General features: G+C 42.5%; 70 protein-coding genes, 9 pseudogenes and 1 riboswitch. Of the genes and pseudogenes, 22 read left to right on the top strand and 57 right to left on the bottom strand.

Translation table 11 applies throughout. The features are described from left to right. Window positions 1–420: 420 nt before the first annotated feature. The 3 genes from ACFQI7_RS32440 to ACFQI7_RS32450 form a co-directional block, all read right to left on the bottom strand. Complete coding sequence (locus ACFQI7_RS32440; RefSeq protein WP_230415717.1) at window positions 421–864, bottom strand: HAD-IIIC family phosphatase; 444 nt, start codon at window positions 862–864, stop codon at window positions 421–423. 171 nt (window positions 865–1,035) lie between these two features. Then, the gene (locus tag ACFQI7_RS32445; protein ID WP_230415719.1) at window positions 1,036–1,326 is read right to left on the bottom strand and encodes a hypothetical protein; all 291 of its coding nucleotides are present in this window, start codon (window positions 1,324–1,326) and stop codon (window positions 1,036–1,038) included. Further along, window positions 1,307–2,509 (bottom strand): bis-aminopropyl spermidine synthase family protein, encoded by a 1,203-nt coding sequence (locus tag ACFQI7_RS32450; RefSeq protein WP_218103146.1) that lies wholly within the window; start codon window positions 2,507–2,509, stop codon window positions 1,307–1,309. Before ACFQI7_RS32450 ends, ACFQI7_RS32445 begins: the two co-directional genes overlap by 20 nt. Window positions 2,510–2,963: 454 nt before the next feature. Here ACFQI7_RS32450 and ACFQI7_RS32455 point away from each other — a divergent pair. After that, a pseudogene (locus tag ACFQI7_RS32455) lies at window positions 2,964–3,113 on the top strand (IS3 family transposase); the annotation flags it as partial. A gap of 15 nt (window positions 3,114–3,128) precedes the next feature. Here the strand turns inward: ACFQI7_RS32455 and ACFQI7_RS32460 are convergent. The 4 genes from ACFQI7_RS32460 to ACFQI7_RS32475 form a co-directional block, all read right to left on the bottom strand. After that, window positions 3,129–3,689, bottom strand: a complete 561-nt coding sequence (locus tag ACFQI7_RS32460) for a GNAT family N-acetyltransferase (protein WP_218103147.1) — start codon at window positions 3,687–3,689, stop codon at window positions 3,129–3,131. Window positions 3,690–3,809: 120 nt separating this feature from the next. Further along, window positions 3,810–4,652 (bottom strand): tyrosine-type recombinase/integrase, encoded by an 843-nt coding sequence (locus ACFQI7_RS32465; protein ID WP_218103148.1) that lies wholly within the window; start codon window positions 4,650–4,652, stop codon window positions 3,810–3,812. 127 nt (window positions 4,653–4,779) lie between these two features. Next, window positions 4,780–5,394, bottom strand: coding sequence for a glycerol-3-phosphate 1-O-acyltransferase PlsY (gene plsY, locus ACFQI7_RS32470; protein WP_218103149.1), 615 nt, complete (start codon window positions 5,392–5,394; stop codon window positions 4,780–4,782). 280 nt (window positions 5,395–5,674) lie between these two features. Continuing rightward, window positions 5,675–8,146 (bottom strand): helix-turn-helix domain-containing protein, encoded by a 2,472-nt coding sequence (locus tag ACFQI7_RS32475; protein WP_218103150.1) that lies wholly within the window; start codon window positions 8,144–8,146, stop codon window positions 5,675–5,677. On the opposite strand from ACFQI7_RS32475, the gene ACFQI7_RS32480 reads away from it, so the two are divergent. The 3 genes from ACFQI7_RS32480 to ACFQI7_RS32490 are packed head-to-tail and all read left to right on the top strand — an operon-like array spanning window position 8,138 to window position 11,675. Beyond that, entirely contained in the window at window positions 8,138–9,589 is a 1,452-nt protein-coding gene (locus ACFQI7_RS32480) for a tyrosine-type recombinase/integrase (RefSeq protein ID WP_218103151.1), read from the top strand. The genes ACFQI7_RS32475 and ACFQI7_RS32480 overlap by 9 nt on opposite strands. Window positions 9,590–9,602: 13 nt before the next feature. Continuing rightward, window positions 9,603–10,709: a tyrosine-type recombinase/integrase gene (locus ACFQI7_RS32485; protein WP_218103152.1), complete on the top strand. Its 1,107-nt coding sequence runs from the start codon at window positions 9,603–9,605 to the stop codon at window positions 10,707–10,709. Between the two features lie 18 nt (window positions 10,710–10,727). Beyond that, window positions 10,728–11,675 carry a tyrosine-type recombinase/integrase gene (locus ACFQI7_RS32490; RefSeq protein ID WP_218103153.1) on the top strand — a complete coding sequence of 316 codons (948 nt, stop codon included), beginning with the start codon at window positions 10,728–10,730 and terminating at the stop codon, window positions 11,673–11,675. Between the two features lie 24 nt (window positions 11,676–11,699). Here the strand turns inward: ACFQI7_RS32490 and ACFQI7_RS32495 are convergent, their stop codons facing one another. From ACFQI7_RS32495 to ACFQI7_RS32525, 7 genes and pseudogenes are all read right to left on the bottom strand, one after another. Continuing rightward, window positions 11,700–12,128, bottom strand: coding sequence for a DUF6884 domain-containing protein (locus ACFQI7_RS32495; protein WP_218103154.1), 429 nt, complete (start codon window positions 12,126–12,128; stop codon window positions 11,700–11,702). A gap of 2 nt (window positions 12,129–12,130) precedes the next feature. Next, window positions 12,131–12,760, bottom strand: a complete 630-nt coding sequence (locus ACFQI7_RS32500; protein ID WP_218103155.1) for a hypothetical protein — start codon at window positions 12,758–12,760, stop codon at window positions 12,131–12,133. Then, window positions 12,757–13,233 carry a GIY-YIG nuclease family protein gene (locus ACFQI7_RS32505; protein ID WP_218103156.1) on the bottom strand — a complete coding sequence of 159 codons (477 nt, stop codon included), beginning with the start codon at window positions 13,231–13,233 and terminating at the stop codon, window positions 12,757–12,759. Before ACFQI7_RS32505 ends, ACFQI7_RS32500 begins: the two co-directional genes overlap by 4 nt. 14 nt (window positions 13,234–13,247) lie before the next feature. Continuing rightward, a pseudogene (locus ACFQI7_RS32510) lies at window positions 13,248–13,418 on the bottom strand (RNA helicase); the annotation flags it as partial. Then, on the bottom strand, window positions 13,369–13,575 hold the full coding sequence (locus tag ACFQI7_RS32515) for a phospholipase D-like domain-containing protein (protein ID WP_218103157.1): 207 nt from the start codon (window positions 13,573–13,575) through the stop codon (window positions 13,369–13,371). The gene ACFQI7_RS32515 and the pseudogene ACFQI7_RS32510, both read right to left, overlap by 50 nt. An 11-nt stretch (window positions 13,576–13,586) precedes the next feature. Further along, a pseudogene (locus ACFQI7_RS32520) lies at window positions 13,587–13,706 on the bottom strand (nucleoside triphosphate pyrophosphohydrolase); the annotation flags it as partial. Window positions 13,707–13,951: 245 nt separating this feature from the next. Further along, window positions 13,952–14,848, bottom strand: coding sequence for a phage antirepressor KilAC domain-containing protein (locus ACFQI7_RS32525; protein ID WP_218103158.1), 897 nt, complete (start codon window positions 14,846–14,848; stop codon window positions 13,952–13,954). A 466-nt stretch (window positions 14,849–15,314) separates the two neighbouring features. Between ACFQI7_RS32525 and ACFQI7_RS32530 the strand changes: the two genes are divergently transcribed. Next, window positions 15,315–15,563 (top strand): helix-turn-helix domain-containing protein, encoded by a 249-nt coding sequence (locus ACFQI7_RS32530; protein ID WP_218103159.1) that lies wholly within the window; start codon window positions 15,315–15,317, stop codon window positions 15,561–15,563. A gap of 244 nt (window positions 15,564–15,807) precedes the next feature. Beyond that, window positions 15,808–16,740 (top strand): NotI family restriction endonuclease, encoded by a 933-nt coding sequence (locus ACFQI7_RS32535; RefSeq protein ID WP_218103160.1) that lies wholly within the window; start codon window positions 15,808–15,810, stop codon window positions 16,738–16,740. Window positions 16,741–16,881: 141 nt separating this feature from the next. Here the strand turns inward: ACFQI7_RS32535 and ACFQI7_RS32540 are convergent, their stop codons facing one another. The 5 genes from ACFQI7_RS32540 to ACFQI7_RS32560 all read right to left on the bottom strand — a co-directional run bounded on the left by ACFQI7_RS32540 (window position 16,882) and on the right by ACFQI7_RS32560 (window position 28,962). After that, complete coding sequence (locus ACFQI7_RS32540) at window positions 16,882–17,988, bottom strand: RecB family exonuclease (RefSeq protein WP_230415721.1); 1,107 nt, start codon at window positions 17,986–17,988, stop codon at window positions 16,882–16,884. Next, window positions 17,951–23,644: a DEAD/DEAH box helicase gene (locus ACFQI7_RS32545; protein ID WP_218103162.1), complete on the bottom strand. Its 5,694-nt coding sequence runs from the start codon at window positions 23,642–23,644 to the stop codon at window positions 17,951–17,953. Before ACFQI7_RS32545 ends, ACFQI7_RS32540 begins: the two co-directional genes overlap by 38 nt. Window positions 23,645–23,661: 17 nt before the next feature. Next, window positions 23,662–24,636 (bottom strand): hypothetical protein, encoded by a 975-nt coding sequence (locus tag ACFQI7_RS32550; protein ID WP_218103163.1) that lies wholly within the window; start codon window positions 24,634–24,636, stop codon window positions 23,662–23,664. After that, window positions 24,629–26,668 (bottom strand): hypothetical protein, encoded by a 2,040-nt coding sequence (locus ACFQI7_RS32555; protein WP_218103164.1) that lies wholly within the window; start codon window positions 26,666–26,668, stop codon window positions 24,629–24,631. The genes ACFQI7_RS32550 and ACFQI7_RS32555 overlap by 8 nt, the downstream gene beginning before the upstream one ends. A gap of 125 nt (window positions 26,669–26,793) precedes the next feature. Continuing rightward, window positions 26,794–28,962 carry a putative dsRNA-binding protein gene (locus ACFQI7_RS32560; protein WP_218103165.1) on the bottom strand — a complete coding sequence of 723 codons (2,169 nt, stop codon included), beginning with the start codon at window positions 28,960–28,962 and terminating at the stop codon, window positions 26,794–26,796. A 375-nt stretch (window positions 28,963–29,337) separates the two neighbouring features. On the opposite strand from ACFQI7_RS32560, the gene ACFQI7_RS32565 reads away from it, so the two are divergent. The 3 genes from ACFQI7_RS32565 (at window position 29,338) to ACFQI7_RS32575 (ending at window position 33,019) form a co-directional block, all read left to right on the top strand. Further along, the gene (locus ACFQI7_RS32565; RefSeq protein WP_218103166.1) at window positions 29,338–30,225 is read left to right on the top strand and encodes a DNA cytosine methyltransferase; all 888 of its coding nucleotides are present in this window, start codon (window positions 29,338–29,340) and stop codon (window positions 30,223–30,225) included. A 117-nt stretch (window positions 30,226–30,342) separates the two neighbouring features. After that, a complete protein-coding gene (locus ACFQI7_RS32570; protein ID WP_218103167.1) occupies window positions 30,343–30,774 on the top strand; it encodes a very short patch repair endonuclease in 432 nt (143 codons plus the stop codon). 1,069 nt (window positions 30,775–31,843) lie between these two features. After that, window positions 31,844–33,019 (top strand): tyrosine-type recombinase/integrase, encoded by a 1,176-nt coding sequence (locus ACFQI7_RS32575; RefSeq protein ID WP_218103168.1) that lies wholly within the window; start codon window positions 31,844–31,846, stop codon window positions 33,017–33,019. Window positions 33,020–33,998: 979 nt separating this feature from the next. Here ACFQI7_RS32575 and ACFQI7_RS32580 read toward each other — a convergent pair. The 4 genes from ACFQI7_RS32580 to ACFQI7_RS32595 form a co-directional block, all read right to left on the bottom strand. After that, window positions 33,999–34,466 (bottom strand): SMI1/KNR4 family protein, encoded by a 468-nt coding sequence (locus ACFQI7_RS32580; RefSeq protein WP_218103169.1) that lies wholly within the window; start codon window positions 34,464–34,466, stop codon window positions 33,999–34,001. Between the two features lie 199 nt (window positions 34,467–34,665). After that, the gene (locus tag ACFQI7_RS32585; RefSeq protein WP_218103170.1) at window positions 34,666–36,132 is read right to left on the bottom strand and encodes an RHS repeat-associated core domain-containing protein; all 1,467 of its coding nucleotides are present in this window, start codon (window positions 36,130–36,132) and stop codon (window positions 34,666–34,668) included. Window positions 36,133–36,183: 51 nt separating this feature from the next. After that, entirely contained in the window at window positions 36,184–36,747 is a 564-nt protein-coding gene (locus tag ACFQI7_RS32590; protein ID WP_218103171.1) for a hypothetical protein, read from the bottom strand. A gap of 270 nt (window positions 36,748–37,017) precedes the next feature. Then, entirely contained in the window at window positions 37,018–37,398 is a 381-nt protein-coding gene (locus ACFQI7_RS32595) for a hypothetical protein (RefSeq protein ID WP_218103491.1), read from the bottom strand. A gap of 380 nt (window positions 37,399–37,778) precedes the next feature. On the opposite strand from ACFQI7_RS32595, the gene ACFQI7_RS32600 reads away from it, so the two are divergent. Then, window positions 37,779–39,080: a DUF4365 domain-containing protein gene (locus tag ACFQI7_RS32600; protein WP_218103490.1), complete on the top strand. Its 1,302-nt coding sequence runs from the start codon at window positions 37,779–37,781 to the stop codon at window positions 39,078–39,080. Between the two features lie 49 nt (window positions 39,081–39,129). Here ACFQI7_RS32600 and ACFQI7_RS32605 read toward each other — a convergent pair whose 3' ends face one another. Then, window positions 39,130–39,552: a type I restriction enzyme endonuclease domain-containing protein gene (locus ACFQI7_RS32605; RefSeq protein WP_218103489.1), complete on the bottom strand. Its 423-nt coding sequence runs from the start codon at window positions 39,550–39,552 to the stop codon at window positions 39,130–39,132. A 407-nt stretch (window positions 39,553–39,959) separates the two neighbouring features. Here ACFQI7_RS32605 and ACFQI7_RS32610 point away from each other — a divergent pair, with 407 nt between their 5' ends. From ACFQI7_RS32610 to ACFQI7_RS32620, 3 genes and pseudogenes are all read left to right on the top strand, one after another. Further along, on the top strand, window positions 39,960–40,406 hold the full coding sequence (locus ACFQI7_RS32610) for a transposase (protein WP_218103488.1): 447 nt from the start codon (window positions 39,960–39,962) through the stop codon (window positions 40,404–40,406). 12 nt (window positions 40,407–40,418) lie between these two features. Further along, window positions 40,419–40,643 (top strand): annotated as a pseudogene (locus ACFQI7_RS32615) (helix-turn-helix domain-containing protein); the annotation flags it as partial. Window positions 40,644–40,788: 145 nt separating this feature from the next. Further along, a pseudogene (locus ACFQI7_RS32620) lies at window positions 40,789–41,526 on the top strand (IS3 family transposase); the annotation flags it as partial. A gap of 645 nt (window positions 41,527–42,171) precedes the next feature. Here ACFQI7_RS32620 and ACFQI7_RS32625 read toward each other — a convergent pair. The 9 genes and pseudogenes from ACFQI7_RS32625 to ACFQI7_RS37945 all read right to left on the bottom strand — a co-directional run. Continuing rightward, the gene (locus tag ACFQI7_RS32625) at window positions 42,172–42,786 is read right to left on the bottom strand and encodes a hypothetical protein (protein WP_218103487.1); all 615 of its coding nucleotides are present in this window, start codon (window positions 42,784–42,786) and stop codon (window positions 42,172–42,174) included. An 896-nt stretch (window positions 42,787–43,682) separates the two neighbouring features. Further along, a pseudogene (locus tag ACFQI7_RS32630) lies at window positions 43,683–44,150 on the bottom strand (transposase); the annotation flags it as partial. A 448-nt stretch (window positions 44,151–44,598) separates the two neighbouring features. Next, entirely contained in the window at window positions 44,599–45,177 is a 579-nt protein-coding gene (locus ACFQI7_RS32635) for a TcaA NTF2-like domain-containing protein (protein ID WP_377518262.1), read from the bottom strand. Between the two features lie 112 nt (window positions 45,178–45,289). Beyond that, window positions 45,290–55,018: a VgrG-related protein gene (locus ACFQI7_RS32640; RefSeq protein ID WP_218103227.1), complete on the bottom strand. Its 9,729-nt coding sequence runs from the start codon at window positions 55,016–55,018 to the stop codon at window positions 45,290–45,292. 24 nt (window positions 55,019–55,042) lie between these two features. Beyond that, window positions 55,043–56,002, bottom strand: a complete 960-nt coding sequence (locus ACFQI7_RS32645; RefSeq protein WP_218103228.1) for a hypothetical protein — start codon at window positions 56,000–56,002, stop codon at window positions 55,043–55,045. Window positions 56,003–56,019: 17 nt separating this feature from the next. After that, complete coding sequence (locus tag ACFQI7_RS32650; protein ID WP_218103229.1) at window positions 56,020–56,973, bottom strand: hypothetical protein; 954 nt, start codon at window positions 56,971–56,973, stop codon at window positions 56,020–56,022. A gap of 23 nt (window positions 56,974–56,996) precedes the next feature. Then, window positions 56,997–59,696 (bottom strand): fibronectin type III domain-containing protein, encoded by a 2,700-nt coding sequence (locus ACFQI7_RS32655; RefSeq protein ID WP_218103230.1) that lies wholly within the window; start codon window positions 59,694–59,696, stop codon window positions 56,997–56,999. Window positions 59,697–61,130: 1,434 nt separating this feature from the next. Further along, window positions 61,131–66,551 (bottom strand): PA14 domain-containing protein, encoded by a 5,421-nt coding sequence (locus ACFQI7_RS32660; protein ID WP_377518287.1) that lies wholly within the window; start codon window positions 66,549–66,551, stop codon window positions 61,131–61,133. A 127-nt stretch (window positions 66,552–66,678) separates the two neighbouring features. Beyond that, window positions 66,679–66,769: riboswitch (cyclic di-GMP riboswitch) on the bottom strand. 134 nt (window positions 66,770–66,903) lie between these two features. Then, window positions 66,904–67,143, bottom strand: a pseudogene (locus tag ACFQI7_RS37945) (transposase); the annotation flags it as partial. 1,099 nt (window positions 67,144–68,242) lie between these two features. Between ACFQI7_RS37945 and ACFQI7_RS32665 the strand changes: the two are divergent. Further along, window positions 68,243–69,401 (top strand): annotated as a pseudogene (locus ACFQI7_RS32665) (IS256 family transposase). A gap of 478 nt (window positions 69,402–69,879) precedes the next feature. On the opposite strand, the gene ACFQI7_RS32670 reads toward ACFQI7_RS32665, so the two are convergent. Next, complete coding sequence (locus ACFQI7_RS32670) at window positions 69,880–71,724, bottom strand: hypothetical protein (protein WP_218103232.1); 1,845 nt, start codon at window positions 71,722–71,724, stop codon at window positions 69,880–69,882. 1,188 nt (window positions 71,725–72,912) lie between these two features. Between ACFQI7_RS32670 and ACFQI7_RS32675 the strand changes: the two genes are divergently transcribed. After that, window positions 72,913–73,923 carry a hypothetical protein gene (locus tag ACFQI7_RS32675; RefSeq protein ID WP_218103233.1) on the top strand — a complete coding sequence of 337 codons (1,011 nt, stop codon included), beginning with the start codon at window positions 72,913–72,915 and terminating at the stop codon, window positions 73,921–73,923. Window positions 73,924–74,617: 694 nt separating this feature from the next. Here ACFQI7_RS32675 and ACFQI7_RS32680 read toward each other — a convergent pair. The 12 genes from ACFQI7_RS32680 to ACFQI7_RS32735 all read right to left on the bottom strand — a co-directional run bounded on the left by ACFQI7_RS32680 (window position 74,618) and on the right by ACFQI7_RS32735 (window position 89,000). Further along, window positions 74,618–75,661 carry a hypothetical protein gene (locus tag ACFQI7_RS32680; RefSeq protein WP_377518265.1) on the bottom strand — a complete coding sequence of 348 codons (1,044 nt, stop codon included), beginning with the start codon at window positions 75,659–75,661 and terminating at the stop codon, window positions 74,618–74,620. Window positions 75,662–75,769: 108 nt separating this feature from the next. Then, window positions 75,770–77,497, bottom strand: a complete 1,728-nt coding sequence (locus tag ACFQI7_RS32685) for an ABC transporter ATP-binding protein (protein ID WP_218103527.1) — start codon at window positions 77,495–77,497, stop codon at window positions 75,770–75,772. Then, on the bottom strand, window positions 77,481–79,217 hold the full coding sequence (locus ACFQI7_RS32690; RefSeq protein ID WP_218103528.1) for an ABC transporter ATP-binding protein: 1,737 nt from the start codon (window positions 79,215–79,217) through the stop codon (window positions 77,481–77,483). Before ACFQI7_RS32690 ends, ACFQI7_RS32685 begins: the two co-directional genes overlap by 17 nt. Window positions 79,218–79,634: 417 nt before the next feature. Continuing rightward, window positions 79,635–80,792, bottom strand: a complete 1,158-nt coding sequence (locus tag ACFQI7_RS32695; RefSeq protein WP_377518268.1) for a nucleotidyltransferase domain-containing protein — start codon at window positions 80,790–80,792, stop codon at window positions 79,635–79,637. Between the two features lie 16 nt (window positions 80,793–80,808). Further along, window positions 80,809–82,452, bottom strand: a complete 1,644-nt coding sequence (locus tag ACFQI7_RS32700; RefSeq protein WP_377518270.1) for a carbamoyltransferase family protein — start codon at window positions 82,450–82,452, stop codon at window positions 80,809–80,811. A gap of 29 nt (window positions 82,453–82,481) precedes the next feature. Further along, a complete protein-coding gene (locus ACFQI7_RS32705) occupies window positions 82,482–83,555 on the bottom strand; it encodes a hypothetical protein (protein ID WP_218103552.1) in 1,074 nt (357 codons plus the stop codon). Between the two features lie 183 nt (window positions 83,556–83,738). Then, window positions 83,739–84,458, bottom strand: a complete 720-nt coding sequence (locus ACFQI7_RS32710) for a hypothetical protein (RefSeq protein ID WP_218103553.1) — start codon at window positions 84,456–84,458, stop codon at window positions 83,739–83,741. Between the two features lie 30 nt (window positions 84,459–84,488). Beyond that, on the bottom strand, window positions 84,489–85,325 hold the full coding sequence (locus ACFQI7_RS32715) for a class I SAM-dependent methyltransferase (RefSeq protein ID WP_377518272.1): 837 nt from the start codon (window positions 85,323–85,325) through the stop codon (window positions 84,489–84,491). 23 nt (window positions 85,326–85,348) lie between these two features. Continuing rightward, window positions 85,349–85,960 (bottom strand): deoxynucleoside kinase, encoded by a 612-nt coding sequence (locus tag ACFQI7_RS32720; RefSeq protein WP_377518274.1) that lies wholly within the window; start codon window positions 85,958–85,960, stop codon window positions 85,349–85,351. 198 nt (window positions 85,961–86,158) lie between these two features. Continuing rightward, window positions 86,159–86,977 (bottom strand): hypothetical protein, encoded by an 819-nt coding sequence (locus tag ACFQI7_RS32725; protein WP_377518276.1) that lies wholly within the window; start codon window positions 86,975–86,977, stop codon window positions 86,159–86,161. A 557-nt stretch (window positions 86,978–87,534) separates the two neighbouring features. Continuing rightward, window positions 87,535–87,780: an acyl carrier protein gene (locus tag ACFQI7_RS32730; protein ID WP_218103566.1), complete on the bottom strand. Its 246-nt coding sequence runs from the start codon at window positions 87,778–87,780 to the stop codon at window positions 87,535–87,537. 17 nt (window positions 87,781–87,797) lie between these two features. Continuing rightward, the gene (locus ACFQI7_RS32735; protein WP_218103564.1) at window positions 87,798–89,000 is read right to left on the bottom strand and encodes an acyl-CoA dehydrogenase family protein; all 1,203 of its coding nucleotides are present in this window, start codon (window positions 88,998–89,000) and stop codon (window positions 87,798–87,800) included. 664 nt (window positions 89,001–89,664) lie between these two features. On the opposite strand from ACFQI7_RS32735, the gene ACFQI7_RS32740 reads away from it, so the two are divergent. The 4 genes and pseudogenes from ACFQI7_RS32740 to ACFQI7_RS32755 all read left to right on the top strand — a co-directional run. Then, window positions 89,665–90,423: a helix-turn-helix domain-containing protein gene (locus ACFQI7_RS32740; RefSeq protein WP_218103331.1), complete on the top strand. Its 759-nt coding sequence runs from the start codon at window positions 89,665–89,667 to the stop codon at window positions 90,421–90,423. Window positions 90,424–90,439: 16 nt separating this feature from the next. Next, window positions 90,440–90,688, top strand: coding sequence for an acyl carrier protein (locus ACFQI7_RS32745; RefSeq protein WP_218103332.1), 249 nt, complete (start codon window positions 90,440–90,442; stop codon window positions 90,686–90,688). Continuing rightward, window positions 90,685–91,929, top strand: coding sequence for an ATP-grasp domain-containing protein (locus ACFQI7_RS32750; RefSeq protein WP_377518279.1), 1,245 nt, complete (start codon window positions 90,685–90,687; stop codon window positions 91,927–91,929). Before ACFQI7_RS32745 ends, ACFQI7_RS32750 begins: the two co-directional genes overlap by 4 nt. Window positions 91,930–92,197: 268 nt before the next feature. Continuing rightward, window positions 92,198–92,369 (top strand): annotated as a pseudogene (locus tag ACFQI7_RS32755) (transposase); the annotation flags it as partial. Window positions 92,370–92,616: 247 nt separating this feature from the next. Here ACFQI7_RS32755 and ACFQI7_RS32760 read toward each other — a convergent pair. From ACFQI7_RS32760 to ACFQI7_RS32795, 8 genes are all read right to left on the bottom strand, one after another. After that, complete coding sequence (locus tag ACFQI7_RS32760; protein WP_218103334.1) at window positions 92,617–93,357, bottom strand: HAD family hydrolase; 741 nt, start codon at window positions 93,355–93,357, stop codon at window positions 92,617–92,619. Window positions 93,358–93,779: 422 nt separating this feature from the next. After that, window positions 93,780–94,871 (bottom strand): hypothetical protein, encoded by a 1,092-nt coding sequence (locus ACFQI7_RS32765; protein WP_377518281.1) that lies wholly within the window; start codon window positions 94,869–94,871, stop codon window positions 93,780–93,782. Window positions 94,872–94,893: 22 nt separating this feature from the next. After that, window positions 94,894–96,567, bottom strand: coding sequence for an AAA family ATPase (locus tag ACFQI7_RS32770; protein ID WP_218103336.1), 1,674 nt, complete (start codon window positions 96,565–96,567; stop codon window positions 94,894–94,896). Between the two features lie 4 nt (window positions 96,568–96,571). Next, complete coding sequence (locus ACFQI7_RS32775; protein WP_218103337.1) at window positions 96,572–98,329, bottom strand: HsdM family class I SAM-dependent methyltransferase; 1,758 nt, start codon at window positions 98,327–98,329, stop codon at window positions 96,572–96,574. Next, window positions 98,326–99,483, bottom strand: coding sequence for a restriction endonuclease subunit S (locus ACFQI7_RS32780; protein ID WP_218103338.1), 1,158 nt, complete (start codon window positions 99,481–99,483; stop codon window positions 98,326–98,328). Before ACFQI7_RS32780 ends, ACFQI7_RS32775 begins: the two co-directional genes overlap by 4 nt. 1,237 nt (window positions 99,484–100,720) lie before the next feature. Beyond that, complete coding sequence (locus tag ACFQI7_RS32785) at window positions 100,721–101,503, bottom strand: hypothetical protein (protein ID WP_218103339.1); 783 nt, start codon at window positions 101,501–101,503, stop codon at window positions 100,721–100,723. Between the two features lie 192 nt (window positions 101,504–101,695). Next, on the bottom strand, window positions 101,696–102,187 hold the full coding sequence (locus tag ACFQI7_RS32790) for a hypothetical protein (protein ID WP_218103340.1): 492 nt from the start codon (window positions 102,185–102,187) through the stop codon (window positions 101,696–101,698). Window positions 102,188–102,387: 200 nt separating this feature from the next. Continuing rightward, entirely contained in the window at window positions 102,388–102,711 is a 324-nt protein-coding gene (locus ACFQI7_RS32795; protein WP_329958311.1) for a helix-turn-helix domain-containing protein, read from the bottom strand. A gap of 671 nt (window positions 102,712–103,382) precedes the next feature. On the opposite strand from ACFQI7_RS32795, the gene ACFQI7_RS32800 reads away from it, so the two are divergent. The 3 genes from ACFQI7_RS32800 to ACFQI7_RS32810 all read left to right on the top strand — a co-directional run bounded on the left by ACFQI7_RS32800 (window position 103,383) and on the right by ACFQI7_RS32810 (window position 107,089). After that, window positions 103,383–104,216, top strand: coding sequence for a hypothetical protein (locus ACFQI7_RS32800; RefSeq protein WP_218103341.1), 834 nt, complete (start codon window positions 103,383–103,385; stop codon window positions 104,214–104,216). A gap of 616 nt (window positions 104,217–104,832) precedes the next feature. Next, window positions 104,833–106,446: an L-aspartate oxidase gene (nadB, locus tag ACFQI7_RS32805; RefSeq protein WP_218103342.1), complete on the top strand. Its 1,614-nt coding sequence runs from the start codon at window positions 104,833–104,835 to the stop codon at window positions 106,444–106,446. Window positions 106,447–106,771: 325 nt separating this feature from the next. Then, complete coding sequence (locus ACFQI7_RS32810; protein ID WP_218103343.1) at window positions 106,772–107,089, top strand: NIPSNAP family protein; 318 nt, start codon at window positions 106,772–106,774, stop codon at window positions 107,087–107,089. Between the two features lie 196 nt (window positions 107,090–107,285). Here the strand turns inward: ACFQI7_RS32810 and ACFQI7_RS32815 are convergent, their stop codons facing one another. The 3 genes from ACFQI7_RS32815 to ACFQI7_RS32825 all read right to left on the bottom strand — a co-directional run bounded on the left by ACFQI7_RS32815 (window position 107,286) and on the right by ACFQI7_RS32825 (window position 108,817). After that, window positions 107,286–107,420 (bottom strand): DUF6756 family protein, encoded by a 135-nt coding sequence (locus ACFQI7_RS32815; RefSeq protein WP_377518285.1) that lies wholly within the window; start codon window positions 107,418–107,420, stop codon window positions 107,286–107,288. Window positions 107,421–107,739: 319 nt separating this feature from the next. Further along, window positions 107,740–108,078 carry a VOC family protein gene (locus ACFQI7_RS32820; protein ID WP_329958312.1) on the bottom strand — a complete coding sequence of 113 codons (339 nt, stop codon included), beginning with the start codon at window positions 108,076–108,078 and terminating at the stop codon, window positions 107,740–107,742. 238 nt (window positions 108,079–108,316) lie between these two features. Beyond that, complete coding sequence (locus tag ACFQI7_RS32825; RefSeq protein ID WP_230415766.1) at window positions 108,317–108,817, bottom strand: NUDIX domain-containing protein; 501 nt, start codon at window positions 108,815–108,817, stop codon at window positions 108,317–108,319. Window positions 108,818–109,254 lie beyond the last annotated feature (437 nt).

Here is a 109,254-nt window from a genome sequence, read left to right on the forward strand (position 1 = left end):
TTAGCAAGACCGGCCTCCACCCCTTGGACAGGTGTAACGAAGGAATGAAAGGGCTTGGACCCGTTGAGACATGGGAGTGAAAACCTCCGAGGGTGACGTGGAGAATGCGTGCAGTAAATGGAAATATCTGGGGCGAGAACCTCCCCCCTTTATTTACGTACGCATTCATGTTGCCAAAGTCTATAGCGGGTCACTTTCCTGAAATTTCATTCCTCATTACAAGGGGAGAAATCCTGCGAATTAGCGAGCATTCGTGAGAAAACTTAATCGTACCTAGGGAGTTCAATCCCGAGGAACAAATGCCACGATGCCAGCTTCCCTGCCAATGGCATCTCGCGGACCGAGAGGCGAATGCCCCGAAGCGTGAATACGATGTTATCATAAATCGCTGCTCGGCAGTCTGACTCGCCCATCGCATCATCATGTGTTGACGGCGTCCGGATGCCTCCCCCGAGAAAGCGGCCTTAAATTCAGGAAGGTCAGGAAGTCCCGCCGCGGCACTGGCTCGTAAACATTAATGTTCGGTAGGTACGTACTCACTTCATACCGTTCATACGGATTGTCATCGATAAATGCGAGCGAATCAATGCCAATGTTCATCTCCTGAGCGATATTTCGAATGCTGGTTGCTTTGGACCCCCAACCAAATTGCGGATACAGGAAAAAATGATCGATTCCCAACGCAACCAGTTTTTGCAATGCCCGATCCGGGTCGTTCCGACTGGCAATACTCTGTAGAATACCTCTCTGATCAAGTGTAAGCAACACCTCTTGGACGCCCGGACGCAGCACAACGTGTTCATCTTCAGATAAGGTGCCCTGCCATAACGTATCATCAAGATCCCATATCAAGCATTTAATCATGATTACCCCCTGCGCTGCCGTATCCGCTATATTCCATCGTCAGATGCGTGGAGGTGAAGCCGTATTTTTTATATAAGGCACGCATTGGAATATTATGGACATGGACATGGCCTACGATCCTGCGGGCTTCTTGTTGCTTGGCGAATAACATTCCCGCCTCGAACAGTGCTTCTACGCCTGCTGTACCGCGAAAGGGTTCATTATGTAGAAACTCCTGAACTGCAAGTAAGCATCCTGCGTAACGGAATTTACCCTGAAACTCATCCACATCCATCCTGCTGCGCAGCCGTCTATATCCAATACCATCATCCCGGACCGTTCGCGAATCATGGCCTTCTCCAGTTTACGCAAGTGAAAAGCCAAGTCCGTAATGGCTTCTTCGCCAAAGGAAATCTTGGAAATCTCCCGTTCCCATTTCGCGATTTCCGCCAAATCATGTGCTTCAATCTGTCGTATGATCATTCTCAGCGCTCCTTTCTTGAGATACCGTTTTTTTGGCTACCATATCAAATGTATCGTGGCCGCAACCCGTACATCCTTGATTTTTAAGCTGCTCGATGGTTGGAACCTCTCCTTGTATGCCGACACACACATCTCTTGAGCACTGCTTGCAGCGGTATGTACGGAGTGTTTGTTTCACTTCGCCTGTGTACAAGGCGTCTGTGAATTTCCCGGGATATTCCGGCTTCGTCTGATCCGTTGTCCGCAGGATGAACATCTGGCTCCGGTTGGCGATTATTTCTGCACCTTCGTAGGCGTTGAATCGTGGAAAATTAGCGCTGACCGTCAGCCCCATGCGGATAAATTCCCGCTGCATGGCCAGCGTGAACGCCGGCGATTTATGGGCAAAGGACAGAAAAATCGGCAGGCCTTTCTCCTGCTTCAATGCCTGAATACCGCGGGATACGAACAGACTCATTCCCTGGAGCGTATAGGGGGGATCCGTGAAGAAACAATCATACTGCCGATGCAGGTTCTCAGGCAGCGGTTCTCTTAAATCCAACCGGCGGCATTGAATCGGCAGTCCCCGCTCCTCGGCAATTGTCTCAATATACCGCAAGAATCGTTCGTCAATATCCAGTACATCCACACGTGTAGCGGTATGCCCACCGATTGGAAATAAACGCTTCAATAGCAAACCAATAGACACACTCACCAGGTCATCATCGCCAACACATAAAATCTTCTTGCCGATCAACCCATGCTGCTTCAAACACAGAATAGCCCGATGCAGACTAGTTTCCGGCGTACATTTGGATTGATCAACCTGAACATCCACAGACGGTCTCAGCGGAAACAGTTCCTCCAATATGTCCAATACATCCTTGAGCCCCTCGCTCCATTTTGTCTCATCAATCAAATCGAGATAAAGCGAACGATTTAGCCCACGGTATCCCCATTTCTGCTCGATCCACGCCGATCCTGCAGACGTGCAGCGGGCGCCACGCTCCTGCACAAGCGCCCCCGCTTTAATCAATTCCCGTTTGACCGCTGCAGCTACAGGGGTCGGCAGCAACGTTTTGCGTGCCAACTCTTTCGTAGAAATGCCTGGTTTCAGATAGCACTCAAGGAGCAACTGCTCTATGACCTGTGTTCCTTCTTGTAGCCGAATATGCTGACTGGCTTGTTCAATATACGTTCTCACCCAATCCCTCCTAAAATGTTCATCCATTTGTCCTTCTTTTGAATCATCCGTTTCGACATGTCATCACTCCTGTAATGAAGATAGAAAAAGGGCAGGAATGAACATACGTCATCCCTGCCCTTTTTCGAAACCGCCTAAATAAACACCGCAAAAAAAATCCGCGCTGAACACAGCACGGATGTGTGGTGAATGATAATAGGCAGCCCTAAGGCTGTGATTATATCCGCTGTTCTTAACTAATTCCGAAACCTTCAAATGCCCACAATAAAACAAACCCTGCTTATTTCAGCAATGGGTCCTTAGGACAGTTGAAGACCTCAAGTATGGAATTTGATTAGTTAAGAACTACCGCCGACATCAAAATCTCCCCTTAGTAAAAGTTGCCTTTATATTACTACACGCGAATTCTATAGTCAAATCGGTCAGCGTATCGGCATGACGATACGATTTTCAGTCTTACAGCGAAGCCTACGAAGCAGTCACCGAATTCATTCGATTCTATAACGAGCGGCGAATCCATTCAAGTATTCGGGATATGTCACCAAACCAATTCTACGAGCAGAACCGGATTAAACCGATCCCAATTAAAGAAGTACGTGTATAACTTGAAAAACTAAGCCTAGATGAGTAAGAGTGAGCTTGTGTCCAAACTCAGGGGGTTAATCCGCTCCATTTTTTTAATGCTCCAGATATATCTAAACTGAATTAGTTCTTTACCTCTGTTTATTAGCCTCTCTGCTCCATCACGAACAAAGCCTTGCCTTTCATAAAAACGGATGGCATTTAGGTTTTCCCTTAACACCCAGACTACTACTTTTGTGCATCCAATGGCTTTTAGTTTTTCAATACCCCATTTTAGGAGCATCTCTCCAAGACCAATGCCTCTATGCTTTTTAAGCAGATAAATTGCAGCTATTTCTCCGCTGTGGCTTTGTAAATCATCGTCACTACAGGATTTTAACACCATGCAACCTACAGTTTTTTTATCAATAACCGCAATAGCTACACGCTCTTCCCCTTGTGTAAGAGCTCTATAAAAATATTCCTCCCTAACTTTGGGGGTAACTTGATTAAGGTACTCATCCGGGATTATTCCTTGATAAGCATTGCGGTAAGCCTCAGAGTGGACAAAACCTAACTCCTGAATATCATCCAGTTGAGCCCAACGTATTTCAATCATAAAACTTCTCCTTGGACCAGATATTTAATAGTTAATTTCGCCAAGATTTCTCAATTTCCCTTCAACTATCCTGCCCTTTAGTTGAACGGTGGCTTCAATAAGACACACGCCGCTACGAACCTAAAAGTAACGACGGTAGAGTTCTCGCCGGCGTTCCCCGCGCAGTTGGGCGTAAATCAGAGTGGTTGATGCTTTTTCATGCCCCAACATGCCTTGAATAAAATCTAATGGTGCTCCGTTATCTAGGAGCTGGCACGCGTAGGTATGACGAAAGCGATGAGGATATACATTTGCTTTGAGCTCTCCACGATCAGCAAGCCGTTTTAATGCCCACCTGATCGTCGGAATAGCCATCCTTCTTGTTGGATTTGTATCGGTTACAAATAGGGCCTTGCAGGAGTCCTCGCGGCTCGCGAGATACTTCTTCAACCAAACTTTACACTCGGTTGTAAAGTAAACTTCTCTTTGTTTTGATCCCTTGCCATTTACAATTGCGGAGCAGTTCTCCCAATTCAGGTCTTCGATGTTTAACTTCTCCACCTCTCCAACCCGGCAGCCGGTACTGTAGAGAAACTCTAGAAGAGCCCTCTCTCTCAGAGACTGACAAGAGATTTTCAAGTGAATGACATCCTCCTCGATCAAAAACTTAGGAATACGCTTTTCCATTTTGGGTTCACGTAACATCAAGGAAGGATTTGATGTTAAGTATGTTTCTTCATAAGCAAAGCGGAATAGGGAACGAACAAAACGTATGCGATGTCCCAAGCTGCTGGGTTTCAACCGATCGGACTGCTTTGCCAAGCATTCCTTCAACAAGTTCAAAGTAATCTCGGAAATATCCAGGTCTCCAAGTTCTCTTACCAGCATCTTGAGCTGTAGGGCGTATGCTTTCAATGTATTCGGACTGAACCCCTGGATACGTTTATCAGCTTCATACAGTCGCCATAACTCACTTAAAATCATAAATAAAACCTCCCATAAGAGCTATTAAATCTAGTTTGCTTCTTATGGCAGGTTTTAGACTGTTCTTATTAGTCTAGCGTTTCCGTTAGCTTAACCCAATCATCTTCTTTGGCACATATAAAATAGTTCAAAGAATAAGTTTACTTTCTGTTCCTGAAAGCAGTCTTTTTATATTTCCCGTATGCCTAAAAATAACCGTAAACGCCATTAGGCACGCAAATATATAAAAATATAAGGTATGCCCAAAAACAGGAATAAATGAAATAGCCGCAAAAAGCATTGTAGCACTTATTGTGCCTAAAGAAACATAACGGGTCGAAGCTACTATTATCACAAAAAAGCCAAGGCATAAAAGGGCCATACCCCAGTCAACCATAAACAGCACAGCCACTGCTGTAAGTGCTCCCTTGCCCCCTTTAAACCCAAAATATACCGGCCAGTTATGCCCTATAACCGCTCCTGCGCCTGCCGCTAAAAGGCTTACGCAATCTCCCGAATAAAAGTAAACGCCAAGGAACAAACCTATAAAACAGGCAATTATCCCTTTTAATATATCTCCCGCAAGAACAAACACCGCGGCAGATTTCCCAAGTACCCTAAGAGTATTGGTAAGCCCGGCGCTTTTGCTCCCATGGCTTCTTATGTCCTTGCCGTATATTTTCCCTACAATCACCGCTGTATTAAGGCTACCTAATAGGTAGCCCAAAGCTAAGGCCACAAAAAGCTTTAAGATATCAATCATGACTCTTCACCCTTGCAATTATTTATTACGATTTATCTTCTTCACCGACACCACGCTATCCTGCCCATTAGCGCAACGCGGCTGCCGATCCACACCGGCAGCCGCATTTTTCTTATTGAGATATCGTATCCGTTAGTTGAGCGGCCAAACTCTTCGTCGTATCCCGCCACCCTTATATTACCGTTGAATACCAGGCAAAATAGACCCGATTTTTCACTACAACTTTAACGTGCGTGCAGATAGTCCGTTTGCGACCTGCGGCTGGCCTTGCCGCGTAACTCTACCCTTCCAGCGCACAGACAATAATTTGCTCACGTATCATCCCTCGGCCTCTATTCCATGCTTCCAGACGAAGTTCCGGCTCGCACTCCCTCTCGAGTGTTTCCATCGTTCGATCGTATATGTCCCGGTAACGAGGATGTATGGGGATGCCGAGCTTTTCTCGCATACTCTCAGACGCACCTAGAAGAACGGCTGCCTTAGTCCACTCCCCCTTAAAGCACAGCGAGCTGGCGAGACCCTCCAAACCACGTGCGAGGAACCATTCGCCTTGATAACGCTGGAAGGCAGCGATACTCCTTCTAAACAGCTCTACCGCGCTATCGACCTCTCGCATGTGCAACGCCATGTAACCCAAAGTTCGAAGTGGTACCGACAGTTCCCAATAATCCTTCACCTTCTCGAACAGGACCGCGCTCTCCGATAAGACTCGCTCCGCTTGCTCGAAGTCCCCGCACACATAGTGCAGATTCCCCAGAGCGCTTAGAGCGGAAGCCAATTGCCACTGATCGCATTGATCACGGACCAGTTGCACGCCCGTTGTCGCATACCCTTCAGCCTCGCTTAGCTCTCCGTGATGAAGAGCGATCTGGGCCAGCAGCCGCAGATTGGACGCCAACAGAATGGCGTCTCCCAGTTCCTTAGCCCCTTCCATGCTCATTCGCGCATAACTTCGCGCCTGTATCGAATCTCCGAGAACCCACAGCAAGACACCGAGTCCGTGCGATAGTTTGGCATAATCCGGATGGGCCGCATGGTCTTCACACGACTGGATCACCTGCCGGAGACGGGCGATCCCCTCATGAAGCACCCCAGAGTGAAGCCAATAATAGTACATGTCGGAAGCGATAGACAAGGCGATAGGTTTTGCTTCAACCCGGGAACAGCTCCAATCTAGGGCGGCGATGATGTCGGAGTACCCTTGGCGTATGACTGATAACGCATCTTCCCGGTCGACACTTCGGAATCGCGCCCCCGCCTGTTTCGTTAATCCCCGGTAATACGCCGCATGATAATATCGAATAGAAGTATTCCCGACCTTGTTGCCATCCTTCAACCAAGCCCCCGCCGCGAATTGTCTGATCGACTCATGCAAAAACAATCTGCGTTTGCCCCCTTGGCGCGTAGTATCAGCCGTTGCGATTAAAGATTTATTAACAAGACTTGCTACCAGATCAAGCGCTTCCTCCCGGCAAATTCTTGGCTCCGCTCCCCCGGTAGCGGCTTTCTCCACGCAGTTGCCGCAGATCGCCTCCACGGCCTCCAGATCGAAGTAGCCGGAGAATACGCTCAGTTGCTGTAGCATCGACCGCTCCTTCTCCGAAAGCAGTTCATAGCTCCAAGCCACGGTAGCGTAGAGCGACTGATGGCGGATGGCCCCCTTCCTCTTGCCAGAAGAGAGCAGCACGAGCATGTCGGACAACCGCTCCTCGATTTCCCGCAGGCTCAAGAAATTGATACGCGAAGCGGCAAGCTCGAGCGACAACGGAATTCCTTGCAGACGCTCGCAAATCCTTACAAGATACGAGATATCGTCCTGACTGACCGTGAAACGAGTGTCGGCCATCCTCGCCCGCTCTACGAACAATTGTACGGCCTCGAACGACATGACCGACTCCAGTGCCATCGATGCCGCGGTATCTTCAGAGTCGGGGTAAGCAAGCGGCGGTACGCTCCATGCCCTCTCCTCCATCAGGCCGAGAGGCTCTCGGCTTGTCGCCAGCACGGTTATAGAAGAGGACGCCGACAGAAGCAGTTCGGCGAGCTCGGCACTCGCTTCCAACAAATGCTCGCAATTGTCGAGCACGAAGAGCATTTGCTTATCTCTTAGATTGTCGCTAATCACATCCACTAGTGTATATCCCTGTCGTTCCCTTGCTCCCAATAGAGAAGCCAATACCCGGATCGGCCCCATCTCATCCGATTCCTGTACCGTGGCCAGCTCGACGAGCCAGACCCCGTCAGAATAGCCCGACAGCAGCTCGGTAGCTATTTGACAGGCCAGACGTGTTTTCCCACACCCTCCAGGTCCCACCAGCGTAACTAACGGTGCGTTCGCAAGGACTTCTGAAATTCCCTTGATTTCTTGACGGCGGCCTATGAGTACGAATGACCGAGCCTGGATATTGGTAGGCATTCTTCTTGTCGCCCGCTCCTGTTGTCTTGCTGGGATATCCGGAAGAGGCTCGTACCGGGATGACCCTGCTGCAGCAAGAACACCATCAAACCACTTCTCGTCAAAGACCGGATATAGGCGAGCGTGTCCTGATCGCTGATCGTGAAAATAACCGACCGTCTCCCATAGCTTCTTCGCCTCTTCCTTCTCCAATCCCGCCAACCAGATCTCCTCGTCTAGCAGCACCTGGATAAGCTTTTGTAAATTATGCGCGCTAGGCAGCCGCTCCCCGATCTCCCACTGCTGGATTGTTCTCGTATCTACACCGATGCTTCTCGCCAGATCGCTTTGTCTCAACTTTGGCTTGCCGTTCGCCCTGAGACGCTGCCTCAGGCGACGAATCTTTATTTTGCCGAAAAGATTCTTGACTTTTCAGGTATTTTTCCCCCTGTGAGTGACGATCATGATATTAGAAAGATCACTCGTGAGAAGGTGGAAGAAATGCTGTATGCCAGTAAACTTCAAGGCGTTTATGTTACTCCTGAACATCGCCCTGGTCCAGCAGGCATCAACCGATGGATTTGGGACAATAAGGTGGTGGCTGAGATTAGATCTAGACATTTACGAGAGTACTTGGCCCCATCTGTTCAATATGCTACATCTACTTTTTATAATAAGTATGCCTCTGTCATGAACCTAATCCGTCATATAGCCAAGATGCACCAGATTCATCCAATGCAAGTTACGGATGAACTCCTTCTTGATCCGGATATCCATAACCGCCTCCTTCAGCGGACATTACGCCCCTCTGTGAATCAAAATCTCGTTCAATATTTAAAAGACCTACAGATTATGGAGCCAACAACAAGTGTACCTTCCACACGTTCAGTGATCGAAGTTCATCCGAAACTGCAGCAGTATCAACTACACCTGCAGCAAAAGGGTTATTCTCATGAATACATCAGGCATTGCATTGCCAACGTTCGCGAGCTGCTCACATGGCTCTGTGGAAATATTCGTGAATTTGAAGGGCAGTCCCCTCAAACAATCGCTATATTTCAGATTACAAATGAACACTTGCTCGCCTTCCGATCATATAAACACAAACAAGTAAAGGCTGGTATCTATAGTCCCATTACTTTTTGTCATCGGATTTCAGCGATTCGATCTTTTTTTTATTACTTGCAGAAACAGTTCGGACACACCCCTCCGCTTCGGCGTTTTCGAGCTATCAAAGCCCCCCGTTACAAAGCGAGGGAAATACCCCCTGATGAGCAAATCGAGCACTTCTTTCAGGCGGTGGATCTATATGCAGAGGACCCGGTTCGTGAACAGATTGGATATCGGCTTCTATTAGAGCTCGGGCTACGCTTATCTGAAGCCGCCAAGGTGACTTGGGGGGATATCAATTTGGGGGTTCGTACGATTATGATCCACAGTAAAGGAAAACGGAGTCATACTCTCCCGCTCGTGGGTAGACTGTACGATTGTTTACTTCAAGCCGGAAACGGGCAGTCACGTCATGAGCTAGTCCTAGGAAAAAGCCCCGCTTCGATTGCTAATCAGCTCTACCGAAAGTTTAAATGGTACTCCTTGATTGCCGGCTGGCCCTTTCCAGGTGGAGTCCACTTTTTCCGTCACATCTTTATTACACGACTTGCTGGAAGGAGCATTCTTCCACAAACCCTTAAGGATTTGGCTCGAGTAGCAAAACTGGATACGGTCAGTTTATATATGCATTTGGGTCAACAAAACCAATATTTAACGAACCAAATCAATTTACTTAAATACGACAAATAGGGGGGATTATACAATGCCTATTTTTGATGATGCCGTACAAAGCCAGGTCACCCTAGAAAAGGGGCTCGCTGAACTTGTTGAACAATTTGGTCCCTTTGCGTTTCAAGAAGTGCTACATAAACAGCATATTATCCCTCCTAGCTCCATTCTTGAGCAGGATAAACAACTTGCCCATGTGCTTATGGAAGATGCCGTAGCACACTACTTTTGCAGCGACGCTTTTCAGAGTCTACAGACCTCCTCTCAACAAGCGTACCGCTACGAAATGGACATGTTTATACGGTACGGCCACCAACATAAGGGTCCCAACCCTTCCATCAAGGATGTTTCATCTGCAATCTTCTTAATGGAATATTTAGCGCCCGTCAAGAAATTAAATACCCGAAATAAAAAAGCAGCATTTTTAAAAAGCTTTCTTTCTGAAACGTATGAACACTTTTGGAACAGTAATATCGAAAAATTAAAACGAACGCTTTCCAATAAAGTCGAGCAAAATCGTGAGCCTCGAGCATTTACAAAGGAGCAGTTGGACGAACTCCTATGCCTCGCTCGGTTAGGACGGGAAGCTCATCGCAATTTCACAATTTTATGGTCATTTTTAGGATCTGGGATCCGGTTAACTGAATTATGTGGCCTACAAGTAGGTGATCTTAATTCCACTCGCCAAGAAATTATGGTTCGCGGAAAAGGAAAAAAAGGCTATAAACAACCAAGCAAGATGACAAGATCATCCTTTGACACGTTATCTTCGTATGTAAAATTCCGTTACGGTGGGATTGAACATGTACCTGACTACAGTGAACGATATATCTTCTCCGATGACAAGGGACTAACCCCCCTTCATGAAAGTACGGTACAAAAGATGTTTGCGGCGTTAATCGCTGAAGCAACAACGATTCCCACGAGCGATAAAAAACCTTATCAGCTGTCGGTACATTCGCTTCGGCATTCGTTTGCCCTGTATTTGCTTGAGTCTGGCGTTAATATCTATACCATCAAAGAACTTATGCGGCATGCTTGGTTAAGTTCAACCGAAGTGTATTTGAAGCTTTTTGACAGTATGTTGTTGTCTGCCATTGACAAACATCCCCTCGCCCAAATTAAAGTTGTTGACCTGTAAAAACTAGGAGGAGCATGCATGAAAGGTTTTCTGCTTCAGTCTCAATATGTTCAATTTTGGAGTACCCACTTTTCGTTAAGTAATAGTACCAAGCGAAAGTACGTTAATGCGCTCGGACGGTTTGAGGCTTTCCTTTTACAGGAAGGCTTTCAGGGGGAACTACATTTTGACCGGTTTCATGCGAGCCGCGACCATTCTGACCGATCCCTTCCGATAAAACGATCGGTCATTGATCGTTTTTTCCAATATTTATCAAATCAAGAGCGAATGACCGAAAGCTTGTTGTCTGCCACCATAACAGGGTTAAAACATTTTTTCGGGTTCCTCTTTGATATGGATCTGATCTCGGTTAACCCAATGCTTGGTATTCCTACTCCTAAATATGAAAAAACCGTTCAAAATACAGCTTTATCGATGGAAGAGTGTAAACTGTTACTTAGAGCTGCGATTAAACGTGACCCCTTTTACAGACAGGAGTTCGTCTTGATCTGGTTTATGATCCTTACAGGTCTTCGCATTTCGGAGGTTCGATGTCTTCGTCGTTCTAAGTTAAATCTGGACACCAGAATTGTATATGTTAGCGAAGGTTATAAGACAACTACTCGTCCTGTTGCTATTTCGGAAGATTTGGCAAACGAGATCGCGCGTTACATTGATCATCCCCACTATCAGAATGGGGCGAACCAGGGTGATGAGTTTCTATTTCATGATAATGGGGAGCAGTTTCCCTATAAGAAAGTAGCAAAAATATTAAAAAAATGTTCTAAAGAGGCGGGGTTGACCCGAATCGTACGACCACATGACCTTCGAAGGACGACGGGATATCTCATGCAAATTGGGGGTTCTAATCCCATTGATATTCAACGCCAACTAGGGCATAAAGACTTAGCAACAACCTTACTTTATGTTCCCCCGCTTATCGATCTGGCTAAGATTCTTGAAGTAATCACACCTAGTCGTGAATAAAAGGCTGGTAATAAGCCAGCCCCCCTATAATACTTGAGAGGTCTGTCTAGATAGATATTGTAACTGTTCTCCTATACCAAGCCCTTCTAGCGAAATGGCAAACGATATTTTATTCTCTCGTAACATGGGGATAATAAACTCTCGATATTTCTGTCCAGCGTAAAAATCTACGGAAGAGGCCCCTAACTCTACTATTTGTTGTGCCGTATTCATCGCCCAGGTCTTACGCTCAGCTACTTTCATATTGTTTAGCGTCACGTCATACGGTTCAATAAGTTGATCTTTAGAAAGAAGACCATATTTAGCCGACAATATGTACCACTCTGAATAATCTTGTTTTTCCACAAACGTAACGACTTTAGAAAACAATGCAGATCTCCAGTACATCTGACGAGCGGTACAAGGAAACGCTTCTTTGAGCTTGGTGCAACTAATAAGTGCAATTTTCCCCATCTTTAAATTCCATCCTTGTTGAGAAGAGTTTCGCCAAACTGAGCTGAAGCGATAGCGATTATTTCTTTTTCAACCGCTGGCAATGAACAAGGTAAACCAGACAACCCAAGCTGCCCCTCAAACCAAGGAGTGATATAGAAACAAATGGGGCTCTTTAAAATCGGCGGATCATACGATTGAAACAGTGCCTCAGCCCAACGTTTATATTTTTGTTGCGGCTTCTGGTAACCCCCAAAACCAAAAAGAGCCTGGCTCAAATCACCTATATGATAGGCGAGCCCATCTCCCCATCTGGCGAACATGTGCTGGTTGCGTCGGATGTTGCGGATATTGGCACTGATGTCGTGCTTGATGCCTTTTTTATCCGCCTTGCCGATGTATAAGGGAATGATGTCAGCGCCCTTTTCTCTCCCCATGACATAAATGATTCCTTCCCATTGAGGATCGGAGAGATTAGATTCTATAGTTTCAATCACTGCGTTTTCCATCAATTTTGACCGTTTAAGCAGACGCCGCTCTTTATCCTTCACTGTCTTAATTTTGGTCTCAACTTGGAGTCCGTCAATGGTTTCAAATAACGGTGTAAGTGAATGCCCTGAGTTAGAACGAAACCATGATGTAAGATCAATCATCTACGATTCCCCTCATGATTCAATAAAAAATCAGGATATGCATCAGAAGCTAAACTGACCAGCTGGTACTCCACGGAGCCAATTGTGCAAGGAAATGAAGGTATAGGTGGCGCTGTAATTTCACGATCCAAAATTATAATTAATTCAAGAGTCTGCTTTAGACAATCACTTGAATCAAGTAATAGGTGCCTCCATCTTTTATAGAGTGCTTTCCCTTTCTTTAAACCATCTAAATGCGACTTCCACCGGCTAACGGGAGAATTACTACGTCCGATATAGATGGGGATGAACCCATCATTTGTTTTCATACGCAACACGTATATAGAGTCAGAAAAACTTTGATGTTCCAGGAGTTTCTCCATATCCTCAATCACAAACTTGTTTTCAAGCAATGTACCTAAAGGTGGAAATTGAACCGTTCTAAGATGATATAGAGTGAGCCATTGATCAATCATTTCTTTTTTAGTTTGCATTTGGATACTATCTCCTATTTTTCGCCGCGCCGTTCAAAATGAACATGCAATCGATATAAGCAAATTTCCTTAGTCCATGCATGCAGCACTTCTAGGTCCTCAGGCAAAACATCAAGATTGAGCTCAAATAGATCGTCATGAAATGAAATAAGTCCTTTGGAGCTCCCACTCCACTTGGTCATCGGCCTGCTCATTCAGAGAAACCGTACACTCGTCATAAAAGTAATTCATAAACTTGTCCAACGCCACTTGGAATGTATAGGGCTCGGCTTCGGCGTTCATTGCCAAATTCCACTCGACACCCATTCGAAACGCCGATTTGGATAAATTAGATGAACCCACAATGAGTAGCCCTTGGTACGTAGCTCGGCCATGTACTCTGTTTCGTCTAGAATACGAGTGTTGCACGATGCACCACGATTATTGATTATCTCAGGGATTCGGTCCCGGACGAGTTTATTATATGTTGGCATGGGATTTGCTCCTTAGATTTTTTCGTTTCAAAAGTCCCCTTTGGTATACACGAAGTTCTGCTTCAACCTGGGCCTCATCCTCGTAATTCACGGAGAAAACTTGAAGCCGCTTCTCTGGCAAGTCTTCCAAATGCCAGAACTCCAAACAACTTCCGCTAGGTTTAACAATCTCATTATGGTACGGGTACAAAAGAAAATTTCCGTTCACGCATTGCTCATACATCCTTTTCATTATTAATACTATGTTAATAAGCTTGAATACCAAACTTTAAAAGTTTTTTCGGCAAAATATCATCCAGATTCTGAATATCCGCATCTTCAAGTTCGATCAACTTAAAACCATACTTATTATAAATATCTAACTTTACTTTTTTTCGTTCTACGTATTTTTCGTCGTTTTCCATTCCCCAATATTCGATATAAACCTTACCAACCGGCAAATAAAAATCGCAGTATACCTCCTCTTCAATAGGCAGCCTTCTTTCGTAAGCATGGACGATCTCGGACATATAAAGCCAGTTATCGATGAGCATTTCCGCTCGGGAACGGACATAGTGTCCATCCGCGGTCCGATGCTTCGCCTCGAACTTATCACGAAAACTTACTGGTGAGGAGGATTTGATCTCTGCCTCTTTTTCTTCACCATTACTTACTCCTTGAACACTTTGAATCGTTTCCAGCAGACGCTTATTTGTTAATATACTTTCATTCCAACAAACATAAGGTATCCCAGTTCGTACATATTCAAATTGCTTACCGCCTAAACTCTCACCAAGCTTGGTTAATATCCAGCCCTTGACATCTTTTTGGATCATACCAAGCTCGGATAAAATCGGGTTCATTCTAAACTTCGAAATATTAAAATGCTTGCTTAAAGCGGTAGTATTGACTAGCTTGTCCTCTTCTTCATCTTCCAGAGCCAGTAGCAGTTCCTTGTTATCTTCATACCACGTGATATAGGTCCCATACTGGGGATGCGTTTTCATTACGCCCCCGGCTTCTTTTCCTAAATCCGTTAGAGTCCAATTATCATTCTCCCGATTAATCAGTCCCTTTTCTAAGAGCTTTTGAAATAATTCTTTTGCCGAGATTTTCAGTTCTTTGGCCAATACCGATGTAGATATGTATTTAGATGTAGACATGAGGTTACATTCCTTCCTGTTAAACATATGTGACTTTAGTACTAGGTCACTATATCGTAATATCGGTATTATCAATAACCAAATGTATATTAATTACAAATCAAAAAAAAGTCTTCTCGATCTGCTCGACATAAGAAGATTTAATAACATTTTCACTCCGTAATCTCAATCCCAAATACCCAATAAATAAACTACTTCCACACATCTATGGATCATGGTTCCACTTTCACCTTCGTTCAGCCTCCGAAGCCCGCGAATTCCTGCAAATTAAATCGTCCGATTTCAGGCGAACAATACGATAATATTTCATAAGCCTGATTTCGCATTTACATTTACCCCCAAAGAGCACCATATGAAATATTTACGATGATTATAGTACATTTTAACGTGCTACTTTTTTTATGACTATAGTCCGTAGACCATCCGTCTCAAAAACACAAATAATGACCTCAAGGAGTTGGATCTATTGAGCATCGAGGTCGTTTTTGGAAGGCATTTAAGAAAATTTAGAGAAGGAAAAGGGTTAAGTCAGGAAGAACTAGCCTTTCGCAGCAATCTTGATCGAACTTATATTAGTTTGCTTGAGCGTGGCAAGCGCCGTCCTACAATTAATACGATTTTTGCTTTAGCGAAGTCATTAGATGCCGCTCCATCGGACATGATAAAGATGGTCGAATTGGAATTGGCAACTGATATAACAGGAAGAGAACCTTAGTAAAGAGGGGCGTTAAAAGAAGGAGAATTAAGCGCGGCAGATGTACAAATTAATCTGGGAAAGTTCTATATCTAATAAGGACTTTAGAAAAAGCCCAACCTCACGTGTTTTACTCTAGTAGTTTGCTCTCTTTGTTTGGACTTTGTTACTTGTTGAAACCAACAAAACGAGACGGATATATCGAGATCTAGAACTGTTAAAATGCCTCACTGAAACGATTATATCATAGAAGAGGGGATACAATTTGCCTGTAAGTGTCGCTGAGTATTTAGGAAGAAGAACTGATGTAGAAGTTGAACAAATAGAACCAGTTGAGGATAAAACTATTGTTCCCTGTCCCTTCATGAATAGCCATTGCAGTAAAGTTAAAAAAGGTTTGAAACCTGTATGTTCTGTAAGGAAAAGCGATGGCACTGTCTGGATTACATGCGAACATCGGCTGTGCGCTACAAAAAATGTCCCCCTCAACCAGTACCAATCTAAAATGCTTCTACAGATAGCCCAAACTGTTTTTAGCCCAACTATTCAACCGGAAGACGTTTGTGTCCGACGTGAAGTACGGCTTACTGTTAACGATGGAACCGAGTATAACGCTGACTATATTATGACTTTGAAAACCGGAAAAAGCCCTTATTCTGGTCCAGACCGTTTTGTTCTTGAAATGCAAGGCGGAGGAGAAACCTCTCAAACAGGAAGAATTACTGACCATGTAAAAATGTGGGAAAGACTTCCGAATAGGACCAATGAATCATTAAGAACTGCCGTAGGTGCCCACACAATAGAAACAAACGCATGGCGAAGACAACAAGAACAATTCATAGTAAAAGGCAATATTGCTATGCAAACATGGAAAGGTTACGGTATAGTCTTTTGTGTTGGAGCGCCTCTATTTGATTACCTAATGACGAAGTTGGCTGATGCAAATCTACCTAATTTGCGAACTTTCAACTGGACACTAGCACTTATAGGTTTCTCCGAGGATAACCGGAATCTAGTTACTCCAGGAATAATACCTTATAATGTTGACCCTAATCGATTATTATTCACAAACTATCAAACCTTCGTCCAAGCTTTGATAAACCAAGGCGAACCAAGTCTCGATGCATTTTCAGGTAATTTTATTAATTTGGTTGGAGATAGCATCCTCATTCCTCGTGATGGAGTGGATAGTATATAAAATAGAGGAAAAGGGCGGGGGACTAATAACCCCACCCTCTTCCTTTTATTAAACGCACTTATACCATGCCTTTAATTACACCCAGTTTACGATATAAATTCGAGCTAACCAACAAAGCTGAAGTGCTACTCGATTATTAGTTTAACAATTATAAAGTGTAGTAAGCATTGTTTCTGAATAACAATTTTCGGCCTTGTCCTTACTTAAATTGTAAATCGCATACTTTTCATTAGGGACAACTTGGTGTCTCTCGAGCTGCCATCCCCTTATTTTATAAACTATATTATTAAACTCAAGCCTTAACATATGTGTGCCGTTTCCTAAAGCTATATTGTCTGTATATGTTCCAGTAATATCATGCGGCCATTGGGCTCCGGGGGTTTGTTTCTTTTTGTTCCAGTACTGTAAACAGGCCGGCCTATAACTACAATATCGGCAGTTTTCAGGGGTTGGGGTTGCCAACAATTGTTGTTTTTCCTCTAAACTCTTGGTGGCTGCTATAATCTCGTTGACTTCAAGAAGAAGGATCCTCGCCTTAGATAGTAGCTGAATACACTCATTCTTATCAAATCCAATAGTGTAGCTATTTCCCTTCACATCAATAATTTTTAGTGCCGCGGGCCACTCACCTGAACATTCATACAATATCCCCGCATAGAGCATAAGCTGAATGCTGTACTCTGCCTTTATCCCATTCCTCCCTATAACTTCACCTGTCTTATAATCTATGATCTCATAACCGGCTGCAGTTTGCACAATCTTATCTGCATATCCACCCACCTTACGGTCAGGCGTTTCAATCCAACGTTCGTTGCCGCTGAGCTGTCGGTTATATTCTCCACTAAATGAAGGTATAAGAAAGGCTGCTGTATTTAACAGTAACCTCTTCTTAAGTTCATATTGTTTTACGTGGGTACTTAAAGGGACAAGGTGACTTGTTAGAAGGCTGCTAGCTAATTCTTCATCCACTTCGGCAACACATAAATTCCAGGTATTATCTAAATTTTCCTGGTTTGAAACCATTCCTTTGCTAGCCCTCTCTAAAAGCCGATGAGCGGCTATTCCGAAATATGCATTTGGAGAAACTGGAAGCAAACCTGGTATGCCTAATGAGGATAATACCCCTCGCAACTTGCATTGGGATAAATTAAGATACCGGCTTGGTGTAACCTTATCTAACGTTTGTAAATCGGTCAGTTTTACTAGCATTCTACCACCATGTATTATCTTCCGCTCCCAGTTGTTCATGACACCAGCCAGGTCGCCGAAGCAAGTTAAAAGTATCGATATAGCCTGGATTACCTCCAGCTTTAACGATGGCATCCACTAAAATGCCCTGGGGATTTTCTGTAGACCATAAAGGGTGCACAATAAGCAAATTCTGACCATCAGAACGTAAACCCGGAATCTCACCAAATTGTACTGGCTCATAATTGAAGTACGATCCAAACTGTCTGGATAGTTTTTGGGCTAATAAGGACCATTCCTTGAGTTCTTCATACGAAAAATCACCATCGAGACCACACTTATAGCTACTTGAGTACATGGTTCTTAAATATGCTAGCCCAAGCCTCCAATCTAGCAACCCATGGTAAGGCATATTCCGATAATTCATTAAGCAGCTATAACAAGCCGAGTTACAAACATGTTCGGTGCCCGTTAAATATTGCATAAACGAATGTCTAGCGCTAGGTGAAAAAATATCTTTCATGACACTATCCCAATTACCCTCGAGCCAGCGGACAAAGCCTGCCCCATTGGGCAAACGGTCACTGAGTATTATTTCTCCTACGTAAGTTCCATCGCAGACCTTTGATCTTAAATACTGGCATAATTCAATCTCATCGGCGTCTATATCCAGCCGCTCAGCCACTATCGACCTGAGTAAGAAACCAGCTGAGATAAGGGCTGCTCGCGATGTTACACTGGATGGGTCTAGATTTAACCCAAGGGTTGTTTCGTTAGGCCTTATTCTGAGTAAATCTGTAGTTTTTGCAGCAGCGATGCCAAGTGACTCAATTTTTGAGTAAAATTGATCAGTAGTATACTTAAAATCTTCTAATACCCATTGCCATTCCATTTGCGGCGCATTCCAGATTGCGCCATTAGGCGCCTTGGTCTTATTCGTAGTTACAAGTCCACCTTGGAACAATTGTTTCCCGTTATCGTTGATTCTCCAAACGCGCCCTTCACCACTTAGGTAAATTTGAGTATTTGACTTCTCAACCGTAAAGAAATCAGCAGGCTTTCCTTCCGCAATGCTTGAAGGGGCCCCAGAGGCAGCCCATTCCTCTTCCTTAGCATTTTGTCCCTGCGAATAGTCAGTTCGAAATGCAAGTGGTACTGCAACCTCATAAACTCTAAACTTACTGCCTAAAGATTCCCCACAATTCGCACAATGATCAATTTCCTGATCTACCCGCATATAGCCGCAATCATCACAATGAGCGATTTTGTAACGCTGCGAAAGCGGATTATTTTGAGATGGCCTCCAATTATTTTGGACATTAAGCAGCGGAGCAGTGAAACCAATAGCAGTATGGACTGCTTTATTTTTAGTTTTTTGTGCACCCGGTGCAAATTCACTTATTGCAAGCTCAATATCCCTATCGATTGTTAAGGGAGCCCGAGTCTTGTCATCAAAGCCGTGATACAAGAGTCTCGTTCGTGATGGCATGCCAAACATCGGCAATTTGGCGCCCTCCGCTAAGCATTCGGCAAGGCCTTCCCCAATTAGTTCTGAATTTAAGGTGCACTTTTCAATTTCCAGGATTAGTTCTGATTGGATGTAGCTTAAATAGTTTGAAATGCATTCATCTGTATGCTCCCAAAAAGGAAGAACGGCTCGAATAACCTTTTGTATATTTGAACTATTACTTTGAAGCCAGCCGGAAATCTTATCCCTATATTGTCCCCAGTCATCTTTTAGCCCAAACTCTCCATGGGTATCTGGCGGGCTTTCGGGTCCATCCCACCAGCGGACACCAATAGCAATAAAAGCTTGCCTCAAACACTCTTTAGCCAGTAACCTTTTAATGATAGGCGGCTGGTTGGCAGTAATAAAAGGGACCGGTGGTGGATCCCCGGTTATTGAGCTGGGATTCGCAAAGTAATGGTCGTCGTGGCTTCGACCGCCTCTGCAAAGTGTTAAGACAAACGAAAACGCTTGACCCCGCCTTCCTGCACGCCCGACACGTTGTTGGTAATTAAACCGCATGGGCGGCATGTTTGCCAGCATAACAGATTGCAAATTCCCGATATCCACTCCAACTTCCATAGTTGTTGTAACGCTAAGTATATCGATTTCATCTACTTGCTGGACAGTTTGATTTCCATCCACATCAAGCAGCACTCCCCGGAACAGCCTCTGACGCTCTGCTTGGTCATCTGTCTGGGCTGTAAGTTCCTCTGCGTGCAATCGAATCGGCTTACGGTCGTTCGTAACCATATTCGCTAAATAGTTTGTTTCCATCAAAGCTTCACATTTACCATACGGATCAACCGGTAAATCTGAATGGCAATTGGTACAAACCCCAGAAGATGGGTGAAGATGCGGTCGCTTGCAATTTGGGCATAACCAGTATGGATCTGCCGGCGAAGCAACTTTTATACCGAGCTTGTCTGTTAATAGTACAGCACCCTCGTGCCCTGCCTTAATTATCGTGTGGAGCAATTTCTGGCCGATGAGTTCAGACCGACTTGAAGATACCCCTACTTTTTTGCAAACAGCATAAACATAATCTTTAAATATACTCCATGCATTATCAAACTCCAACCAATGGTTATTAGGAAAATCAGAACCTTCATGGCGATATAAATCCCCAAGAATACGGATAGCCGAGTCGCATAGCTGTTTAAAAATTTCTGGATCAAGGGCCACTTCACTAATTACAGCTTCACTAAAGGATTCATCCCAATGCAAAGTAGGATAGCCAAGCCCTGACGATTCAAAGCTAAAATATAAGCGGCTAAAGAACAAATCGCATAATTCTTGCCTTACCTTTGCTATGATTTTGTTTTTTGCAGCACCAGCTTCAGGGGGTAAATCCTCAGCCCACGTTTTATTTTCAAAGTTGAACAGCACAGTCCAACGGTGCTTTCTGCTCCCCCAATAAAACGTCTGGTACTCGATGTCATTGCCAGCAGGGTTTACACCTAGCCCAATAAACCGGGAAATCAGCCTTCCAATATCCCCTTCTAAAGTTGACTGGAAAAGCTCTTTACATGGGACGAGCTGAGTCTCCCTCTTCCTTCGGATGGCGTTAAGTTTTTCTAAGGTCTCTTCATAAAATCTACGGTAAGCCGCGGGAGGTTCTACGTTTGTCAGCTCCAGATATTCTTTAATTTTATTCTCCGCGTCTGGAAAATCGCGTAAATATTCCTTGGCAAGTGGTGTAAGCGTTATACCTGTTTCTAGGTGGTCAAGCAGTTGCCCCTCTCCAATAGCGGATAGTTGCAACTCACTTAATACAATTTCGCGGAGCAGATCTTTATAATGGTTCCGCTCTACCCCATTAGAAATTTGAGCGGCGTCTTCACGGCTATCGGAAAAAATAACTAACTTTTTCTCAACATCACTAGAAAGTTGATGGAACAGATCTTTTGAAAGGATTTGGCTGACCTTTGAAAAACCTGTACGGAAGCCACGAATAGGGCTTTTCATTTTACGCTTTGTGTAATCTGCACTACAACAAGGGCATACAGAAGGAAGTGCTTTAAACTCATTTTCCTTTGACTCTTCGATACCATTAAGTACGAAAAGGTATCCTCTTACGTATCCAGCCGGGTCTTCATTTGCATCTTCATGCGAAAAGCTAATCCGGCCTGTGGCAGTACTGAGAGATGCTTGCCTCCATTCTGCTGCCGCGGTGTCCTTTTCATCCCTTGGTTGTGGCTGTTTCCATGTAACCGCATCTTTCTTGACCTCCTCGATACCAGAAGGCCAGAAGATAGCATACTCAATGTAACTTCTATGGCCTACCATGTTTCTCTTATTCCGGTCTGGAATTCCTTCAATATCTGGAGAGGTAACTAGCATTTCCAAGTCACCGTTTTGCAGCTTTAAACGGTTACCTCCAAAATAGACAGTTCCGCATTGTTCGCAATATAAAAGTTCCAATATCCGTTTGCCATAGGCATCTACAATATCCGGACGAGGAAACAATTTTCCAACTGGCAGCTTTTCATCTTCTTTTTGGGTAGATGCCCATAGCCCCTCTATGTTGCGCATAAACCAATGGAATCGAAAAGATGGAAGGCTGCTGTTTGAGCCAAGCGTGTCGCAGAGTTCACGTGCGGTGAATAGCCCAGTAAGTGCCAATTTCCTTTCATCTGCCCCAACAGTCGTACCAAATAACATTTCACCAAATGTATCGACGGACACCGCCCTTATTTTATTTTTTTCATTAACCGTGCAAGCTCTAAGCATGAGGTTACTTAACTGCATGTCAGGCGACTCAAGAGCATCCTTTAGTGCCTTTAATCCAGTGTCGTCGCCATTATAACCTAACGACTGGATCAAAGAATCAATCGACTCACTAGGGGCAAATTCATAATTCTTTTGGAATTGGGCAAATGGTTCCCAGGGAATTATGGTTTCTGTTTTCATAGGCAATTGTTCCGGAGTACCGGTTATAATTTCAAACGCTTCACCAGACAACCCAAAAAAATCTTGAAGAAACTCCCGGCTATGTGCATCGTCTGGCTCTAATGAAGCACTAGATGCTAAAATTCGAAGCTGTGGGTGGTCTGGAGAAAGACCCAAACGATGTAGCAATAACTTAAGTAAGTAGGAGACCTCTGCACCTGACGTACCTCGATATAAGTGCAATTCATCAACAATGAGATGAAATATATTGTCATTACTTTGGCTAAGCCACTTTTTTGTATGCTCAAAAATCCCATTATCGACTTCCCGCATCATCATTATGCTTAACATTGAGTAGTTGGTAATTAAGATATCGGGAGGCGCATCTTGCATATCCCAGCGCGACCTCATCTCAGAGCCATCCAGCTTAGGGAAAAAGAAGGGGATCTCCTTTTTGCCAGTTGCTTTCGCATATTTGTCGGCCTCTATGCTCGTTTGCTCCATTTTTTCCAAAAGGCTAGCTAAATCTTTTACTTTCTCGGTATTCGGATTACCCGTTTTTTTGTACTCATGACCCGCTACAGGCGTCAATCCATTATAACGTCCAAAGTAAATCTTATTTCCCTTCAAGTAGGTTTCAAAAAATTCTCGGGCTTGCTGGGAATCTAGCGCTTTTCGCAGCCTGGTTAACTGGTCTTCAACCAGTGCATTCATAGGATAAAGTATCATAGCACGGACGCCCGGCTGCCTTAGTTCATGCCCACGCTGTGATACACGATAAGATTTTTCCATGCGATGCCTTTTTCCGGATTTGGGATTGCATTTATCGTGCCATTCTTTGTTTTTCCACCAATCATTTAAATGTATATCCGGAACTTTAGCTTCATCCCACTTGGTAGCTTCTTTTGCCAAGTAAGCGAAAAGTGGCAGTAAAAATGACTCAGTTTTGCCAGAACCAGTTCCTGAAGTAATGACACAATTCTTTCCTGAGAGGGCTGTCTCTAGCATACGCGCTTGATGAACATACAAAGGTAGACTCGGATTAAAAAGCCCACAGGAAGCAAACTGTTGAAACAGCTTGACTTCCTGATCACTGAATCCAGGCAATTCTTTAGCAGTTAGCTCTGCAACTCTCATTTTTGAGCTTTTGTATCTTGGCAGTGGTTCAATAAATGGTTCTTGGGCTAATACACCTGGTTTTAGCAGCAATTCTTGCCTTTCAAGTTCAATTGCCGGGTACCTAGTGCCAAAAGCTGTTTGTATATAACGGATAAAATTATTTCGAATATCTTCAAATGCAAGAATTGGATTTGTCATTGTAATTTCCTCCAGCATTATAAATTTGCTTCTTGCAATGTTTGTCCTAACTTTCTTCCAAGCTGGTGGGCCATGCCCTGGGGAACTTTTTCATATATCAACAACGTAATTCCTTTTTTCAAAACACCTATTTGTTGGTGCAGCTCTTTTTTACGTGGAGCCACCCCCGAACAAAGGGCGATTGCCCTCGCTAAGTATTTTGGCAGTGGAACGGTAATAGGAACAGCCATTTTTTGTTTGCGCTCGTCATAAAGCAAGATATGGCATTTATGCCTGCCTAAGACGAGGTATCTCCCCCAGTTTTTATCTACCTCTGCAGCGGTATCATTATTCCATATCAATATTTTCTGCTGCTGGTTAATTGGATTAGTATACGCCACCAGCTTAGTAGGAGAAGTGCTTGTATCTTGGGAAAACCGCAGCCTCTCATGGCAGAACGAGCTGTGTTTCCAATTCGGTTCAGTAGCTTGAAAATATAAAAGTGAATCTTTAATATCCCTAAGACTTGGCGAAAATAATAGGAGTTTCCAAGCAGCAGGTGCATCTATGCTACATTCGATCCCTAATTTTTCTGCCAGTTGTAAAACATAATTTTTATTTGTAGATAAAACATACACTGCTGGAGGAAATAGAGGATTATCGTTTTCTGGGTGGGGCTCAAATGTTACCCGAAAAAGGTCTGGCCTAGCCGCTGAGATTCGCTGTAGCCGATCTAGGAGTTTTTTATCTCTGCCGCCGACCAATACAAATTTTGGCAAACCAGGATGTGGGAGCAAAAGAAATGAAGGAGGGCATACCAGTATCTGCCTTAACCTGTAGTCTATTTCACAATGCCCTAATGTTTCTAACCAACTGAGGATATCCGAAAGCGGCTGAATATATTCCTCACCATCACCCATATGGATCCGCATCAGCGTATCGTAAATAGCTTTCATTTTATCCTGTTTCACTCTGCCTATCGCACTTATTGCTGCTAATATATCATTAGCCATTCTTCGCCACCTCTAGATAGTCATCCCATAATTTATCGACTGTCTCAAATTCAAAAGAAGGTTTTTCTATTACCTTTGCCATCCCCCTTATCGCTACCTTCCATTGCTCAATCTCCTTATTGTTTCCGGCTATATTCCCTGGCTCGCAGCTTTGCAAATTTTCTATTCCACAAAAATATAATTTCCACTTTTTACGCCCTTCTTTTGCGATAGCCCAAACAGGGCCCCAAGCTATTTTTTTCGGTGAGTTCCGTAGCCAGTGGCATATTTGTCCGATCCCTCTTCCGATAAAAATTATTTCGTTTGAAAGATGTGTTGGGATATCAAATTCAAATTTCTCGATGCAATTGTTTTGATTATAGATATATCCCCCAATAGCCATGGGTACCTCGCTATCAATTTCTAATTTTGTCTCTTTAAGGTAATGCTCGTAATTTTTAATTTTGATTGCAGGCTCAATAAGTTTAAAAACGATTTGTTTTGGGTCTGCTTGTAAACCTTTCGCTTGTATAGTTAGTGGTACATTAGTAGGAAGTGATTTTGGCAACACCCAACATTCAAGTGCCTGATCAAAAGCAAGATCCAAGCCATTTATATTCATAACCACATTATCTTCTAGATTTTCGACAATTACATTTGGTGGGCTCAAGTTTAAAAATGTGTTACCATATCCTAATCGAATGCCTCCAATGAGCCTAATACTTATTTGAGATGATAAGGCCAAAACTTCAAAACCTTCACAAGACAATTTAGGGTTTACCCCTTGAAACAATGACCAACCTGTCGGAAGCCCACCGTATGCTATTGGCCCAAAATCATCGCATGCTTGTTTTCCCCATTTTGTTATTTCGTCTACAACGGATTGATGGCACAGTAGCAGAAATTGTGAGCCCCGCTCCAATTGATGGATTTCAACAAATGCATTAGGCAAACCTAATTTTTGGCCTCGCATGAATATACGAACTGTATTGCCCGGGAACTTGACAGTCCACCCGTTTTCCGAATCCTCAAGAAAGACAGTATGCCTAAAGTCGAAATGCTTAATGTTAATCGATTGGTTTTGTTCATCTTTTACTTCAGTTGACCAATTTTGAATGCTACCCTTGCACGTAAAGGCCCCCTTCTTCTCTCTTATACGCAACCGCAAACATTCATCTGGAAAAGGATTATTCGCCTTTATACGCAAGCTAAAACTAACTTTTTTCTGGATTTTATCGAGATCTAGACATAGCATAGCAGTAGAACGGACCAAAACGGAACCTTCCATAGTCTCTTCTGGCAGGGAACCATCCCAATGAATAAGCTCATCCTTAACATGGTCCAATAAAGCAATTAATAATTCCTTATTCTCCTCTTCCCCATACAGAAGCCTTAGTGTTTTCCTCGAGAGGCTGGTTTGTCCATGTTCGATCAACACGTTTCTTAATTGGCTAAAATAAGGAGGACTTGTTGGAATTAGCCCTCCTTTAAGAAAAAATAACGGAAGTGAACGTTTCTCTTTTGCAGATAATACGGACTGGGATAACGGCAGACCGACATGCCTCCATCTCCCCCTTGTTTTCACGGTAAAACGCCCGAACTCTTCAAACTTGTCCTCTTTAGTCCATTTCTCCAAGTCCTGCCATATGCGATACATATCATCGAATCTTGGGTATTGTCCAAGAGCTTCCTCTTCACCAAGCAATTTTCGTAATTTAGGGTAATAAGCGATTGGGGAATAGTTACCGTCATCTATACATCCAGCAAGAACAAAAAGTGCTAAATAAGCAATATAAGGAGGATATTTCAGGTCCCTATCCCGCCAATTTCCGTAGACCCTAAGAGCTTTTTGACAAATGCTAACGCCTGGATCAGACTTGACCTTAAATGGACCCTCAATCACTGATAAAATATACCCCTGCATGTCTTGCCCCAAACTCTTTCCCAATTCATTAATAAGCTGTTCATCCACAAACAAAAGAACATCACGGCCTGCCATTTCTGGACGAAAAAAATGCTGGGCTATCAGTTTATTCCATTGCATGTATGACATTTAAAGCACCCCTTGTATTGATACGACAGTTCTTTTTATACAATACGGCAAATAGTGGACAATAAAGCGCCATCCACGAATGTATATTAAACGTTGTACCCAAATAAAAATGCTGTACATTTCGGTTATTCCATAAATTCTTTTATCCAGTGTGCAGTAGCCAATAAACACAACTGTTCAAAACTATCATTTATGCCTATTAGACCGCTAATTATATTCCCTGAACGATAATCGCTGAAAAAGTTCTGAAGGCTCTTAAGTTGCGATACTATTTCGCCAGCCCGGTAACATCCGACCGCCTCCAACGCCTTAATGGCATCCGGAGATTCAAAAAATTGAATTGTTGCTGCTATTGAATGGGTGGAAATACTATATTGGACTTCGCCCTCAGCTTCATATTCATTTAGCGCTTGGAAGATTTTATTAATTTGTTGGTCATTAAACGATATTTGCTGGGACCGTTCCCCTAGATTTGAAACTGCTTCATCCATAGGTTTTTCCCATTGAAGCAAATCAGATACTTGATTGAAACATTGATGACCAACTAGAGCGGATCTCACCTGCTCTTGGGAGATCCCATGCTGGAGCCAAAAGTAATAGACCATTTTTGCCTCCCCCGCTAATGAACGACGCAGCAGGTTTTCCAGGATACTCCTCGCGTTAGATTCATCCCACTTTTTCAAACATAAGCCTCCGAGTATTGTCAGAAGCTCGGCCTGTATGCCACTTGGCTTAAATGCCGCTTCTAACAACGTCTGAAGTACAGAATCCCAGCGTGTCGAATTAGTGAGGGGCACAAGCTGGGTTAAATTGAACACAGCACTTAACTGGGCAAACACCGCTTGGCAGGCGTTTCTTGCGGCAATCTTAGATGTATTACCCTGACCATTTGCTTGGAATGAAATTGTTTTTTCTATCGGATGGGAAATAGTTACGGTAGCTTCAAATAAGGGCTCATGAGCTTTTTTTGAAAGCATCCGGGTCTCTAACCCTTCGGTAAACTTGAGTAAGTTAGCAATTGAATTAACTGTACTCCTATAATCCAAAGTATGGACTTGAGGTAATTGCAATATTGAAAGACTAGCAAGAATTTCCTGGATCTTTTCAAAAGGATTTGGAAATCCACTAGAAGCCCCGCTTAAAAATACGGCTCCTAAAAGTGCCTTGAAAATATCTAACATAATACTCGGGACATTTTTATCTTGGCCTCTAGATGCCCTCAACAATTGAAAAGCCTGTTTTCCTAGAAAGTTCCCTGCCCTCGGAGCAAGGAAAGTAGCGCAAACCAACTCTCCTCGTATTTTTAATAATTGGTTTGACCTGCCACCACACATGGTATCGAAATTTGCTAATAAATAAGCATCAATATTGTGGTTAAGCACACAGGAACCCATGATAGCTAACATGTCATAACTGTCAGTTTTAATCCCAGGGTGCTCATTAAAGTATGATTTATGGGAAAAAACAGCGTCTACTACGTAAATAGACAAGTTTTTTAGTATATAGGTATGTTGTTTGGATACATAATTTTGCAACTGACGTGCACGTTCATGCGATACGTGCCATTGTCTTTCACTTCGCAGAAGCGACATATCGAAGGACTTCTCTTTACTTGCACCTATTATGTTAAACAGGCTCTGGGCTGCCTGCTTTTCTGCCTCTTTCTTTGATGATCCGATACCAGTTGCCTGTGTACCGAATGCTGAGACCTCCACTTCAAACATTTTTTGGTGGTCAGGCCCTGTTTCATTTATTAGCTTATATACTAGATGGCCTTTATGCTTATTTACATACTCTAAAAGCATGCTTTTATAGTCTGGCCCCACAGGCTCTGTGGCGAAATCAATAAAGATTTCCAATACAGTATAAAAACCTTCTTTTATATAGATATGTTGAATGATTGCAAGCAATACTTCACGATATTGAAGAGAGTATCGATTATTTTCTTCACCTTTCCCTAGATAAATCATTTCATCAATTCGAAAATGCTTATAAAGCCTCGTTAAAACGGGTTCTACACTCGCTTGAAATGTAGGGGAAAGGTTTTTGTCCGGTACATTAGAATCAAAAAAACAAATATAGCACATGATAGTTTGCATTAATGACTTGCCAGCAAACGCCATCGCTTTCGTTTTTTCATAATCGGCAACTTTATATATTTCATTTAATGCACTACTATGATGTAAAATTGCATCTAGCTCTTGAGCCGTAATATGGCTGCACTGGCCCTCTAACAATTGAAGCAATTGCTGCCCTTTAAAAAATGATTTTTTTTGATCTTTTGATTCACCCATAGCAGCTTCTCCTAGGTTCACAAACTCAAAAATGCAGTCATAATTTTTTGTTTATTTTTTCCGAATCGAATAGTTTCCAGGGTTAAGGACTAAAATTCGACAATAGTATTATTTTTTCCTTCCACTACAATAGTAATTATTCTAAATGCACTTGAACCTGACTTGTTGTTTTTGAATTTTATACAGACATATCCATATCCCTTTCATTCCTAGAAACTGTACGAACTATAGAACAAGATGTTATAATTTTAGAATCCTGTTTCATTTCTGTAAGGATAGACTGAAAATAATATTTTTTTATATCTTGAAGGAAATCACCGGATAATGTCGAATTGTGAACATATGTTCTGTTTTTTTTATAGGTGAGGTGAGAAGATGTTAAAAGTGGCATCATTTTTTAGTGGAATTGGCGGTTTTGATCTTGGTTTGGAAAGGGCAGGAATGGAAGTTGTTTTCCAATGCGAAAGAGATTCTTTCTGCCAGAAAGTGCTCAAAAAGCATTGGCCAAATGTTAAATTAATGGGTGATATAAATGACGTTACAATCGACAAGGTCCCAAATGCAGAAGTCTGGTGTGGTGGATTCCCCTGCCAAGACGTCTCTCTTGCGAACCAAGGTAAAAGAAAAGGACTTGAAGGTGATCGAAGTGGACTCTTCTACAAGTATGCCCAGCTTATTGACCAACGAAGACCTGAGTGGGTACTTATTGAAAATGTACCAGGACTCCTCAATAGCAACAACGGAAATGATTTCAGAGTGGTCCTCCAAACCTTGGATGAACTCGGGTATGGTCTGGCGTGGAGAATACTGGATGCAAAATACTTTGGAACACCCCAACGACGCAGAAGAGTCTACATTGTCGCAAGTTATAGAAGCGGACGCGCCGCTGAAGTACTTTTTGAACAAGGTCCAATTGCAATCGCTCCTAGACAGGGCCTCGGCCAGAGGGAAATCATTAGCGCCGGATCTGGAGCGGGCTTTATCTCTTCAAATATCTACTCTATCCAGCATGCCGGAATTGGACGAAAGGCTTCAGCCGGACCCCAAGCAAAAGGGTACAGAAATGATGGAGAAACCTATACACTTGACTCCAGAGGCAGCTCAGACGCTATTTGTCAGACGGATGCTCCCTTCGGAATACGAGAAACTGCAGGGGTTTCCAGTGGGATGGACGGAAGTAGATACAGAACTTTAGGAAATGCCGTAGCTGTTCCGGTAATAGAATGGATAGGCAGAAGAATGGTAAATATTATATCACAGTAATTTAATTAAGTGTTTATGGACGAGTTGCTTCTACTCGTCCATATTTTTTTTACCTCCATTTTTATCAATAAAAAATTGGGTAAAATAAGGAGACAGGGTTAAAGGAGGTAAGCTTATATGCCAGATAAATTCTCACAAGAAACAAGAAGCAAGATCATGAAGTCTATTCGATCAAAAACCAAAATGGAAGATAAGATTTGCAAAGCTCTTTGGAAACAGGGTTTACGCTTTAGAAGAAACGTGAAAGATCTTCCAGGCAAACCCGATATTGCGATAAAAAGGTACCAAACCGTGGTTTTCCTTGATTCATGTTTTTGGCATGTATGTGATATTCATGGCCACATACCCAAATCAAACCTAGACTATTGGGTCAATAAGTTAAAAAAAAATAAAGAACGAGATAAAAAAGTTACCGATGATTATATATTTAACAAGTGGAGAGTTTTACGCATTTGGGAACATCAGGTTAAAGAGGATTTTGAAGGTACAGTAAAACAAATAGCAGCTTTTCTAATCCAATCAAAAGAAACTGCAAAAAGAACAAAATGAAGCCAAATGAATGTAGACGGGAGCATTCATACTATGGTAAATACGTAACTGGCGATTGTAGCTAGTGAATTATATTCATCTGTAAATCTGTTTCCTACTTTGTGGCGATCCCTCCATATTTTTTCATCAAAGGTTAAAAGGCCAGGAATTTTACCGCCCATTTAAACACTTAGAGTAACTTTTGTAAGCGGTATGTTGACTAATGTTCCAATCATGGAAATATGTACAGATAATACTGAAGCAACAATCGGAACTGTAAATACATAAATTAGCTCATTTCGGAAGACAAGACATACATTGTGCGGCCTACTCCTTCTTCGTCACCTGCCTTCGCATCTACAGCGACTTAGGGCGATCTCCCCTCATCTTTTACTCAGTACTTAACCCGCTTCAGTGGTACTTCTCCTGTAGCCCTTCAGACTCTGCCGCATGGCAGATGCCCTGCCTTCGAGATATTACATTGAGTTTGGCTATGGAGAATGCGTGTTCTTATTTATCGATATTATTAATAGGCTTGCTAATGCTCATTCGCCTTCATCAAAAAAATTAGTACATGCTTTGATTGTAGATATACCCTTATGCATTATTTGGTTTGAAATAACAGTTGAAGCTCTCGTCGCGATTACCACATTCGCATAGCTGATGTCAAAAAATTATTTTAAGCGTGTTTTTAACCAGATAGGTAACCAGAACAGCATTCCAACTATAAAAAGGATGATTGACACTCCGCTGCGTCCAGCAATTTTATCTAAATTGTGTAAAGCATTACAAGCTCCTGTTCTCTTCCTCATCAAGATCCTAATCAATAATCTCGGGCAATTCCTTCGTGATATAGCGATATGCCAAAAAGAGCCCAATTCCAAGATAAACGCTAAAAATGATGATCATGATATTCGGCAAGTTCATCGAAAAGAAATTCCCCCTAAATATTCTTTTCATCTATTTTCTCATATCCAAATGACAGATCATTGATAGTAAACATACGTTTTTAGTTAACCAAAGTATTCTTTGAATCATTTAAGGAAATAATTGTAATTAGCATTTCTTCAGTTTTGGAGGTGATATAGGGGTGGCTAGCTTAGAAAAAAGAGGTAAAAATTCATGGAGATTAACTGTAAGCGTCGGCAAAGATGCAGCAGGTAAATATATACGTCATGGCAAGACAGTTCATTGCCGCACTAAAAAGGAAGCTGAACTTGAACTTGCAAAGTTTGAAATTGAGGTCCAAGCCGGAGCTTACATTGCACCTGAGAAATTAACGCTACACGCTTTTGTCGATGAGTGGAGAGACAAGTATGCAGTACAAGAACTTGAACAAAAGACATTATCTATTTACCTAAGAATCCTAAACAAACGAATTCTTCCTGCTATTGGACATTTACGGTTAGACCAAGTTAAACCCTTACATGTCGCTTCTTTAATAAGTGAATTAAGTAAAGAAGGTAACAGACAAGACGGGAAGGACGGTAAGCTTTCTTCCGGAACGATTCAGTACGTATACCGTGTATTGAAAAACATCTTTACAAGAGCAGTCGAGTGGCGAGTTATTAAATCGAATCCTGTTGCGGATGTGAAGTCACCCAAAGTCGTGTATAAAGAAAGTGAAGTATACGATGAAGATGAAATTCAGTTATTGTTTGAAGCATTAGAAAAAGAAGCTTATCATTGGCGTATGATGATTATTCTTGCCTTAACCACTGGTCTTCGCCGCGGCGAGTTGGTTGGACTTGAGTGGAAAAACGTTGATTTAGAACAAGGCACGATCTATGTAAAACAAAGCATCTCAGATTTCATTAATGGAAACCCCGTTATTAAAGAACCAAAGACCAAAAAATCTACTCGGAAAATAAATCTGTCTGATGCAGTATGGGAGGAGCTGAAAGAATATCACGAGTACTGCAAACACGAATGGGGTGAATTGGAGAAAACCCGTGATAACGATCATTTCTTTGTTTTCTTCAACCAGTACGGCAGAGCATTTTATCCCGAAAGCCCGTATTTGTGGTTTCGCGGCTTTTTAAAGAAGCACAATTTAAAATACATCAAATTTCATGATCTTCGCCACACCTCTGCCACTTTATTAATCAACCAAGGGGTCCATGCCAAAATCATTTCTGAACGTCTTGGACATGCCAACATCACGACAACAATGAACATCTACGGCCATGTTTTATCGAAGGCAGATAAAGAAGCTGCAAATAAATTCGATCAGATCATTCCATTTAAAAATCGCAAAGAAGCATGAGAACCCGAACGATTTCTGTATGAATCGTTCGGGTTCTTTTCTTACCGACTATAACAGTTCATTCAAAATGCGCACTGTTATAGGCTTATTTCTGATGTATTCCGTTGATTTTGGTTCATTTGTGTTAAAGTTTTACACCAATTTTGCACCAATAGCTAAAAAACTACAGCTGTATCACTAATTTTATCCTGCTGTTTTATTATAAAAACCCAGTATTAACAAGGTTTTTCAGCAACTGTTTCATTTCGTACAAGCAGTGCAACGGACTCTACATGCACCGTATGCGGATTAATCCGCGAGATTGATAGAAACTGTTATAGTCGGCTGAAGCCTTGATTTTACTGGGATTTCACCGTTCGTATTAACGTTCGCTTAGGCTCATTTTGGGATGCTTAGGACTGGTTTTTTCACCAAGTTTACACCAACTTCCCACCTGGTTTAACACCAATTTTTACATCATATTTCACACCAGTTTTACGCCAATTTTATCTTTCGAAAATACATGTATCCCAATTGAATTCTTTCAAGGTTCATGTTTAATAAAATACATGCACTGAACGATTGACTATTCTTACCCTTTTGTCCAGACCAAAATGACTTAAGAGTAAGGAGTCGGGTGTTGGAGAATATTTAAGGAACAAAACAAACATTAATACGATTAAAACTAAGAAGACGCCGCGGTAGCGCCTTCTTCTTTGATAAGTACAAGCATAAGCTCCCCTAATTGAGACAAGTAGAAGTCATCTACAACTTCAGTTTAGAGGATTGATTCTCTTTGAAGACCATGTTCTAACTGCATGATGTCGACAGGATCGGTCGGACTCCAGTTGAAGAAGGCTTCTAATATTGAACGTCTAAAAGTGCACCCCATTCGTAATTTGATGCGGATCGAATACCGCTACGAAGTCGATGTTTGATTCAGGAGCCCCACCAAATAAAGAGGGACTCAGTTGAATGTCCACTGAGTCCCATCCATGGTTTATAGATAATAATCCGTTTGTGAGTCCATGCGAATCAAAAATTCATGAAGTGAATCGGCTATTTTTTCATCAAAGTAATAGATTGGGCATTCTCCATTTTGGTTTCCATTCACTAAATCCATCGTCAGATACGTGCCTTCAGATACTTCGAAGAAAACTAATAACTTATTGTTATCATAAATTTCTCTGTCAGGGTCGTATTCATAAATACCTTCCCCAAGCCTGAAATCGGCAACACTTGATGGGTCCATTAACCGATTAATTCCCTTTTTTGTTGTGTTGCAGATAAATCCATACCCTATTAGTTCGTAAAAGTTTCTCAACTCATCAGGAAACTTAAACCCTATTCTTGATTCTGCACCTTCAACACCATGATTATCAAGTGCATAAAAAGAATGTTTCATAAGGTGCGCAGTATCATCACCTTCAGATAAAACATAACTTTTTAAGAAAGAAAAATCGGCCATATCTGCCCCTCCTTACTCAAATATTCCTCTTGAAGGTCCTCCTGACCTGTGTATTCCACCTTGATGTTGAGTTGGAAATGATGCAGGATGCATGTTCCACCACGTATTAGGTCCACCATAGCTACTTTCAATTATATGGTGTGCATCATAGTTATCTCCAACATTCCTTGATATTTTACCATCTTTAGAGTAGACAGGTTCAGTGTACGTTGGCCAAGATTGCCCTTGTATTTTGTTCCCATTCCTTAATTATTTTTTCCCTGTTTGCATTAAAATCTTTTCGATGAAGTGCTTGTGCCCTAGGAGTTAACTTGGTGTAATTGTTGTTTTGAAGAGCATCCTTTAATAGTTCTCTCTGCTTTGAACTTATAGGAAGATTGGTTAAGGACTCTATGTCCCTAACATATCCTTTGTACTTCAAAGCATCATCAAGATTACCCTTCCCCCCAATAATTTCTCTGCCCGCTTTTTTGATTTTACTAGAATTTTTAAATGCTCCTAGAATAGGCACTAGACCCATAGCATCTAAGAGCGTTTCACCCGAATGACTCCAAGAAGTTTCCCAATGAGTGAAATCATGGACTAAATCGCGTATATCTGCTGGTAAATCCAATCCAGTCAAGCCTAATGCTACTTGAACTATTGTACCTTCCGTTGTTACTTTTTCGGTATATTTCCCCATAACCACTTGTTCAATAGCATCAGCAGTCCTCTGAAGTTTATCATCAGGCCTAGGAACATAATCTGCACTGGCAACAGTTAGCTCTTTTTCTTTCGAAAGTATGTTCTGCAGATCTGCGACGATTTCGTTTAATTCATCATCTTTCTTCTCAAGCAATGATTTTAATTCTTGGTACCTTGCCAACTCATATAATTTAAAATCAAGTTCTATTTGTGCTATCTCTTTTTCTAATTTCAATCTTTCCGATTCCATTTCTTCTAACTTTAACTCTGCCTCTTTTCTCTTTTGGGTAAGCACCGCAAGTTCAGTTTCAAGTTTCTGGGTCGCTAATTGTCCTTTCAACTCCTCAACTTTTTGTGCTTCAATACGTTTATTTAATTCTTCTTCAAAATTTTTTCTGGCCTCTTTCGTTACGGCAGCGGACTCCTCTTCAGAGATATAGTCTGTGGGGGCTATATAAGTCTGGATTCCATGGGCCAAAAAATTCGTTGTTGCGTGAGCAAATAGTCTACTTAGCGAATCAGGCATAATAAGGTTTAAGGCAATATCTGCTATCTGTCGAATATCAAACGATGCATTTGTTGTCTTATTATTTGACGAGCCCGACCAGTTTCCAGACCCATTATTGGAGCCGTTATCCGAACTACTGCTTTGCCCCGTTGAGGAACCATTTTGGCCACCCTCTATCGCACCACTTACTGCCGAACCAATAACATTACTAACAACACCAGTCATAATATTACTAATTACGCTGAATATAAAATGCCCAATCGGGTCTACAAACTGCAGAGGGTCGTTATGAGCATACGTGTACCGATTCAAGCTGAGCGGATTCTCTTCCTTTCCCCAGTAACTATCCTCTGAAATAAACCGCCCCGTACTTGGATCGTAATAACGCGCTCGCAAGTAGTACAACCCTGTCCTTTCGTCAAAAAACTCGCCAGCGTAGCGGACTGCATTCGTATAGCTTTCCTCAACCGCCATAGTAGGACTTCCAAAATATCGTAGTCATATTGATTCTCAACAACGCCTGTTTCACTTACGGTCTGCACAACATCCCCGTGGCCAGTGTACAGGTAGTATGAAAACTTGTCTGCGCTGTTGATACGTATGATATAGTTTTATTCCTCGCACATAACGGACCGAAAGTTGATCCAAGGCATCGGTTTCGAGGATGACGTGCTGTCTGTCGTACAGATAATTCGTTGCCTTCTCCGTATAGTCGTTCTTGGAGCTGCGTACCGTCTTCCGCGTTCTCAAGTCGTCACCGTCGTACACGTAATCGACGGTGACGCGATCGCCGCCCTTAATCTTCTCCATCTGCTTCAGGCGGTTAAAGCCGTCGAACATGCTGCTTACCTTCTCAATCAAGGGATTCAGCTCGTCGTCGATCTCGTCACCGTACAGATTTCCGCCGGTGACCTGGTGCATGCTACGCTTGTGCGGGCGAAGGTAGCTTACCTTTTGGCGCAGTTCGTTGCCGTTGTCGTCATACAGGTAGCTGGTTGTCTTCTCCAGCAGCTTCTTGCCTACGTCGTCCTGCATCGTTTCGACGAACTGCAGCAGTTCGTTCGCATTGGAGTAGATGTGATGTTTCATTAATAAGTAAAATAACGGAGTGGCGAACCCGCGTTGCTCCGTTGATCTTATTTCAGATTTAATAGTAAATCATTTATTCAACCGCTTAGAAAGGACCCGCGTTTCATGAGTATATGAAGTAATAAATTAACTAACATTCATAAAATGCATAAATATTCATTAACATAATTGCACTTTGCGTCAGGTAATGCCGTGCGTTAATCTAACAATATACATAAAAAAGCGGCTAATCACAAAAGTGATTAACCGCTATGTATCCCTGTGTTGACGTTAAAGTAGAGGAAGTACAGGTAACACCTCCGATCGGATAAATAAATATCCTGTACCGCCGTCAATCTTAGGGCCAGTTTTTGCAATAACCCCATAAGAAGCTAATTCTTTTACGAGCGTTTGGCCTTGTTTTTGTGTAAGTTTCATTATTTCGCCTAAGGTTATAAAACTATCCTTAAATTTAGATATATACTCGGGTTTAACTTTGAAATTGCCATTCAACATTTCATGACTTAATGTATAAATAACTTGATAAGAGCTACACTCTCCTAGTGTTTCTTCGTTGAAGAATTTTCCTGTAAATGATAATTTGTTGTGATAAAATAGTCTATTTTCTTCTTGGTGTAAAATGCTTAACTCATTCAACTCATATCCATTCAAGCAACTGCACCCTCTGAAAACGCTCATGTCCTTATTGTTCATCAAAAAAAGTCCAAGAGGTGCTTCCTCATTGAACTTTCGCCGGATGCTTTCCGTGCTTTATCATTATATTACATATTTACTATTATTGTAAATAACTAAAGGATAAATTTGGTTTAAATGTGGTCTTACCAATAGATTTGATTTATGGCTGTCCTAGATAACATCCTGCTACCCCATCGCTGGTATTTGTCCGGAATTCCCTAAAAATTAGAATCTTATTATGGTAATATGAAACTTAATTAGGGAAAAGAAAAAAAACAAATGCCGTGGATTGTTTGCTTGCATATGAGCAGCTTCGTTAGAACTGAGGTTACAAACATTTTTAATGGAGGTAATAAATGTACACTCATTTACCCGCTACTCACCCGCTCAATAACTTCAGAGATATTGAAGCTGTTGGATTAGTCTTATATTTCCTTGGGAAACATCGACGCGCCATTGCCCAAACATCAACAGTCGACAAATGGCCAAACACGGACGGAATCATCGATTTAATTAACCTTAACGGTGACCTAATCGGAAAATTCGATATTCAAATAAAGAAACTCCCTGACATTAATAATATGGTTTATGATTTAGATGTGGAATATTTAGCTTATTGCGATCAAACTGCTTCAGAGCCTACATTGACGCTACTTGTAGATACAGTGAAAGAAAAAATATATTGGTTCCATGTGACGAGAGAGTGGATTCGCAAATCCAATTACGCAAAAAACAAAGCAAAAGTTCGTATTCAATTAAAGGATGAACATTGCTTCGACCGCGAAAATACCGCTTATATAAGTCAATGGGAGGATATTATCAGGGAAGTTCAAAGAGGCAAAGGATTGCTGCAGCAGTTGCTTGACAACGAGAGAGGGAAGAGAGCCATGCGAATGAATCTCTTGGATGCAAACTATTCACCAATTCTTACCAATTTGCAATTGAGTGTTTTCACACACGAAAAACTAGAGGACGGATCTGTTAAGTTTATAATGTCCAACAAATATCAGACTGAAGAAATGGTGTTTCTTAATGTAGACATCCATCTAACAGCTGATTTAAAGCCATTAGTTAAGTTAAATATGTCCCCGATGCGTCAAGAGAGCGCCTATAATAGTCTAATGTACTACAAAGCTTTATCACGCATGAAAAATGGAGATGTGTTCTATTTAGTAGATAATCATTCAGACTTTTGGTGTACAGGTAAAGTGAATCATTCAGAAGATGATTCAAAAATCGAACCAACAGCTGAATATATGAAGTTGGTAGTGGACATTGAGCGCAAAATTGACAAAAAGCTTATTTTGGGAAGAGATATAACTTTTGAAGAGCACAAGTATATTCAAGAACTTGAAGCCATAATTAATACGGGGCGAATAAATATTACATTTAAAGGCAAAGCGAGTGTAATAGCACCTGAAAACCTGGATGATTTATCTGATCAGAAGGGTGTTTTTGTTGATTTACCAATAGCAAGCTGTGAACATTATTGGGGGATCAACCTTGGTAGGAAATTAATAATAAGCGATCAACCGTTCAGCTTCAAAAAAAGTGATAATGACGAAAATAGGTTTGATGCTGAGATCGATGGGAAGTATGAGGTCATTTTTATAGATTATTTTGAAGGTGATTATTCCCAGTTTGGCACCAAACAATAAGGGTAGGTGGCAACGCCTAATGGACGTTGCCACCTAAAAACACAACTTTTTAAGAGTTGTCGCGGCAACATTTTTTCGTTTCATCACCATAATTTTTTGCAGATTCTCTACTGATAGAAGACTTTTTTTCCTTCTTAGCTGAGATGGACACTACTTCAGCGCCATCTATAATGATGGCTTGTTCAATCATAGCGGTTATTTTCTTTTTGAAGGCTTCAGTGTCCGGCATGCTGTCGCGTTCAACCTTTATTATAAAAGACTTCACAGCAATAAAAAAGCTGATCTGGACCCGAACGCTGAAATCCAAAGCAGTAGCACAAATAATATACTCACTTTGAAGTCTCGCAACGTGCTTCAGGAAGGTTTCTTTGACTCTTTCCTTAAGTACGTGTTCAACACCGCCTTTTTTAAGCACGTTGATATCTTGTATCTTTTCTTGACCATCGTCCAGGGAAAAGAACGGGATGTTCATAATGTAATTGTGCGAAGGGGATACGGTTCCGGGAAAAGATTTTTTGTCCCCCCAAGCAATAACAACACGGTGTTTGGCGAAGTTGTACTTAAATCCTGAATTTGCAATATATATATTTCCAGTATTCAGCTTAATGGAATTGATTTTGTTTTGACCATAATCTTAATAGCTTCCCGCGGATATTGCGCTGCTTATCAGGTTGATTATTTATTAATCAGGGATTCTTGGAGCCATGTCAGGAAAAGATAACGTAGTGCATTTTCTCCTGCAGCTGGCGTGGAAGTTGCCGCCCTCGGCCCCCGCTCCTTTGCCAACGGTCCTCGGGCCTTGTTCAGATCTGATATGCTCCCCTTGTGGTAGACAGTTGAAATAATAAAACTGTTTACTACAAGGAGGAGCTCTTTTCTATGTCTCGCAAAGCTAAAATATCCGGCACAGAAAAGATCGCAGCTATTGAAAAATACCTTCGTGGGGTAGATTCAATTCATCATTTAGCGTCAGTTCTAGATGTTCACCACTCATCGATTAAACAGTGGCTCCAAACGTATGAATCGTTAGGTCCAAATGGACTACTCAGTGCATCCCAGAACAAGGTCTATTCTGCTGAATTAAAGATAACAGCTGTAGAGGATTATCTGGCTAGCGGCGGTTCGCATATGGAAATATGCAGAAAGTACGGTATTAAGTCAACCTGCCAACTACGTAATTGGATCCTGAAGTATAATGGCCATGAGACATTGAAAACTTCCGGCACAGGAGGTAGGCCAATCATGACAAAAGGACGAGCTACTAATTACGATGAAAGAGTTAAAATCGTTACATTTTGCATTGAACATCAGCACAACTATGCCTAAACCGCACAGAAATTTCAGGTATCCTATCAGCAAGTTTATTCCTGGACAAATAAATACTTGCAATCCGGTGTGGATGCGCTTCAAGATAAACGTGGGAAAAGAAAATCCATGAATGAGATGACCGAGTTGGAGAAACTAAGAGCAGAGAATAAGCTCCTCCAAGCGGAGAACAGAAGAAAGCAGATGGAGATCGATTTGCTAAAAAAGCTGGAGGAACTCAAAAGGAGGCGATTCTAAGCCGGGTCCGATATGAAACTGAATATCTTACCATACAGCATCTTCATAAGACGAAATCGTATCCCTTAGGTCCACTCTGTTAAGCCGCGGGTATTAGGCGTTCCTCATACTATAAGTCCGAGCAGAAAACGATAACGAGAAATTCAATAAAGCGCTGCTTCCCAGGATTAAAGATGCCTACGAAGAAAAGAACGGAATCCTCGGATATCGCCAGATGACAATCAAACTAAACCGAGAACACCACCTGAATGTGAATCATAAACGGATATACAGGCTCATGGACATCTTACAGCTCAAATCGGTATGCCGTAGGAAGCGAAAGAATTACGTGCGGTCCACGCCTGAAATTACGGCGGAAAATATCTTGAACAGAGATTTCGAATCCACTAGGTTCGGAACCAAATGGCTCACTGACGTGACGGAAATGAAGTATGGCCTTCAGAGCAAGGCTTATTTGAGCGCGATCCTTGATTTGTCAGACAAAAGTATTGTTTCTTTTGTGGTCGGACATTCCAACAACAATGAACTTGCTTTTAGAACCTTTGATATCGCACATCAGACATACCCTGATGCTAAGCCCCTCTTTCATAGTGACCGAGGCTTCCAATACACGAGCAAAGCATTTAAGAAGAAACTGGATAATGCGGGAATGACCCAAAGCATGTCTAGGGTATCCAGGTGCATAGACAATGGCCCGATGGAATCCTTCTGGGGAATGATGAAATCCGAAATGTACTACCTCAATAAGTTCAATGCATATGAAGAACTAGAATCAGCAATTATGGAATACATAAATTACTACAATAACCATCGATACCAGAAAAGACTGAAATGTATGGCGCCCGTAGAATACAGGCAATATCTTCGAAATTCAGCGGCATAAAAAGACACCAACCAAAGTAAAAGTTGGTGTCATGGCTTTTTGTCTTTTTCACTGTCTACTTGACAGGGGCACTTCAATCCTTCGTCGGGCTTTTTCTTCTTTTTTTTGAGAGAACATGTGATTTCGCCTTCATTATTAATGACTATCCCGCGTTGTTCCAAATAACCCGTATATCCCATGATTGCTGTTGGGGTTATTTGAAAGGAATAGATTGCCGGCAGGGCTCTTCTTCACGTGAAGGCGTGGATACGAACGCTTTTCCTTGCACATGCATTCGGGATGAACCTTTTTGGTGTACCAGCTTTCGAGAATTTTGGCGTACTTTTTTCTTTCCTCGTCATTGATGTCTGTGATAGATTTCAGGCTATAGACATTCCATACATCTCTAGGGTATAGCAGACTTCCCCTCCTCTATTTAATGTTTACGTCCGGTTACTATACGAATTTCTTTTGCATAATTATACCAACATTTTGTCGAAAAAAGAACAAGAACAAGAGATATTCTCCTGCTCTTTTCGCTTTAATCACCTTGCTGAACCGCTGTCACAAAAACCAACTGCTTAAAAGAATGTGTGTTCCTGTACAATGCCAGATCGGCCGGCTAATAACAAAGCGCCACTTACTGATAAGTGGCGCTAGTTAATATTACATAGCATAGTCGATTTGAGCCTTAACTGATTTCGACTTGGATAAGTCATCTTTTGTAATTAAGTTAACGGTTTTTGATTCTCCGGACCGTATATCCAATATTGCCCCTTGAGAAGTCCCAACCCTCTTGCCATCCTCTGCATAAAAAGTGATTGTAAATCCCATCCCCTTAACATCCTTGCCTGCATTTTTCACTTCGACAGTTGCTTCCCAACCAACTGAACTTTTCTTAATTTGAAGGTCATGAAATTCAAAATCCCTAACTTTAAATACCTCGCTGGGTTTTTCATCAGGATTTTGTTGTGTAGTTGTTGGCGCTTCCTGAGCTTGTTGCGAGGTCGTTGGCGATGTTGCTGCGGAGGCCACGGCTGAAACAGCCCTGCTATCTGTTTGTTGTGTATTCGGTAATTTCGAGGAAGGTACGAGTTTTACAAATAATCCGAAAAATACAAGAATCAAGACCCCGTACAAACCTAATACTTGTTTCCGAGAAGTTGATCCACCTGGTATGATGGACGGATTAATTACTCCGAAAAATATTTGAACTATGCAAATTAACAACAGGGTAAGAAATAAAGATGATAATTTGTCATTAACCGTCGATGTGATCAAAACTATTCCGAGCAACACTGCTAATGCAAGGAGAATATATACGATCACTCTGAAGAATTTAATTATCCCGCTTCCATATGATGCAGATACATTGATTTCTTTCGTCGTGTATTCGTGCTAAACAATGGTTTGAGGCATTTCTTACAGGCATTTCTTCCGGGCTCATTAGCCGTATCGCAAAAAGCGCAAATATATAGTTTTCCCGACGTTTTCCCTGCTTTAACTTTCTGCGCTGGGAAACGATCACTGAGAAGCCATGTTCCACATTGCATGCAATATTTTTGATCTTCCTCATTCTTAGATTTGCAAACCGGGCAAACGTATAAATACAACTAAAAACTCACCTCTTTTGGGATGGACTCTGTTTTGATATAAGTAAAGCCCCCGAGGTATTCCACAGGGGCTAACGCCGATACTTCCGATCACGAAAATAATATCATGTTTTTCCAAAAAACGTCAACGAGCAATTAATAGCCGCAAAGTCGGTGGCGTGCTGATTAAATACATTTTGACATAAACGAATGCGGAGGACCGAAAGACGATGAGCAATTTCAATTGGCAGTAATAGCTGTATCAAGTAATGGTCCTTCATAAAACACCTATATTCAATCATAGGGATTCGGCAGGTTCGTTACGTTACGGAGTACTTAAATGAAAAAATGGAGCAGCCGCCGCGGCAAACTACTCCTGGATCGCTTAACTATCGTACCCTTCGTATTATGAGTTTAGCCAGATTTTACTGGTTGAACTCTTATTCATTAAGGCCGGGGTAGAACGATCGTACTTACGGTAGGAGCTTTCGTTTCCTTCATACGCTTGAAGGGTTTAAGGATTTGTTGAATATAATCAACGGGGTCCAGAGTAAAACGGGCTCCTTCCCTGTTGTCATCCTAGAATCGGATAAGCGGAACGATTTTATTGGTTACATTCGAAATTAAGGTTGGAGAAACCTCAATTCCATACAAACCTTGAAGATGGTCCTGAATGTCTCGCGTACTCACGCCCTTAGCAAACAGCGTGATAATTTGATCTTCAATTCCCGTGACATTCGTCTCATTCTTTTTGACCACAACCGGTTGAAATTCACCCAAACGATCATGAGGGACTTCGATCTCAACATCTCCGTATTCAGACGTGACTGTCTTCTTGGTGAAACCATTACGGCTGTTTTTAGTCTGCTTGTTCTTTACGTCATGCTTCTCATAACCCAGATGCGTATCCAAATCGGCTTCCAGTGCCTCTTGGAGTACATCTGCAAAAAGTTCCTTTAACGTCTTTTGGATATGCTCCGCTGACTGGAAGTTGTGCTCCTTTACGAATTGGCGATGTTCTTGCTTGGACAACAGTCCGCTACGGGTCGTCATGAATGGTTCCCTCCAACTTTGATCTATTAAGTCAGTATTGACAAATTTATCTCAGTTAGGAGGTTACACAATTTATTTTACAGACTCAAGCAGGACGGAGCTATTGTCTTGAAGGGTCCATTAATCGATTAATTCCCTTTTTTGTTGTGCTACAGATAAATCCATACCCAATTTGTTCGTAAAATTCTATAACTCATCGGGTTCTATAATCGAATCACTTGCCGGTATGATAGCCCTAATGTAACGGCTCCCTCCGGATTTGTTATATGTCCTTCCATAATCTTTTCCAGAAATGTCACTTTCTTCAACTCCGATCTTGCCAATGTAATTTTCTCCTGTCTCATAGTGACATTATCTCAGAACAGCTATAAGGTAACATTATCTCAGCAGAACTTGCACAAAACCCTTAACAGACTCATGAAAAATTATTAAACTACTTTGATATTTATCATTTCCATTCATTAATTTCTGTTAAACCAATTACTTTTTTATCCAGCACCGCTGTGTAGACCCATTTAAATACTTTTGTTTCAGAATTAATTCTGTCCGGGTATGTTATAGAAATTTTCTCTTCAACATAAATTTGATATTCATTACTCTTTTTTCCTACTTTTATATCTTCAATAGAATATTCAATTAACTTTTCTTTAATATTTTTCTTATTAAGATTGGAGATAAGCTGTTTCTGAGAATTGTATAAATTACTTTCTGGAATTAAAGAAGGCTCCACTAATGAAAAATCATTATTATTTATTGCGTCAATCAACGTTTGTTCATAATTTTGAATTAACAATTCGAGATAAAACGTATCCGCTTTTGCACTACCTTGTTCCATCAGCTCCTCTTTTGTAGGAACTGGATTAGGTGAAGGCGTAGGAGTGGGGGGGGGAGTAGAACTATCGAAATTACTTTTTACTTTAGCATTCTGTGAATTGTCAGAGAGTTTTGAAGTAGATGGATTTAGGGAACTACAAGCTGAAAGTAAAAGTAGTACCATCATAAAAAAATACAATAATAATTTTTTCATAGACTTATGCTCCTCAGACTAATATTAATCGTTCCTAAAAATCTCAGATGAAAAAACATTCCCTCCAACTTACATTATCAGTTGGAGGGTCCCACATATATTCTGACTGTATCTAATTCTTTTCTTTAGAAAGCATCTTTAGAGCGTCATTTAGCTCGTCAACATTCAATCTTTGCCATACTCCTGCTTGAATTCCTGCAGAATTGCCACTAAAGTACTTTAGATTGTTTTTAGAACCACTTCCACTTTCGGCATAAATTGCTCTTATAATTTCTTCTTCACTTGCACTATTAATATCTAGGCCACTTAATGCTGTTTTAATGACATTCGCCCCTCCAGTAGCACCATGATGGACGGACCTTGACCAAATAACATTTTTCAATGCAAAACTATGTTGGTTTGCATCAAAACCAATGTCTTTCTTTAGTTTACTTGTTGTAATATCATAATACATCACTTTCGTATAGTCGTGTTGTAATTGTAAAAATGCGCTGTTATTTTCATTTGCAATAGCCTCCCATGTACTATTGAACTTTGCACCATATTTATTTCCATCTCCTTTGTAGGAAGTAATTAATCTATTATAATAGTCATCATTCTTACCTTCCAGCCATTTAGCAAAAGATAAAGGAACATTAAAGGTACTTGCAAACTGATAGGCACCGTAAGAAGCACCTCCTACATCCCCACCCCCGCCTGAGATTGTTCCTGGTTTCCCCTTAGATTCATACTTCTTAGATAATATCCCTAACTGTGAATCATCTTCGCCCCATTTGCTAGCATCCGCTGGTCCAGATGGCTTTTCGGGACAAGACCAACCATTCTGCGCGCAAACTACTTCTTCATATGTGTACGTATTACTATTACTATCTACATACCATCTGCCAGCATCATTTTCTTTCTGCGCCCAAGTGTTACCATTCAAAGCCTCTGTCTTCAAGAAGGTTTCTTGGCTTTCCCATTTGACAGCATTCGCTGCGCCAGTTCCTTTCGGTGTAGGGTCATAAAATGCCCTTCCTGGATCTGGGGGTGATGTAGAAGCATTACTGGATCCTGTATTACTCCAGTATGAAGAACTACTTTGGGATACTTGTGTGGTAACTATTACGCTCGCTGTCCCGTTTCCGTTATCTTTGTAATCGTAGTCCGATTTCGCATTGCTCGGATTGAAATAATCTACAAAATCACGGAGATTGACAATTACCTTATTAGTACCAGTAGTATCATAATCATACGTCTTGCCATTAAGCTCTACTGTAGCCATACGAGTATCACTGCTCCAGCTTACTGATCCTCCCATTGCAGTTGCTATATCTCTTAGTCCAACCGTCGTTTTACCGGTCAAGTTGTCACCTTCGAGGGTCGTACCATCTATATCAATTGACACTGATACATGACCGCTTGGGTCAACGTGCAGGATCGGTTCATTGTTACAATACGTGTACCGATTCAACGACAATGGATCTTCAGCATGTCCTTCGTACGTATCCTCCGATATAAATCTTCCGATGTGCGGATTGTAATACCGCGCCCGCAAGTAGTAAAGTCCTGTTTTTTCATCGAAGAACTCTCCCGAGTAACGAATTTCGTTCGCATACATCTCTATAGTTAGAGTTAAATTACCGAAAACGTCATAGTCGTATTGGTTCTCGACTTGTCCCGTTTCATTAACTGTTTGTACAACATCACCATGTCCATTAAAGAGGTAGTAAGACACTTTATCTGTGCGATCCATGCGAGCAATATAGTTGATGCCGCTGATATATTTGACTACAACTTCGTCAAATTCGTTAGTCTCCAATATGACGTGTTGTTGGTCATACAGATAGTTGCTTACTTTAGGCAAGTAGTCATCCTTGGAACTACGGATGGTTTTTTTCGTTCGCAAATCGTCTCCGTTATAAACATATTCAACGGTCACGCGCTCTTCGGCCTTAACCTGTTCGACTTGCTTGAGTCGGTTGAACCCGTCGAACGTATTGCTCACCTTCTCGATCAAGGCATCCAGCGCATCATTCACTTCGTCACCGTATAAGTTTCCGCCGGTGACCTGGTGCATGCTACGCGTGTGCGGGCGAAGGTAGCTTACCTTTTGGCGCAGTTCGTTGCCGTTGTCGTCATACAGGTAACTGGTTGTCTTCTCCAGCAGCTTCTTGCCTGCGTCGTCCTGCATCGTTTCGACGAGCTGCAGCAGTTCGTTCGCATTGGAGTAGACGTACTCGCTTTTCTTGATCGTATACTTCAGTTCTGTCTTGTCGTTCGGATCGATGTAGCTGCTCGGCTGAGCTGAAGTGTACGTTTCGCTGAACGACTGGCGATTACCCGCGTGATCGTACGTGTACACGGTCGTCTTACCCGGAGCCTCAACCTTCTCGATGCGGCCTGCTGCGTCGTAGCTATAGTTCGTCGTGCCGAAGCTGTCGGTCTTCGTGACTTGTCGTCCGGCATCGTCATAGGTGTAGCTGTAGGACGAGATTTCGCCGCCGCCCTGTTTTTTGTTCGTCAGCTCCAGCAGCTTGTTGTTCTTGTCATAGACGTATGTTTCCTGTACGCCACCCTCGTATACGATGGCTTTGCGGTTTCCGTTCGCGTCATAACGATACGTCGTCGTTTTCCCTTGGAAAGCGACCGTTTCCATTCGGCTTGTTTTGTCGTAGGTGTACATTGTCGTCGCGCCAGTCTTATCCTTGATCGACCCAATGTTGCCGACCTCATCGTACGTGTACTCCAGTTGTATCGCGCCGTCTTTCGTAAGCATCACGAGTTGGTTTTTCTCGTCGTACGTGTACGCGCTCATACCGCTCTCGTCGGTCATTCCGCTGCGGTTGCCTACAGCATCGTACGTGTAGCTTATTTTCTCATCCGTTTCCACAACCGTCTTGCTAAGCAGCAAATTGTGGCTATCGTACACGTAGCGGGTGTTCCGGCCGTTGCGGTCGGTCATGACGGCCACGTTCTGAGTCAGATCGTAACGGTATGTCACTCTCCGGTTCATCGCATCGGTCGTTTCCTTCAGCAGCCCAAATGTTCCGTATTCGTACTGCGTAACCTTGCCTCGACCGTCGATCATGTATAGCTTGTAGCCAGACTTATCGTAGCCGTAGGTCACTTCTACGCCGAGCGGGTCGGTTACTTTAAGCAGCTTGCCCGCGGAATCGTACTCATAGCTCTGTACATTGCCGAGCGCATTCGTTTCCTTCGTCTTCTGCCCCGCCGGGTTGTACTCCACCTTCGTGGTGAACAGCGACGGATTGTTCTTTGCCGCAATCTCCGGATCAATAGTGAGCACCACCCGGTTGGCCAAATCATACGTATACACCACACCGTATCGCTTCTCATCCGAACCGGCGGAAGCGTAGCCTTTGGCGTCGATCTTTTTCACGACATTCCCATTCTCATCATAAATGTTCTTGCTGACGATGACGTTATACGGGTCGGTTACGGTTGACAGTCGGTTAAGCTTGTCATACGAATATGTCATACTGTAGCCTTTAGCGTTCGTCTCGCTTGTTTTGTTGCCCGCAAGGTCGTAGCCGTAGGTCAGCGTCTTATTCGACGCATCCGTTATCGATTTCAACCGATTGACGCTGTCGTAGGCATACTTCGTTTCATTTCCACGTTCGTCGCGTTCTGACACCTTGTTGCCGTTCTCGTCGTAGCTATACAGTTTGGATACGTCAGCCCCGTTAACCTGGCGCGTCACTTTCTTCAACTGGTTCAATGCATCATAGGTGTAAAGGGTCGTATACGCGGCGTGATTCCCCGTATCTGAAGCATCAAACGCATAGGCCCGCGGGTCGATCTCCTTCGTCCGGTTGCCTGCCGCATCATACTCATAACCGGTGATCTGCCGGATTTTGCCGGGATATTCCGCATCCTTCAGTTCGACAGCCGCGGCATAACCCGTATCCGCATCCAAGACGTTCTCGTCCATAAACCGAATCCGCTGGATCAAGCGGTCCATCCGGTCGTATACATATTTCTCCGTATCGTATTGACCCATATCCCGAAGCTTTTCCAGCTTTACGAGATTCCCGTTTCGGTCATAATCATTTTTGGCAAATGCGCCACTACTATCCGATATGGTGTTGACGAGGTTATTATCGTAATAAGTGTAGACCGTTTCCCGGTAAAAGCTCTTGTCTTTCGAACTGTTCAAGCTCTTCTTCAAGACGTTGCCGACTGGATCGTACGCGTATCCTTCGACCGCATAGACGGTGTTGCCGCTTGCGTCGAGCTCCAACGGAACCCGCTTCTCGATCAACCGATTCGCCGCGTCATATTTCAGCAGCGTGACACTTCCCCGCTTGTCCTTCTGCGTGACCAGATTGCCCGCTAAATCGTATTTGGATTCAACCGTGTTTCCTTCGGCATCCTTTACCGTTTTCTCTTTGCCAAAGGCGTTATATTCAAACGTGGTCGTAAGGCCGAGCTGGTTCGTTTCCTTCGTCTTCCGCCCCAGCTTGTCGTAGGCGTAACTTATGGTTCCGCCATCGGCAAAGGTCACTTGCTCAAGCGTGCCTTCGGAATGATACGAATACAACGTTGCGTTGCCACGGGCATCCGTCAGCTTCGTAACATGACCGAGCGCGTCATACTCAACCAACGTAACGTACCCGAGCGCATTGGTTGTGCGGATGACCTGGCCCAGCCCGTCATAGTCGTATTCTGTTCCCTTCGACGTATTTACATCGCCGGTATATTGAACCCCGTTCACCTGCTTCTTCACTTGCCCGCGTGGGGTATACGCGATGTATTCGATCCCCGTGCCGTCCGGGTCCGTTGTAGAAATGCGGCGGTTTAACGCATCGTAAGCATACGTCATGCCCGGCATCGCGTTTAGCTGCTGCGGCGCATCCTTCGCCGGATCGTAATCCTTAGGTGCAATCTGCTTGATCAGATTTCCCGCCGCATCGTACTGATAACGAGTTACCGCAACACCGCCGCTTGCCGCCGGAGACTTCTTGCGAATGGCCCGATCCAGTTCGTCGTACTCAAAGCGAGTGGACACGTTCTTGGCGTCGATCTGCTCCGTCAAGTTTCCTTTCAGGTCATAGCGGTACACCGTTGCGGCTTTAAGCGGATCGACCTTCTTCGTCGGGCGCAGGTCGTAATCGTACTCGAACTGTGTAGTTTGCCCAAGCGTATCGGTCTGGCTCTTCTGCTTCCCATTCTTATAGTAGCTGTACACGGTGGTGGACTTCACCCGGTCGAAGTAGACGTTATCGAAGGTAGCCTTCAATAGCTGCTCGGCGCTGAGATCGGATGTCTTCACGAGCAGTGATTCCTGAACGAGACGGGACTGCACGTCGTACACATAACGACGCACCTCATACTCGTCATCTGCAGTCTTTTGTAGCTTGGCGATCACATTTCCGGCCCGGTCATACTCTTGCACCGCTTCTCGTCCATTAGAACCGGACACCTTGGTCAACCGTCCCGCCTTGTCGTATGTGTTCTCGATACGGTCCCCCATCGAAGTCTCCGAATCGTTCTGTGTAGCGAACGTTTCGCTGCTCAATGACCGGTTGGATTCATCGTAATGCAACTTGGTCAGCTTGGAATACTTATCGCCACCTTCTGTGCGAATAAATTCCTTCTTGCGGATTAGATTGCCTGAGGGATCATAGGCAAACGTCTTCACGTTCCCTTCCTGGTCCTTACTCTCGATAAGCTCGCCCTTCGGCGAATAGCGCGAGCTCTGGCTCGTGCCATCCGGATATTCGATCAGATACGGCTTATTAAAGATGGTCAGATAAGTGACGATGACATGACCCAACGGATCTGTCTTGGCGATTTTTGCTTTACCGCTCAGGTCGTAATCGGTGCTTTCCTTGGAACCATCCGGATACGTCTTGTCCTTGAGTAAGCCATTCAAATAATATGTATACCGGGTCGTATGTCCTAACGCATCCGTTTCCTCTGCCACATGGCCTAAGACATCGTATTGGTAACGCATCGAAACCGCCTGCGTCCCGTTCTTCCGGTTTTGCGACAGTATCTCGGCAGATACTTCCACGACTTTCCGGTTGTTGTAATCGTACGTGAAGACCTTCCCGATCGATAGCTGCGGCTGGTTTGCATTGTAGCCTTCTCCGTCCGCATCCAGCACAAGATTGCCGCGGCTATCGTAGGCTCTGTAGTTTGTAACCTCACGCGTCTTGCCGTCAAATACGGTGCGCTTGACAGGCCGGTTCAACGCATCGTATTCATACTCTGTTCCTGCCGCTTGATCAAAGTCTTCAGCGGCAAAGCGCGGATCAACCTCCTTGATCCGGTTGCCGTTCGAATCGTAGGCGTATCTAGTCACTTGCCCCAGCGGATCGATCTTCCGAACTACGCGGCCAAGCCCATCGTATACATAAGTTTTCGTCTGCGGAACACCATGTACCGTTAACGTTTCCGTGAGCAAATTGCCTTTCTTATCATACGTATACTGTGTCTTCTTGAAGCTTTGCCCATCATCGCCATAAGGCTCTACCTTCTCCACCGGCTTGTTGCGGTAACTATACGAATACTCTGTCGTATCGTAGCCGCTTCCGTTATACGACTTGTCCTTCGTCACATTGCCTACGTCATCCCGCTCGTATTTTCGAAGGTACGAGCCGTATTCCGCATAGCCGCCAGTTGCGTCCGGCTCGCGGTACGCACCGCTTTCTTCAATGACATTGCCTGCATAGTCGAATAGCGAGGTGGTTACTCGAAATTTCGTTCTGCCCGCATCCGCATACTCCACCGTCTTTATCTTGTTTCCGTTATGATCATAATCGTACGCCGTCACGCTGCTGCGGGACTCGTCTATTTGAATTGACTGTTCCGAAACCCGATTCATCGCGTCGTAAACATAGGATATGTCCGAAGCGAGACGATCCTCCCCGTTCACGATCCTGCCTTGCTTCACCCGTTCCACATTGCCTGCGGCGTCATAGGTCGAATCCGTATAGGTAATGTCTGATTCCGCTCCGAGCTGGTAATTCTTGCTCCGGGTAACCCGGCCTAATGCATCAAACTCGAACTGCGTAACCCTGCCGCCGGGTTCTTGCTGCCTGGATACTTTGCCCAGCGCATTGTAGCTGTACGCTGTTTCATTGCCAAGCGCATCGCGCTTCAGCCGCTGTCGTCCCAGAGGGTCGTAGACGAGTTCTGTCGAGTTATTCCGGCCATCCGTCTCAAGCCGCTTGTTACCCACGTAGTCGTAGGTGTACGTCGTCGTATCGAACCCGCTCTTACCCGCCGTCACCTCGGTCTTGCGAAGACGATCCATGATGTCGAAATACATGCGCTTCTCGTAGCCTTCTTCGTCCACCATCGTCATTAGCAGCGGTGTATGTTCATCTGCGCCTAAAGTGTAACGAATGGAGACCGTCCCTTTTTCCGCCTGATCGTTCTCAAAGTACGACTTGGACACCAAGCGAGAGCGGCTATCGTAGGCAAACCGCGTGCTATGCCCATTGGCATCGATCTCTTTGATTTTGTTCCCCTTGGCGTCGTATTCCGCGCGCGTCAATACGCTCCAGTCCCCGTTCTTCAGTACGCTAGCTTGGATCAGATTGCCTTGGATGTCGTACTCGTTCTGGAGCGTGTTTCCATCCGGGTCGGTATATCCAATGCGCATGTTCGCATACGGCTGCTGTTCATACCGGAACGTCTTAGCACTGTTGTCCGCGAGCGTCGTCTTCACCAAGCGTCCCAGCACGTCGTACTCATTCGAGGTTCGGTTGCCGCGCGGGTCGACCTCCGCCGTCCGTTGCCCCGTCTGCAGATTGTACGCATACGTCTTAGCCAGCTCCCGCCCGTCCAACAAGCTGTACTCCTTGGTCACATACGCCCCTTGCGTGTCCGCGCCGTCCGCATCCTTGCCGTACTCATACCGCGTCTCGAACGCTTGCCCGCTTGAGGCTACTGACTTGCGTATTACGTTACCGTAGCGGTCATAGTCGTAGTCCGTCACGACGGAGCCGCCCGCCTCCAGCGGATTAACTCTCGTCTCCTTCGTCACATTCCCCAGCGCGTCGACCGTGTAGATAGTTTGGCTTGTCTGGTCCTGCGCCTGCTTCCATGTCTTCTGGGTCAAGGCATGGAATTTGTCGTAGGCATAGGCATATACAACGGTGTGCTCGGAATCTGCCGGATAACCGGAATCGCCGCGGGCTGCCTCGGGACCGGTATAGTTCGTCAAATTGCCGTATTCGTCATACCGGTAGTTCTCGATTTTCCGCACCGGTGTATCCGAGCTTTGTCCATCCACCGTAGGGTACAGGGCCGTTTCCTGCTTCTTCACCAGCTTCATCTCGTCGCGTTCATGAGTAATGACCTCCTTGTGGTCCGTCCCCAGCTTCTCGGTGACGACGAGCTCGTGAATCCCGTTGTACGTGTACTTCGTGAGATTGCCCCGAATGTCCGTAAGCTCCGTATAATACCGATAAGTATCCTTCAGGTAGCTTTGGCTGTGCTCCTTATAGCCCTCATAGCCGTAGCCGTCCGCTTCGTTAGTATATGTATACTGCGTCTTGTCCTTAACCTCGGTAACGAACTTATCCAGAAACTGTGCTTGCCCCGGATCAAAGCCCTTCTTCACCAGCTCCTTCTGCTCAAACATCTTCCTGTATTGCATTCTGCCTTCATTCAAACGCTTCGTATAGCTGTTATACACATAGCGTTTAATACGATTCGTCTTGGTATAGTCGATCTGCACCAGATTCTCGTGACGATTGTATACCAAATATAAATCTTTCCTAAGGAATGAAAAACCGAGATCCTGCTGCTCGTACCAGTAGTGGTACTTCACTTGGCCATCCGTATCGAACATGCGCTGCAGCCTGGTGCGCAATACATGCTTGGAAGGACTGACCAGTACGGCGGATTTGTCGTAAATGAGCTGCTTATCCCCTGGAAGTCGAATGATGACCTGAAACTTGCCCTGCAAGTCCCCGGAATCGACCGAGTTCGGATTTTGCATCGCGTTATAGCTGTTCTCCGCCCCGTACGATCCGCTCCCGATCGGTGAAACGGTGAATGTTGCGTCTTCCTTATACTCGATTGTGATCACGCGACCTATCGTGTCGGTAATGCTGGACAGAAGCCGCTTACTGATGTCCTGGCCATCTATGGTATACGTTAGCGTGCTATATTCAAACTTGATGGTGTTGCCGTACCGGTCAACGATTCCCAGAAGCCGCCCGTCCTCGGCAAAATACGTCTTCTTCCCGTCCTTGCCGGTCATGACGAGCTTCGAAGTGCCGTCGGTCTGTCCGTTACTGTATTCGGTCGTTTCCTTGACGATGACGTCTTTGATCGTTTGCCCTTCGAGCAGATAGACGGACTTGCCGTCGACCATCGCATTTTGGAGCCGATACACATCCCCGCTATCCGTATGCAAAAAGTTATGGCTTGTACCGTCGTCGTTCTTCCTTACTTCAATTGATGGAAAAGAGAACCGCATGCCGATACCCATGTTATACCGGTCCTCATAGAACGAAGACGTTTTCGGGTCAGATTTGACATAATCGACCCATGCACCGTCGACATACTTCACATTCATCTCTTGTACGTTGGATATGCCACTCTTATAGATGCGTTTGATTTCAAGGTCCAATCCATTCCGTCCCGGCAGCACATAATCCGTCTGGGTCAACGTCAGCTCGCCGCTCTGCGGACTGATGCGCTCTTCCGACTCGTTGTGCCTCAAGTACACCGGCGACAGCATCGTATTATACTGCTGCTTCGGACCAACCAGATTATTCAGCTGCTCATCCAACGTTTCGGCGTGCGCCAATTGAACGGAGCTTATGCCCATCCATAAAAAAACACCAAGCGCTACGAATTTTTTGAACTGTCTCAAAATATCACCTCCTGCCTATCCCGATTATCCGTTATATTTTCTGTTCCAATAGTCGGCCATGATCGCTTCCGGAGTCGTACCGGACTGTTTCTTCCCGATAATGATCTCCGGCGTCTCTTCGACCTTTCCTGCAAGGACGAATGCCTCTGCTACCTGCTGCTCCGTCAGCTTCGCCGTTTGCGTATACCGGTTCATCTGCTCCGCCGAGATTTGTACACGGGGAAGCACCCCGGCCCCATTCAAGATGTCCAGATCAGCGCTCACATCCTTCCACGATTTCCCGCCCTCCACCTTGCTCCTCAACAAATCATTGAACGGTTGACCGGAAACGAATGCAAGGCGGTCGGCAATGATGATGTCGCTTGAGGTAATGCCGGCTGTCATGGTCAGGCTCTCCAGTTCTTTCGAATCGAAGGCCCGCGGTTGAAACGCAGCATGATTGCGGCCATAGTCTTGAAAAATGCCCTCCCACGCCTTGCCCGATTCCTTCAGCAGGACGAATGCCTCCAAGTCCTTTTTTTGCCCGTAAGCTTGATACAAAAATTCATACGCGATAAGCAGATCGGGTACGCGATGGCCCAGCATCATAAGCCGCTCCAGCTCGTCCTTCATTTTCGGATGCACATCCCGTTTCGCAAGCAGACTCTTATAATTAGTGACGTTACGATCGTAATTAGCCAGGTCGGATTGCTTGATGTAATCCAGCAAGGTTTGGGAAATTACGATCTCGCTGACTGCGTCGGAACTCTCGACAGCAAAGCCCGAAGTAACCGCCGCTGCCGTCACGACTTGAATTGACGTCCCAGTCCCGGTTGCTTCCTTATCGCCCGATTCCGACGATGCGGTTGGCTCCTCAAACGGCCCGGTCAGCGCGTTCGACTGGAACGTGGACGCCATTTCCACGCCCGCTTGCATTATAACTCCGAGCAGAAGGAGCACCACCACCCAATGGGATACTTTCCGTTTGTTCATGTTTATCTTCATCTGTTCATGTTCCCCTCTTAGAACGGCTTGTTTGGATTAAGCGCGTTTAATTCCTTCTGAATCTGATCTGCCGGGTTGACTGGCTTCACATCCTTCACGGATGGAACCGGTACGTCAGGAAGTGGCGAATCCCTTACTTTCGTCTCTTTGTTTTGGACCGATGATAGACTGCCGCCGCTCATGGGATCGTCTTTCAACCCTTGATTATCAGCTTTGATTATTTCCAGCAGCTCTTGCTCTAGCGAAGACACGGTAACGATGCGATCCGGCGTTATCCCCGCCAGCTTGTCGGCCTTGGCCTTCAGATAAGCATCCTTATCCTTAAGGTAGTCCTCCAACTTCAGCTCTGCTTGCAGGCTCAGCAAATATTCATCCAGCACGGCTTCCATGCTTCCGAATGCGCTCTTCAGCTCCAGCATAAATACAATCGCCGCCTGAGTCTGGAAGCCTTCGGCCAGCTTCCGGTAGGCTTCTGCCTTGTCCTTCCCTTTCCTGTCGGGCAGCAGCTCGGCAGAAGGCCGTTCTACCAACGGCTTGCGGTCGGTGTCCGTCAGCTCCTGCAGCTGCGACTGAACCCGCTCGGCCAGAAGCTTCGCTTGCATGATCTCCTCGTGGCTATATCCCTGCTCCATCAGTTGCTTGATCAGCTCATCCCCCGTCCCGGCTTGTGCCAGCAGGCTGCTGCGCTGCTCCTTCTGCGCTTCAATACCGTTCGGATGACGGTTCTTTAATACTTCGAGCACCTGGTTCCAGCTCAGATCCGTATGCTTGATCCGCAGGATCTCTTCCGTTCTGACTCCAGTCAGATTCGATATTTCTGCTGCCGCTCTGGCTTCATCCCCTGACTGTGCAAGTGTCTGTTGCGGATGAGAGGACAAGAACGGGAACACATAGAAGACTTGCGACAGAAGGGTGACTCCCAGGAGAATCACCATGACCTTCTTTTGCGTTTCCGATAAACGTTTCCTCAAAGGGTTCACCTCAAAAATGTAAATTATTTGACGATGACATCCATGGAGGATTGTCCGTCGATTTTGGATTTGAATACAATGCCGGTAATTTCTCCCGACCACGAAGTGCCCGGCACAATGTTTTGCTTCACACGGTACACAATTTTTCCAGGGGCGTACTCGACCATCAGGTTAGACCCCGGTATGCTGCCGGAAGCAGTGTCTGCATTAGGGGTGTAGTTGTAGAGATCTACGACCTCCAATTGATCCGGGTTGTATGTCACTTCAAACGTCAGCTCGCTGAAATCCTGCACATTCGCTGCCAGCAGCGAAAGGTCAAAGGTTTTGTCTTTCACTCCATTCACGATATACGTCGGGCTGGTCGTGCTTTTAACAAGCGACGGGCTCCATGCTGTAACGCCTGTAATGTTTTTAGCGCGAATCCGGTACGTGTGCGCCGTTCCCGGCGCAAGCGGCGTATGCAAATAAGTGACATCGGCTCCCGCACTCACCGTTTTCCCATCAATCTCGATATCGTAACCGTCCGCTCCGGTGATCTTCTTCCAATGCAGCTCGATCGAAGTATTCGTAGCGACAGCCTCTAAGCCCTCCGGTGCATCCGGCGGATCCGGCAGCGTAGATAACGAAAGGATTGCGACCCACTGGCTTGGCTTGTCGTTGTTTATCAGACGGATTTTGTACGTATGGAACTCATTAGCTTTCAAACCCGCATGCTGGTATACCGTATCTTTGCCGATATTTTGCAAAACGCCGTCTACTTCAATCTCATACTGTGCATTCACGGCTACCGTATCCCACGAGACCGTGATGAACCGATTGGTCACGACGGCAACCATGTTGGTCAAAGACATGCCTTCTTCGCTATGCTGCGGGAGTGTGGTCATCGAGGCCACAGCACTCCAATCGCTGTACCCACTAATATTTTTGGCGCGAATTCGGTAGGAGTGCTTGCTTTCCGGAGCAAGTCCCGTGTGAATATAGGAGTTGTCAAGGACAGTTACGATCGACTGTCCGTCAATCTCGACTTCATAACTATCCGTATTGGCCGGTTTAAACCACATCACGTTAATCGCCGTCTCATCCGAAGTTGATATGATATTGGTAGGAGTCAGCGGTTTTTCCGGATGGGTCGTCACATGAATCGGCTGGCTCCAGGCGCTATAACCCCCGGCATTCTTGGCTCGAACTTGGTACGTATGTCCGGTGAGCGGGTCCAGTCCCTCATGAACGTACGATGTAGCCGCACCGTTATCCATTCTGAGTCCGTCAACGTAGATCTCATAAGCGTCCGCTCCTTCAGTCGAATCCCACGTCACCGTAACGTTTCGGATGGCGGGCTGTGCTGTCACGTTCGCCGGGACTGAAGGAGGATACGGCAAAGTTCTACTCTCGACAGGCTGGCTCCACTCGCTGACACCGCCCGCATTGCGGGCTCGAATTTGGTACGTGTGATTCGTTAGCGGCTGCAGCCCCCGGTGCACGAACGACGTCTGTGTCATCTCGGTCACGCTTCCATCAGCCTTTACATCGTAGCTTACAGCCCGGGCAACAGTATCCCATGTTACTGTCATCTCCGTTTGCTGTGGACTGGTCAGTATATTCGATGGCACCGCCGGAGGATAAGGCAAGGTGAATGGCGTGATCGATGTACTCCAGTTCCCGGTTCCCCCTGCATTTCGCACTCTGACGCGATAGCTGTGTTGGGTCTCAGGTTCCAGACCGCTGTGCACATAGGTAGTTGACGTGCCGTTGTCGATTCGAACGCCGTCCGCTTCGATGTCATAACTGGCTCCCGCCGTTGTAGGCCATGTCACTTTGATCGATCTTTGGGCCGGCTCAACCACAAGATTCACAGGCGGACTTGCAAGTGTAGTCGCGGTGATCGCCGCACTGAAGGCTGTTTCTTCCCCGATCTGATTTCGGGCTTTAGCCTGCAATGCATACCCCGTGTTCGGCGTCAGACCTTTGACGGTTATTCTCTTATTCACGGGAGCGATCCAGACCGGACTTGCGGTCAGATTCCCTGATGCATCGACATATTGTCCGTTTGCTACCAACTGGTATTCGGTAGCGGATGGATTGCCGTCGCTGACGGATAGTTCCAACGTATCTTCACCGGCTTGGCTTGCGGACAATGCGGGTATCTGTGCTTTCGTATACATCCGCTGCACTTGGCTGGCGATATGTCCAACGGCATCCTTGGCTTCAAGGGTTACCGAGTAACCGGTACCGGGCAATAAATTGTTTTTCTCCGAGGATGTGGCAGTCGTCCACGCGCCTGCTTCTGAATCGATCGTAAACCGGTACGGGCTGCTATCCAAACCGGAGATGGCATCTGTAGCCGTCATAGACACGGAAATACTGGTCTCTGTTGAGTTATAGCTTACGTTTTCAATCGCTGGAGGCGACTTGTCCACGAGCACGCTTACTGTTTCCGATGCCGTATTCGCACTGCCGCTACCACTAGTGAATCTCAATGAGTGTGCCCCTTCCGACAATGCACTAATATCGAGCGCACTGAAGCTCACCGTTTGCGGCGTGGCCGTGTTGGATATGATTCGCGTATCCCGAGGAGCAGTCTCGGAGTCGAGATAGTAGGATACGCTCAGTGTGCCGCCTTCAGGATCCGATACTGTAACGGTCGGAACAACGGAGGCAAGCTCGCTGACCGGTTGATTCGGACTAGGCGATACAATCGTGATTTGCGAATAATCATTAATCATATGTGGAATCGCGGATAATTGGACAGCGGAAAGAGCATTGCCAAATATACTAAGTGTCCCCAAAGCTTCGACTGGAATGCGATCCTTGAGCACAGCTCCTGTAAGATCATCCACAATCTTTAGCAGATACCTTGTTTTTGTGACAGGCCGCTGGCCGGTGGCATAGACAGGTACTTCTTCAGGGACATCACATTCGCACTCATCGTTCCATATAGGTTTTCCGGTTTTTTCGTAATGATCGATATATTGGTATTCCTCTAATACCTGATAGTTTTCGGAGTAGCTGATCACTGCTTTGTCGTCAAAAGTATAGGTAACGGGAATATCGTAGGCTCCATTAAGGATGGTAGCCGACTTGTCTCGCATGTTGATTTTTACGTATACATCAGAGTTTTGTTCTACCGTAGGCTGGCACGAATTAGTAAAGAAATTCGGATACTCGGGTGAAAGGCGACCACAAAACATATACATCATCCCCGTATTTCGAGAAAGACGATGCGGTATCGCCCGTGTTCCTGATGTCAAGTATTTGCCAAACGATCCAGATCCGAAAGGACCGCTGTAACTAGTTTCATTTATAACGTATACTTGACCATAATAATGATATAATATTGATCCTTCGGCGGAAGCATCAATAAAATAGTCATAGTTTACAATATTCGACAATCTCCTGACAGTAGTTACTGCCCCAGTTGAATATCTAAAAAACATTACGTCGTCGTAATATTGAAAGTAGATTCCATCAACCGTATCTTTTAACTTGGTTGGATAATATCCGCTTCCGGGAGCTGACCAAATCAATGAAGTCGTGCCAGATTGTGGATCAACAGCATATAGCTTACCGGTTGAATAGGTAGAATCCCCAAAATAGACCTTCCCATCACTGCCAACAAGAATGTTTTTCCCTGAGGAATTTTCTAAAACAACACGGTTGATAGAAGTGGCAATATCGTATTCATAAAGGTTTCTTCCGCCTGAGGAACCCCGTGCCAGATAATATAATTTATTGTTCGGCCCGACCCCCGCCCCGACTAAATCATCGTCCACAAACTTGGTATTTTCGAAGATTTTCACCCGATCAGTGGTGTAATCGTATGATGCAAACTTGGCAAAATAATGAAGACATCTACCATCAGCAAAATAACTGGCACATTCGTCGGTTCTAGTTATGTAATAAAATTTTGTATCCTTTCTTTGGTTGATTGGATTTTCCAGAGTTAAAGCATCCATATTGCCAGCCACTAGCTGCGTAGCCGTATTCGTATTCACTGTCAGGTCCGCATAAGCTACGTTAGTGAATGAAACCAGAAATATAAGGAATAACATGAAAACGTTATGTAATTTTTTCATTTGTCCTCCTTCCTACATATGGAGGGGCTTGATTTAGTCAGCCCCTCAAATCAACGCTATGTGCCATATCCCATCGAATTTGTCTTATTCTATCGTATACGTCACCTTAGGGTACTCCCCGCTCGTAATACACTGGAACTTGATGCTGTTCACAACAGTCTTGTCCGCATTACGGATTCGGAAGACGATTTTCCCGGGAACAGATTCCTCCACCGTTATATTCGTTCCCGCAATGTCCCCGGCAGACAGCTCCAATTCCGGAGTAATAGCGCTTAAATCCAGCACTTCCAACTCATCCGGCCGGTACAAAACCGTAACCTTCCGTTCGGTTACACCATTTTTCTTAGGAGCTACCACAATAAAATTGAACATCGTATCCTTTTCCACGGTTACCGTTAACTCAGGGGTCGTAATTTTCTGCACCTTGTCCGTCCACTCGCTTGCTGCCTGACCGTTGTTAGCTCTCACCCGGTAAACGTGCATCGTATTCGGCTCCAGACCGCCATGCGTATAGTTGGTTCCTGCGGTGCCCTCTAGCACTTGGCCATCGATTTCGATGTCATAACCGCTCGCATATGCGGATGGATCCCAAGTTAACGTGATAGAGCCCGTAGTGGCTGTTGCCTTCACATTCCGCGGTTTATCAGGAGCCGTAATAATGATAACGGATACGCTCCAGCTGCTCAGATCGCTCCACTCGCCGGCCCCATTTTCATTTTTGGCCCGAATACGGTACGTGTGCTGGCTGTTCGGCGCCAGATCCCGATGAACAAACACGGTATCCGGACTGTTATCTATGATGGTACCGTCCGCTTCGATATCGTATCCCGCAGCTCCAGACACCGTATCCCAGCTAACGGTTATTTCAGAGCTCGTGGTCGACGCCCGAATATTTCCCGGGATTCCCAGTTGCGTTGATTTGCTTAAAGCCTCGCTCCATTCGCCTACGGATTCGGACGCTCTCGCCCGGACTCTGTATACATGCCAGGAGTACGGCGAAAGACCCGTATGCGTATAACTTGTGCCGGTTCCTGCATCAACGACTTCTCCGTCGATAAACAAATCGTATCCTTCAGCTCCGGCAACCACATTCCATCGAACCGATATCGATGAGACGGTGACGGAATCAACCGCCAGCTCCGTTGTACCTAGCATCGTCTTTGCAGTCACAACGGAGCTCCAATCACCCGCTCCGCCAGCACTTTGTGTCCTGACGCGATATTGATGCGTAGTATATGGAGCAAGGTCCCTATGCTCAAACATTGGGGTTGGACCCGTTTGGACAAGACTTCCGTCCGCTTCTACCTCATAACCGCTTACTCCGGCAATGGGGTCCCAAGTTAGTGTAATCGTTCGACCGGTGGTCGAAGCGTGTACGTTTGTTGGAGCGGATAGCCGTGTAATCTTGGTTATCTTCTCGCTCCAGCGCCCTGTAGCTTTAGCGGTTATTGCGCGAACCCGGTATGTATGCTCGGAATTCGACACAAGCCCCGCGTGTACGTACGCATTCATCGTTCCGGTCGAAATTACAGCTCCATCCACTTCTATGTCATATCCTGTGGCACCTTGTACCTGATCCCATGCTACTTGAATGCTTAGCGTATCAGCTGTGGCGTGAAATCCGGTCGGGATCGCCGGGAGCGTGGTCAGCTCGATCGATGGACTCCATGGACTGGTGCCTTCCGCGTTTTTCGATCTTACGCTATAACGGTGCGTCTCATTGGGCTGCAGTCCGTTATGGATATATTTTGCGCTATCCACAGCCTGAATCGTCGTTCCGTCGATTTGAAGCTCATATCCAGTGGCTCCGGCAACGGCATCCCAGTATAGCTGAATGGAGGTTTCCGTCGCCTCCCCATGCAGATTCGCAGGAGTCCCCGTTAGCGTAGACTTTGCAATGACAGAACTCCATTTGCCAACACCGCTGCTATTTTTCGCTCTGATTTTATAAACATGCTGCGTATTCGGGTTCAGATCCGTCTCCTGGTAGCTGGTTACATTCCCGTTATCTATAATCGTTCCGGCTGTCTCGATGTCGTAACCGGTAGCCCCTCTTACGGGCAGCCATTCCACCGTCACAGAAGTGCTTATAGCTGTGGCTATAATGCCCTCGGGCAATCCGGGCAACGTCCATTTCCTGCCCCATTCCGACCAATCCCCGATTCGATATGCCGTTTTGGCTCTGACCCGGTAGCTATGTTCGGTGCCTGAAAGAAGCGGCTCGTGAAGATAGGTTGTGCGGCTGTCATTGTTTACGATTACTCCGTCTACTTCAATGTCGTAACCGGTAGCCCCATATACGGTATCCCACGATACATCGAGTGTAGTTTCCGTTGGTGTAATCTCCAGGATAGTCGTGCGCCCGAGTTTTGTAATTTCGGATACGGAAGAGCTCCATTCGCCAATAACCATTCCGTTCGTTGCCCTTATTCGGTAATTATGCAACGTTCCAGGCATAACCTCTTGGTGCACGAAGTTCGGATCAATCACACTGACAACGGTGGTTCCGTCGATCTCCACATCATATCCGGCGGCATAAGAGACAGGGTTCCATTGAACCGTGACGGTCGTTTCCGTAGAAGAAGTACCGACCTGTTGTGGTACGCCGATTGGATACAAAAGTGATTTCGGTACGACGCCCAGTGGTTGTGATGCGCTCTTCCAAGATAATTGGACACGTGAAGTACCGTTTGTCTCGCGGTATTCAAGCCGTATATCGTATCGTTTCCCGGCTTCGAATGGGATGGCCACCTGCTTAACGCTAGAATTATGTGCCTCCCAATCATCAATTATTAGATTTTCGTTAACCCAGAGCCTCGCTCCCCCGTGCGCTTCGGTGATAAGCGTATAGGTTTCAGAATAGAGCGGTTCGATCTGTCCGGTCCATCTTACAGAGAATTCGTCACCTCGAACGCCGGGGGCAGGAGAATTATGATTCCAATCAAATTCGACTTGACTATCAACACGGGTATGCTTTAGGTCTGTCAACGTTGTCTGTTCAAAATATTCTCCTTTCAGCCCCGTCCCATGCCCCGCTTCCGGTAAAGTCGATTTATAGATGACCGGACTCCAAGGTCTCGGCCCTCCAGGCAGAGTGGCTCTCACTCTATAACTATGTCCTGTATTCGGCTCCAATTGATAGTGGGTAAAGACGGTTTCCGTTACATTTGCAATGACTGTATTATCCGCTTCGATCTCGTAGTTCAAGGCCCCGGGAACTCTGTCCCAAGATAGGGTTATGCTTCTCGCCGTACTGGCAGCCTTCAGGTTCGTCGGTACTTCAGACTGAACAGTGAGGCTAATGAGGCTTGTCCAATCGCCTACTCCTTGTTCATTTCTAGCGCGTACCCTGTATGAATGCGTAGTATCGGCCATTAAATCGGCATGCTCGTATTTCGTGGCTGTCCCAAGATCGATGATACTCCCATCCACCTCAAGCTCGTATCCTAGAGCACCGGGTACAGTATCCCAAGTTACGGTTACTGTCCGATCGATTGCGTTCGCTTGAAAATTGGCAGGGACACCGCCTCGCGTTATTGCGTTCAAAACAGGGCTCCAATCTCCCGTAATTTCAGGAACTTTCGCCCGCACGCGATATGTATGAGTTGAATTGGCGGCAAGCGGCTGGTGAACATAAGTTAATCCCGAAGTGATATCGACAATCTGTCCGTCTACCTCGACGTCATATCCTGCCGCTCCCGGAACTGCATCCCATGTTATCGTAATGGACTTACTGTTAGACGAGTACTGCACATTCGTCGGAACCCCGGGAATAAAGGGTGGATACAGCTGACTTTTTGGAATAACTTCTTTAAGTTGACTCGGGCTGGACCATAGCAGCGTGATTTTGGCGGCTCCCTGGTTATCTTTGTATTCCAGCTTAATGTCGTACAATTGTCCGGCAGTAAAAGAAATTACAGTACTGTCTTTTACCATCCCGTGACCGTCCCAATTATCGATCAACAATTGTTGGCCCACCCACAAACGAACCCCGCCATGTGCTTCTGTATATAAAGTGTACTTTTCCGAATATTTCGGTTGTATTTTTCCGCTCCATCGTATAGTAAAAGCACTCTTGTCCAAAGCCGGATCAGGAGAATGTCCTCCCCAATTGAAGTTCACTTGGTCATCCAGTCGTATAATCTTTCGATCGGAGAAATCGTCGCTGTTAAAATATTCTGCCCTAAGCCCACTACCCTGTCCGGGTGTCGAAACCATTGGGGGTATAATGACCGTTAAAAATATTGACCAATCGTTATTTTTAGCACGTACCCTGTATGAATGCGTAGTATTAGGCTTCAAATCGACATGCTCGTATTTCGTGGCTGTCCCAAGATCGATGATACTTCCATCCACCTCAAGCTCGTATCCTAAAGCACCGGGTACAGAGTCCCAAGTTACGGTCACTACCCGATCGACTGCATTCGCTTGAAAATTGGCAGGGACAATACCTCGTGTTGTTGCGTTCACAATAGGGCTCCAATCTCCCGTAATTTCAGGAACTTTCGCCCGCACGCGATAGGAATGTGTTGATTTCGCGGCAAGGGGTTGATGCACATAGATTAATCCCGATGCGTTATCAACAATCTGTCCGTCTACCTCGACGTCATATCCTGTCACTCCCGGAACTGCGTCCCATGTTATTGTAATGGAGCTGCTATTGGATGAGTACTGCACATTCGTTGGAACACCAGGAACAATGGGTGGATATAGCTGGCTCTTTGGAATAACTTCTTTTGGTTGACTCGTGCTGGACCATAGCAGCGTGATTTTGGCGGCTCCCTGGTTATCTTTATATTCCAGCTTGATGTCGTATAATTGTCCGGCAGTTAAAGATATTACGGCACTGTCTTTTATCATCCCCTGACCGTCCCAATTATCGATCAGCAATTGTTGGCCCACCCACATACGAACCCCACCATGTGCTTCTGTATATAAGGTGTACTTTTCTGAATATTTCGGTTGTATTTTTCCGCTCCATCGTATAGTAAAAGCACCCTTGTCCAATGCCGGATCAGGAGAATGTCCTCCCCAATTGAAGTCCACTTGGTCATCCAGTCGTATAATCTTTCGATCGGAGAAATCGTCGCTGTTAAAATATTCTGCTCTGAGCCCACTGCCCTGCTGGGATGTAGGCCCCAATGGCATAACTGCTGACGTCGTGACATACAGAGGATCACTTTTAGCAGATGTATTGCCCGATTGGTCCGCCGCCAAAACCTCATATTTGTATGCAGTTCCCGAAGTTAGCCCCGAGTCGACGTAGTATACTTTTCCCGTTTGGTAAACATTGTTTCCTACTGTAGCGATCTGCAGATTGTTACGGTATACCGCATAAGTCACAACACCTTGATTATCTGCAGCGATATTCCAATTTAATGTAACTGAGCTGCCTGTAACTTGTGACGCATACAAATTTTGCGGAGCGGAAGGAGGAATTGTATCCGCTGATCCATTTGCGTGAACATAGTTCTGTTTGCCCAAACCCGGCAGTGCCAACGGCACTATAAGTTGGAACAACAGAAGCAACGACAAACAAGCAGAGATATTACACAACCACTTTACTTTTTTCAATAATAACAACTGTTATCTTCTCCCTTTTCTAAAATTAAACAGCAAAAAACAAGCCAATCCTGGCAACCCGGCTACCGTACTCCTGAACTCAGAGTTTAGGCCCGTGGCTTTGCGTCCCTCCCTTTCGGCGAGGTTTGCCTTTTTTCAGTTCACTTGTTTTCTAGAAAAAATCCTAAGTCTTGGGTATTCAGTCCTAATTGATTCGACAAATCAAAACAATATCCTTCTTTATTTGGCAAAATTATTTATTTATTTTTACGTTAGATTATACGGGGGGGAGGGTGCCGGCGAGGCCGATGGGCAGATACGGACCGTATTTCAGATCCGAATGCCACAGACGATTGTGGTAACGTTATTGAAACCTACGAGCGGCGACTCCAGATTCGGCGTACATGCGCATATGTCGCGTACTGTAACCGCGCTGGGCTAATCTCTCCTAAAGGGTGTTGCGCTTGATTTCGCCGGGCTGGATGCGACCTTCCCATTCGAAAATCTGAATGATCTGCGCAACGCTGCGACCCGGCTTTTACAACATATAGCTCTTGACGGATGGTATGTCTAGGAAAGACATTATTTTGGATATACGGTCTGAGATTGGTCATGAGTACGAGAGCCTGCAACTAGATTTGGTTTCTCACAGCAGGAACTGTTCTCCTATTGAAGGGGTTTAGAATCGTACATTTGCTGGAATTGATCGGTGGGGGGCGTAATATGTATGACTCAAAAATTCCTCAGTAAAGAATGAGGTGCCGCGGCACCTCATTTCCTCTTATGTATAATCTTTACTTTAAGTAGCTATAATAATCATGTTAAGCGGTTTTATTTTAGGGTAGGGACCACATGTACTCTTTTCGAATTCGTGTGGTTTCTCTGTATGCGGGTCAAAAAACGAGATTTATAGAAACTGTTATAGTCTGCTGAATCCTTGGTTTTACTGGTTTTTTGGCTTTCGTATTACGTTCACTTAGGCTCGTTTTGTTAGTTTAGGAGAGGTTTTTTCACCAGTTTTACACCAACATATCACCAGTTTTACACCAAATTTTTTACAGCAATATTACACTGGTATTTACACCATATTTAACACCAATAGTACCAAAAAAGGCTCATTACTGGACACATGTTCCCAGAGAAATATGTATGGGTTCATGTGAAGGAGATAGGTTTACACCATGATCATACATGCACCCAAAGAGGATATATGTTGTTAAAAACCGCGAAATACATACACCTCAATGTAAATCCATGTTAATTTCGGGTGAAATACTAACACCAATTTTTACCGCCCTCCCAATTAATTCCTTGTTCACGGAGCTGCTGCACGTAGATTTAACAAGGGCCTAAACGACTTTCGTTACCCTTTTCCACACCAATTTTAATTGGTGACAAATGGGTGCATGTAGTTTGGTTCGAACATCATGCTTGCAACTGTGCGGCTAAGTCTTACCGGATACGCTTAAACTCAAGACGAGGTTTAGAAAAACCCACTAACTCATGCGCTGTTCTTACGACTTATATTAAACTCCGCGAGTCTGTAAAATAGTTTGTGTAAACTCCCAAATCTATTAAAATGGAAATAGATGAAAGGTTGGGGAGAACAGATGGGACTCTGGACGAAATAGCAATTGCGAGCATTTATTAAGGAAAATAACTTGGTAACAGCCCAAGATGCACAGAATGCCTTGAAGGACTCATTTGCAGAGACGCTGCAGGAAATGCTAGAGGCCGAGATGGATACGCATCTAGGCTATACAAAACATGACACGAAGACGAAAACAACCACGAACAGCCGGAACGGTAAAAGCAAGAAAACGGTCACCAGCGAATACGGCGAACAAGAAATTGCAGTGCCTCGCGACCGTTTGGGCGAATTTGAGCCGCTGGTAGTTAAGAAGCATCAATCCAATGTAACCGGGATCGAAGATCAAAATCGTAGCCTTGTACGCTAAGGGGGTGAGCACTCGGGAGATCCAGGATCACTTGCAGAATATCTACGGCATCGAGGTCTCTCCAACTCTGATCTCCAATGTCACGAACAAGATCGTTCATTAAAGAATGGCAAAATAGGCCGCTACAAGGCGTGTACGCGGTGGTGTTTCTGGATGCGATTCACTTTAAAGTGAAGCAGGATGGAGCGATTATCAACAAGGCAGCCTACATGGTCATCGGCATCGATTTGGATGGGAACGAAGATGTACTGGGCATGTGGATCGGAGAAAAAGAATCGGCCAAGTTCTGGCTCAGTGTGCTCAACGAACTGAAAAACCGCGGTGTTCAAGACATTCTGATCACCTGCGTGGACAACCTGACCGGCTTTCCCAGGCCATCGCGGCCTGCTATCCTCAAACGGAGATTCAGAAATGTATTATCCATCAGATTCGCAATTCGACCCGCTATGTATCATACAAAGATTTGAAAAAGGTCACGACTGATTAAAAACGATTTACAAGGCTGCAACCGAAGAAGCAGCCCTCGTCGAATTGGACCGGTTTGAAGAAATCTGGGGAGCCAAGTATCCACTGATCATACAATCCTGGCGTAAGAACTGGGATGAGTTGGCGACATTTTTCAAGTATCCGCCTGAGATCCGTAAGCTCATTTATACAACGAACATCATTGAAAGCTACCACCGGCAACTGCGGAAAGTAACCAAAGGCAAGAGCATTTTTCCTGGCGACGATGGATGTCACACTCAAGTGGACAGGACGTGTCCAAAACTGGGGGCAAATGCTGCTTCAGCTCTCCGTATTTTTTCCAGACAGGGTGGGACAACACTTGAGATAATTTCGGATTTTTTCCCCTCGGGGAAATGGCTGCAAAAGAGTTTACACAAAATTATTGACAGACCCGACTCCGCATCGTAGTATCAGGTGAATCCTCACCGTTATGAAATCCATATCTTTTTCACCTTTGATAAATAATTTCCAATCCTTGTGTTTACTCATTTTGTTAGACCCTGGATTCGTCATAAACACAGTACCAAGCAATGTATCCTCATCATTTAAATAAATTTTTGTGTTTGTTCTTACTAACTCCACACCATTTGGATTGCTTAATTCTTCGGACGCCAGGTTGATAACAATAGAATTGAAATTAAAGTAATAACAATCAATGCAATAAAATTAAATCCTCCTAAAGCACAAAATATCAAGTAGTAACTGCTGGAAAAGACTTCTTAACCTGAGACGGAATTTTATTTTCTGGAACTACAAAAGGGGGCACTTCATCTTCGGCTGCAGAAAGGAACTCTTACACACTTCTCTTAATTTCCAATTAACTCTTTTCTAATATTATTCAGACGAAGAAATCTAAACCACTCATCTGCAAACGAGATATTCATTCGAAAAATTTTATTTATCTTTTCTAAATCAATCAAGACTGAGCTCTCGTACGGATTATTTCGAACTAAATTGTTGTATATATCAGCACATTCCTGTTGACATTGTACAATTATGCGATTTATGTTCTCCGTTACTTTCAAGTCCGCGCTTTGCACCAAGCTTAAATATTGATCCTCAGTTTCAGCAAATAATTGTCTAATTGCATTGATCTTAAAACCGTGACGGACATTGAAAAGATCAGCCTTTTGTAAAATGAGCATCGTTAAATTTGTACAAATGACCGTCGTGATCGTTTGAAGCGGCAACAACAAATATTCCGGTATTCCAAGCTGTTTCTCAAAGTACTCAAACACTAACTCGAGCACAATCGTTGTAATCGTCACACCAAATAAATTAGTAACTGCATCGGCTTTTTCACTTCGACTAGTATTTTTATCACATATTATTTTTATGGCATCTACCGTTGATAAAACCAATTTCTTTGCCATTGCCAGCAGTTTTTTGACCGTTGCTTTTACCATATTAATGAGAAGATCAAGAAATGACTTAATAAAATTTTTCATAAAGGCTGTTCCAATAAATTTAAGGCTCTCGCTTAATTTTGAATATGCATATTTAGCTATTCTTTTCGTTGCTTTACTCAATCGTTCCAAAGCTTCTTCGAGTGTATCCGCCTTATTTTTCAATAACTCTTTTATTTCGTACATAAGCGGGGGCATTATATAATAGATAACTTGTCCTGCAATAACTTTCCCCATTGATTTCAGTGCTTTCTTTCCTGCATCTGTTGCAACTTTCTTATATTTAGCTTCCTTTAGTATCACTTTACTTTCGGCATTTTGAGAAGCTTTGATATTTCGAACTAACTGATTCTTTACTGATTTAGGCACCTTTCCTTCTTCATTCAAGTAGCCCTTATCTTTTAATTGTTGTACTTTATTCGAGTTATTATCATCCTCCCATCTCTCAATAATAGCGCTAGCGTACTGCTCAGGAGTAGCTCTATGGGTAATATCGATTTTATCCCCGTTTTTATCCGTAACATATACTCTTACGTCACCCTTAGATGCATTCGCTGATTTATCCATCATCGCAAAATTTTCAGAAGAATTATAAAACTCTCTTAATCTTTGTATTCCCTCTTCTGAAATATACTCCTTATTGTATTTTGCACTACTTAGTGCTTGTGTGTGTTCAACCTCCTGACGTCTAAACTTTCGGCCGTCTTTTCCGATAATATATTCTCCTTCTAAATGAGTGTATTCATCGGTAATACTGCCTTCAGCATTCTTTTGCGCATCCGCATATTTCCCTTTCGCTTCATTAATCATCGTATGATCTTTATATCTGGTCTTTGTCTTACTTGTCGTTTCCTCGACATATTGTTCTTTTGTAAAAAGGCTCTCTTGTTTGACATCCATCTGTTGAATTAATTCCTTGCCGGCCTTTGTGTGCTCATTATCATGGTAGTTGTAACTAAGTTTCTGAATATCTCCGTTTACAGCAATCGGATCATATTCATTCCCATAGCTAAACTTCAACATTCTCATAGCTAATTGATCAACCGTTATATGAAAATCCGACGTATCAAAATAAGTTCGGACAAGTTCTCCTGCTAAGTCTCTTCCACAGCTTTGAATAAATTGCGATCCAAGATCGTCTTTAATCAAATCTGCATATTTGGTATTTGCTTGTTGAATAAGATTTAAGTATACCTTGTCCTGATACTCTGCCATTTTCTGGCGCAAATGAACAGCATCACTCAAATGATTACCCAAATGTTCTATTTCAGTATCATCATTAGATTAGTCCGCGAGTTTTATAGAAACTGTTATAGTCGGCTGGAATCTTGATTTTGCTGGGTTTTTGGCGATCGTATTTGGGTTCGCTTAGGCTCGTTTTGTCAGCTTAGGAGAGGTTTTTTCACCAATTTTACACCAGCTTTTCGTCAGTTCTTTCACCAATTTTTACACCAACAGAGTTTTAAAGACACATTAGTTGATACATGTTCCCAGTTGAATATTCATGGGTTCATGTCGAAGGCGCTATATGAATTCCATTTGTTTTTCTATAAATATAGCCTTGCTGTATTGAGGCTCGTCATTTTACCGCTTTGGAGAGACTGACATTCTCTCCTACGATCTTAATATAGCTGCAAGCAATATTGAAGGCAAATAATCCGAGCAGAGTATATTAACAGTCCCGGCATGAATGGCGTCAATCGCGTGCATATTTTTATCATGTGATCCGCCTCTTACTTTATTAGGAGCACCTACGCAAACAAACAATTGCTTTTCTTTGGCGTATGCCGCCGTCGCGAGATTCGAAGGAAGCTCGCTGACGGTTACGCCAAATTCGAGTGCTATCATGAATCTTCATTGAAGAATCCAACATGCCGGACTAGTTTCTCCAAAACCATACGCCTGCTGTGGTGTATAACTGAACTTTCATTCACATAGAAACGAGGGGTATCGGAAAAAATAAACCCAATAGAAGGTTTTTTGCTAAATCCTCAACAGCAGCTTCACAATACTATGAAAGTTTTTTTAAAAAGGTGCTTATTGGCTGAGTTATAAATAAGAGGAGAAATTGTACTCTATCTACAATTGGAAATAGTTGTAATAAAACTGACAAAATAGTATAATTAGATGATGTCGCATTACTTCAAATACCTCTGTAGGGTCTCCGTATATTAAGGATATAACATCGCATGGTGGTACAGATTGATGAAGGATTGTCCTCAACAAGAGAAGTAATTGCATCTTATAGGTATACTTATGGATTTACGAATATGCATATAGTTTTGTTAATAAATCGGGTATTTTACGGGAATCTATTTGTTGGTGCAACACATGGACGTAACAGAACTTCTTTTAATTGATCCAATTATTAATGGCTATCCGTAACAAATGCGATATTTGAGATATATATAATACATGCGAGAGTGATAATTTATGAAGTCCCCAATAATTCTTCCTATGGAATACCCAATTATAACATTATACCCTATGACGGCTAATGCAGTTTCGATTATTTCTAATAACTTAAGTGAGACGTATCCCTGGTTATTGAATAATTTTCTCCAACTTTTATCTTGGCGTAGTGATGCACTTGAGGGCAGATTGATAATAAGGTATTCAGATAGTTGGACATTTTACAAGAATTGTCCTTTTCTTGGGCATCAAAAAATTAACAAAAAATTTATAAAGAGTAAATGGAATGGAAGCATATTCGATTTTATTATTGATTCTATTAGTCAAGGTTATTATGTATATCTATATGTTAATACTCTCTATATATCTGCATATAGACCTAGCCGAGATCGCCCCCATGATTTATTTATTTATGGTTACGATTATGCTCAAAAACTTTTTTACATTGCTGATAACCTTAATTATGGTAAATATACCTACGCGACTTGTACATTTCAAGAACTAATAGACGCCATAAATAGTCTTAGTGAAAAAGATGAAAACATTAACCACTTTGATAATTCAATAATATTATTGAATTATCAAAGTAACTGTGAGTCTTCATTTGAATTGAACACTGTCGTTGATGGAATAAAGGCATACTTATCTTCTCGAGCATTCAAAGACGTTGAGCATCCAAATGCTTTATACGGAATAAGTGTCTATAATAATATGAATATCTACTTATCTCATCTTGAAAAAAATCAGGCACGAGCTGATATAAGGCCGTTTCATGCATTATGGGAACATAAATCAATGATGCTGATGAGAATTAGGTATATGTACGATAACAAGATGTTGATAGATGCTGAAAAGTCAATTAAAGCGCTTACTTCACTTGTAGATGATGCATTGTTACATAGAAATTTAATATTAAAATATAACTTTACAATGAAAAAGGAGATTCTAAAAACCATTGCCAACAAAATAATTCAAAACAAACAGAAAGAAGTATTGGTTTTACGACAAGTACTCCGAAATATACGTAATTAACAGATTGTTATTTTGTGGGAATCGTAATATATGAACTTCTATCATGAAAGTACACAAGATTTTTAAGAGACCTGGAGTTGTTCGTAGTACATTTTCGTAATGTAGGGGCAGATATAACCAATCGAAGAATGAATGCATAAAAATTTAAGGACGCTTGCTTGTAATGACAAAGGTTACCAACTTATGATTTTTAATGAAAATTGGAGTTATATAATGTTTGACACTAAATATAGATGTCGAATGACAAGAACATTGTTTCATTAAAAGTCGCATATATGGTATTGTCCCCTCATGGTAGACAACGTAAAAAGACATCAGTAAGATGGATTTAAACGTTGCTTACCGAAGGTTTTTCATGGGGAAAATAGGGCAAGCATGTCTATCGAATTATGAAAAAGCTTGGACTTCACTCTGTAACTCGGTAGAAACGCCATAACAAAAACCCTTCCATAACGATAAAAACAATGCCGACTCCAATCGAGCATTTGTACTACTCATTCTCCATCCCTAAGCCTGGCTCTCTCCGCCGCGCGTCTTCTAATTCCGTATTATTCGAGACAAGAGATACTATTCAATTTCTAACTTTCTGAAGTCAGTAATAGACCTTTTGTTTCCTAAGCTTTATTTAATTCACTTTCTTACCTTAAGACATAAAAAATTAATATCGTAGGCAGTTATTCTCTATTTCATAAAACTACCGAATTTTATGAAATAGCTCACTGAGAACCAGCCTTTCTTTTTCAATAATAAGATCTAAATATTCTGTTATTTTTACAATGCGTTTATTGTCCTGCGATACACGATGTCTAAGAAGTAAGTTTCTACATATAAGAGCTAGTTTTTCAACTTCAGAATAAACATTAATTAATGAACTCTGATGACTGATATAATTATTATCGGCCATGTATCTAATCCTTCTCAGCATGATCAGTTTATGTTCCCACAAAAGGTGAAGTGGTCTAATGTCAGCATTATTAATATTGTTAAGACTGTAAAGTATTTTCAAGTTTTCATATACCTGCATACCGTAAAAAAAGTCATTATTAGGATTATAAAAACCTCGTAATCGTTCACTAGTATTTTTCGAGTTCAAGTAATCACTAAGCAGTTCTTTAACCCAAAATACGTCAAACTGATATTTTTTAGTAGTATTGACTTTCAATAGATACAACCGATTTAAATAATGATCGTTGTTCATTGTTTCTATACTTTTATAAGCATTCTCAAATTCAGAAAAAGTAACCTTAAACCTACTAAATTTATGACCACCACCGCTTCTGACCCCACCTTTATCAACAAATGCTCCGACATCTATAGTATTTTCTTTACGGTTATATCCAAAAATGAGAATTGCATGTGGAAAGTAGCGTTTTTGATAAGATCGTGTATTAGGAATGTAAAACTCATTGACACTAGTATAAATGTAGTATCCTTGATTTATACATTCTATTATAAAATCAATGAATTTTTTACCATGAAAAGCTAATATGGTATTTCTTGAAAGCATTTCTGAATACAGCAACGAGTCTGTATACTTTGGGTCTATAAAATAAAAGTCAAACCACGACGAGTATTTTTTATTATCAATACTCTTTGTACATCTGACCTGTATATAGTTACTCAGTATCCAAGAAAGGGCAGATTCATGTTGACAAAGTATCGATAATTGAATTGCATGTTTAGGGTAACCATTAATCATTGGTTCGGCAAGAGTTAATATTTTGGTCTCGTTGCTCATACAGATACTCCTTTAATGGAATTTCTACAAACGCTGCGGTTTTCATTGTGAGATGGTAGAATTGTATTGAAGCAATCTCCATTTTTTGGGACGTCTCTTATTTATTACCTAATTAGCTTCTACTTTAGCCTGAATCAGTTTTCTATAGTGCGTGTCCTCACGCATCAATTCTTCATGGGTTCCATCTTCTACGACTACGCCTTGATCCATTACATAAATTTTGTCTGCATCCCGTATAGTAGATAATCTGTGCGCAATGATAATTGTGGTTTTTCCCTCACGCAGCGCATCCAGGTTGCGCTGCACCCGACGTTCCGTTTCCATATCCAGTGCAGATGTCGACTCATCAAGAATTAATACTTCGGGGTCACTCAACAAAGACCTTGCCAGAGCCAATCTCTGTCTTTGCCCACCAGACAATGTTACGCCTCTCTCCCCCAAGATCGTATCATACCTATCGGGCAAACTTTCGATGAACTCATGTATTTCTGATGCTAAACAAGCGGCACGCATTTCTGTCTCAGAAATAGTACGGCCCATTAGCAAATTGTTTCTAATCGTATCTGGAAATAGATACGGCTCCTGAAATACAATGTTTACTTTTTCTCTCCAGTTAGAGAGTGAAATCTGGTTCAAAGGTATTCCGTTAACTAGAATCTTGCCTTGAGCCGGATCGAAAAACCGAATCAGAAGCTGTGCAATGGTAGATTTTCCGCCTCCACTGGAACCAACAAGAGCAACTTTTTTCCCTACCGGTATATCCAATTTTAAGGTGTTCAATATGTAGTCCGTCTCATCGTTGTACTTGAAACTAACCTGTTCGAATCGAATACTTCGAATGGTGCCGTCCAAAAATACCAATTCTCGTTTTTGAGGTTCAGTTTCAGTAATAAACTCACGAATTCGTTCTACTGACGCCATGCGCGCGGCAAACCCCATGGCGAAATCGAAAACACTCTTCATAGTGTCCATTAACTGAGTAGCAAATTGATAAACAACAATAAAGGTGCCTATGGTTATCTGCCCATTGAACGCCAAATAACCGCCGCATGCTAACACCGTCAAATTGATTCCCCAGCGAAAAAAGTCGCTCCATATCAACTGTTTGTTGCCGATCCGTCCTTCTTTCATAATTATATCAAAGAAGCGTGAGAAGTTTTTGTTATATTTGTCAATTTCCCAATCTGTGCGATGGTAGGCGAGTACCTCTCGGGTGGAGGATATCCCTTCTTCGATATTCACCAAAACTTCTGACCGAGCCTTCTGAACCTGCTTCCCTATTTCTCTATTCTTCGGTCCGAAATATCTGCCCATCGCAATATATGCCACACTCAGAATGAGAATAATACCTAGTATCACCGGGCTGCTCAAGCCGACAATGACGGCCAGCACCACAGCTTTCATTAAATCAGTTATTCCATTGGGAATAAGTTGCGAAGCTATATTCGACGCCGCTCCGATATCATCCGAGAATCTAACTGCCAAGTCGGCAACTCGTTGATTATGATATTTTTTTACCGGCATTTTATATAGGTATTGCATCATATCAAGCGTAAACTTTTCTTGCAGTCGATAAGCATTGAAACGATTAAGCATGAATGAAATCAAGTGAATGGCATTATAACCGATAATCAGTGCAGCAAAAATTAATAAAAGCCGCGGAAGCATATCGTACCGACTTTCAATGAATACCTCGTCAATCAACCACTTCTGTACACCAGTTATGCCGAGTAATGAGGCCATATCTAATATGGACAGTAAACCAGCTAGAAGTAGGCTCCAAATCATAAATTTTATGTTGTGAAAGAGCCAAATCACATTAAGCACTTGTTGCATCCTCCCCTTCTAAGAGACGGTAGAACTTGCCCTTTCGCTTGAAGAGTTCATCATAAGTACCCATTTCAACGATCCTTCCTTGCTCCATTACAATAATCCGATCATAATGTCGGACAGTAGATAAGCGATGCGCAACAGCGATCGTTGTCCGTCCTTCCAACAATTGTTGTAGTGCGTATTGAACTTCCTTTTCGCTAACGTTATCAAGTGAGGATGTCGCCTCGTCAAGCAATATAATACTTGGTTTTTTTAGCAACATTCGCGCAATTGCGATTCGCTGTTTTTGCCCGCCCGAAAGTTTTGTCCCCCGTTCACCAACTAACGTCTCATATCCTTGCGGCAGTTGTGTAATGAATTCGTGGGCGTAAGCCGCCTTTGCAGCTTCAATGATCTCATCATCTCCTGCATCGGGATTGCCGAAACGAATATTTTCTTTTATATTGGAACCGAATAAATACGTTTCCTGAAAGACGTAACCGATTGAATCCCGGAGCTGTTTAAAAGATAATTGTTTTATTGGCACATTGTCTAAATAGATTTCGCCTGCATATGGATCATAAAAGCGGCCAATTAATTTAATAAGCGTTGACTTGCCCCCACCGCTCGATCCAACAATGGCGACTCGTTCCCCTTTTTGAATATCCAAGGTAAATCCTTGAATCGTGTCGGCACCCAACTGATATCCGAAACAAACGTTACGAAATGTTATTTTTCCTTCAACCTCGTGTAAGAGAATTGGACTTTCGGGCTCTCTCAAATCCGGTATTCTATGAATAAACTGATGCAATTTCTCAGCTTGGATAAGTAGCATCCGCTGTTCTGTTAGAGCAGTTACGACGTAGCTTAAGTCCCACATAACTTGAAAATAATAAAATATAAAAGCGACAAACTCTCCAACCAGTAGATCACCGGATCGAATTGCATAAGCACCAAAAACAAACATAATCAGCGCCCCGATATTAACAGTAACTCTACGGGACGTGCCTCTTAAAAGCGCGAATAAAAGCTCTTTAAGCCACATACTCCGGTTTGCGTTGAATTTTTCCATCAACTGAGTGATATCCCATGACTCTGCTTTTTGGATTCGCAATTCAAGTAAGCCGGATAGACTATCGTATATTTTTTTATTATATTCTGTACGGCGTTTTGTCCCCGCTCTGGCATACTGTGTTTGTTTCTTCTCGAAGTATGGGCCGAACATATAGTAAGATACAAAGCATGGAATTATAATTAACGCAAGTTTAACGTCTATGGAGAACAATAAAACAGTCGAAATGCATAGCGTCACTATCTTTTCTATGAGGTATGGAAGGTATCTTCTATAAATATTTTGGACCGCAGGTACTTCAGTATGAAACATCGATAAAATTTCACCGACAGCATTTTTTTCGTAATAAGTAAAGCCTAACTTACGAAGATGCTGGAACAAGGAAAGTTGCAGATCTCTTGATGTATTTTCCTGAACATACCTTTGTAGCAGGTTTCGGGCTGCTGTCGCGGCAATTCTAATAGCGATTAAAAATATAAGAATGATAATCAGAGTTAGTAGTAACCTAGTATCGCGATTCGGAATGATTCTATCAATCAAATATTGAATGAATTTGGGAATGGCCAACATCGAGCCGGAAATAATAATTCCTGTCATCAATATTAATGTGAAAGGAACGATATACTTGCGCAGGTACGATAATACCCAAATATATACCTTCAAAGACTGCACATTGCAACTCCTTTCATTACATTAGGAATAACGCAGTGGACATCAAGTTTCCACTGAAGGCTAGTTGTATTCCATAGTTAAGAACGTTTTAATGTTTACACTAATGCAAACACTTAGATAAACACCTGTGCCTAATTGTCAGCACAAGCGTTTATCATTCGGCTAAGTATTTACTGATCTTTAATGACCACTCCTTCCCATTAATACGAAAGGGTTCTTCTAACCCTTGAACGTGTAAAAATATTCGATTGGATATAAATTCTCAGTGGTGTATCCAACCAATAGTTTTTCCCGGTATTTAGGTTGATGGACGTTTGTTCATCAAAAAAATTAGACATAACCAGGTTGGTGGAGTAACTACGTTAGGATAACGACAAATGGTCGTCCCTAATTCTATAACTAATCAGTATTTCGCAATTAATACGTAGAAAGTACCTCCGAGTATCTATTTGATTCAGTTAACTTAGATGAATCAATACTATTAAGTTCATTTTTTCTCGACAGATCAAATAACCTTTGATGAAATGGCATATTCCACAAGAATGATTCTATCTCTTCAAACGCATATCTATTTACGAATTGAAGATCTTCTACTGCAATTTTCTCCATAAAGGTTCGAGGAACTATAGGGCCAAACAATAACTCAACGTGATATAAAACATAGTAAAGCATATGATTGCAATGATATTCTAAGCATTCTGACGCCAACTTTTCCCAATCAATTTCTGTGATGCTATGTGAAATAAATTCATAAATATCTACAAAGTATATTAACCTTAAATCACGACCGGACCTAATGTCTTGAATTCTTGTCATATCCCGAAATACATGTGACGAAAGTTGCAAGAGATTATATTCAGGTGCTAAGGAATATATTGTTTGATGTCCATTTACATTTATTTCCCTTAAACTATCAAATAGTTTTTCAATAGGAAAATAAACACGTGTATGTTTCGCGCGACTAAAAATATCGAATTGTACATCAAGATTTAAAACCGGACAAAAGTCGTCACCTGTATCTTTGAGAAATGGGACAACTTCATGTGTTGACATACGATAAAATATTTTCATTTTTTTTGATGCTGGAACAAGATTTTTTGTATCAAGAGACTGCACAAATCCACGAGAAATCAGAAAATCGGTGAGTTTTGACAAATCTTTTTCTTGAACCAGAATATCAAAATCACCACTCTGTCTTAACTTCGTATCTTTATATATTATTTGATTTAAAATAATACCTTTAAGAGGTACACAAATAATATTGTTTTGCTTTAATTCATCCAATAAAGGTAAAATGTGTTTATACATATTTTTATTATTTTCACTAGTCCCAATACATATATATCTAAATAAATCTCTAAAGTACGAGTTATATTTCAATATATTGTTAGCTACCATATTTTTATAGACAATATTCACCGTTTTATGTAATACAGAATAATTAAATATTGCATTCCAATTTATTTGATCCTGATCATTTATCAAGTCAAAAACTTCAGAAATATCACTCTCATTTATTGTGTATTTGGATAGCAATAATGTTAATTTTTGTTCCTTTGTAAACAGATGGTTCACAAAAAACATCCTCCTATTAAACGCTTTTCTTTTTAATTAAATAGTTTCCCATAATTAGGTAATCCAAATCAATCTTCAAAAAACATTGTAAAGCATCCTTCGGAGTCTCAACTATCGGTTCACCATTATCATTAAATGATGTATTTAATAAAACTGGAACATTAGTTATATTATAAAAAGCAGTTAGTAGACTATGTAATTGAGGATTTAAATCCTTGTTTACCGTTTGTACCCGACCAGTACCGTCGACATGAACAACAGAGGGAATGATATTTCTTTTTTCAACATGAATGGGAGGAACTAATAACATATAGTACGACGGATGACTTAAATCGAAATATTCTGACTGCTTTTCCTCTAGAACAACCGGTGCAAAAGGACGGAACATCTCACGATGTTTAATCCTTTCATTAATAATGTTTTTCATATTTCTATTTCTTGCATCAGCCAAAATACTACGGTTACCTAAAGAACGTGGACCAATTTCTGAACGTCCATTAAACCAGCCTATAATATTCCCTTCTGAAATTAATTTTGACACTTCTGTATATATATCTTCTGGTTTTTGAAAAAAAATTTCACTACTATACTCTTTTAACAGTTCGATTATGTCGCTATCTTTATATAATTTCCCTAGATAAGGAGAAAATGGAATGGATGCAGGGCTCCTCACATTCCCTTTTATAACATAATGACCATACAACGCACTTCCAATGGATGTGCCCGCATCACCGGCAGCAGGCTGGATAAAGATGTTTTCGAAAGGCGTATTCTCAAGTATTTTAAAATTAGCAACACTATTTAGCGCGACACCACCAGCTAGACATAGATTTTTACATTTTGTCTTTTGATAAATAAAGTTCGCGGCTTTTATAATAGCTTGTTCTAGATGATACTGTCCGGCGTAGGCAACATCTGCTTTGATTTGAAAAGAGACATCGTTATTCTCTGCTTTTAACAGTTCATTCGAAATGAATTTTATCATATTATTTTTCTGCTCGAATGTTTGTTTAAAGTTACCTTCTCCATCCATTGAGTAGTATCTGGAAAACTCATCCACGTATTTTGTTGTCCCATAAGGTGCTAGCCCCATCGTCTTTCCTTCTTCGGTAAATGGAAAACCAATTTCAGTCCCAAGCCTTTGATAAAAACGTCCAATGGAATCTTCTATCGTTGTTGGGCGAACTCTCTTCATTTTTGAGTTGATCTTCTTTATTTCTGTAATATTATTTCCTTCTCCATAATAGTAGGTAATTGTCTCTGTAAGCAAAGTTTCTGAACCTGGGCTTGTATCAAACATACTGCCATGGCCATCAACTATTAGTATTGCGGCATTTTCATACGGGGAAACAAAAAAAGCGCTGCAAGCGTGTGATAGATGATGATTTATTAGTATAATTCTATCGCGAAACCTGTAATAGTATGCTGGATTTAAGTCAAGAAGATCATTACCAACTATCAAATCTACATCATCAAGAGTTTTGCCGTACGTGTCTAAACAGTAATATACAGCTCTGCTTTTTGAAGCTCTTATCCCTAGATTTCTAGAATGCTTAATTCTTGTGATTCTTTCATCTTCGATAGCAACTTTAATGTTACCATCCTCAACTAGACAAGCTGAATAATCATGACTTGAACCGCCTACCCCCAAAATCAGCATTCATCTAATCCTCCTGGTCCCTCAGAATCTTAATTTATCTCAAGTAGAGGATATTTTAATACATGCTGCATAAAATACCTGTCCTCTTTGCTCAAACCACTTATATAAATGTTGTCTTCTTCTATTTTATAGTTTGCATCGTATCCATGTTGTTTCAGAGAGTATTTAATACTATCAAGTGAAGGTAATTTTTTTGAGGAAGCGCATCGCCTTTTTTGTTCATCCGGACAAAAATGACATAGATCTTTTGTACCATAATTTCCATTGTAATCTGCAATACTGTGAACATAAGATATGGCGCAAGAAGTTTTCTTAAATATCGGCGTATGAATATCTAATTTTTTATATTTAGACATTATTCTCTCTTCTATACCTTCAATTACAATTTTTGAATATTGCATTTGATCATAAATTTCTACACCCTTACTTTTTAGATATGACTTATTCTCTTCTCGTTGTCTGTAGCCTTTATACACAATAGCATCAAACAAACTGCTGATACTTAATACATGTTCTATTGTTTCATCATCATCATTCCACCCAGCAACTATAGGCCTCCAGTATTGAATAATCTTCACTTTATTCTTATATTTTGATGCTGTTCTGATAGAATTAAGTGTAATACCAGAATTAGCTATTGGTTCTATCTTTTGATCTTTAATTCCTGAATATGTAAAAAACAGTGCCACTCTAATATTTCTCAAACTTTCCAGAAAATTCATATCTTCTTCCGTTACGATAAAACGTGTAATAAAAGTAACAATATTTTCTAGCCCTAGATCATCTAATTTTTTTAGTACATTAAAAGTATGGGGCTTTACCGCAGGCAAAAATGGGTCTGTTGCTTTATGTAAAAACTGAACCGTAGTATCATTTGGAACAAAATACTTATGGTTTAATAGCAATTTCACAGCTTCGTCATCAGTACATAACAACTGAGGAACTTTCATTTCAAAATTACCCCAAAAATGACGAACACAATACCCACAATCTAATGGACATCCAATAATATGATTTAAACTAATACCTGTTCGTCTATAATCAATTACTTGCTTGCCATAATCACTTATTTGAGCCTTTTCTTCATCAGTAAATAATTTCAAATTACTCACCTCATTAAATGTAATTTGTTTCTTCATAACTATTTACGTTTGTCTGCTTTAAAAGTTGATTGGAGCGATTATGCTTTTCTCAACGACATACTACTTTTTTCATGAGCAGCCGTAGATTCAGCATTTTCGATCCTCAATTAGATTATTTCTCGAAAATTATTTTTTCTCTTTTTATTAAACCTGTACCTGGTATGAATTCAATACATCTTGAATCTCTAATTGTTGAATTGCAGCATCAACTTTTATTAGATACTCAGTTATTCTAGTTGATGCCAGTTTAGCAAGCTCGATTCTCATTTCTAAAGATACAGCCCCATTATATTTAGCTAATTCTGCTATCAACTTACAATAATGATCTGGTTCAGTTATTAGTGCGGTACTGATAAAAGCTTTCCTTGCATTGTGACCCATTGAAGGTCCACCAATATCAATTGCTTGTCTAATCATTTCAATTGTTGAATTTTTATTATTTAACGTAGCCTGAAGATCGTAAAAGTTGATTATTATAGCATCAATGTATTTTATATTATGTTCCTCAATGAATTGAGCATCTTCTAAAGTATATTTATGTGCAAGAATTCCAGCATGGATCTTAGGATGAAGTGATTTTACAAGTCCTGTTTTCATTTCCGGATAACCAGTATAATCGGATATTTCTTGAACATTTAACCCCGCATCATTAATTAATTTATACGATTCTCCAGTTGATAAAAACAGTACATCTTTATTTTTTTCTGCGATAAATCCCAATAATCCATTTTCCGGAATACCTTCTATTAATCCCCCGCTTTTCTTTTTATTCGATAGTAAACCATCTTTATTCGTACAACTTACAATTATATTTTTCAAAAAAACTAAATTATCAATTTTGTTCACAAACTTTATTTCTGCCATTCCTAACATCCACCTCAATAAAATTAGACATTATTTTTTCGATACAAATACATGGCTTCCTAATCCACACTCTCTGATGAGCGGCAAGTGACTGTAACGATCTAAAAATTTCATAATTGAAAGCATGAATGGAAACCATGGAATACAAACCGAATCAGGCTCGAATTTATCAATAACGAACCCTGCCCCTCGTAAGCTACTTCTCATTTTCCATGGGAATCGCCATTTGTGTTTTATTGTTTGTCCCAATTCCTCCATTGTTTCTTCTACACCATCATCCCCTTTTAAAATATGATAGATAATTCTAATAAACCCATATATAAAGGCAATAGGACTTAGTAAAGTAAATCTAAAGTAATCTGCACCACCAAGTCTGGAAAATGCACATGGATTAATACACGTTGGCAATGCGATGATTGCTTTTTTTTTCGTAACTCTATAAATTTCATTTAGTCCTTTATTAAAATCAGCTAGATGTTCTAACACATGCAAGGATGCTACAATATCAAATGTTTCGCTATCGAAAACTAAATTATCAGGATTAGACTTAACAAATATTATTTTCTCTCTAACTCCTTGTAACTCTGCAAAGTACTTTATTACATCTAAATTATCTTCGGATACGTTACTAATAGTAACTTGTAAACCTTTTTTTGCGGCAAAAACTCCTAATACGCCATCAACCGATCCTCCTCTTCCTGCATCAAGTAGAGACTCGCCCGGTTCTAATTGACTACATATTTTTTCAATTTTTATTCTATGTATATAACGTTTAATTGCGTAAGGAGAATTCCATCTACTATCAAGTCTATTAAACAAGTATTCAAATCTTTTAGTGTTCATTCTACTTTCAGTTGATATATTCATTACATAATCCCTCATAACTTTTATTAATTATTTCGAGATATCTCTTCTATCCAGTGTAGAATAGCTTCAACTTCCTTCTCAGTGTTATCTTCGATGTAAAGAATATTCTTTCTATTTTTGAAGAGCATAAATTGGTTATGCAAGCTTTTGACAAACTCATAAGTATCTTCAATCTTAAATACTTTATCTCGTGTCCCTCTAACACCAGTTTCAATTCTTTTTTCCAACCTTTGCATGATCACTTCGACAGGAGGGTTAAGAACAATTGTATATGGGGTATACGTATTATTTCTTAATATAAAATCTAAAGTATTACTGTTTTCGCCTGTTATCCAATCGTACTCCTTATAAACATTGATGTATGCCTCAGAATCATAGATGCCTCGACTAACTAATGTTACTTTTCCATTTTGCATCTGAGCAAACTGATCAGCATAATACGATATATATATTCTGTGATATAACCTTAATAAACACCTCTCAAAATGTGAAAGTGTTTTTATACTTGGAAATTGTGAAATAAAATCAATATCAAAACTATTTTCAACAAACATTCCGTAGTTTGATAATAATTTGTCTATCAATGTTGTCTTACCTGACCCATGTGGTCCTGAAATGAAAATTGGCTTTTTCACAAATCAATCACCCCTATAATATTTAATTAACATTAGTTTTATATTTTCGGTAATTATAGAAACTTACAATCACCTGCATAACTTTAGAGGTTTAGAAACTCAAAAAAAGTTATTGTGAGAGAGTTTATTCTTAGAATCAACTTGACATGCATTATATCAATGTAGGTAGATTACCGATGAATTTACTTCCAACTTGAATTAGACTACTCCGAATTCTTCCTTTAATATTTTTTGTTTTGAGAAATCTATAATTTCCTCAATACTGTCATAGTCCGTACTAGCAATAACAAATTCAAATTTACGTTGAGTGTCCGGTGTTATTACTTTTTTTAAATTGGAATAAACAAATGAAGCAAGGCCCTCTAGACTCTCTATTATTTGGTTTTCATGATTTTCAATAAAAGGACCATATCCCTTGATGTAACCGGAATATTCTACTTCGAGTTGATATTGTAGTTTTCCGGATGCCTCACAAATTGTAACTGCTAATGAGTAAACTCGCCCATCAATAGTATCTACAATAAAGTCCTTTATTCGATGTTTCACCATTCTTCCCTTATAAATAATAGCAGGTTGCATAATTTGAGAAATGATTTCACTTGATTTCGTATGAAATAATTCTTCATTAACGAATATTGGGAATTGATCCCCTTCTATAATCCTATGCTTTTTAATTTTTAACATTGTCTCATTTTTATACTTAAATATAGAATATTCTTTTTCTTGGTCTGTAAAAAAATAACTAGTCATATTGGTACACTCTTGAACTCTGTCTACCAAATATCTACTACTTCTCGTAAATGAATCTTCAAATCTATATAAATATTCTTGAATCCTCAAGCCTTCTTCTAATATTTTAAATTTTATTTCATACTCATTTTCTGCTCTTTCTTTTAGTATGCACTCATCCATATCGGATAATAGATTAGATATAAAACCTTTTGATGTGCTATGCAATTTTGCATAGGAAGAATAGTATTCCGCAATAATATTTTTATCCAATGAACCAAGGACCATTTTTTATCCTCCCACTCAAAATAATGTTTTCTCCTGTTTTATCTCAAATTCTTAGTATTTCAACTTTGAAATTTTGATAGTATACGGAAGAGAATGTAGTTGACGGACCGATTACTCGTTTATGCGTAGGCAGGAACAGAGCTCAGGACCATTTTTCCAAAAATTAGGTAGTTTTTATGAGCGCATTGCGGATCTCCACGTCAGCCCTCGAGGTTTATCCTCCCATGTCACACTGTGCGCCTGTCCGAGCTCCTTCATCCATGCTGCTAGCCTGTGAACCCTCGCTGGGCGTTTTGGAACAAGTAATCCTTGCCCAGCTCAATGCCTCGGATGTCCACGGCTCATGCAATATGATTTTTCTTGGCTATGTCTGCTCCTACCACTAGCACTGAATCGATATTTCTTGTAATCCTCCGTTGATTTGTTTCTGTTTTACCTTTTCATGTTGAGTACCTCATTTCTTCCACGGGTATTGTTCTTGGCCGAACGTTGCCCAGTATACTGAAGGCGCTTTTTCCGTTCAAAAATTACTTCATTACAGGAATGGCTCCTTTGTATTAAGTCAATTTTGATTGAACTCTCTCCACGATTTTATTAATTGTAGAAAAATTTTCAGTTAATAATTCATCGTCATTGAATGAAATGTTATATTGTGTTTCAAGATCAACTATTAATCCTACAGACCTCATTGAATCTAGACCAATAGAAGTTAAATCCTGATCTAATTGTATATTGCCGTCTACTTGCAGTAACTCTTTGACCTTCGATTCAATTTCTGTCCTTAGATTTATAAGTATTGGCATTCTTCAATTGTCCTCCCTTATAACCATCTATTTTTAGGAACTATTAATCCTAGAGCCTTCTTTGCTAAGATTTCTTTGATTAAATCATCGTTAGGTTGATGAAAAGTTGCGGCTCTTACATCTCTATATAACCTTTCTAATTGGTTACCTTTGAATAGTGAATTCATACCTTCAATCTGCATCGCCTGCCAAACAATTTCATTACAAGAATGTGATACAAAATATTTTGTCATAAGTGCTTTTTGAAATAACTGATCTGTATACCTTCCAGCTATAGTTTCTTGATCTGCTTGTTTAGCAAACATCATTAATTGACTCTCCGCTGCATCATACTTTATCTTTATATCTGAGAGTGCAAACTGTGTCCCCGGTAAAAAAGCAATCGTCTTCCTCGATATTTTATCCTTCTTCTCTTTAATAACTTTGGTTATATAATCTAAAGCAGCTTTTGCAATACCCAAGTATACGGATGAAATCGCCAAGCGTGACCAATAGACAAGAGAGGGTGTATCCTCAATTCCAAAACCTTCCCTTCCTATTAGCCTGTCATTGCTAATAAATACATCTTCAAAGATTACATCATGACTAAGTGTCGATTTCAAGGCTGAAAAGTCCCACGACTCTTTAATCCTTACACCAGGATCATCAATTAATGCTAACATTGCTGTAACTCCATATCGGCTCTTTTCAATACCTATTTGGTTCCCAAATATAGGTAGATAATTAAATCTAGTTATTCCAGATACATATTTTTTCAAACCATTTACAGTATATCCCCCATTCACTTTTGTAATAGTAATTTCAGTGCTATTAGATAAATCCTGATTTGCATGCACTATACTAACATTGGGTTGATTAAAAGAAGTAACAAATTGACCTTTTTCAATAATATTCTTAAATAAAGATTGTTTTTGCTCTTTAGAAAGCAATTTTGACAACCCTGCAACTGTATAATAATGCATAGATAAACATAAGGCAGTCGACGGGCATCCCGAAGCTAAAGTAATAATAGCTTCACTTGTCTTTTCGAATCCGAAGCCCCATCCCCCATATTCTTCGGGGATTGTTATTTTGTTCAATCCATGCTGAACGATGAGATCAAAATTATCATGTGGAAATAAACCTGACTGATCATAATTACCTGCTCTATTTAGTAGTGTATTTGTTATTTCACGTAAATTATCATCATATGATGTTTTTGTAACGTCCGGTAAAGACAAGATATTTCAACTCCTTATAACATATAATCAAGAAAATAACTCATCTCTCGCAATATAAAACAGGTCTTGTTGTAGCTGGAAATACTAACACTCCTTCTGGAATTTTTATATGGCCAGGTAACAATCTCCACAATTGGTGTGGTTGTGTAATCTTTCTTTAAAACGTTGTTGTAATTTATTTAACGATTATCACCCTGCGAAAGTCGAGTTCATAACCATTTAAAAGTAAATATAGCTAATTATTAAGTTAATATCCATATTTTATGTATAATTGGATATTTTCTTTACATTCAGTACTTTATTAATAATTTTTTTCATTTTTAACTAAATATTGGATAATATTATTGATTCAAAACAGGCAGTGTTAGATGGTCCTAGATAATTGATCAGTAGATTAGAAATACTCGAATTGCAACTTGTTAACATGTTACTAATGAATAACTTATTCCGGCATAACTGTATACAATTGAATTCAACTCTAGAGCTTCAGATTCCGAATAGTTTTTCCGTAATAATCTTCAAATGTAATGATTTTATTTTTATTGTAAACATATACCATTTGTGATAATTTATATAATTAACGAAATTGATAATCCCATCAATAGTTATTACACCTTGCTATTAACATCAATATGTAACTTAAATCAAGGAGAATTAATTTTACATGATTCATATTACTTCACTGATTGAGGAATATATTGCACCATTAAGGAAGTCTACTTGGAATTGTGATAAGAATGAGTTTTATTTACTGGAGAGTAATAAAGACATAGTCGTCCATTCTGGACAATATTATAATACCGAACTAACTTATGGGGGAATTTTTATTGGAAAAAAAATGATTATTTACAATAGAAATCAAAATAAGGGCACCTCAGTAAAAGCGATAAAGTTTCAAACTACAAATAATAATCAATGTATAATTTCTGAAAGGATTAGTGTCCCCCCCTCGTTTATTTCTAGTATTTTAAAAGAGGCGTATTCACAAATTAGAAATTTAACACTTTTGAATAAACTTGAAGAGCAAATGAACTCCTGGTTTGATATTTCAGTAGAAAGAGACAATTTAGTACACATAAGAAATAAAGATATAAATGGGAAAATTGATAACAGGCTTATCATAGTTAATCGATATATTCGAAGTAATTATCAGAAGGCACTAACTTTGCATGACTTAGCGTATCTAATTAAATGCAATCATGTATATTTAAGTAACACATATTCGAAGGTTTTTGGAATTTCTCCTATTAAACATGTTCAAAATCTTAAAATGAAACGAGCAAAAGAATTACTACAAAATACTGACTATCAAGTAGGAGAAATTGCTATAAAACTTGGCTATGCTTCTTGTTCTCAATTCACTGATTTATTCAAAAGATACTACGACCTTACTCCTATGCAATTTAGAAGAAGTGGTAAATGATTCAGGGAGGAAAAAGATGATTCGCGAAGTTCAACATAAAGTTTTAGAAAATATCAACCGCGTTTTACATCTGCGTGAGAGTTCTATACTTATAGGAGACGATTTACGCATAATTGGACTAGATTCTATAAAAACAGTTGTTTTAATTGTTGAACTAGAGGAAAGTTTTGATATCACCTTTGATGATGATGAACTTTTATTCGAAAATTTTAATGTTCCAGATAAAATAATAAATCTTATAATAAAAAAAGTGGGTGCGAAATGATTGAAAATCCAAGGCATTTGATACAAACAGATGAAAAAACTCTATTCTGGTATTTTAATATTAATCAAGAGCAAAAGTGGAACACCACCAAGGTATTTCCCTCAGTCACTGATATGCACCAGTTGGAACTAGTAAAGCAACAAGAACAGCAACTATTAATTATTGCCGAACCAGAAGATACTGTAATCTTATATAATACTCCAAGTAAAGATTTTATCCATTACCTAGGAACCCAAGGTATAAAAGTACCTAAAATGATACTACTAAACAGTTCTGACTCACTTCAGAATTTACCATTAGAACGTTCCTTGTTCATCCCCTATATCAACAGTGAGGATATATACATAAATACCTCCTCGTTCTCAGAGTTAACTGTTTTTGGGGCTGAACATCAAATTGTAAAAAGCATTAATAATAAATTCGTTACCCGTAAATTGGCTGAGGAAAATAACTTTCGCGTAACATATGGGTTTTTATGTAAAAACATAAGTGAATTGGAGCAATCTTTTCAACTTCTATGTGACTATGGGTTCGATCAGTGTGTAATAAAAGTTCCTTTTGGTTCCTCGGGTAAGGGCCTAAAAATAATAGAGAATATAAACAGTTTTAATACACTTGTTAAATATATAAAGAGACGTAGCATTGAGTTTGAATTGCTTATTGAGGGGTGGTATCCAAATACAAGAAATATAAATAGTCAACTATGGATATCAAAAGATGCGATCAGAATTTTAGCAATTACTGAACAGAAGATAGATGGTAATGGAGTATATCTGGGCACATGCTTTACCCCTCACTTCGATATGAGCTTATTAACCGAATATCAAAGAGAAATGTTAAGGCTTGGGCAGATACTCAAAGATAAAGATTTTATCGGGATATGTGGGGTAGATTCAATTATTGACGAACGCGGGAGGCTATATCCGATTATTGAGATAAATGCGCGGTTTACACAAGTAACATATTTACTCCCTTTAATTCAAAGGTTAATCTTGAATTATTCACATATCTATAGTCAATATATTAAGTATGAATCCAATCAAAGATTGGAATTTGAAACAATTTTAAGCATAATAAAGAATGCCATCCAACCCGATGGAACCAATAAATTCCTAGTGTACACCTTTGCTAACTATACCCTTCCAGATAATAGTAAGACAATATACCGTTTGTATGTTTTGATTTATGGCCAAGAAAAAGATAAGGTGCTTGACATGCTTCAAAGGCTGCAAGAGTTATAAGATTTTAACAACATTCCCATGGTAAATGTTCAGAAATAAGAAGGTTGAGTTGGTTACATACATGGGATCGCCAGTTAGAAACCAGCTTACTACTTGTTTTTTAAGTAACTCAAGATAAAGGGAGCCAGATTGACTCCTCTTTGGGTGATTTCCAACATGTAGTTAACAAACAGCAGATACCCTCCCTTATGCCTATAGTTATGATTGTCGGGCATTTGGTGTAAGTAACGATTGACTTGAAGGCTATGTAAGCACGACGGATAGTTAAGATCACCTGCAATATCTGTACAGTGTGTAGGTTTCTCCAACCCTTATTTCGAACATCACCAATAAGATTGTTCCATTATTAAGGAGTGCAAAAACGACCACTGCTAAAAATGTATACCGTTGTTTTCCTAGACGCGATCCATTTTAAGGTAAAGCAGGATGGAAGCCTCCTATGCGAATGGGGCTTTAACCACAAGGACATCATGCCAGCTAGAGGCTATATTCAATCAAGGTTTCGCTTCATAAGTCGATAATGAGGTTACTCTCAATATTGCGATCCAATCTGGTAGAGGTATCGATCGATTCTTATTTTCAAGAATGGTGGTTCGACCGACCTCCCGCCGCGCAGCGGCGCAACGCGCGCTTGGGATTCGCGCGCGTTGGAATACTATTTTTATATTTATGGTTATTATCGGAAAACTATTCTCTATTTATAACTGAATTATCACCCAGCCCACGATATAGAAGCCATTTGATTTCAGATAAGCTATTAATTTGAATATCCTCACCATACGATATTGTTTTTTTTTCTCTATTGATCAAAATTGATACTGCCCCAGCATTCTTAGCTGTTTTAATATCTTTCTCTTCATCTCCAATATAAACAATATTTTTTAGATTGACTCCAAAACTGTTAGCAATAATTTCAAGGCCTTTTTTATTTGGCTTTCGGAACCCACAGTCAACTGATGATAAAAAAAGATCTATCATATCCTTAATAGTAGTTATATCCCTAATTATCAGTTCTGTGGGCATTCCGGTAGGCATATCAGTTAGAACACCAACTTTATAGTGATTATCTTTCAAATATTCTAAAACTTCAACAGTATCAGGAAATACACATACGTTTCTTTGAAAGTACTGAAAAAATGATTCGATCACATCATCTATCATAACAGTTGAATGGTCCCATTCTTTTATAACATCGGAGAAAACAAGTCTAGGATTATACTCAAACTCCCTTGGATTTATTCGAGGGTTATAATTTTTCAAAATTTCCGTTGATGTTTTTATATGTTTTTCGGATAAGTTAAGATTTAGCTTATAGGATACAGCTTTAAAAGCCTCATCGTAATAACCCCCCCAATAAATGGGAAATCCTTCATAATTTATTAATGTTCCGCCTAAATCGAATATAAACGCATCAATATCTTGCAACATTCGTTCTCTTACCCCACTTACTTTTAAAATGAGTAAAAACCTTCAAAAAACGTCGAAGGCATTCCGAACTGGAATGCGCAAAAGGCAGATTTCGGCACAAATGATTTTCTTATAAAGATACCTCCTGAGACACATGGCGAAGGCATAAAATAAAAGACCAGCAATTTTATTTGTTTCTCATCAATGATGTCATCTTTTGAAATTACTCCTCTTTTCTTTGCACGGTCTAAATATTGATTCAAAGTCAAGTCTTTAGTCTCGCTTACCTTATGCTCAGTCGAGATAAATAACAAAGTGTAGTTGAAGTAACGCATCGCTAACTGGATATTCTCAATATCTTCAACGTTAATGAATTCCTGAACGTTCTCTTCAACTTCTGTACGGAAGGTTTAGGAGCGTGAACGTATTCACACACCTCGCCTTCACTCTTCTTCCGGTTCAATGGCCAGCATCGCTTCGCGTTCAAGGTCAATAACCTCCGTAACCTCCCGATAAAAGGCGGCCAACAGTTCGGGGCGCTTGATGATCTTTTCTACATATTTAGCGAGCAGATAAGCATCGGGCACTGTCGATTTTGAGCTCATCTTTGCTCTAAACAGGCTAGTCAGTTTGTCCTTTACAGCCTGTTCTGTCACCGCCTTATTCGGGTCTAGGAAGTCGCTGATCACGTCCTGCCGGATCGTTTCATACAAGCTGGAATTAATTCTCCCAGACCAACGGTCGTTCAGCTCGAATAGCGACACGAAATTCGCCACTCTGACGCGGTCGGCCTGCTTTTCTCTTCGGACCCCGACCACGATCTTCTCGTCCGGCTCGGTTTGATCGAGTCCGATTGTGATCGATTCAATGCCAGGTCGATGGTAGGGAAGGAACAGAAACGCGAGCTGACCAGGTCCGCGATGGCCCTCTAGCGGGTCCTTCGCGCGTTTCATCGTTTGGTTGCAAACCTTGCAAAGCGGGATTAGATTATCCGACGACACGGAGAGCGTCGGATAGATCGACTTCGTGAAATAATGATCAAGATCCGCATGCCCGTCCTCGCTGTCGACCTCGATCATGCCCAGACACGCGGGACACACTTGATTGAATTGATTATCCCTCTTCCGATTCGCCTCGAAGAACCCTCGCCGCACATGACCACGCAGCAAGTTTGGTTTCCGAAGTCCCGTCATCCGAAACCCCGTCGAGCCTCCTAAAATATCGTCGTACAGCGCCTCGAAGAGTGGTTTCGCAATTTCTTTCACGCTGGCGGGCAGCCCCGGATAGGAGAATTGGTAATCGGCTCGCCCGAGCTGGGCAGCGAACACAATATCTGCTTTAAAAGTATCATAGAGCAATCTCCGTTGCTGCCGACTTAGCCGATACAGCCCAGTCAGCCCCTCACGGATCGCTTTATAATCGAGAAACCACTCTACCCCTTGTCCCGCAAACGTATTTTCAAAATGGGCACGATCAAAGGATGGACGCAGGTCGGTCGCCACGTAACCGAGAACCTGTTCGACAAAGCGGCACACGAGGTCCAGATCGTTGGCGCAATTACTCTTGTTCGTCTGGAGTAAGATCGTCGTCCCCTCCCCTCTCCTGCTGCTCCAGTTGCTCTAGCTGGCTGTGGATCCGGAAACGATAATAACCGGGTCCAACCTTCTTGGCGAGCTCTAAAAGCTCGTCCTTTTTGTCCGACGCAAACTTCTCCGTGATAAGCCTCCTCGAATATTTTCCAATCGGTGAGGTGACACCGAAGATGCGCTTCGAGATGTCGGCGCGGTTCGCCGCAAACGTCGAGATCTCCATGGACACAACGCGGGTTTCATGCTCCTTCGTCCGCTCCAGCAAGTAGAGCTGATCGGGATCGGCGTCCGTTAACAGCAAGGTGGAGTGGGTGGCCATTATAAACTCGTTACACGTCGTCCCATCAGACGTAACGGATAACTGATGCAGCAGCTCGACGAATTGCTCATTCCACGACTCGTTCAGATGAATGTCTGGTTCGTCGAAGAGAAACAGCGCGTCCCCGCTCGGATCGGAGCGAGCCAGCAGCACGAGCCCTAGTCGACCCAGCCACAAATATTCGCCGTCGCTTAGCGCCTTCTCATATAACAGCCTGTTTGATTGCTTATGCTTGAACACCAAGTGGGCATCCAGCAGGAGCCCTTCCCGCTTCGCGATGAGCAGCATCGTCAGCAACTCGAAGGGGTGAGTGTCCATGCCAAGGCCGAGGCAGTGGTACGCGCCTTGTTCCTGCTCTGTGATAGGGAAATAGGCCACTCTTTCCTTGTGGATCGTTGCGGTGAATAGATGATCCGATAACGTCTCCTTCATGCGGGAGATGCACCAGGCGTGGGACACGCCTTGGTCACCGGACTGTTCACTCCGGGTGCTCATCCAACGGATCAACGGCTGAAGCCGCATTGAACGCTGCTTCGTCTCCGCGTATTCCTTCAGCCGCTCCTCATCGACGACAAGGGTCATTCCGATAGGCACGATTCCGCCGATCATATCGAACAGCTTCTTTCGGAGCGCGATATAGGTATTATCGAATCGGGAGTCCGTATCGGAATCGATCGAAGGGATCGCCGCGCTAAGACAGAGCAGCACCAACGCGGACGTCTTGCCGTCGATATACAAATACGAAGCGTCGTCATATACGCGCTGCAGATTGACGAGCGACTGCTCAATTTCCAGGACTTGGAGGTCGTAATCCTGTTCCTCTCGGGCCCCGTCGCGGGCGTCGTAAATATCGCTCTTAATCGACTCCACCGGGGATGTAAGCAGTATGTCCTCGAACCCGTTCGTCGGGCCGGAAGCGTATCCGATAATGCGGCGCGGATGATATTCCCTGCATTGGCTGAACGGCTGTTTCCGCAAATCAAGGCGCTTCTTCTCCCCGTCCGCATTCGTGAGATCCACCTGCAACCTTGATTCCAGATCCGCCGGATCGCTGCCGTCGTTCGGGCGAGCCGCAATCGTAACCGGCCGGCCGCCGACATCCATCACATATACGACTTCGAAAGCGAAGCCCGGCGTTTCATCCTGCAGCATCCGAGTGAAGATCAACCCAATCGCTTCCAGAAGCGATGACTTCCCTACTCCGTTGCGGCCAATGAGAAACCGGAAAGGGTCTTTGCCGACGCTTCGCTCCACGTTTTTGAAATGGATCCTAAACTCCCGCAATTGCTTGTACTCTTTAATATAGATCGATTGCAATCTCATGCCGCTAACTCCTTCTCAGCCGCTCGGCCTTCTTCCACAGCAGGATCGTGACAGGCTTCTGCACCTGAATAATCCGCTCGTCCTCGTCGTCGAATTGCTTAGGATAGCGCATTACTCCGGACGAAACCGACTCCAGCAAGCCGAGCGCGTCGAACAGTTCCGTCATTTGATTCGCTTCCTGCACGCCCAGCTTCATTCGTTCTCCGAGCATCCGGTTCGCCTGTTTCGCAGCTTCGTGGATGGCCAGCGGCTTCTCGGTTTCCATGTATACATCCAGTAGAAGGTTCTGCTGTCTCGAGAAGTGCTCCCGCAGCACTTGCAGTACCGAGGATAGCTCGGCCTCCGCTCCGGCTGTTCCTGACTCGGGAGCATTCGGCTCCCGTAAATCGACGTCGGGTCGGTTTCGGTGATGGAGCTTATACAGCTCCTCCATCTCACTGTGGAGCTGCTTCTCAAGCTCGACGATTTCGTAGAGCAATCGACTAGGGTCGATGTGTTTTTTTTCGGGAAATAGATGCTGCTTATAAACCGTCGCTCCTAACTGACACTCGTTCTGTTCGATTTCCTCGAGCGTGGCTGTCCATGTACGACCACCTTTGATGTCCGATACGGTACCGGAGGCAAGATACGTCCTCCATGAAGCAACGAGCTCTTCCCACAATCCCTCATCTGTACGCAACCTGGGCGCCTTTTGCTCAAAATCGTAATACCATACCTCTCTAGTGCGAACCACCCCATCGCTTGGACGAGTCAGCAGCAGGACAGAGGTTCTCAAGGCCATCCCAGGGAAGATTCCAGACGGAAGGGAAACTACGCCATTCAGTTCATACCGTTCGAGCAAACGCCGCCGGAAATCCACATCGTACCGCTGGATGCTGCTCAATAGGCCTTCCGGAACGACAATCGCGCAATGGCCGCCATTTTTCAATAATGCCAAAGAGAGCTCGATAAATTGATAGCTTCGCGTGCCCTGCTTCGCGTTGTCCCCCATTGAGTACCACATCGGCCCGGCTACCCAATCGGGCTTCTTCGTAAATGGCGGATTGCAGATCACATAGTCATATCGCCCACGACACTCGCTTGATAGGGCTAGGCTGTCTTCGTTATGGATCGCGTTGTGAGGACCTTGTCGGAACAGCAAATTTACTTGTGCAATTCTAGCAAACGAAGTCACGACCTCGAACCCGTCAAGCCTAGCAAATTCAAACTCCCGTGTGTGTAGCTCACTCCATAAAGAAGCTAACAACGATCCGCTTCCGCATGCGGGGTCGCAAACGTTCACCCGACTAGGCTGAATCGGCTTGAACTCTGCCAGTAATCTTGCCATCGCATTAGCAAGCAAATGAGGCGTGAGCACAATGCCCTGTTTGATGCCAATCGCTCGACTTAACAGAGTATCATAGATTGCCTCGTTTGCGGTATCGTCGGGGACCCAAGGAAGTGCCTCATCCAAAAACATGACGAGCTGTTGCAGCGTCTTGATGTCAAAGGGAAACGGCGAGGGAGGAATGTTGGACCCAATCGGAGTAAACCCTAACCATTTTTTCTGATATACATCAATAGCTTGTTGATATTCCTTCTTCCGAAATAACTCCATCAAGTCATACCACGAATAATTATCGCCTTCGAAGCGCTGTTGCAGTCTAAAAAAAATAAGATAGGATAAATGCTCGAACACCGTAATTGGCTCGGCCATCCCGTTTCGGTTTGCAATTCTCCACAACTCATCTGTTAGATGACGAATATCCTTTTCCGTGATCATTCGACTTCCTCGCTTCGTCCGTCTATTGTTCCGGTTTTAAACATATCATCCATATAACTCTCATCCAAAATGTTCAACTTACGGATCGCAGCTTTATTCGAATTCGCCATCCGTTCAGCCGCCCTCGCAATCATTGCGTACTCTTCTTGATCACTTTCGGATGGAACTACAGTCGGCAGTTGCAAGATCACATCAGCAATTTGGCCTCGATCCCGGTATTGGAACAATGATCCGGCATGTTGGTAATTTGCCTTGATGTACGACGCCAAGAACTCCGAGGGAACGTCCGGAAAAGGCGTGACCTTGATCCAGTCGTTCGAGATAACGACCGGTCGTTCCCATCGATGGACGAGCACCGCGCCTTCGGTCTGCTCGGTTGCGTGCCGATACCACAAAATATCGCCTGGCCCGGCAAACACAGCAGAATGCTGGATGAACCATTCATTGTCACGGTCTCCGGCCTCCACAGATCGCGGCGTCTTGCGGAATGGATCGGGCCTTCCCTTCCAATACCACACGCCTTCCTGCAGGGAATGCGCGGGAATCTGACGGCCTACCTCGACGTGGGCAATCCAATCGCTTAGCGTGCCTCGGGGTTGATACGTCGACCGTTTCACAATGATCGTCTCATACTGGGCCTTCGTATAATCCAACACCATGGCGATTAGCCGCTTGCGGCGATGCTGGATCTCCCGCAGTTTCGATATAAATTCGATGATATCGCGTTGTACAACCAACGGCGGCAGCGGGATCGGCCAGCTCTTCAACCGCTGCTGACTCCATCTGTCCACCTGCTTCGTTCGGTACCACCGCAGCACATGAAACAAATACTCCGGCAGCACGTCACTTACATGGACGTGTAGACCGCAGATTTTCACCTCTGCGAGTGCAGCTTCCTGCAGCATGCCGACGCCGCGCGAATATCGACCCAAGGAAACGAGAATGGTACCTTTCGGATACAACATGTACTCCTTGTTCCCTTCTGTGTCTTCAAGACGCGGATCGTCAGCCGCGAGCATCGGATCATCTGACAAGCTTCGGTAGCCAACGATTCGCTGCTCCCCTCCGACATCCACGTACCAGCGCCTTCCGGCGTTCGCTCCCATTGCGACAAGTTCTCCGAGCGGAACCTCCCGCCAACGGCCCTTTTCCATTCCAACCAATCCCCTAGTAAGAAAGTATATAAACAGCATTATATCAGATATCTCGGAATGATCGCCGCACATTTTTATTGTTCTACATCCTATAACCTACACTCCATAACCTATTGCCTTCATACCTTGCGCCGTCGACGGAATAGGTATTTTCCAAGCGACCTTCTGGTGGCTTACCAAGTGCAAGTTCCTGTCACTGTACAGTTTTGTATCCCTCGGTTTCCAGCTGCAATGTATATTTGCTTAATGTCATTCCAGCTAAATTTGTTTGTGCCACTACCCCCATTTTACGCCATAATTGCTGAGACAAACTATAACACCATCTTATCACCAAAACGTTATTAACTTAAGAAAAAATCAAGCCAAAAATGGAACGAGGAATATACCTAAATGAACCTTTTCACGGAACCTCTAGATCTTTGGCAAGGTCATTACTTTAAATAGTTAAGTGTGACTTCAAAATAGTTCAGTCCTCTAGAACGTACTTTTGAGACCACTACTATTGGTACAATAAACCAAGAATTACCCGACGATCAGGGAAATGTCTAAACTCATGAAGCGCATTCCCAGACCCCAGACTATTCAGAAGTATACTTGCGGAAGAAGAAAGGTGCTACTTCTTATCAACGTTATAATAACTTAATTACAAAATATAGCAGAGGACGTTCGTTACCATGTAGATCTTCGTGACGCCATTAATTATTGCATTATAACAGAGTTCAATTTTAGGAGATGGGTGGACTTACTAGGAGAGAAGTGATGGATTACCGGCGGTCGGTGAATGTATGTCTCAGATAAGTTCCTCAGGCAATACGACATTTCCCCATACAAAAAAGCCCGCTTCGGGATGCTTTCCCGCCGGGCTTATCGACCGATGCTTTCGGATTTCTTTATAAATATATAACACATTTAATACCAAATCAAGTAACAACCGGTATTTGATGAAGTCGTACACTCCTGATATAGATCCGTTAGCAGCTGTAGAAATGTTCGCAGTTCGTAAATGTAGACGTACAAAGGGAGTTAGTAGCATATTTGTACTTCATATGTATCTCTTCTTATGGGTTTCTCAATATCAGGCCCCATGGTAGATCGAAGGGGAGTATTGACTTCATCTGTGCACTGATTAACTTTTTAAGGTCCCACATGATGTCTGTTTCTTTTCGAATCAATTGGTTCTATTGGAGAAAATTAAAATTTCCAAGACAATTTTCCGCCCCTTTCTCAGTGTAATTTATCAATTTAACTGTACATCATCGTGAGTTTTCTTTTTCTTGCGGGGAATAAAAGAAACAATCAAACTAATTGAGCCATAAACCGCCGAGGAATCTTTCACGGCATCTAATGAGGCTTTAGTATCCTCGTTAAACTCTCCAAGTGAACCAAGTCCTGACACCACAATAAATAAAATCCCCAAAAGGACCGTTAGATATTGGCTCATTTTTTTCCTGTCAACATTTACCTTTTTATTTCCAAAAAGACTAGCAACTGGGTTAAAAACCCATGACCCTATGTAGGCAAAAAGAATACTAACAATAGCCACTAACAAATAATAAATATATGATGGCTGAACAACTGGATTTTTAAGCCCCAAATCCATCCAATGCCCACTAACAAAACTTATGGTAAATCGAGTAATAGGAATAATAATTGCAATAGCCAATAATCCGGTCACAGCAGTTGTCATAACTACGGCCAAGCTAGTGCTCAATTTACGCATCAAGAACATGAACCAGACAATAGGGATAATGGGTAGAAGGATAAAAAACCAATAAATTACGGCATGCTTATTTTTTTTAACATCCAACGAGTCTTTAAAGGGGCTAAACAATAAGATTACGCCTACAGCAGAAAATGAATATAGCATAACGACCTCGATCAAAGAGCCAAAGAAGTAGCCCGGCTCATAAAAATCAAAATGAGTGAGACCTATCGGATAGTTAAGGATTGTAAATAGCACACAGGATATAATTAAACAAACACCTATAAAGAACGGTAACGTTCCTTCTCTTTTGAACAATTTAACTGTCCCCTTCCATATATTCAATTTTACGTAAATGCAAGTCATTCGTTTCATTATACTGTGAACGTCAAATAGGCCCACCTAGCAGTCAGACGGGGTCTATTTGACGTTCAACTTTGTTAAAAACAAAAAACTACGCATCAGCGTAGCAATAACGTAGTATTGTATTTATTAGGAATTAGAGTTCAATTATTGAACACGATCATAAAGCTCAAGCATCTTGGAGATATTCATACCGAAGGACTCCAATTTATTATGTACCTCCTTATAATTCGCAAGTTCCTCTTTTAAACTTCTATTTTCCTCCGCTATTTCGTTTAGCTGCTGCTGCATAATTTGGACTTCTAGAGCCTGTGAATTTAAAAAATCCAACACTTGCTGCCAGTTAAGTGTTTTATTCTCACCATGAACGTCACCGTTAGGAAATGGAATCACCATACTACTAGTCAATTGATTGCCCTTTTTGTGACTAACGGAAAGTATTTCTTCATTATGTTGTTGTCTTAGAACAGCATTAAATCGAAACGCACAAGCCGCTTGAGTTCGCCCTATTTTATCAGCTGCCTCTTCGAACGCCTTCTTCTGACTGCTCCCATTACCTAAGTGTTTTAAAACTGTCTGTAATAACAATTGATCCTGTTCTGGAGACCAAACTTCATACTTAGTCTTTACCTCACTCATAGTAATCCCCTCCTAATCGTATAAAATCTTTTCTCTCCTATTTTCACCAATAAAACGTGAATCTATTCATTTTTAGTAGAAAGAAAACGATTGATATGACATTGACCCCATCTGAAAATATAAAAAAAAATGCGCCCTTAGCGCAGGTGTTTTTATACCGTTTACGTTTAGTAAGTTAATTCACTGACATACGAGAAAGATCACTTGTTAAATGCTGAACTCTGAATCCAGGAATCAATTGCCTGTCTATGAAATAAAATCCTTCTTCGTATCCTTACGTAAGGAACTTGGTTCTCACGAACCATGGTATATATACAATCTGCCGAGACACCCAGGTAATCAGATAATTCCGCTACTGAGAATACAGCTTTTAATTGACCATTTTCTTGTCGATGAGCAACATCTTCGACCTGGCTTGCATAAGCTACAGCTTTCGATTGATTTCCACAGTCTTCCATTAACTTCTCTTCCAATTCTAATAATGCTTTTAATAATTGGATTCGCAGCAATGCGTGTTCTCTCATAACAAATCTCCTTTCAACTTCTAAAGTTTTCCCTTTGATCTTTGTCACGTTAAATAGTTGCTAAATTATAGAAAGGGAAGTATAACATAAGTACGGGCATCTCTCTCCCCCTGCTCGAACCCGATCCCCTGGGTGGTGAACGACTCTCGGTCGATAAAGACGCATCCCATATGCGATGTTAGTCATGTACCACTGTCACACATGGCTTATTATGAAGTGATGTCTGATTACTTTCTTAGGCGTTGATTATAATCAGACATTCAGAGGATCCGTGCCTTCCATATGGTATCTAATGGTAGTTATATAAAGGGTGGCACGTGAACATTATTTGAATTAGAGGAATGGGATTAGTACCGTTTTTTGTAAACGGTTTTAAGTGATCCCAGGAGATAAAAATATGACACTAGAAGAATGCCCTCTGACCGACATATAAGATCTTGGAGCGGTATAAATATTGAGACGAAGCACTATGTTGCCTTTGGGTACAGAGTGTTTTTTTATTGCATTTTAAAAATACAATTTTCCAAATTAGTAGTTTATTCAATCTGGAGGTTCCTCCTAATAGTACCCAGTTTATTCAATTATTCGGTTTACTCACAAAGCCTTAGTTGGACTAAGACTTTCTATAGTGCTTCCAAAACTGCGATATCATGGATATTGGTGATGATTCTATGACTTTTAATCAAGCCTCATATAAGATGAACCGCGACGAGACATTCCGGCTATATAATAGCTACTTAGATAGTATTCAGAACAAAAATACCAAAGAGTCTGAATTGGTTAAGGCACGAGTTGAAATTCTTAACCTTTATTACTATGAACTGCTTATTCTCCAAAGCTCGATCACTCATTGGGAAACATTGTTGAGTGATCCTGATCTTAATTTCAGAAGGAAATTATGTTTAAAACTATATAATCTTAAGCAAGTAGATGTGGAGGCATTCTTAGATCTTTCAGACGGCGCTGTTAGTAACCTGTTTAATAAATCTAGTATGCCTGTTTGGCCGCGGCCCTTCCAGCTCAGTGTCCTTTTTAATCACCCATGGCAACTCATCAATAATCTGGATCCAGATCCAAACTCATATCGTGAATCACCCGAGTATTTTCATGCAGGGGTTTCGGAACGAATTCATTTACAAAGTCTTTCCGAAGAAAGATCAAAGGTAAAGACTGTCCGTGGATATGTAATCACGGACTCTCAGGAACTCTTTCCGGGCGAGTCTGGCCCAGTAACAGGACGCTGGGTCACCACGTATCCAGAATTTGATTACTTTGAATTCCACTTGAATTACGAACCAATGGTACATAAAGGCCTACGGGAGGCAATCCTGCATTACTTTCCAGCGGCTAAGCATCTGATTACAACTTACCGTCCTTTTAAACCATTAAATAAAAGATCGGTATGGGCCATCATTCCAAAAAACGAAGTATTGCCTTCCTATTTGGGAATGGTTCACGAGCTTAAAGAGTATCGGGAGAATACTGAATATCACAGCTTGAAATAACGCCCAGTACCTTGGCGAATTTAGTTGAACTAAGATTTTTGAGCCACCTGCCTTTTCGTGTGCATGCTAAAGAGCAAGTATACATGAATGGAGGAATCCCAGGTGGACCACCGCGAAACAAAATCAACATCCCCGAACAACAATCCTCATCAACTTCACGAAACGGAAGAATCTTTTCGGCAGAATCATTTCCTCCGGCCATTCCCGATAATCGCTCTTCTCCGGCATCTTTTCCGCCTCCCGTTTCGAATGGCGGCTGCCGCCGCACGAACCAACACGAACACCTAACACGAACTCGCTACCATTCTAGCACACGCATTTTCCTTGATACAATTCAGATATCCCAACAAGGGCGTACTCTTGAGCGGAAGAAGTTGTTTTACCGAAACCTAGCGGACACCCTTCACGAGCAACTGCACATTCGCCATGAAGTGGCCTACAATGGAAAAAGTTAGGTGTCTCAAGAGAAAAAGTATTATCAAGAAATAGAAGAATTGAGAACAGTTCTACCATCCTGTGGAGTTATATTGAAAATATTGTTAATGATGCAGTTGAGAAGGGTTTTTTGGAGCCTTAGAATATGTAATTCCCAATTGAACTAAAAGGTGTGGTTACGATGTTTCCTCGGTATTTGGTCGATTTCGATTTGCAGCGGCTTCCCCGCGTCCGGACGGACGTCATCGTCATCGGAGCCGGGATCGCAGGGCTGTTCACCGCGATTAAGGCTAGTGATACGAAGAAAGTAATCATGATTACGAAGAAGTCGCTGCTCGACAGCAATACCCGTTTTTCGCAGGGAGGCATCGCGGCTGTCATCTCCGACGAAGATTCGCCGGAGTATCATATGCAGGACACCTTGGTGGCGGGTGCGGGACTTTGCGACGAACAAGCGGTCAATGTGCTCGTGCATGAGGGCCCCGACGGCGTCAAGGACCTGATTCGGATGGGGACTCAGTTCGACATCGAGAACGGCGAGCTGGCGCTGACTAAAGAAGGCGCTCACAGCCATCGCCGCATTTTGCATGCACATGGGGATGCGACGGGTGCGGAGATTGTGCGTTCGCTGTCGGAACGGACGAAACAGGATCCGAACATCGAGCTGTGGGACGACCATTATGTTATCGACTTGATTACTCAGGACGGGGAGTGCCGCGGGGCGCTCGTACAGAAGCCGGACGGGCAGCGCGTGTTCGTGGAAGCAGATGCGACGATTCTATGCTCCGGAGGAGCAGGCCAACTGTACCGGTATACGACGAATCCCGACATCGCCACAGGGGACGGCATCGCCATCGCGCTTCGTGCTGGTGCGGAAATCCGGGACGTCGAGTTCATTCAGTTCCATCCGACGGCATTGTGTTACCCAGGCGCACCGCGCTTTCTCATTTCCGAGGCTGTCCGTGGGGAAGGAGCGATTCTGCGGAACATCAAAGGCGAGCGATTTATGGATAAATATCATCCGCAGCTGGAATTGGCCCCCCGCGATATCGTCGCCCGCGCGGTCTTAACCGAGATGGAAGAGACAAAGGTCTCGTTTGTTTACATCGATATTACGCATGAAACCGAAGAACTGATCAAGCACCGGTTTCCTACAATCTATGAGTTTTGCCTGCGGTATGGGCTCGATTTGACGACGGACTGGATTCCGGTCGCTCCTGCGGCGCATTATATGATGGGCGGCGTGAAAACGGACCTGAACGGGGAAACAGCCGTCAAGCGGCTATTTGCTTGTGGCGAAGTATCCTCGACAGGTGTTCACGGCGCCAATCGGCTGGCGAGCAACTCGCTGTCGGAAGCGATCGTCTTCGGCCGCCACATCATCGAACGGATCGCCGAGCTGCCGCCGCTGAACCGTACGCCGAGTGAATTGCAGGTTGCGGTTCACCGGAAGGAGCCGCCGCAGCAAGCGGTCGTCGAGAAAAAGCTCAAGCTGCAGAAAGTCATGCTTCGCCAAGCGGGAATGAAGCGCGACGCCGCAGGGCTGCAAAGAGGGCTGGTCGAGCTCAAGCGGCAGTCGGCCTTCTTCGAATATGCTTTGATGAAGCGCGAGGAGTATGAATTTGCCAATTTGCTCATCTGTGCAATGCTAACTACGAAAGCGGCGCTGCTGCGCCGGGAAAGCCGCGGCGGCCATTTCCGCGAGGATTATCCGCAGCGAAGCGACGGCTGGGTGAAGCATATCGTCTACCGGCTGGAGGAAGGCCATTTGGAGGAGTGCATTCAAGATGCTTGAAATCAACCGCGAACGATTGAAACGCAGCATTGCGGAATGGCTGGAGGAAGACATCGGAAACGGCGATATTACTGTCTACGGAAAATAAAGTTTTAGACTGGCATTAGTTGCTGGATACGGGTTTCTACCATTCAGTATCCTGCCCGTTAGTTGAGCGAAGAGCTGAGCTAATTAAAAACTCCTTCCTTTCGGCAATTTTTTTTAAATCTGGAATCAGAGAAGGAGGAAGTTATGCCCAGAATCGAAGATTATGGCAAAATAGTACTGAGAATAGGCAACGATCAACGAAAAAACTCTACGATTTACAGAAAGCGAGGGAATGGGCATGCTTTACGAGTTGCGCATTTATACCATGCATGAGGGGAGAATGGAAGCGATTCTGCAACGTTTCAGCCAGCATACACTTGGTATTTTCGAGCGGTTGGAACTGAAGGTGTACGATTTCTGGATCGATCAGACGGGGCTTCCGAAGTTATATTACGTGATGGAATATAAGGATATGGAGGAACGGCAACGGCTGTGGGGTGCGTTTCTACAAGACCCGGAATGGATCGAGGTGAAACGCACATCCGAGGAAAGCGGGCCCATAATTGAGAAGATTGAAGGAATATTTATGAATCGGGCCGATTTTTTTATACGATAGCGCGTTTGGCACTTGCCCCTCAACGGGATAATACAGGAACGGAGCATACAGCCTAGCCGACGGGCTCCGTTTTTGATTTAGGGAGTCGTCTCAGCAGTTATTGCTACTGCCACACATGAGGCGATTATTACTATCGTTCACCGTTAACGAATCAAGCCGTGTGACCGAAACGTGACGAGACTTTTTGATATCACATTCATCTGATTATCATTTCAATATTCTCATCTACAAATCGTTTCATTTTATCAATAATTTCCTTGCCAGAAAGACACACAATTCCATGATGGTTCTCGCATAAAAGCCATTTATATTTCTTTGAGGCTAAACTCATTCTTCGGGCTTTGATCGATTACACATAGAAACGGATAATTATCGACTACCAAATTCTTTACTTCTTTTGTAAAAAGCTTCACAAACATAAGTCTCCTCGCTTCAAAAGAATCATTTTGAGATTCTACATTAAGGCTTATTTTCCTCCTTCAAAATCCTGTTGGCTTCCACGTTATACTGCCCTTTAGCTTAATGAGGCCGCCCGATCACCTACGGCGGCCTCATGATGATTGTGTTGAGCTATCGTACCCGTTAACGTAACGAAGTTACCAATTCCACAGCTTTTATTGTTTAGCATAAGGCTACAACTAGTTTTAGTACTATGCCTCTTGCGTTGCAATCCACCACGTGTTTCCAGCAGGATCCTTCACCCCTGCACGTCTATCAGGATCTCCTTCTTTGCGAGACGGTTCCAAGACTGATATACCACCTGCATGAATTGCACGCTGATATGTACCTATAACATCCTGTACATAAATATGTAATTGAGCAACAGTTGCGCTCCAGGTATTTGTGGCATCTCCAAGCATTACAACCGTATCCTCAATTTGCAGTTCAACATGCATAAAAGAACCATCTGGTCTATAAAATCGTCTTAGTACGTTTGCTTCGAAAGCTTCCTGCAAAAAATTTATTACACTCTGTGCACTCGGCACCACTAATAGGGTGAAACACTTGAATATCCTTTTGGCTTCCAAGAGTCAGACATTTACTTGCCTCCTATTTATCAATATTTATTTCTTTATCTATCCTATTTTGCTGAAATATTCATATATCCTTTCTAAATTATTCAGTTATCTTGCACTAATCTGCCAGTTACTTCAATAAGCATAGCAGCTTCACACTATCGTTCTCAGTTAGCTCAATCTCCAAGGCTACACAATGAAAGTAATTTATCTAGAAGGTGGATGTCTGCTTAACAGGAGACCATTGGATATGTGGAACTTGTTCGTTATTAACCGTAACCGTTCCTACACAAATATCAGTTTGTGCAGGATTATCTAAGTAATGTTGGATTGTAAACCTGATAGCTTTTGAAGTTTTTAGATTTAATAGTTCATTTTTATGAATCCAAAACAATTCTCCCTCGTCAGAAGGAATAAAATTTCTATGTGTTGTCTTTCCAAAATAAACGTATTGTTGCCTGATTTCACCGTCACTATTTTCTATTAGGATGTACTTAAGTGAAAAGTTTTCTATTTCGTTCTCCTTAAAGCCGGTCTCCTCTTCAATCTCCCTATAGCTTGCCTTCATCGGGAAGTTCAGTTCTTCATACTCGAGATGCCCACCAATACCTCCCCAAAATTCGAAATTAAATAGCTTGCTTCGATCTTTCTTCATCATTAAAACGTGCTCTTGATTAATTAAAAATGCTGTTGCCATTTGTCTGACTTCCACAACTTCGTCCTCCATTAGAATAATCCTTGTCTTAAGTGAGTTTATCTTACTTTGCACAAAATGGGAATAATTTCCACGTTATCCTGCCCGTTACTTCAATGAACATCAAGAAGGAGCTGTCCTTTAGCAGCTCCACGCTATCGTCTCCCGTTAGTTCAACGCCGAGCAGGACATATGTACAAACTCAGTTAATTTGTGAAGATGTAAAATGACTCTCAGGCCGGGAATGTTCTCATGGATAGCGGTAGCCTTTAAAGGTGCATGGGAAAATAGACGGCTACTAGTACAGCCGTCTATTTTTCGGGGTATATCACTAACATGGAGGTTGGCGGCTCCCACTCTATCCTATGTTAATTGAGCTAGTTCGGTCTGAGTTCTTTTCCCCTCGGTAAGCCCAATTTCTGCTTTGCCCACGCTTGATGGGACCTGCGTTCATA

It is taken from the genome of Paenibacillus allorhizosphaerae (genome assembly GCF_042659105.1).
In the GTDB taxonomy this organism is placed as follows: Bacteria; Bacillota; Bacilli; order Paenibacillales; family NBRC-103111; genus Paenibacillus_G; species Paenibacillus_G allorhizosphaerae.

Bases quoted from the DNA above. Each gene is read 5' to 3' on its own strand.
- ACFQI7_RS32440 (WP_230415717.1), bottom strand. From the start codon at position 864: ATGATTAAATGCTTGATATGGGATCTTGATGATACGTTATGGCAGGGC.
- ACFQI7_RS32445 (WP_230415719.1), bottom strand. From the start codon at position 1,326: ATGATCATACGACAGATTGAAGCACATGATTTGGCGGAAATCGCGAAA.
- ACFQI7_RS32460 (WP_218103147.1), bottom strand. From the start codon at position 3,689: ATGATTGAAATACGTTGGGCTCAACTGGATGATATTCAGGAGTTAGGT.
- ACFQI7_RS32465 (WP_218103148.1), bottom strand. From the start codon at position 4,652: ATGATTTTAAGTGAGTTATGGCGACTGTATGAAGCTGATAAACGTATC.
- plsY (WP_218103149.1), bottom strand. From the start codon at position 5,394: ATGATTGATATCTTAAAGCTTTTTGTGGCCTTAGCTTTGGGCTACCTA.
- ACFQI7_RS32485 (WP_218103152.1), top strand. From the start codon at position 9,603: ATGCCTATTTTTGATGATGCCGTACAAAGCCAGGTCACCCTAGAAAAG.
- ACFQI7_RS32490 (WP_218103153.1), top strand. From the start codon at position 10,728: ATGAAAGGTTTTCTGCTTCAGTCTCAATATGTTCAATTTTGGAGTACC.
- ACFQI7_RS32495 (WP_218103154.1), bottom strand. From the start codon at position 12,128: ATGGGGAAAATTGCACTTATTAGTTGCACCAAGCTCAAAGAAGCGTTT.
- ACFQI7_RS32500 (WP_218103155.1), bottom strand. From the start codon at position 12,760: ATGATTGATCTTACATCATGGTTTCGTTCTAACTCAGGGCATTCACTT.
- ACFQI7_RS32505 (WP_218103156.1), bottom strand. From the start codon at position 13,233: ATGCAAACTAAAAAAGAAATGATTGATCAATGGCTCACTCTATATCAT.
- ACFQI7_RS32525 (WP_218103158.1), bottom strand. From the start codon at position 14,848: ATGTCTACATCTAAATACATATCTACATCGGTATTGGCCAAAGAACTG.
- ACFQI7_RS32540 (WP_230415721.1), bottom strand. From the start codon at position 17,988: ATGAACAACTGGGAGCGGAAGATAATACATGGTGGTAGAATGCTAGTA.
- ACFQI7_RS32545 (WP_218103162.1), bottom strand. From the start codon at position 23,644: ATGACAAATCCAATTCTTGCATTTGAAGATATTCGAAATAATTTTATC.
- ACFQI7_RS32550 (WP_218103163.1), bottom strand. From the start codon at position 24,636: ATGGCTAATGATATATTAGCAGCAATAAGTGCGATAGGCAGAGTGAAA.
- ACFQI7_RS32555 (WP_218103164.1), bottom strand. From the start codon at position 26,668: ATGTCATACATGCAATGGAATAAACTGATAGCCCAGCATTTTTTTCGT.
- ACFQI7_RS32560 (WP_218103165.1), bottom strand. From the start codon at position 28,962: ATGGGTGAATCAAAAGATCAAAAAAAATCATTTTTTAAAGGGCAGCAA.
- ACFQI7_RS32565 (WP_218103166.1), top strand. From the start codon at position 29,338: ATGTTAAAAGTGGCATCATTTTTTAGTGGAATTGGCGGTTTTGATCTT.
- ACFQI7_RS32570 (WP_218103167.1), top strand. From the start codon at position 30,343: ATGCCAGATAAATTCTCACAAGAAACAAGAAGCAAGATCATGAAGTCT.
- ACFQI7_RS32580 (WP_218103169.1), bottom strand. From the start codon at position 34,466: ATGGCCGATTTTTCTTTCTTAAAAAGTTATGTTTTATCTGAAGGTGAT.
- ACFQI7_RS32585 (WP_218103170.1), bottom strand. From the start codon at position 36,132: ATGGCGGTTGAGGAAAGCTATACGAATGCAGTCCGCTACGCTGGCGAG.
- ACFQI7_RS32590 (WP_218103171.1), bottom strand. From the start codon at position 36,747: ATGAAACATCACATCTACTCCAATGCGAACGAACTGCTGCAGTTCGTC.
- ACFQI7_RS32600 (WP_218103490.1), top strand. From the start codon at position 37,779: ATGTACACTCATTTACCCGCTACTCACCCGCTCAATAACTTCAGAGAT.
- ACFQI7_RS32605 (WP_218103489.1), bottom strand. From the start codon at position 39,552: ATGAACATCCCGTTCTTTTCCCTGGACGATGGTCAAGAAAAGATACAA.
- ACFQI7_RS32610 (WP_218103488.1), top strand. From the start codon at position 39,960: ATGTCTCGCAAAGCTAAAATATCCGGCACAGAAAAGATCGCAGCTATT.
- ACFQI7_RS32635 (WP_377518262.1), bottom strand. From the start codon at position 45,177: ATGAAAAAATTATTATTGTATTTTTTTATGATGGTACTACTTTTACTT.
- ACFQI7_RS32645 (WP_218103228.1), bottom strand. From the start codon at position 56,002: ATGAAGATAAACATGAACAAACGGAAAGTATCCCATTGGGTGGTGGTG.
- ACFQI7_RS32655 (WP_218103230.1), bottom strand. From the start codon at position 59,696: ATGATTAATGATTATTCGCAAATCACGATTGTATCGCCTAGTCCGAAT.
- ACFQI7_RS32675 (WP_218103233.1), top strand. From the start codon at position 72,913: ATGAAGTCCCCAATAATTCTTCCTATGGAATACCCAATTATAACATTA.
- ACFQI7_RS32680 (WP_377518265.1), bottom strand. From the start codon at position 75,661: ATGAGCAACGAGACCAAAATATTAACTCTTGCCGAACCAATGATTAAT.
- ACFQI7_RS32685 (WP_218103527.1), bottom strand. From the start codon at position 77,497: ATGCAACAAGTGCTTAATGTGATTTGGCTCTTTCACAACATAAAATTT.
- ACFQI7_RS32700 (WP_377518270.1), bottom strand. From the start codon at position 82,452: ATGCTGATTTTGGGGGTAGGCGGTTCAAGTCATGATTATTCAGCTTGT.
- ACFQI7_RS32710 (WP_218103553.1), bottom strand. From the start codon at position 84,458: ATGGCAGAAATAAAGTTTGTGAACAAAATTGATAATTTAGTTTTTTTG.
- ACFQI7_RS32715 (WP_377518272.1), bottom strand. From the start codon at position 85,325: ATGAATATATCAACTGAAAGTAGAATGAACACTAAAAGATTTGAATAC.
- ACFQI7_RS32725 (WP_377518276.1), bottom strand. From the start codon at position 86,977: ATGGTCCTTGGTTCATTGGATAAAAATATTATTGCGGAATACTATTCT.
- ACFQI7_RS32730 (WP_218103566.1), bottom strand. From the start codon at position 87,780: ATGCCAATACTTATAAATCTAAGGACAGAAATTGAATCGAAGGTCAAA.
- ACFQI7_RS32740 (WP_218103331.1), top strand. From the start codon at position 89,665: ATGATTCATATTACTTCACTGATTGAGGAATATATTGCACCATTAAGG.
- ACFQI7_RS32745 (WP_218103332.1), top strand. From the start codon at position 90,440: ATGATTCGCGAAGTTCAACATAAAGTTTTAGAAAATATCAACCGCGTT.
- ACFQI7_RS32750 (WP_377518279.1), top strand. From the start codon at position 90,685: ATGATTGAAAATCCAAGGCATTTGATACAAACAGATGAAAAAACTCTA.
- ACFQI7_RS32760 (WP_218103334.1), bottom strand. From the start codon at position 93,357: ATGTTGCAAGATATTGATGCGTTTATATTCGATTTAGGCGGAACATTA.
- ACFQI7_RS32770 (WP_218103336.1), bottom strand. From the start codon at position 96,567: ATGAGATTGCAATCGATCTATATTAAAGAGTACAAGCAATTGCGGGAG.
- ACFQI7_RS32775 (WP_218103337.1), bottom strand. From the start codon at position 98,329: ATGATCACGGAAAAGGATATTCGTCATCTAACAGATGAGTTGTGGAGA.
- ACFQI7_RS32780 (WP_218103338.1), bottom strand. From the start codon at position 99,483: ATGGAAAAGGGCCGTTGGCGGGAGGTTCCGCTCGGAGAACTTGTCGCA.
- ACFQI7_RS32790 (WP_218103340.1), bottom strand. From the start codon at position 102,187: ATGAGTGAGGTAAAGACTAAGTATGAAGTTTGGTCTCCAGAACAGGAT.
- ACFQI7_RS32795 (WP_329958311.1), bottom strand. From the start codon at position 102,711: ATGAGAGAACACGCATTGCTGCGAATCCAATTATTAAAAGCATTATTA.
- ACFQI7_RS32800 (WP_218103341.1), top strand. From the start codon at position 103,383: ATGACTTTTAATCAAGCCTCATATAAGATGAACCGCGACGAGACATTC.
- nadB (WP_218103342.1), top strand. From the start codon at position 104,833: ATGTTTCCTCGGTATTTGGTCGATTTCGATTTGCAGCGGCTTCCCCGC.
- ACFQI7_RS32810 (WP_218103343.1), top strand. From the start codon at position 106,772: ATGCTTTACGAGTTGCGCATTTATACCATGCATGAGGGGAGAATGGAA.
- ACFQI7_RS32815 (WP_377518285.1), bottom strand. From the start codon at position 107,420: ATGAGTTTAGCCTCAAAGAAATATAAATGGCTTTTATGCGAGAACCAT.